69 protein-coding genes and 3 pseudogenes (1 of these 72 cut by a window edge) are annotated in these 102,351 nt (G+C 73.8%); 46 read left to right on the top strand and 26 right to left on the bottom strand.

Features of this window, described 5'->3' with window-relative positions:
- Positions 1-79: 79 nt before the first annotated feature.
- Positions 80-1,381, bottom strand: a complete 1,302-nt coding sequence (locus tag AC3ERT_RS19030; RefSeq protein WP_435175556.1) for a PQQ-dependent sugar dehydrogenase — start codon at positions 1,379-1,381, stop codon at positions 80-82.
- A 138-nt stretch (positions 1,382-1,519) separates the two neighbouring features.
- Positions 1,520-2,269: a nucleotidyltransferase domain-containing protein gene (locus AC3ERT_RS19025; RefSeq protein ID WP_335980563.1), complete on the bottom strand. Its 750-nt coding sequence runs from the start codon at positions 2,267-2,269 to the stop codon at positions 1,520-1,522.
- A 202-nt stretch (positions 2,270-2,471) separates the two neighbouring features.
- On the opposite strand from AC3ERT_RS19025, the gene AC3ERT_RS19020 reads away from it, so the two are divergent.
- Positions 2,472-2,789, top strand: coding sequence for a hypothetical protein (locus tag AC3ERT_RS19020; RefSeq protein ID WP_435135359.1), 318 nt, complete (start codon positions 2,472-2,474; stop codon positions 2,787-2,789).
- Positions 2,790-2,926: 137 nt separating this feature from the next.
- The gene (locus tag AC3ERT_RS19015) at positions 2,927-7,249 is read left to right on the top strand and encodes an nSTAND1 domain-containing NTPase (RefSeq protein ID WP_488180741.1); all 4,323 of its coding nucleotides are present in this window, start codon (positions 2,927-2,929) and stop codon (positions 7,247-7,249) included.
- A gap of 118 nt (positions 7,250-7,367) precedes the next feature.
- Here AC3ERT_RS19015 and AC3ERT_RS19010 read toward each other — a convergent pair whose 3' ends face one another.
- The 3 genes and pseudogenes from AC3ERT_RS19010 to AC3ERT_RS19000 all read right to left on the bottom strand — a co-directional run bounded on the left by AC3ERT_RS19010 (position 7,368) and on the right by AC3ERT_RS19000 (position 10,660).
- Positions 7,368-8,429, bottom strand: coding sequence for a YncE family protein (locus AC3ERT_RS19010; protein ID WP_435175552.1), 1,062 nt, complete (start codon positions 8,427-8,429; stop codon positions 7,368-7,370).
- Positions 8,430-8,645: 216 nt separating this feature from the next.
- Positions 8,646-9,167: pseudogene (locus AC3ERT_RS19005) on the bottom strand (IS3 family transposase); the annotation flags it as partial.
- Between the two features lie 68 nt (positions 9,168-9,235).
- Positions 9,236-10,660 (bottom strand): sulfatase family protein, encoded by a 1,425-nt coding sequence (locus AC3ERT_RS19000; RefSeq protein ID WP_435175550.1) that lies wholly within the window; start codon positions 10,658-10,660, stop codon positions 9,236-9,238.
- A gap of 285 nt (positions 10,661-10,945) precedes the next feature.
- Between AC3ERT_RS19000 and AC3ERT_RS18995 the strand changes: the two genes are divergently transcribed.
- The 6 genes from AC3ERT_RS18995 (at position 10,946) to AC3ERT_RS18970 (ending at position 19,445) form a co-directional block, all read left to right on the top strand.
- Complete coding sequence (locus AC3ERT_RS18995) at positions 10,946-12,298, top strand: ABC transporter substrate-binding protein (protein WP_435175548.1); 1,353 nt, start codon at positions 10,946-10,948, stop codon at positions 12,296-12,298.
- On the top strand, positions 12,295-13,263 hold the full coding sequence (locus tag AC3ERT_RS18990; RefSeq protein ID WP_335980539.1) for a carbohydrate ABC transporter permease: 969 nt from the start codon (positions 12,295-12,297) through the stop codon (positions 13,261-13,263). The genes AC3ERT_RS18995 and AC3ERT_RS18990 overlap by 4 nt, the downstream gene beginning before the upstream one ends.
- A 75-nt stretch (positions 13,264-13,338) precedes the next feature.
- Positions 13,339-14,220, top strand: coding sequence for a carbohydrate ABC transporter permease (locus AC3ERT_RS18985; protein WP_335980538.1), 882 nt, complete (start codon positions 13,339-13,341; stop codon positions 14,218-14,220).
- A gap of 28 nt (positions 14,221-14,248) precedes the next feature.
- A complete protein-coding gene (locus AC3ERT_RS18980) occupies positions 14,249-15,355 on the top strand; it encodes a LacI family DNA-binding transcriptional regulator (RefSeq protein WP_435175546.1) in 1,107 nt (368 codons plus the stop codon).
- The gene (locus AC3ERT_RS18975) at positions 15,352-16,368 is read left to right on the top strand and encodes a Gfo/Idh/MocA family protein (protein WP_435175544.1); all 1,017 of its coding nucleotides are present in this window, start codon (positions 15,352-15,354) and stop codon (positions 16,366-16,368) included. The genes AC3ERT_RS18980 and AC3ERT_RS18975 overlap by 4 nt, the downstream gene beginning before the upstream one ends.
- A 128-nt stretch (positions 16,369-16,496) precedes the next feature.
- Entirely contained in the window at positions 16,497-19,445 is a 2,949-nt protein-coding gene (locus tag AC3ERT_RS18970) for a polysaccharide lyase family 8 super-sandwich domain-containing protein (RefSeq protein ID WP_435175542.1), read from the top strand.
- Here AC3ERT_RS18970 and AC3ERT_RS18965 read toward each other — a convergent pair.
- Together AC3ERT_RS18965 and AC3ERT_RS18960 are read right to left on the bottom strand one after the other, a co-directional pair.
- Positions 19,430-19,672, bottom strand: coding sequence for a hypothetical protein (locus AC3ERT_RS18965; protein WP_435175540.1), 243 nt, complete (start codon positions 19,670-19,672; stop codon positions 19,430-19,432). The genes AC3ERT_RS18970 and AC3ERT_RS18965 overlap by 16 nt on opposite strands.
- Positions 19,673-19,678: 6 nt before the next feature.
- Positions 19,679-20,731 carry a zinc-binding dehydrogenase gene (locus AC3ERT_RS18960; RefSeq protein ID WP_435135267.1) on the bottom strand — a complete coding sequence of 351 codons (1,053 nt, stop codon included), beginning with the start codon at positions 20,729-20,731 and terminating at the stop codon, positions 19,679-19,681.
- A gap of 97 nt (positions 20,732-20,828) precedes the next feature.
- On the opposite strand from AC3ERT_RS18960, the gene AC3ERT_RS18955 reads away from it, so the two are divergent.
- A complete protein-coding gene (locus AC3ERT_RS18955; protein ID WP_435175570.1) occupies positions 20,829-21,398 on the top strand; it encodes a TetR/AcrR family transcriptional regulator in 570 nt (189 codons plus the stop codon).
- 19 nt (positions 21,399-21,417) lie between these two features.
- Here the strand turns inward: AC3ERT_RS18955 and AC3ERT_RS18950 are convergent, their stop codons facing one another.
- The gene (locus tag AC3ERT_RS18950) at positions 21,418-23,061 is read right to left on the bottom strand and encodes an IclR family transcriptional regulator domain-containing protein (RefSeq protein WP_435175538.1); all 1,644 of its coding nucleotides are present in this window, start codon (positions 23,059-23,061) and stop codon (positions 21,418-21,420) included.
- A 226-nt stretch (positions 23,062-23,287) separates the two neighbouring features.
- Here AC3ERT_RS18950 and AC3ERT_RS18945 point away from each other — a divergent pair.
- Both AC3ERT_RS18945 and AC3ERT_RS18940 read left to right on the top strand, forming a co-directional pair.
- Positions 23,288-23,371 (top strand): annotated as a pseudogene (locus tag AC3ERT_RS18945) (4-carboxymuconolactone decarboxylase); the annotation flags it as partial.
- 340 nt (positions 23,372-23,711) lie between these two features.
- Positions 23,712-25,421: a carboxylesterase/lipase family protein gene (locus tag AC3ERT_RS18940; RefSeq protein WP_435175568.1), complete on the top strand. Its 1,710-nt coding sequence runs from the start codon at positions 23,712-23,714 to the stop codon at positions 25,419-25,421.
- Positions 25,422-25,436: 15 nt separating this feature from the next.
- On the opposite strand, the gene AC3ERT_RS18935 is transcribed toward AC3ERT_RS18940, so the two are convergent.
- The 3 genes from AC3ERT_RS18935 to AC3ERT_RS18925 form a co-directional block, all read right to left on the bottom strand.
- On the bottom strand, positions 25,437-26,447 hold the full coding sequence (locus AC3ERT_RS18935; protein WP_435175536.1) for an alcohol dehydrogenase catalytic domain-containing protein: 1,011 nt from the start codon (positions 26,445-26,447) through the stop codon (positions 25,437-25,439).
- A 180-nt stretch (positions 26,448-26,627) separates the two neighbouring features.
- Positions 26,628-28,277: an MFS transporter gene (locus AC3ERT_RS18930; RefSeq protein ID WP_435175534.1), complete on the bottom strand. Its 1,650-nt coding sequence runs from the start codon at positions 28,275-28,277 to the stop codon at positions 26,628-26,630.
- A 185-nt stretch (positions 28,278-28,462) separates the two neighbouring features.
- The gene (locus AC3ERT_RS18925) at positions 28,463-29,254 is read right to left on the bottom strand and encodes an IclR family transcriptional regulator (RefSeq protein WP_435175532.1); all 792 of its coding nucleotides are present in this window, start codon (positions 29,252-29,254) and stop codon (positions 28,463-28,465) included.
- Between the two features lie 83 nt (positions 29,255-29,337).
- Here AC3ERT_RS18925 and AC3ERT_RS18920 point away from each other — a divergent pair, with 83 nt between their 5' ends.
- The 12 genes from AC3ERT_RS18920 to AC3ERT_RS18865 all read left to right on the top strand — a co-directional run bounded on the left by AC3ERT_RS18920 (position 29,338) and on the right by AC3ERT_RS18865 (position 41,199).
- On the top strand, positions 29,338-30,498 hold the full coding sequence (locus AC3ERT_RS18920) for a cupin domain-containing protein (RefSeq protein WP_435175530.1): 1,161 nt from the start codon (positions 29,338-29,340) through the stop codon (positions 30,496-30,498).
- A gap of 2 nt (positions 30,499-30,500) precedes the next feature.
- Positions 30,501-31,328 (top strand): fumarylacetoacetate hydrolase family protein, encoded by an 828-nt coding sequence (locus AC3ERT_RS18915; protein ID WP_435175528.1) that lies wholly within the window; start codon positions 30,501-30,503, stop codon positions 31,326-31,328.
- A complete protein-coding gene (locus AC3ERT_RS18910) occupies positions 31,325-31,981 on the top strand; it encodes a maleylpyruvate isomerase family mycothiol-dependent enzyme (protein ID WP_435175526.1) in 657 nt (218 codons plus the stop codon). Before AC3ERT_RS18915 ends, AC3ERT_RS18910 begins: the two co-directional genes overlap by 4 nt.
- A gap of 26 nt (positions 31,982-32,007) precedes the next feature.
- Entirely contained in the window at positions 32,008-33,276 is a 1,269-nt protein-coding gene (locus AC3ERT_RS18905; protein ID WP_435135370.1) for an FAD-dependent oxidoreductase, read from the top strand.
- Positions 33,273-33,422: a hypothetical protein gene (locus AC3ERT_RS18900; protein WP_435175524.1), complete on the top strand. Its 150-nt coding sequence runs from the start codon at positions 33,273-33,275 to the stop codon at positions 33,420-33,422. Before AC3ERT_RS18905 ends, AC3ERT_RS18900 begins: the two co-directional genes overlap by 4 nt.
- Before the next feature lie 91 nt (positions 33,423-33,513).
- On the top strand, positions 33,514-34,122 hold the full coding sequence (locus AC3ERT_RS18895) for a TetR/AcrR family transcriptional regulator (RefSeq protein WP_435175522.1): 609 nt from the start codon (positions 33,514-33,516) through the stop codon (positions 34,120-34,122).
- Between the two features lie 248 nt (positions 34,123-34,370).
- A complete protein-coding gene (locus tag AC3ERT_RS18890; protein ID WP_435175520.1) occupies positions 34,371-35,345 on the top strand; it encodes a phosphotriesterase family protein in 975 nt (324 codons plus the stop codon).
- Positions 35,346-35,394: 49 nt separating this feature from the next.
- On the top strand, positions 35,395-36,351 hold the full coding sequence (locus AC3ERT_RS18885) for a phosphotriesterase family protein (RefSeq protein ID WP_435175518.1): 957 nt from the start codon (positions 35,395-35,397) through the stop codon (positions 36,349-36,351).
- 12 nt (positions 36,352-36,363) lie between these two features.
- Positions 36,364-37,542, top strand: a complete 1,179-nt coding sequence (locus AC3ERT_RS18880; protein ID WP_435175516.1) for an FAD-dependent oxidoreductase — start codon at positions 36,364-36,366, stop codon at positions 37,540-37,542.
- Positions 37,543-37,547: 5 nt separating this feature from the next.
- Positions 37,548-38,471: an alpha/beta hydrolase gene (locus tag AC3ERT_RS18875; protein ID WP_435135291.1), complete on the top strand. Its 924-nt coding sequence runs from the start codon at positions 37,548-37,550 to the stop codon at positions 38,469-38,471.
- Between the two features lie 37 nt (positions 38,472-38,508).
- The gene (locus AC3ERT_RS18870) at positions 38,509-39,450 is read left to right on the top strand and encodes an MBL fold metallo-hydrolase (RefSeq protein ID WP_435135293.1); all 942 of its coding nucleotides are present in this window, start codon (positions 38,509-38,511) and stop codon (positions 39,448-39,450) included.
- A gap of 15 nt (positions 39,451-39,465) precedes the next feature.
- On the top strand, positions 39,466-41,199 hold the full coding sequence (locus tag AC3ERT_RS18865) for a CocE/NonD family hydrolase (protein ID WP_435175514.1): 1,734 nt from the start codon (positions 39,466-39,468) through the stop codon (positions 41,197-41,199).
- Positions 41,200-41,292: 93 nt separating this feature from the next.
- Here the strand turns inward: AC3ERT_RS18865 and AC3ERT_RS18860 are convergent, their stop codons facing one another.
- Complete coding sequence (locus tag AC3ERT_RS18860; RefSeq protein WP_335980498.1) at positions 41,293-41,934, bottom strand: DNA-binding response regulator; 642 nt, start codon at positions 41,932-41,934, stop codon at positions 41,293-41,295.
- A gap of 96 nt (positions 41,935-42,030) precedes the next feature.
- On the opposite strand from AC3ERT_RS18860, the gene AC3ERT_RS18855 reads away from it, so the two are divergent.
- Together AC3ERT_RS18855 and AC3ERT_RS18850 are read left to right on the top strand one after the other, a co-directional pair.
- Positions 42,031-42,927 carry an oxidoreductase gene (locus tag AC3ERT_RS18855; RefSeq protein WP_435175512.1) on the top strand — a complete coding sequence of 299 codons (897 nt, stop codon included), beginning with the start codon at positions 42,031-42,033 and terminating at the stop codon, positions 42,925-42,927.
- 20 nt (positions 42,928-42,947) lie between these two features.
- Positions 42,948-43,817: a class I SAM-dependent methyltransferase gene (locus tag AC3ERT_RS18850; RefSeq protein ID WP_435175510.1), complete on the top strand. Its 870-nt coding sequence runs from the start codon at positions 42,948-42,950 to the stop codon at positions 43,815-43,817.
- A gap of 46 nt (positions 43,818-43,863) precedes the next feature.
- Here the strand turns inward: AC3ERT_RS18850 and AC3ERT_RS18845 are convergent, their stop codons facing one another.
- Positions 43,864-44,724 (bottom strand): NmrA family NAD(P)-binding protein, encoded by an 861-nt coding sequence (locus AC3ERT_RS18845; RefSeq protein ID WP_435175508.1) that lies wholly within the window; start codon positions 44,722-44,724, stop codon positions 43,864-43,866.
- 124 nt (positions 44,725-44,848) lie between these two features.
- Here AC3ERT_RS18845 and AC3ERT_RS18840 point away from each other — a divergent pair, with 124 nt between their 5' ends.
- Positions 44,849-45,232, top strand: coding sequence for a winged helix-turn-helix transcriptional regulator (locus AC3ERT_RS18840; protein WP_335980491.1), 384 nt, complete (start codon positions 44,849-44,851; stop codon positions 45,230-45,232).
- 60 nt (positions 45,233-45,292) lie between these two features.
- Here AC3ERT_RS18840 and AC3ERT_RS18835 read toward each other — a convergent pair whose 3' ends face one another.
- From AC3ERT_RS18835 to AC3ERT_RS18815, 5 genes are all read right to left on the bottom strand, one after another.
- Entirely contained in the window at positions 45,293-47,446 is a 2,154-nt protein-coding gene (locus tag AC3ERT_RS18835; protein ID WP_435175506.1) for a helix-turn-helix transcriptional regulator, read from the bottom strand.
- A gap of 294 nt (positions 47,447-47,740) precedes the next feature.
- A complete protein-coding gene (locus tag AC3ERT_RS18830; protein WP_435175504.1) occupies positions 47,741-47,926 on the bottom strand; it encodes a hypothetical protein in 186 nt (61 codons plus the stop codon).
- A gap of 123 nt (positions 47,927-48,049) precedes the next feature.
- Positions 48,050-51,460, bottom strand: coding sequence for a type 2 lanthipeptide synthetase LanM family protein (locus AC3ERT_RS18825; protein ID WP_435175502.1), 3,411 nt, complete (start codon positions 51,458-51,460; stop codon positions 48,050-48,052).
- A gap of 174 nt (positions 51,461-51,634) precedes the next feature.
- Complete coding sequence (locus AC3ERT_RS18820; protein ID WP_435175500.1) at positions 51,635-52,492, bottom strand: NmrA family NAD(P)-binding protein; 858 nt, start codon at positions 52,490-52,492, stop codon at positions 51,635-51,637.
- 45 nt (positions 52,493-52,537) lie between these two features.
- Positions 52,538-53,146, bottom strand: a complete 609-nt coding sequence (locus AC3ERT_RS18815; protein ID WP_435135310.1) for a TetR/AcrR family transcriptional regulator — start codon at positions 53,144-53,146, stop codon at positions 52,538-52,540.
- A 205-nt stretch (positions 53,147-53,351) separates the two neighbouring features.
- Here AC3ERT_RS18815 and AC3ERT_RS18810 point away from each other — a divergent pair, with 205 nt between their 5' ends.
- The 3 genes from AC3ERT_RS18810 to AC3ERT_RS18800 all read left to right on the top strand — a co-directional run bounded on the left by AC3ERT_RS18810 (position 53,352) and on the right by AC3ERT_RS18800 (position 56,792).
- Positions 53,352-54,290 (top strand): DUF5996 family protein, encoded by a 939-nt coding sequence (locus AC3ERT_RS18810; protein WP_435175498.1) that lies wholly within the window; start codon positions 53,352-53,354, stop codon positions 54,288-54,290.
- A 65-nt stretch (positions 54,291-54,355) separates the two neighbouring features.
- On the top strand, positions 54,356-55,834 hold the full coding sequence (locus AC3ERT_RS18805) for an aminotransferase class I/II-fold pyridoxal phosphate-dependent enzyme (RefSeq protein WP_435175496.1): 1,479 nt from the start codon (positions 54,356-54,358) through the stop codon (positions 55,832-55,834).
- Between the two features lie 187 nt (positions 55,835-56,021).
- Complete coding sequence (locus AC3ERT_RS18800) at positions 56,022-56,792, top strand: sigma-70 family RNA polymerase sigma factor (protein WP_435135317.1); 771 nt, start codon at positions 56,022-56,024, stop codon at positions 56,790-56,792.
- Between the two features lie 48 nt (positions 56,793-56,840).
- Here AC3ERT_RS18800 and AC3ERT_RS18795 read toward each other — a convergent pair whose 3' ends face one another.
- The gene (locus tag AC3ERT_RS18795) at positions 56,841-57,554 is read right to left on the bottom strand and encodes a GAF domain-containing protein (RefSeq protein ID WP_435175494.1); all 714 of its coding nucleotides are present in this window, start codon (positions 57,552-57,554) and stop codon (positions 56,841-56,843) included.
- A gap of 100 nt (positions 57,555-57,654) precedes the next feature.
- Between AC3ERT_RS18795 and qcrB the strand changes: the two genes are divergently transcribed.
- The 4 genes from qcrB to AC3ERT_RS18775 all read left to right on the top strand — a co-directional run bounded on the left by qcrB (position 57,655) and on the right by AC3ERT_RS18775 (position 61,740).
- A complete protein-coding gene (gene qcrB, locus AC3ERT_RS18790) occupies positions 57,655-59,283 on the top strand; it encodes a cytochrome bc1 complex cytochrome b subunit (protein ID WP_435175492.1) in 1,629 nt (542 codons plus the stop codon).
- 86 nt (positions 59,284-59,369) lie between these two features.
- Positions 59,370-61,013, top strand: a complete 1,644-nt coding sequence (ctaD, locus tag AC3ERT_RS18785) for an aa3-type cytochrome oxidase subunit I (RefSeq protein WP_435175566.1) — start codon at positions 59,370-59,372, stop codon at positions 61,011-61,013.
- Positions 61,010-61,405, top strand: coding sequence for an aa3-type cytochrome oxidase subunit IV (ctaF, locus tag AC3ERT_RS18780; RefSeq protein ID WP_335980469.1), 396 nt, complete (start codon positions 61,010-61,012; stop codon positions 61,403-61,405). Before ctaD ends, ctaF begins: the two co-directional genes overlap by 4 nt.
- A 110-nt stretch (positions 61,406-61,515) precedes the next feature.
- On the top strand, positions 61,516-61,740 hold the full coding sequence (locus tag AC3ERT_RS18775; protein ID WP_435135324.1) for a hypothetical protein: 225 nt from the start codon (positions 61,516-61,518) through the stop codon (positions 61,738-61,740).
- 113 nt (positions 61,741-61,853) lie between these two features.
- Here AC3ERT_RS18775 and tkt read toward each other — a convergent pair whose 3' ends face one another.
- The 3 genes and pseudogenes from tkt to AC3ERT_RS18760 form a co-directional block, all read right to left on the bottom strand.
- On the bottom strand, positions 61,854-64,070 hold the full coding sequence (tkt, locus tag AC3ERT_RS18770) for a transketolase (RefSeq protein ID WP_435175490.1): 2,217 nt from the start codon (positions 64,068-64,070) through the stop codon (positions 61,854-61,856).
- Positions 64,071-64,262: 192 nt separating this feature from the next.
- Positions 64,263-65,481, bottom strand: a pseudogene (locus AC3ERT_RS18765) (pectate lyase family protein); the annotation flags it as partial.
- A gap of 116 nt (positions 65,482-65,597) precedes the next feature.
- On the bottom strand, positions 65,598-67,268 hold the full coding sequence (locus tag AC3ERT_RS18760) for an RICIN domain-containing protein (RefSeq protein ID WP_435175488.1): 1,671 nt from the start codon (positions 67,266-67,268) through the stop codon (positions 65,598-65,600).
- Between the two features lie 669 nt (positions 67,269-67,937).
- Between AC3ERT_RS18760 and AC3ERT_RS18755 the strand changes: the two genes are divergently transcribed.
- From AC3ERT_RS18755 to AC3ERT_RS18725, 7 genes are all read left to right on the top strand, one after another.
- Positions 67,938-68,609 (top strand): GntR family transcriptional regulator, encoded by a 672-nt coding sequence (locus AC3ERT_RS18755; RefSeq protein WP_335980459.1) that lies wholly within the window; start codon positions 67,938-67,940, stop codon positions 68,607-68,609.
- A 7-nt stretch (positions 68,610-68,616) separates the two neighbouring features.
- Entirely contained in the window at positions 68,617-69,558 is a 942-nt protein-coding gene (locus AC3ERT_RS18750; protein WP_335980458.1) for a dihydrodipicolinate synthase family protein, read from the top strand.
- Positions 69,555-71,306: an IlvD/Edd family dehydratase gene (locus AC3ERT_RS18745; protein ID WP_435175486.1), complete on the top strand. Its 1,752-nt coding sequence runs from the start codon at positions 69,555-69,557 to the stop codon at positions 71,304-71,306. Before AC3ERT_RS18750 ends, AC3ERT_RS18745 begins: the two co-directional genes overlap by 4 nt.
- A 129-nt stretch (positions 71,307-71,435) precedes the next feature.
- Positions 71,436-72,668, top strand: coding sequence for an extracellular solute-binding protein (locus AC3ERT_RS18740; protein WP_435175484.1), 1,233 nt, complete (start codon positions 71,436-71,438; stop codon positions 72,666-72,668).
- 17 nt (positions 72,669-72,685) lie between these two features.
- Positions 72,686-73,948, top strand: a complete 1,263-nt coding sequence (locus AC3ERT_RS18735) for an ABC transporter ATP-binding protein (protein ID WP_435175482.1) — start codon at positions 72,686-72,688, stop codon at positions 73,946-73,948.
- Complete coding sequence (locus AC3ERT_RS18730; RefSeq protein WP_435175480.1) at positions 73,945-74,877, top strand: ABC transporter permease; 933 nt, start codon at positions 73,945-73,947, stop codon at positions 74,875-74,877. Before AC3ERT_RS18735 ends, AC3ERT_RS18730 begins: the two co-directional genes overlap by 4 nt.
- A complete protein-coding gene (locus tag AC3ERT_RS18725; RefSeq protein WP_435175478.1) occupies positions 74,874-75,752 on the top strand; it encodes an ABC transporter permease in 879 nt (292 codons plus the stop codon). The genes AC3ERT_RS18730 and AC3ERT_RS18725 overlap by 4 nt, the downstream gene beginning before the upstream one ends.
- A gap of 25 nt (positions 75,753-75,777) precedes the next feature.
- On the opposite strand, the gene AC3ERT_RS18720 is transcribed toward AC3ERT_RS18725, so the two are convergent.
- From AC3ERT_RS18720 to AC3ERT_RS18710, 3 genes are all read right to left on the bottom strand, one after another.
- The gene (locus tag AC3ERT_RS18720; RefSeq protein WP_435175564.1) at positions 75,778-76,053 is read right to left on the bottom strand and encodes a Gfo/Idh/MocA family oxidoreductase; all 276 of its coding nucleotides are present in this window, start codon (positions 76,051-76,053) and stop codon (positions 75,778-75,780) included.
- Positions 76,054-76,192: 139 nt separating this feature from the next.
- Positions 76,193-77,755 (bottom strand): MFS transporter, encoded by a 1,563-nt coding sequence (locus tag AC3ERT_RS18715; RefSeq protein WP_335980449.1) that lies wholly within the window; start codon positions 77,753-77,755, stop codon positions 76,193-76,195.
- Positions 77,752-78,204 carry a MarR family winged helix-turn-helix transcriptional regulator gene (locus tag AC3ERT_RS18710; RefSeq protein ID WP_335980447.1) on the bottom strand — a complete coding sequence of 151 codons (453 nt, stop codon included), beginning with the start codon at positions 78,202-78,204 and terminating at the stop codon, positions 77,752-77,754. The genes AC3ERT_RS18715 and AC3ERT_RS18710 overlap by 4 nt, the downstream gene beginning before the upstream one ends.
- A 386-nt stretch (positions 78,205-78,590) precedes the next feature.
- On the opposite strand from AC3ERT_RS18710, the gene AC3ERT_RS18705 reads away from it, so the two are divergent.
- Complete coding sequence (locus tag AC3ERT_RS18705) at positions 78,591-81,488, top strand: helix-turn-helix transcriptional regulator (RefSeq protein WP_435175562.1); 2,898 nt, start codon at positions 78,591-78,593, stop codon at positions 81,486-81,488.
- Between the two features lie 115 nt (positions 81,489-81,603).
- Here AC3ERT_RS18705 and AC3ERT_RS18700 read toward each other — a convergent pair whose 3' ends face one another.
- A complete protein-coding gene (locus AC3ERT_RS18700; protein ID WP_435175475.1) occupies positions 81,604-82,836 on the bottom strand; it encodes a macrolide family glycosyltransferase in 1,233 nt (410 codons plus the stop codon).
- A 557-nt stretch (positions 82,837-83,393) separates the two neighbouring features.
- On the opposite strand from AC3ERT_RS18700, the gene AC3ERT_RS18695 reads away from it, so the two are divergent.
- The 5 genes from AC3ERT_RS18695 to AC3ERT_RS18675 all read left to right on the top strand — a co-directional run.
- Positions 83,394-84,416 carry a methyltransferase gene (locus tag AC3ERT_RS18695; protein WP_435175473.1) on the top strand — a complete coding sequence of 341 codons (1,023 nt, stop codon included), beginning with the start codon at positions 83,394-83,396 and terminating at the stop codon, positions 84,414-84,416.
- A 74-nt stretch (positions 84,417-84,490) separates the two neighbouring features.
- Positions 84,491-85,303 carry a hypothetical protein gene (locus AC3ERT_RS18690; protein ID WP_435135351.1) on the top strand — a complete coding sequence of 271 codons (813 nt, stop codon included), beginning with the start codon at positions 84,491-84,493 and terminating at the stop codon, positions 85,301-85,303.
- 156 nt (positions 85,304-85,459) lie between these two features.
- Positions 85,460-87,700, top strand: coding sequence for a condensation domain-containing protein (locus AC3ERT_RS18685; protein WP_435175471.1), 2,241 nt, complete (start codon positions 85,460-85,462; stop codon positions 87,698-87,700).
- 163 nt (positions 87,701-87,863) lie between these two features.
- Entirely contained in the window at positions 87,864-94,529 is a 6,666-nt protein-coding gene (locus AC3ERT_RS18680; RefSeq protein WP_435175469.1) for a type I polyketide synthase, read from the top strand.
- A 160-nt stretch (positions 94,530-94,689) separates the two neighbouring features.
- A protein-coding gene (locus tag AC3ERT_RS18675) for a type I polyketide synthase (RefSeq protein WP_435175467.1) crosses the window boundary here: on the top strand, positions 94,690-102,351 show its 5' portion. The gene runs 3,144 nt beyond the window's last position; only the first 7,662 of its 10,806 coding nucleotides appear in the window; the start codon lies at positions 94,690-94,692; its stop codon lies off the right edge, out of view.

Raw genomic sequence — 102,351 nt, 5'->3', positions numbered from 1 at the left:
CCCCCCCCCCCCCCCCCCCCCCCCCCCCCCCCCCCCCCCCCCCCCCCCGGGGCGCTGTCGAGGAGGCCGGCTGCACGCGTCAACTCACCTTCACCTTCAGGATCTTGTCGTCCCCCGACTTGGGGCTGATCCGGCCGTCGGTGTTGCTGGTGGTCACCAGCAGAGCGCCGTCGTAGCCGAGAACGGTGCGCAACCGGCCGTACGTGGAGACGAGTTCGCTCTGCGGAGCGGCGACGAGCCGGGTGCCGTCCAGCGGGATGCGCCACAGGCGTTCGCCCTTGAGCGCGGCCATCCAGATGCAGCCGTCGGCCCAGGCGATGCCGCTGGGGGAGTCGGTCTCGGTGCCGAACTGGGCGACGGGCGAGGTGTATCCGGCGTGGCTGGTCTTTCCCTGGGTGGCGGGCCAGCCGTAGTTGTGGCCTGCTTTGATCAGGTTGAGTTCGTCGGCCTTCCGGTCGCCGAGTTCCGAGGCCCACAGGTTGCCCGACGGGTCCCAGGCCAGGCCCTGCACGTTGCGGTGCCCGATGGTGTAAACGACGGACTGGCCGAACGGGTTGCCCGGAGCCGGCTTGCCGTCGGGCGTCATGCGCAGGATCTTGCCGCCCAGCGAGGACTTGTCCTGCGGCAGCGCGGTGTTCTCCGCGTCGCCGGTGCCCGCGTAGAGCATGCCGTCGGGGCCGAACGCGATCCGGCCGCCGTTGTGGTGGATGCTGCGCGGGATGCCCTTGAGGATGACGTGGAGCGTGCCGAGCTGGTGGCCGGCGCTCGCCGTGGGCGTGTACGTCAGCTTCGCGACGCGGTTGTCGGTCGCGGTGGAGAAGTAGACGTAGATCAGCCGGTCGCGGGCGAAGCCCGGGGACAGCGCCAGTCCCAGCAGGCCCGTCTCGCCCTGGGAGCTCTTGGTGGAGACCACCCCGGGCACCGTGCCCGCCACGGTGCGCTTGCCGCCGCCCGGCGCGATCCGCTGGACCACGCCGGTGTCGCGCGAGTTGACCAGCAGGTCGCCCCCGGGCAGCCGGACCATGCCCCACGGCACGTTCAGGCCGCTGGCGACGGTGCCGGTGACCTTCGCCGACCCGGTGGCCGAGCCCGCGGTCGGGGTCGGTGCGGGGGTCGTGGCCACGGCGGAGGGCGCGGAACCCGCGGAGCCGGCCGTGCCGGCCGTACCGGTTGTACCGGTCGTGCCGGTCGCTCCCGTCGCGGGCGTGGCCGTCGTCGGGGTCGCCGACGACGAGGAGCCGTCCGAGGCCGAGGAGCAGCCCGCCAGCAGCAGCGCCGCCGCCGCGGCGGCGCACCCCGCCGCCCGCAGCCGCCGCGCTCCGGCGCCCGCCCCGCGCGGCCCGTCCGCGTGCCCCGTCCCTGCCCTGCGCCATCCCTTCATCCGACCGGTCGCCCTTCCTCGTCGCAGCCGGCGCGGTGCGGTGCGTCCGGCCGGGCCCGCCGCGGACCCTGCGACCACTCCTACCCGATGCCCCCGCCCGCCGCGACCCCGCGCGCCGGGGGCTGCGCCGACCCGGGGTCAGTGCGCGGCCAGCAGCTGCCTGATGCCGCGGCGGACGAAGGCGCGGGCCCGCAGGGCACGGCGTACGCGGCGGGGCAGCCCGATCGGCGGCGGGGCGGAGTAGCGGCGGTCGCGGATGTCGCGGACCAGGTCGGCGGGGGCGCCGAGTTCGGTCAGCACGTCGAGGGCCTCGCCCTTGGTGATCAGGCGCCCGTCGCGCAGGGTCACGGTGGCGCGGGCCAGCACCAGCGGGCCGAGGTCCACCCAGATGTCCCGCAGCCAGGGCACCGGGCTGCGGGTCGCCGGGAGCCAGAAGCGGGCCAGGTCGTGCCGGATGAACTCCTCCAACTGCCCGGGGGCCAGCGGCGGCAGCAGTTCCGCGGCCGGCGGACCGTACAGCGTCAGCGCGCCGTCGTGCAGCTCGCGGCGGGTGACGGGCGTCACGGGGCGCGCCATGAGGTGGTTGTGCGCCCAGGTGAAGTGGTCGGCGCGGGCGTCGTCGAGCGCGGTCCGCGCCATGTACGTGCAGTGCAGCTTGGCCGCGGCGGGTTCCTCGGCCAGCAGCCGCCGGTGGACGGCCCCCAGCTGTTCGCGGTGCCCGGCGTCCGGCGGGGTCTCGACAACCGCGACCAGGTCCAAGTCGCTGTGGCCGGGCCGGAAGTCGCCCATCGCCAGCGAGCCGTGCGCCCACACGGCCACGACCGGGGCCGCCGCGGTCGCCTCGGAGACGAAGCGCTGGAGCACGAGGTCCGTTTCGGTGGCCGCCATGCCGTCATCGTCGCACCGGCCGGCCCCGCGGCGGACCGTTTCCCGCCGACCGGCCCGGGCCCCGGGGGCGGGTGGTGCGGGCAGTGCGGGCAGGCCGGGTAGGCGGGGGCGGGCGGAAATCGTATGGTCGCGGGCGCGGCAGGCGCTCTAGGGTCGCGGTATGTCTCTTCGTCTTCGTATGCGCCAGGCCCTGCCGGAAGCGATGCGCGCCCGGGACAGGGCCGCCGTGAGCGCGCTGCGTTCGGCGCTGGCCGCGCTGGACAACGCCGAGGCGGCGCCCGTGGACGAGGGCGCGCTGCGCGGCCTGGCGCTGGAGCAGGCGCCGGTCGGGGCGGGGGCCACCGAGGTGGAGCGGCGCGCCCTGAGCGAGGAAGAAGCGGCGGGCGTCGTACGGGCCGAGGCCGACGAACGGGAGGCGGTCGCGGCCTCGCTGACCTCGCCCGCCCACGCCGAGCGGGCCGCCCGCCTGCGCGCGGAGGCCGCGGTGCTCCACCGCTTCCTCACCGCCGAGTTGCCGTAAGGAGGGCTGTGTCACCGCGACCGGGGGGTGAGACGGACAAGTTCGGCAACCGCTACGAGGGCGCCTGGACCATCAGGCACGCGCTGTACGTGCTCCTGGGCAGGGGAACGTCGATCTGCCTGGAGCCCAGCGGGCCGGTGGGCGAGGGGGTCGAGTTCGTCTACCGCCATGCCGGGGAGACGGAGGTTCACCAGGTCAAACGGCAGGACCGGAACGCCAACGGCTGGAACGTGGCCTCGCTGCGGGCCAAGGGGATCTGGGACCACCTACGTTCCCATGTGACGGCCGGACGGACCTTCTGCTTCGTCTCCGCACTCCCCGCCCGCGCGCTCGACGAACTGGCAGATCGGGCCCGCCGGGCGGACGACGCCGCCTCTTTCGAGGCCGAGTGGTTGACCGAGGAACTCCGCGGCCCCTTCGAGGCCCTGACCTCGGGCGACATCTACGGGTCGGCCGAGGTCGCCTGGCGCATGCTGCGTGGCTTCAGGGTCCACTGGCACGACGAACGGGACCTTGTCCGTACCAACGCGGTCCTGGCCGAGCAGGTCCTTGCGGGTGGTCCAGGCCCGCTGACCGCGGTCGGCCTCGGCCAGCTTCTGGTGGACAACCTGGGGACCACACTCGACGCCGCGGCCCTCACCGACCGCCTGGCGCCGTACGGGCTGCGGCGCGTCGGGCGGGCGGACGGAACCGCGGTGTCCGACGAGGTGAGCCGGACAACGCGGAGGTGGGCGGCAACCGTCGAGCGCGAGTTGCTCCGGCCCGTCATCCCGCGACAGGAGGCCGCCCGGATCGTCGAGCAGATCAGGGCGGACCCCCGTCAGCTGGTTCTCCTGGTCGGTGCGGCGGGCGGTGGGAAGAGCTCGGTGCTGCACCAGGTCTTCACCTCTCTCGACGGTGCGGCCACTGCCGTACTTGCCTTCCGTCTCGACCGGCTGGGACCTTTCGACTCGACTCATGACCTGGGGCAGCGGGTCGGACTGAGCAGATCGCCGGTCGCTGCCCTCGCTGCTGTGGCCGACGGGCGTTCGTGCGTGCTGGTGGTGGACCAGCTCGACGCGGTCAGCCTGGCGTCGGGACGCATCCCCGATGCCTTCGACGCGGTGGCGGACCTCGTGGACGAGGCCGCGGCGTACCCGGACATGCGGGTGGTGCTGGCCTGCCGTGCGTTCGATGCCAAAGCCGACCACCGCATCCGCCGGCTTGCCGATGCGGACAGCTGCACTCGCATCACGGTCGAGTCGCTCACCGACGCCCAAGTCCACGCCGCCCTCTCGGGCATGGGGCTCGAACCGGCCCGGCTCACCGGATCGCAGCGGACACTGCTGCGGTCGCCGCTGCATCTGGTTCTCCTCGACCGGGTCCGCGACCAGGAAGAGGCGCTTTCCTTCCACAGCACCCGGCAGTTGTTCGACGCTTTCTGGGAGGCCAAACGCCGCGACTGCGAGCGTCATCGGCCCGGCATGCGCTTCCACGAGGCGATGTCCGCTCTCGTGTCCGCGATGAGCTCGCGGCAGAGTCTTTCCGTGCCCTACAGCCTGCTCGACACGGACGACCTCGCCGCCAGCCGGGAGATCCTGCTCTCCGAGCACGTCTGCGTGCGCGACGGCCGAACACTCGCCTTCTTCCACGAGAGTTTCTTCGACTACGCCTTTGCGCGTGACTGGCTGCGGCGCGGCGAAAGCCTGGTCGTGTTTCTCACCGGCGGGGAACAGGAGTTGTTTCGGCGGGGGCAGCTCCGGCAGGTGCTGGACCACTTGCGGGACGAGGACCCCGAGAGGTTCGCGGAAGAAGTCGAAAAGCTGCTCACCAGCCCGGAGATCCGCTACCACCTCAAGGACCTGACCCTGGCGGTGCTGCGCGGACTGGACGAGCCCAGTTCCACCGAATGGGGCGTCGTCACCCGGGTGCTGGACACCCGTCCCGCGTTCCGCGAGCCGCTCATCGGCCTGGCCACCATGCCGGCGTGGTTCCGGCGCGCGGACGAGGAAGGGGCCGTCGAGAGGTGGTTGGCCGGCGCCGACCCGCGCGAGCGGGACACAGCTGTGCGACTGCTGGCCTCGGTCGCCGACTCACTGCCCGACCGGGTGGCCCGTCTCCTTCAGGCGCGCAGGTCGGATTCCTCCTCCCCGGACTGGCTGAAGCAGATCGTCCTCCGCAGCAGCCTGGCCGGCAGCCGGTCCCTCTTCGACCTCGTGCTCGACGGCGTGCGATCCGGCCTGTTCGGCGGAGCAGAACGCGAACTGTGGATTCCGGTGAGTGAACTCGCAGAAGGGAAGCCCGGCTGGGCGGTCGAGTTGCTGGACGTGCTCCTGACGGAACAGGTGAGTTCTCCTCGGCTCGACCCGCACGGACGGGTCGCCTTCCTGCTGGGTAGGGACCACGCGGCCCTCCGCGCGGTGGAGGCTGCCGCCGCCGGCGCCCCGGAGGAGTTCTTCGTTCGGCTGGTGCCGGTCCTGGTGGCGGTGGTCGAAGCGACGGCCCGCACGACAGCGGACGGATGGCCGGTCCGCGACCGGCACTTCTCGTACCGTCACGCGGACGACGACCCCCGAGACCTGGGCGGGGCTCTGGTCCACGGCCTGGCCGCTGTCCTGCGGCTCCTTGCCCGGCAGGACCCCGCCCGGGTGCCCGAGCTGGTGCGCGGACTCGTCGGCCTGCCGTACGACACCACGCAGTGGCTCCTCTACCAAGCCCTGTCCGCGGCCGGTCCCTCCCTCGCCGACTGGTCGGCCGAGATCCTCCTCGAGGGTGCCCACCGTCTTCTGACCGGCTCCGCGGAAAACGTCGTATGGGGCACCCGGGAGGTTCTCCTCGCCATCGGGGGGACCCTCTCCGACAAGACCCTGGGGCGGCTGGAGCACATGCTGCTGCACCTGCGCCTTCCCCCGGACGGGCAGCTCTCACCCTGGCACGAGTTCACGCTGCTGACGGCCCTGCCGGAAGCGCGACTCTCCGAGCGGGCGGCACGCCGCCTCGGCGAACTGCGCCGGCTCCACGGCGACCGGCGTCAGCCCGACGAGCCGGAGGGCATGACCGGTGGGTCCATCGGTCCGCCCATTGCTTCGGAGTCGGCCCAGCACATGAGCGACGACCAATGGCTGACCGCCATGCGAAAGTACAGCCGGGACGAGACCAACTGGACGAACTTCACCGGCGGCGCGGGCGAACTGGCCCTGGTGCTGCACACGATGACGGTGGCGGACCCCGACCGGTTCGCGCGGCTCGCGCCGCGGATCGACGCCGGGACACACCCCGCCTACGGTGCCGCGCTTCTCCGCGGCTTGGGCGAGGCCGAAGCATGTGCCGACCCGGAACCGGTCTTCGCGGCGGTACGCCACTTCGCGGGTCACCATCAGACGGAACAGGAGCGTTGGCTGGGAGACGCGCTACGGAAATACCTCGACAGTGTTCCGCTCGACCTGGTGGAAATGCTTCTGGAGTGCGTTCTCGGGTCGGACGGGACGGGAACGGCCGAACACCCGGATCGCGCGGGTGCGGACGATCCGTCGCGTGACCTGCTCACCGCTGGGATCAACACGGCGCCGGGCAGCGCAGCCTGGGCGCTCGCCGACCTGCTCGTGCGGGACCCGGACGGGTCCCGCGCCTTAGCGATCGTGCCCCGCCTGCGGCACCTGGCAGATGTTCCGTCCCTCGATGTCCGGGCGTGCGTGGCCCGCGTGCTTCACGCCGCGATCGGTCACGACCGCCAGGCCGTCGCCGACGCCTTCGGCGCGCTGGTGCGCGGGCCTGACCACCTCCTGGCTTCGCCGTACGTGTCCCGCCTGGCCGTGGCCTTGATGCACGGGGACCCGGGCGCGGTCCGGCCCCAGGCGGAACGCATGCTGACGTCCGCCGTGGACGCGGTACGGCGGTTCGGCGGACAGGTCGCCGCGCTGGCGGCGATGGAGTGGGCGATGCCGGACCTGCTGGCAGCGGTGCTCGCAGGACACGACGCGGCGCAGCGGCAGGGAGCCGCCGGCGTGTGCGCCGTACGCCTTGGCAACACCGGGGACGCCGCGCTCGCCCATCATGCGCTCGTCCGGTTCTTCCACGATCCCGAGGCAGAGGTTCGGCAGGCAGCTGCGGAAGTAGCGGCCGAACTGCGGGGCCGGCGGCTGGGACCGCACCGACGGACACTTGACGCACTGATGGATTCCCTCGCCTTCGAGACGGCCCTACCGCAGTTGCTGATCACGCTCGAACGCGCTCCCGACCGGATCGACGAGCTGGTTCTGACGTGTGTCCGCCGCTTCATCGAGGGTTTCGGAGCCGCGTCGGCCGACCTGCGGCGTGGCGTGGCGGCCGACGCCCGCCACATCGGCGAACTGCTGGTGCGGTCGTACGTCCAGGCGTCCTCGCCCGCGCGCAGGTCCGAGATCCTCGACCTGCTGGACGAGCTGCTGCTTCTCGGTTCCTACGGAGTGGCCAAGGCGATCAGCGACATCGATCGGAACTGAGCGGGACCGGTTGCTCCGCGATGCCGCGAGAGAGCTTGGGTTCAAGGGGCCGTTGCGGTCTGGTGCGGCAGCAGTCGACGCGGTCCGGGGTCTGGGCGGCGGCAGGAGCTGCGTGTGGTCAGCGAGTGATGGATGCGGTCGGCTTGCCGGTGGGGGAGGGGTGCTGGATGTCGCTGATGACATCCAGGATCACCTCACCTGAGTACGGGAAGCGTGTGGCGAACAGCCGACTGCCGTCCTGGGCCCAGGCCAGGCCACGGTCCATAAGATCCCAGTTCGGCCAGGAGAGCGCGATCTGGCGTACCGGCGTGGTCGAACCGGGCGGGTAGAGATAGATGTCGCATTCGCAGTTGCCGCCGCCGAGGATTCCCGCCGCGGTCATGCCGGTGGAAGCGATGGCGACAGAGGTGGGGTATGTCCCGGTGTCGTAGCTGGTGAGTTCCGTGAGGTCTGAGATCCGCCACCGCTGGTGGAAGTAGTTGTATCCATTGGCGGTGACGAGGGTCTGTCCGTCCGGGGTGATGGCCATGTCCTCAACGCTGTTGATGGCATCGGTGTAGGCGACCTGTTGGCGGGAGCCGGAACTCACGTCGTACGTGGCGATCCCCAGTCCGTTAGCGCTATCCGCCGCGACGAGCCGGTCGGGAACCGCCGGGGAGGAGGCGAGTTGGGGCTTGCCGAACCACTCAGGGTCAGGGTCGAGGGCGGGGACCGGGTCGGGGTCTGCGACGCTGATGGATCCGATGCCGGCGTCGAACACCGTTGCCTGGTAGGAGAACCAGAGCTTGCCGCCGGCGACCGCGACACTTTCGGGTGCCGTGTCGGCCCCGGTGGCGAATCGCCGGGTCTCGGTGAGAGTGGCGGTGTCGATAGCCGCGATCGCGTCAGCCTTCGGCAGAGCTACGTAGAGGGTGGAGCCGTCATTGGACAAGGTCATACCGCGTGCCCCATCGAGCCCGCTGATCGTCTTGAGGACGTGGCCGTCGTAGTCCGTGGCCACCACGGCGTCGTCGCCGGGGGCACTGACGTACACGTGGTCGCTGTCAGCGATGGTCTGCCAGTGTGACAACACCGGAAGGACGGTGCTGTCTGCGGCGTAGGCCGGGCTGGGGCTGGCAAACAGGGTCAGTGACGCGGCGACGGTAGCGAATGCTGTGGCCGCGAGGCTGCGTATACGCAAGCGCGTGAACCTCCCATTCGGAGAGTGATGGGCCGATGCCAAAGTGCAATCGTCCGGCCAACTCTAGTGGGCGGCAACGACATTGAATGCCTGGCCCCGCTCTGCAGCCTTGTCTGGGTCTGTCAAACGTGTGTTGTCAGTGGTCTTCGTCGTCGGGGGCGGCGTGGATCAACCGTTCGGGGGCCTTGACCCCGAGTTCTGGACACGGGTCATGCGGCTGGCGTATGGGGCTCCGTGGTCGGTGTGCATGATCGCGCCATCGAGGCTGCCGCGGGTGCGCTCGGCAGCGGCCAGGGCGTCGATGACCAGATCGGTGCGCATGTGGTCCGCGATCGACCAGCCGACCAGGCGACCTGAAGCCAGGTCGACGACAGTGGCCAGATACAGGAACGTCCCGCCGTCCGGCGGGAGATACGTGATATCCCGACGTACTTCGTGTTCGTCCGGGTGGCGGTGAAGTCGCGGCCGATCAGGTTCGGAGCCTTCACCGAGGCCGGATCCGCCACCGTCGTGCGGCGCCTGCGCCGTAGCCGAACGCCGTGCAGGCCGATGCCTCCGCATCACCCGCGCGATGCGCTTGTGATTGATCAGCTCGCCCGTCTTGCGAAGCTCGGCGGTGATCCTGGGAACGCCGTAAGTGCCGTGCGATTCGCGGTGCACGATACGTATCCGGGCGGCGAGGTGGGCGTCGGCGGCCTGCCGGTCGGAGCGCCACCGCTGCGTGACGCGGTCGCGGTAGGGCGCAGGGGAGGGGTCCGGCCCGTGGGGCCGGGCCCCTTTGCGTGCCGGGTGAGCCTGCGGTGCGCTCACGTCCCCGGGGGCGGGTCGAAGGCGGTGGGGAGGGTGCCGGGGGCGACCGGGGTGCGCTGGCCGCTGCCCGAGACGGGGAGGCGGGCACCGTCCAGGGCCGGGTCGACGTAGCGGGCGAACCACTCGTCGAGCCGGGCGGCGAGCTCCGCCCGGGTGCCGGCGTGCTCCGGCGCGTCCGCGAGGTTGCGCTCCTCGCCGGGGTCCGCGGCGAGGTCGTACAGCTCGTGCGGGCCGTGCGGGTAGCGGTGGACGTACTTCCGGTCGCGGGTGCGGATCATGCGGACCGGGCCGTACTCGTCGTAGACGACCACCCGTTCGTGGCCGGAGGGGTGCCCGGCGTCCGCGAGCAGGGCGGCGAAGGAGCGGCCGGGCAGCTGCGGGTCCGGGGCGTGGTCCAGGCCGAGGTGGTCGACGAGGGTGGGCAGCACGTCGTACTGCGACAGCAGGGCGTCGCAGACGCGCCCGCCGGGGATGCGGCCGGGCTGCGCGGCGATGAAGGGCACCAGCACCGAGCTGTCGTACATGTTCTGCGGGAAGGTGCCGTTGCCCTTGCCCCAGATGCCGTGGTGGCCGGCGTTGAAGCCGTTGTCGCTGGTGAAGACGACCAGGGTGGACCGGGTGAGGCCGAGCGCGTCGAGCCGGTGCAGGACCCGGCCGATGGCGGCGTCCATCGCGGTGGTCGCCGCGAAGTAGCCGATCAGCGCCTGCCGGGTGTCGGGTTCGCCGCCGACCGGGGAGCCGTCGTCGGCGAACGGCTGCCAGGGGTGCGGCGGACCCTGCGGGCAGGTCTCGAAGGCGCAGTCCTCGTACAACGCGGTGTAGCGGCTGGGGTGCTGGCCCTTCCACGGCTTGTGCGGCGCGGTGAAGTGCAAGGAGAGGTGGAAGGGTTCGGGGCGCTCGGCCTCGGCGGCCAGGAAGCGCTCGGCGTCGGCGGCGAGGGCGTCGGTGAGGTAGTCGGGCTCCTCGGTGCGGACCCTGTCGCGGTACATCGGCGCGCCGCGGTAGGGGCCGCCGCCGCTCTCGTGGGCGTACCAGTGCACGAAGCCGGGGCGGGGCCGGTCGTTGGCGCCCAGGTGCCACTTGCCGCTCAGGCCCAGCCGGTACCCGGCGCCGGCGAGCAGATCGGTGAAGAGGGTGCGGCCGGCGAGGAAGTCGATGCCGGTGCGGCCGGCGTGGTGGTAGGAGAGCCAGTCGTGGACGCCGTGCTGGGAGGGCAGTTGGCCGGTGAACAGCGAGGCGCGGGCCGGTGAGCAGACCGGCGAGGTGCAGAAGAAGCGGCTGAGCAGCACGCCGCCGGCCGCCAGCGCGTCCAGGTGCGGGGTGCGGATCTCGTGGTTGCCGGCGCAGCCCATGGCCCACGGGCCCTGGTCGTCGGAGAGGATCAGCAGGACGTTCGGGCGGTCCGGATCGTGGCTGGCCATGGCGCTCCAAGCAGGTGCGGCGCGGGCCCGGGGCGGGCCGGCTGGACGCCTCACATGCTCAGCGCCGGTGCCGCGGCCAGTCAATCGCTGTGAGCATATGAATAAGTAATGAATCAGCTGGTGGTTCACACGGACGCTGGAAACATTCCTGCAATGATTCACGAGAACCGCGAGTCATCTGCAATTCATACGCTCTAAGAGCGCTTGTTCTCGGCAATGTCCTGAGGCAATCATATGGCCACGCCTTCCCCGACCCAGGGTCACCGTCACCCGAGGAGTGCAGGTATGTCCGCTGCCAGACAGTCCACGGACGCCGCAGAGACCGGCCGTCCCCTCGCCCGCCGCGCCGTCCTCGGCGCGGTCCTCGCCACGGCCGCCGGCCTCACCGCCGCCTGCGGCTCCGGTTCCGGCTCCGGCGGGGGCGGTGCGAACTCCTTCACCTACTGGTCGATGTGGAAGCAGGACGAACCCCAGGCCAAGGTGCTCCAGGCGGCGATCACGCGGTTCACCAAGGACACCGGCATCAAGGTGAGCGTCCAGTGGAAGGGCCGCCAGGTCATCCAGCAACTGGCCCCCACCCTCAACACCGGGAACGTCCCCGCCGACCTCGTCGACTCCTCCGACCGCTTCGCCTACGCCCAACTCCAGGCCACCGGCCAGGCGCTGGACCTCACCCCGGTGCTGGAACTGCCGATCCCCGGCGAGCGCGGCAGCACCGTCGGCAGCGTCGTCCCGGCGAAGTACCACTCCCTGAGCACCACCGCCGGCACCCTGTGGCAGATCCCCTACGAGATCGTCACCACCCAGATCTGGTACGACGGCCACGCCCTGCCCGACGTCGCCGCGAAACCCCCCGCCACCTGGGCGGAGTTCAGCACCCTGCTGGCCGCCCGCAAAGCCGCCCGCGGCGACGGCCCGCTCGCCCTGGACGCCGACGTCCCCGACTACGCCGCCTACTGGACGTACTACGCGGTGCTGCGCGGCCTGGGCCCCGGCGCCTTCGGCAAGGCCGCCACCGACAAGTCCGGCGCACTGCTGAAAGCGCCCGGCTTCGTGGACGCGCTGCGCCCCATCGAGGCCCTGGTCATGGCCGACGACTTCACCAAGGGCTACGACGGCTCCAAGTGGCCCGCGGTGCAGCAGAAATGGGCCAAGGGCAAGTCCGACTTCCTGCTGCTGGGCACCTTCGCGCCGAGCGAGACCGCCACCTTCGCCACCTCCGGCTTCACCTACCGCTCCTTCCCGTTCCCCGCGTTCACCGCCGGCGGCGACACCTCCCAGGACATCTCGCTGATCGGGTTCTCCATCCCCAAGAAGGCCCGGCACGCCGCCGCTGCCAAGAAGTTCATCGCCTACTTCCTCGCCAAGGAGCACCTCCAGGGCATCGCCACCCAGGCCAAGAACATCACCCCGCGCGCGGACATCGCCGCCCCCGCCGAACTCGCCGACGCGCAGAAGGCGATCGCCTCGGGCCACGTCGTCAAGACCCTGGACGGCGTCAAGGAGACCGCCGCCGAGTGGTACACGAAGGTCTTCCTCCCGCTCAACACCAGCTTCCTCACCGGCCACCTCACCGCGCAGTCCTTCGCCGGCAAGCTCGCCTCCCAGTCCGCCTCCTACTGGAAGACGGCCTCGTGACGGCGGCCGGCACGCTGCGCCCGGACGCCCCCGCCGCCACCCGGCGGCGCGCCCCCACCGCGCCCGGGGGAGTACGGCCCAGCCCGCTCACCGCCCGCCGCCGCAAGCTGTTCTGGCCGCTGGTGCTGCCCGCCGCCGCGGTGTACGTCGTCTTCTTCGCCGGCCCCTCGCTGTTCACGCTGTGGCTGAGCCTCAACAAGTGGGCCGGGGCCGGCCCGATGACCTTCACCGGGCTGGACAACTACCGCCGGATCTTCCAGGACCCGACCTTCCGGCACTCCTTCACCAACACCCTGTGGATCGTCTTCGGCGCCGGCGGGCTGACCTTCCTGGTCTCCTTCGGGCTGACCATGGTGCTGCGCGACATGAAGGGCCGCAAAGCGGCGCGCTCCATCCTCTTCTTCCCCAACATCGTGCCCAGCGTCGTGATCGCCATCCTGTGGGGCTTCCTCTTCCAGCAGGGCGGCCCGGTCGACTCCCTCACCCGCGCCACCGGCCTGCCCACCACCAACTGGCTCGGCCAGGGCAACCTCTTCAAGGTCATCCTGATCGGCCTGGTGTGGACCTCCACCGGCTTCTACACCACCATCCTGATGGCCGCCGTCGACCAGATCCCGCCGGAGCTGTACGAGGACTGCGAACTGGCCGGCGCCGGCGCGCTGCAGAAGTTCCGACACGTCACCCTGCCGCTGATGTGGGACGTGGTCGGCGTGTGCGCGGTGCTGTGGACCATCTCCGCGGTGAAGGTCTTCGAGTTCGTCTACGCCTTCGCCGGCGCCGCCGGCCAGATGCCCGACACCGGCGTGTGGAACACCGCGCTGTACACCTACGGCGAGGCGTTCGCGTCCGGCGGGGTGCCCCGCTACGGCTCCGCCGCCGCCAGCGCGGTGGTCATGCTCGCCCTCGTCGGCGTGCTCGTCGTCCTGATCCGCCGCTTCATGCGCCGCGACTCCGTGCAGTACTGAGCCGCGCCGCCCGCCCTTCCGGGCGTCCCAACCGCCCCGCCCGCACCGCACCCCCGTCAACGGAAGGCACCCCCGATGGCTGTCGCCAGCCCCGGCCGCTCGCCCGGCCCGTTCGCCCGCCGGCTGCGCCGGCTCACCGCAGGCCGGCTGCTCGGCGTGCCCCTGGTCTGGCTCTTCGCCGCCTTCAACGTCTTCGTCGCGCTGTGGCTGCTGCTGTCCTCGGTGAAGACCTCCGACGCGATCTTCAGCTCGCCCTGGCGGCTGCCGCACACCCTGAAGTGGGGCAACTACGCCCGGGCCTGGACCAGCGGCCAGTTCGGGCACGCCGCGCTCAACACGGTCGTGGTCGTCGGCGGCACCGCCGTGGTGACCGTCCTGCTGGCCGCGCCCGCCGCCTACGCCCTCAGCCGCATCACCACCCGGCTCAACTCCGTGCTCACCCTGTCCTTCGCGCTGGGCCTGGGCATCCCCGCCCAGATGGCGATGCTGCCGCTGTTCGTCCTCATGAACCGGCTCCAACTGGTCAACAGCCTCTTCGGCCTGGTCGTCGTCTACGTGGCGACGTCCCTGCCGTTCGCCGTGTTCTTCCTCACCGGCTTCTTCGCCACCCTCCCGGTCGAACTGGAGGAGGCCGCCGCGCTCGACGGCGCCACACCCCTGCGGACCTTCTGGCAGATCATGCTGCCCATGGCGCGCGGCGGGCTGGTCACCGTGCTGACCCTCAACATCATCCAGCACTGGGGCGAGACCGTCTTCGCGCTCGTCTTCATCCAGACCACCGACCACCAGACCCTCTCCCTGGCGCTGCTCGGCTTCCTCCAGCAGATGCAGTACAACGGCGCCGACTGGGGCGGGCTGTTCGCCGGCGTGGCCCTGGTCGTGCTGCCGGTGCTCGCCTGCTACGTATGGCTGGGCCGCCGGATCATCGAGGGAATGACCGTCGGCTCCGTCAAGTGAACCGAGCCGCTGGGGGATTGAGGACACCATGACCGGAGCGAACGAGCTGAAGTTCCGCCAACTGGCCGCCGAGCTCAGGCAGCAGGTGCGCCAGGGCATCTGGCCGGCCGACGGACGGCTGCCCACCGAGAAGGAGCTCGCCCGCAGCAGCGGCACCTCGGTGAGCACCGTGCGCCGCGCCGTGGACGAACTCGTCGCCGAGGGCCTGGTGGTCCGGCGGCAGGGCTCCGGCACCTTCGTCGTCCCCCCGAGCGCCCCCGGACCCGGCCGCGCCTTGGTCGGCGTCAGCGTCCCCGACACCGCCTTCTACTACCCGACGGTCCTGCGCGGCATCGAGGAGACGCTCTCCGCCGCGGGCGCCCGGCTGCTGTTCGCCTGCTCCGACTACGACCAGAAGCGCGAGGACAAGGACGTCCGGGACATGCTGGAGGCCGGCGTCGACGGCCTGCTCCTCGTCCCCACCCTCAACGGCCCCGAACCGGCCCGCGACTACCTCGCCCGGCTGTCCGCCCTGCCCGTGCCGACCGTCCTGGTCGAACGCCGCGACGCCGCCCTGGAAGGCACCAACGAGTACGTCTGCACCCACCACGAAGCCGGCGCCTACGACGCCGTCCGCCACCTCGCCGGCCTCGGCCACGAGGCGATCGGCCTGGTGCTGCGCCACCCCAGCCCCACCTCCGGCCCCGTCGCCGAGGGCTTCCACCAGGCCGCAGGCGAACGCGGCCTGGCCACCGTGGAGTTCCGCGCCGCCCGCCAGGAGTGGAGCCCCGCGGCCGCCGACCGGTGCCTGGCCGCACTGCGCGAGGCCGAGGTGACCGCCGCCGTCTGCTTCGGCGACCGGCAGGCCGCGCTGCTGCTCGGCGCCGCCCGCCGCGCCGGACTCACCGTGCCCGGCGACCTCGCGCTCGTCGCCTACGACGACGAGATCGCCGAGGTCGCCGACATCCCGCTGACCGCCGTCGCACCGCCCAAACGGCAGCTCGGCCAGGCCGCGGCACGCACCCTGCTGCGCCGGCTGGCCGACCCGGACCTGGCCCGCAGCCGGGTCCTGCTGCGCCCCACCATCATCGTCCGGCAGTCCTGCGGAGCCACGCAGCACACCGGGACCACCACCCGCGAGGAGAGCACCACGTGACCGACACAAGGCTGGGCCTGATCGGCGCCGGCGCCGTGGGCGCGCTGCACGCCGAAGCCGCGGCAGGCATCCCCGGCGTGCGGGTGACGGCGGTCTGCGACATCGTCCCCGAGGCCGCGCGCCGCGTCGCCGGCCCGCACGCCGCCGCGGTCTTCACCGACCACCGCGACCTCGTCGCCTCCGGCGCGGTGGACGCCGTCGTCGTCAACACCCCGCACGCCCTGCACACCGACATCGTCACCGCCGCCGCCACCGCGGGCCTGCACGTGCTGGTCGAGAAGCCGATGGCCACCCGTGTCGCGGACTGCGCCCTCATGACGGACGCCTGCGCGGCGGCCGGGGTGGTCCTGTTCGTCGGCCACATCCAGCACTTCCTGCCGCCGGTCGCCGCCGCGAAGGCCGCGCTGGAGGCCGGCGCCGTCGGGGCGGTGCGGGCCGTGCACGACTGGCGCAGCACCGACTACCGGCCCGGCACCCGGCCCGCGTGGTTCTTCGACCCCGCGGTCTCCGGCGGCGGGGTGTTCATCAACATCGGCACCCACTGCGTGGACCGGCTGCTGTGGCTGACCGGCCGCCGCCCGGTCGCGGTCGCGGCCACCGCGGTCCGCCGCGGGGACCTGCCGGTCGAGACCGACGTCCTGGCCCGCCTCGAACTCCAGGGCGGCATCACCGCGCACATCACCGTCACCAGCACCCTGCTGCCCGCCCGCGACGAACTCACCGTGATCGGCGACCACGGCACGCTGCGCGTCGCCCGCGGCAGCGGCGCGGTGCTGCACCCGGACGACGGCACCGCACCGGTCCTCCTGGCCGCCGAGTCCGCCGCCGACGTCGCCACCGCCTTCCACGACCAGCTCGCCGCCTTCACCGCGGCCGTACGCGGCGAAGCGCCGCCCGCCGTGCCCGCGGAGTACGGCCGCCAGGTCGTCGAGACCGTCGCGTCCGTCTACGCCTCCTGCGCCGCGGACGGCCGCCTGGTCCACCTGCCCGCGGCAAAGGCGTCCGTCGGCTGAGACCCGCGCACCCCGCACCCCGTGCACCCCGCGGCCCTCCTGCCGCTCTGCCCTTCTTGCGCTTCCTGCGCTCCCTGCCCTTCCTGCCCGACGTTCCTGGAAACCCCCGTTCACCCTGGAGGCACACCATGCACGACACCCCCGCAGGACACCTCGGCCGGCGCGGATTCCTCACGGCTGCGGCCCTCGCGCTCGGCGGCCTTTCCGGCGCGCTCCAACTCGGCCCGGGCGCCGCCCCCGCCACCGCGGCCGACGACGACACGTACGCCGCCCTGCGCGCCCTGTGGGCCGAGATCGCCACCGGCGGCGCCATCGACCCGGCCGACGACGCCTACGCCACCGCCCTGGCGGACCTGTCCGCCGGCGCCACCGACCTGTGGAACTCCCAGTCCGCCGACACCGCCGCGAACAGCCTCTGGCCGGGCCTGACCCTCGGCACCCCCGCCAACATGACGGCCAGTTACAAGCAGCTGGCGACCATGGCGACGGCGTACGCCACCCCCGGCACCACCGCCACCGACAGCACCGGCCGCACCCTGTACGGCAGCGCCGCGCTCGGCGCCGCGGTCGTCGCCGGCCTCGACTTCCTGCACACCCAGGTCTACAACGCCGGCACCGCCGAGACCGGCAACTGGTGGGAGTGGGAGGTCGGTTCACCCGAAGCGCTGACCACCGCCGCCGTGCTGGTGTACCCCCTGCTGTCGGCGGACCAACTGGACGGCTACCTCGCCGCGGTGGACCACTTCGTACCCGACCCGACCCTCAACAAGTACGGCAGCACCCGCTCGACGTCCACCGGCGCCAACCGGGTGGACCTGTGCCAGGTCGTCGCCGTGCGCGGCATCCTCGGCGGCAGCGGCGAACGCCTCGCCACGGCCGTCGCCGCCCTGTCCGACGTCTTCCCCTACGTCACCGCCGGCGACGGGCTGTACGCCGACGGGTCGTTCGTCCAGCACACGGACATCCCCTACACCGGCACCTACGGCATGGTCCTGCTGCGCGACCTCGCCGCCCTCTTCCAACTCCTCGCCGGCTCCGAATGGGCGATCACCGACCCGGCGTCCGCCCACGTGTCCACCTCGGTCGACAGCTCGTTCCGGCCCTGGATCTGGAACGGGCTGTGCATGGACGCCGTGCGCGGCAGGGCCGTCAGCCGCCCGGGTGAGACCGACTTCCAGGACGGCAACCTCGTCATCCAGTCCGTGCTGCGGGCCGCCGCGTCGGCCCCGACCTCCGCGCAGGCCGACCACTTCAAGAGCCTGGCGAAGGGCTGGATCACCCGGGGCGAGGCGTACGCGCCGTTCGCCGCCACCGCGTCCGTGCCCGCCCTCGCGCTGGCGCAGCCGGTCCTCGCCGACACGTCGGTGCCGGCCGCCGCCGAGGCCGCCGGGCACGTCCAGTTCCCCGCGATGGACCGCGCCGTGCACCGCGGCGACGGCTGGGCCTACGCGCTGGCGATGTCCTCCGCCCGCGTCGGCCGCTACGAGTCGATGAACGGCGAGAACCTGCACGGCTGGCACACCGGCGACGGCATGGGCTACCTCTACCTGGACGCCGACCCCGGCCACTTCACCGACGCCTACTGGCCGACCGCCGACCCGCACCGGCTGCCCGGCACCACCGTGGAGACCCTCGCCCTCGCCGACGCGGCCGGCACCGGCACCCTGCCCGCCGCGACCTGGGTCGGCGGGGCGAGCCTGTCGGGCAGCTACGGCTGCGCGGGCATGGACTTCCGGCAGTACGGCTCCACCCTGACCGCCCGCAAGTCCTGGTTCTTCCTGGACGACGCGGTCGCCTGCCTCGGCGCGGGCATCAGCGGGGGCAGCGGCGGCGAGGTCGTCACCACGGTGGAGAACCGCAACCTGCACGCGGACGGCACCCACACCCTCACCGTGGAGGGCACCGCCCAACCGGGCACCCTCGGCTGGAGCGACACGCTGACCGCCGTGTCCTGGGCGCACCTGGCGGACGTCGGCGGCTACCTCTTCCCCGGCACGGCCACGGTGCAGGCCGCCCGCACCGCCCGCACCGGCGCCTGGAGCGACATCAACACGATATCCGGCACCACCGACGCGCTCACCCGCCGCTACGTCTCGCTGTGCCTGTCCCACGGCACCGCGCCCGCCGCGGCCGCCTACGCCTACGTGCTGCTGCCCGGCGCCGGCAAGGACCTCACGGCCGCCCGCGCCGCCGCGCCCACCGTCACGGTGCTGGCCAACTCCGCCTCCGTGCAGGCGGTCCGGGACAGCGCGAGCGGCGTCATCGCGGCGAACTTCTTCGCGGCGGGCTCGGCCGGCGGCATCACGGTCTCCGCGCCCTGCTCCGTCATCACCCGGCAGAGCGGCGGCCGGCTGCTGGTGGGCGTCAGCGACCCCTCCCGTACGGCGGCCACCGTGCGGGTCCAACTGGTCTGGGGCGGAGACCTGGTGAGCGCCGACGACGCCGTCACCGTCACCGCGTCGTCGCCGGCCCTCACCCTCGACGTCGACCTGTCCGGCGCGGCCGGCGCCACCCGCGAGGCCGCCTTCACCCTCACCTCCGCGACGCTGCCCGCCGTCGCCGACGGCTACGTCCGCGACGGCTCCTACGCGGCGACCGGCTACGGCGGCGCCACCACCCTGGTGGTCAAGAACGCCACCGGCAGCGGCTACACCCGCCAGTCCTACCTGGCCTTCGACACCTCCGCCGTCCTCGGCCCGATCGGCGCCGCCACCCTGTCCGCCTACGGCTACGTCTCCGACAGCGGCGGCGACACCACCGAGCTGACCGCCCACGCCGTCGCCGACAGCGCCTGGACCGAATCCGCCCTGACCTGGGACACCAAACCCGCCCTCGGCGCCGCCCTGTCCACCGCCACCGCCACCACGACCAAGAGCACTCTGGCCTTCGACGTCACCGCCCACGTCGCCCCGGCCCCGGCCGGCCCGCTCTCCCTCGCCCTCGCCGAGGACGCCCCCGGCCTCGCGGTCATCCTCAACTCCCGCGAGAACCCCGCCTCCCCGCCCACCCTCCACCTCGACCTGACCGCCGCCGCGGCCGCCTCCCGGCGCCCGCGCCGCGCTCACCGTTCCGGGTAGTCCGGGTACCAGGGGGTGGGGCCGACATCGCGGAAGCGCGCGCGGCGGAACATGTCGCGCAGCGCGTACGGCCTGGTCGCGTCGTCGACCGTCTTCGCGGTGACGCCCTTGGCGGGGAGCTCCGGGTTGTACTCGGGGGTCCGGGACGGGTCGAGGACGTGCCCGGCGACTCGGCCGTGCGGCGGGCGCGACGCCTCCGCGGACCGCCCGCACCCCCACTGCCGCACCTGGCCCTACGGGTGCAGGACGATCTTTCCGACGTGCGCCCTGCGGGCGAGTTCGGCCTGCGCCCGGGCGGCCTGGTCCAGCGGGAACACCGCGGCGATGACCGGCTGGATCTCGCCGGTGCGCGCGAGGTCCATGAGGAGGCCGAAGTGCGCGGGCGTGTGCATCGCGGAGCCGATCACCTGCGCGTTGTGCAGGTAGAGGCGGCGCACGTCGAAGGCCACGCCGTAGCCGCCGAGCGCGCCGGCCACCACCCACCGGCCGCCCTCGCGCAGCAGCGGCAGCCCGTCACCCAGCAGTTCCCCGGCGACGACGTCGAGTGCGACGTCGATGCCGTCCGGGGCGGCGGCGCGGACCTGCTCGGCGACGTCGTGTGCGCGGTCGACGACCTCGTGCGCGCCGGCCTCGCGCACCGCGGCGACCTTGGCCGCGCTGCTGACGGCGAGCACCCGCGCGCCGCGCGCCCGGGCGAGCTGAACCGCCGCCAGGCCGACACCGCCGGAGGCGCCCGAGACCAGGACGGTCTCCCCTTCCCGCAGCCGGCCCCGCTCGATCATGCCCAGCGCCGTGCCGTAGGCGGTCGGCAGCGCCGCGAGCTGGTCGTCCGTGAGCGGGGAGCACGTCACGTCGTGCACGCGCGCCGCCGGCGCGGTCACGTACGCGGCGTAACCGCCGTCGCGTTCGCTGCCCATCAGGCCCACCGGGTGCGCATCGGGCCCCTCGCCGTCGTACAGGGCCGGGTCGACGACCACGCGGCGGCCGACGAGGCCGCCCTCCACGCCGGCGCCGGCCGCCACGACGTGGCCGGCCACGTCGGCGCCCTGGATGCGCGGGAAGTCGAGGGGGCCCCGCCAGCCGGACCGCGCCGCCGGGTCTCCCGGGCGGCCGTAGGCGCCCTCCCGGGTCCACAGGTCGGTGTTGTTCAGCGCCACCGCGCTGACCTGGACCAGGACCCCGCCGTCCGGTGGGGCGGGCACGGCCACGTCCGCCACCTCCAGGACCTCCGGCCCTCCGTGCCGGGTGATCCGCACCGCGCGCATGGTCTCGGGCACGCCCGTCATCTGAACCTCCTCCTCGGTATACTGATCGGTGAACCTTGGCACCTCGGCCACGGTACACCGATCGGTGAAGGGATGCCCGGTGCGGGAAGCACGGACCATGACGCCGGCCGGCCGCCGCATCGTCGCGGCGGCCGAGGAGCTGTTCTACCGGCGCGGCATCACCGCGGTCGGTGTGGACCTGATCGCCGAGCACTCGGGCGTGACCAAGCGGACCCTGTACAACCAGTTCGGCTCGAAGGACCACCTCGTGGCGGCCTACCTCGCCGAACGCGACCGGCGCTGGCGGTCGGACGTCCGCGCCGCCGTCGACGCCGCCGTTGACGCCGGCGCGAGCCCCGTCGAGGCCGTCACGGCGCCCTTCGAGGCGCTGCGGACCTGGAGCCGGACCCACACCCGCGGGTGCGCGTTCATCAACGCGCTGGCCGAACTGCCGGACCCCGCCCACCCCGCGCACCGCATTGCCGCGGACCAGAAGCTCTGGCTGCTGGACCTGTTCGGAGAACTCGCCGCCGCGGCCGGCTGCCCGGACCCCGCCACCCTCGCCGCCCAGCTCTTCGTGCTGCACGAAGGCGCCCTCGCCTCCCAGCCGCTCCCGCACGACACCCTGCCGGCGGCCACCGAGCTGGCCCGGGCGCTGGTGCGCGCCGCTGCCCGCGGACCGGCCTGACCCGGGCGGGGCGCGGACGTCAGGCCGGCGGGAGGTCCTGGGCGGCGGTGAGGACGGCGATGTCCGCCGAGATCGCGTCGGCGGCGCGCCGCAGGCGGGGCAGGAAGTCCTCGCGGGCCTGCGCGGCGGACGTCCGGCCGGCGTGCATCGAGATGTTCGCCGCAGCGACGACCCGACCTTCGGCGTCGCGGACGGGCACCGCGAGCGACCGCAGCCCTTCCTCGAGTTCCTGCTCGACCAGGGCGAAGCCGTTCGCCCGCACCTGCTCCAGCAGCCGCGCCAGCGCGCCGGGGTCGGTGACGGTGCGGCCGGTCAGCCGCGGCAGCGGCGCCGCGCCGAGCCAGGCCGCGCGCTCCCGGGGCGGCAGCCCGGCGAGCAGGACCCGGCCCATGGAGGTGGCGTGCGCCGGGAAACGCGTGCCCAGGGTGATGGCCACGCTCATGACCCGGTGGGCCGCGGCCCGGCCGACGTAGCGGATGTCGCGGCCGTCCAGGACAGCCGTGGACGCCGACTCGCCCACCTGGGCGACGAGTTCGGCCAGGTGCGGCTGGGCGATCTCGCCCAGGGTGAGCCGGCTCAGCACCGGGTGGCCCAGGTCGAGCACCCGCGGCAGCGGGCGGAAGCGGCCCGCGTCGGCGGCGACGTACCCCAGGCTCTCCAGCGTCAGCAGCGAGCGGCGGGCGGTGGCCCGCGGCAGCCCGGTGCCCTGCGCCACCGCCGACAGCGTCATCCCGCCCGGCTCCCCGCCCAGCGCCGCCAGGACGGACAGCCCCCGCGCCAGTGACTGGAGGTACTCCGGGCCCAGGTCCCGCTTGGCGGCCGCGGTCAGGTCGTCCGCGCCGGCCCGCGGTGCGGGCGCGCCGGCGCCCGCGGCCAGCGCGGCCGACATCCGCTCGGCGGTCGCCCGCATCCGCGGCAGGGCGAAGTCCCGCAGCTCCCGCACCCCGTGGCGGCTGGTGTGGCTGACGACGCTGAGCGCCGCGGCGGTGGCGCCCGACGCGTCCGGTACGGGGACCGCCACCGCGACGAGGCCCGGCTCCAGCAGCTGGTCGTCCAGCGACCAGCCGCGGCGCGCGGCCTGCGCGGCGACCGCCCGCAGCGCGGGTTCGGCCGGCCGGGAGGCGTCCCCCGGCGGGAGCGCGGGGAAGTCCGCGGCGAAGTCCCCGGGGGAGCGCAGCCGCCAGGACGCGAAGTGCCCCTCGTCCCACTCCGCGGCGAACAGCGCGCCGGGCGCGCACCGTTCGGCCGGCAGGAGGTCGCCGACGCGGAAGCTCACCGACAGCGCGCGGCGCCGGGTGTACTGGACGACGAACCGGACGCCGGTCCCGTCGGGCACGGCGACCGACACGGACTCGTCGAGCGCGTCGGCGAGCGCGCGGGCCCGCGGGCCGAACGCCCCCGGCACCCCGCTGCCGCGCAGATAGGCCGCGCCCAGGGCCAGCAGCGGAGGGGCCAGTGCGAACTCCCCGCCCGCCTCCCGCAGATACCCCAGCCGCAGCAGGGTCGTGGTGATCCGGTCGACGGGGGAGCGGGCCAGCCCGGTCGCCCGCACCAGCGCGCTCGCCCGCAGCCGGCCGCCCGGGGCGCGGCTGAGCGCGCGCAGGACCAGCAGCCCCCGCTCCAGCGGACCGACCGAGGCATCACGGCTGCTGCCGTCCGGCATGGCTGCTTCCTCGCCTTCCTCGCCGTTTCCCGCGCGAAGTCCCGCGCGAACCATTGACGGCGCGCAAGAGGCGGGGCGGCGCTCGGCACTTGAATGAACCGTAGTTCATCAGGCGAACGCGTACAAGGATCGCGGGACGCCCCCCGAGCGGCGGCGCGACGAGGCCCGGCACCCAGGTCCGGCGCCGTAGCTGGGCGCCGCGCCCGCCCGCCGCACCCGCAGCTGCGTGACGCTCACCGTCCTGGGAGCGCTCGGCCACCACGACGAACTGGCGCTGCACGTCCGGGCGGCCCGTACCAACGGGCACACCGACGAGGAGATCCAGGAGGTGCTGCTCCAGTCGGCGATCCCCTGCGGAGTCCCCGCGGCAACACCGCCTTCGCCATCGCCGCCCGCGTCCTGGCCGACCTCGACGCGGAGGGCCAAGGCCGGTCCGGCGTCGGAGCCGGACTCGCTGATCGTCGGCCAATCGAGAGGGTGGAGCGGGCGGGGGAGTCAGGTTAAGAACGCTTCCACGTGCGAAAAGGCTTGTCCGCTCGTTTCCGTGGTGTTACGTTCCCCCGAAGTTTTGTCGGACAATCCAGGGGCGGTCCGGGCCTCGAGGGCAGGGCGCACCGCGATCCGCCGCCAGATCGGAGACCCGCGTGAACATGCCGCACAGCGACAGCCCGCACCCCGGCAATCCCTCGTGGCCCCGCCGGGACTTCCTCGGCCGGACGGCGGGCGCCGCGCTCGGCGCCGCGCTCGTCGGCGGGGTGGAGGCCCAACAGGCCGCCGCGGCCCAGCCGCCTTGGAGCGGACCGGTCAGGATCGACACCGGCCTGGTCGCCGGGGTGCCGGCCGCGCTGCCCGGCGTCACCGTCTACCGGGGCATCCCGTACGCGGCCTCCACCGCGGGGCCCAACCGCTGGCGCCCGCCCCAGCCGGCCGCGTCCTGGCAGGGCGTGCGCACCGCCGACACCTTCGGCGACGCGCCCCCGCAGACCGGCACCGGCTTCGCCATGAGCGAGGACTGCCTGAACCTCAACGTGTGGACCGCCGCGACCGGCAGCCAGGGCCGGCGCCCGGTGTACGTGTGGATCTTCGGCGGCGGCTTCTCCGGCGGCCGGGGCTCCGACCCGGCGTTCGACGGCTCGGTCCTGGCGAGCAAGGGCCTGGTCGTGGTGACCTTCAACTACCGGCTGGGCGCTCTCGGCTTCCTCGCCACGCCCGAACTCAGCCGCGAGTCCGGCCACCACGCCTCCGGCAACTACGGGCTGCTCGACCAGATCGCGGCGCTGCAATGGGTGCGGCGCAACATCGCCGCCTTCGGCGGGGACCCCGAACAGGTCTCCATCGGCGGCCAGTCCGCGGGCGCCGGCTCCACCGACATGCTGTCCATGTCCCCGCTGGCCGCCGGGCTGTTCCGGCGCACCGTCGCCGAGAGCCACGCCCGCCACCCCGGCGACCCGGACCTGTGCTACCTCGGCACCTCCTACCGGCGGCTGGAGACGGCCGAGCAGCAGGGCACCGCCTACGCCGCCGCCCACGGCGCGACCACCCTGGAGCAGCTGCGCGCCCTGCCCTGGCAGGACCTCAACGACGCCGGGACGCTCCCGGACGACACCGTGGACACCCGGTCGGTGGCCGAACCGCCGCTGTTCCGGCCGGTGGTCGACGGCTGGGTGCTGCCGGCCGGCTACCACGACACGTACGCCCGCCGCGCGCAGAACGACGTGTGGTACCTCGCGGGCAACAACCTCGACGAGACCGGGGCCGTACCGGAGACCGCGTTCGACTACTGGCGCGCCACCGGCTACCAGGACCGCCCCGGCGCCCCGCCCGTGCACGTCACCCTCGACGACTACGTCAGCTCCGCGCAGCGCAAGTACGGTGCGATGGCGCCGGAGTTCCTGCGGCTGTACCCGGCCGCGACCGACGACGAGGCGGCCCTGGCCAGCAATGACGCGGTCCGCGACTGCTCGCGCTGCACCACCCACCTGTGGGGCGCCCAGTGGCCCCGCGGCAGCCACCGCCCGGTGCACACCTACTTCTGGACCCACCGGCCCCCCGGCCCCGACCACGACATCCGCGGCGCCTACCACGGCTCGGAGATCGCCTACTTCTTCGGCACCCTCTACCCGGCCGACCAGGGCTGGACCGACCAGGACCGGGCCATCGCCGACACCATGTCCTCCTACCTCGCCCGCTACGTCGCCACCGGCGACCCCAACGGCCCCGGCCTGCCCGCCTGGCCCGCCTACGACCAGAGCCGGCCGACCGTGATGGAGGTCGGCGAGCGCTTCGGCCCGCTGCCGGTCGCCCCGCCCGCCAAACTCGACTTCTGGCGGCGGTACTTCGACAGCCAGCAGCTCTGGTAGCCGCCCCGCGGGCGGTCAGACGAACGCGATGACGCGGCGGCCGTGGGCGGTGCCCGCGGCCATCGCGTCCAGCGCGGCGGGGGCCTCGTCGAGGGTGATGGGCGTGACGGCCGGCAGGATGCCGTGGGCGGCGGAGAAGGCGAGGGTGTCGCGCAGGTCGTGCGGGGAGCCGGACGGGCTGGCGGCGACGTGGAGCCGGTTGAGCACCATGGGCTGGGTGGGCAGCACCAGCGGTTCGGGCCCGTAGCCGCACAGCAGGAGGGTGCCGTCGGGGGCGAGCCCGCCGAGGGTGGCGGCGGCCGCCTCGGTGGACGGGCTGGCGTTGAGGATGACGTCGGCGCCCCCGGCCCAGGACTTCAGGGCCGGGCCGGGGTCGGTGTCGGAGGCGGCGATGTGGAGTTCCGCGCCCAGCGCCCGGGCCTCCTCGGCGCCGCGGGCGGAGCGGCCGACCACCGCCACGCGGGCGCCCATCGCGACCGCGTAGCGGATGGCGAGGGCGCCGATGCCGCCGGTGCCGATGACGGCCACCCGGGAGCCGGCCCCGGCGCCGCCCTGGCGCAGCCCGTTGAAGGCGGTCAGGCCCGCGCACATCAGCGGGGCGGCGGTGACGGGGTCGAGGCCGGCCGGCAGCGGGGTGACGTAACCGGCCTTGAGCAGGACGTACTCGGCGTAGCCGCCGTCGACGACGATGCCGGTGACGCGCTTGGCGGGGCAGAGGATCTGGTCCCCGCGGGCGCAGTAGTCGCAGTGGCCGCAGGAGTCGTAGAGGAACTGGGCGCCGACCGCGGTGCCCACCTCCGGCCAGCTGACGCCCTCGCCGAGGCCGACGACGGTGCCGGTGATCTCGTGCCCGGGGATGACGGGGAAGCGGGCGAAGGGGTAGTGGCCCTGCACGAGGCCGAGGTCGGAGTAGCAGACCCCGCAGGCGGACACCTTGACGAGGACCTCGCCGGGGCCGGGCGTGGGGACGTCCCGTTCGGTGCGGGTGAGCGGGGCGTTCACTTCGGTGGCTACGGCGGCACGCATGTCGGCTCCCTCAGAAGGTGGGGCGGTCCGGGACACCAGTCGTACGACAGGTATCGCGGCAAGCGGCCGTTTCCCGGTATTCCACGCGGTGTGGCCCGCGACGCGGCCGTGCCGGACCCCGGATGGCCGCCCCCGCGCCTGCCCCTTCGCCGGAGTGTGGGACGTCAGGGGCGCGGGACGTCAGGGGCGCGGGACGGCGGGGGCCGGTTCGGCCGTACCGCCGGCGCTCGCACCCGGGCGGGCGGCGGGTTCGCCGCTCTGGGAGGGACGGTGGGCGCTCTGCCCGATCATGCCGAACGCGGTGAGGGCCGCGGCGACGGCGGCGGCCACGCCGCACACCAGGAAGGCGGTGCTGAAGCCGCTGCCCAGGGCGTCCAGGGCCAGGCCGTGCGCGGCGGCGCCCGGCGCCCCGGGCGGCAGGCTGTCCACGGCGATGGGGCCGCCCGCCGCGGCGACGCCGCGCGCGGCGGCGAGTTGGCCGGCCGGCAGGCCGCCGCCGGCCAGGTGCGCCGCGAACGCCGAGCCCGCGTGGCTCAGCGCGACCGCGCCGACCACGACGGGGCCCAGGGCGAACCCGAGGTCGCGCAGCATGTTGGTGGTGGCGCTGGCCATGCCCGCCAGCCGTGGCGGCACGCTGTCCAGCGCCACGGCCGTCACCGAGCTGACGGTGAGGGCGAAGCCGACCCCGATCAGCAGCGCCGGGGCGGCGAACGCGCCCAGGTGCGGGTTCTCGACGTCGAGCCGGGCACACAGCAGGCAGCCCGCCGCCATCAGCACGAATCCCGAGGTGAGCAGCCAGGACGCCGCGACGCGGTGCAGCAGCCGGGAGACGACCGGGATGAGCACGAACGCGGGCCCCTGGAGGGCGAGGAAGGGCAGGGCGACCCGGATCGGGTCCTGGTGCTGCACGGGGCCCAGCCACATGCTCGTCGCGAAGCAGGCGCCGAGGAAGGCGAGCATGCCGATGACGGCGGCGACGGCCGACACGGTGAAGGCCCGGTTGCGGAACAGCGACAGGTCCAGGATCGGGGCCTCGGCCCGCAGCTCCACCCGTACGAACACCGCGAGGAAGCACGCGCCGACGACGAAGGCGAGCACCACCGGGAGCGTGCTCCAGCCCGACTCGGGGCCCTCGACGGCGCCGTAGAGCACCAGGATCAGGCCGAGGGCGAAGGTGATCTGGCCGGGTACGTCGAACCGGCGGCCCTCGGGGGCTTTGGACTCCGCGGACAGCGCCAGCGTGAGCACGGCGCTGACCAGGGCGAGCCCGACCAGCACCCAGAACGAGCCGCGCCAGGAGCCGAGTTCGGCGAACATGCCGCCGAGCAGCGGGGACAGCGCGGCGCCCGCGGACAGGAAGCCGCTCCACACCGCGACCGCGTGCGACCGCTCCCGCGGGGTGCGGGCGACGGCGGTGATCGCGGTCAGCGAGCCGGGGAACATCGCGCCGGCGCCCAGGCCGTTCAGGGCGGCACCGACCCACAGCACCTGGACGGTCGGCGCGAGCGCGGCCACGGTGCTGCCGGCGGCGACCAGGAGCGTGCCGGCCACGACGAGCCGCCGCCGGCCGAAGAGGTCGCCGAGGACACCGAAGGTGAACTCGAAGCAGACCACGGTGACCATGAACGCGGAGGTCACCCAGGTGAGTTGGGAGCCGTGGGTATCGAGGTCGGCTTGCAGGAGCCCGTTCAGCGAGGCCGGCAGCGCGTTCGCGACCTGCGCCACGAACACCGCGCCGCAGGCGGCGGCCAGTGTTCCCGCGTAGCCCGGCATCCGGGCGGCCCCCGCGGTGGGGCCGTGGGACGTCGTCGTCCCGTTGTTGAGCGTCATGGCTGGTTCTCCCTGGTTGTTGCCGTGGAGAATGACACTCGCTTTACGTCGCGTCAATAATCTGGTCACAAATTATGGTCAGTGGATGCCATGTCGTGGAAGTGATCGCCATGTCGTGCGAGCCGGGGTGCTCAGCGGTCCGGCAGGTCCCGCGCCCTGTCTCGTGCCGAGTCCCGCGCCGTGTCTCATGCCGGGTCCCGGCCCAGGTCCCGTGCCAAGTCCCGTTCCAGCGCGCGCGCCGAGGTCTCCAGCGCCGCGACCAGGGACTGGAGGCGGCCCGTGTCGTAGCGCACGCTGGGCATCGACACCGACAGGCCGCCGAGCGCGGTGCCGTCCCGGTCGCGGACCAGCACGCCGATGGCGACCAGGCCGCGTTCCGAGCGCTCCTTGTTGACCGCGAAGCCGTTGCGGCGCAGGCGCCGCAGCTCCGCCCGCAGCCGGGCGAGGTCGGGGCGCTCGGCCGGCCGGTCGCGGTAGCGCTCGGCGGCGTACACCTCGTCCAGCTCCTCGGCGGTGAGCTCGGCGAGCAGGAGCAGTCCCGCCGTCGTGCGGTGGGCCGGGAAGACCATGCCCTCCCGGGAGCCGGCCCGCAGCGCCTGCCGGCACTCCACGCTGGCGATGAAACGCGCGGTGTCCCCGGTGCGCACGATCAGGTTCGCGGTCTCGTCCACGAGGTCGACCACCCGGTGCAGATGGGGCAGGGCCGCCGCGCGCAGCCGCGACACCAGGGACTGCGAGTGCGCGGCCAGCTCCAGCACCGGCCCGGCGCGGTAGACGCGGTCCTCGCCGTGCACGGCGAAGTCCCGGTAGACCAGCATCGCCAGCACCCGGTGCGCGGTCGACCGGGCGACCCCCAGCCGCTCGGCGATCTGCGAGACGGTCGCCCCGCCCTCCATCTGCAAGATGGCCGCCGCCCGCAGCGCGTGGTCCACGCTCGCGATCGGGTAGGGCGGCGGCGTCCTCAGCGGCTTGTCCACGGTGCGACCTCTCGGATACGAGCAGGATTCTGCTCTCCAGAATCTACATGTCCTCCCAGAAGACGCGATGCAGCCTGTCGTACGTGACGCACTCCTCCCTCGCCCCAGACCCCGCCGCGGGCTCCCCGGTCCGGCTCCAGGCCGTCGCTGCCGCCGGGCAACCCGAAGTCACCCCGGAACTCCAGGAGTTGTACCGGGGCTTCGAACGTGAACTGCTCGTACCGCTGTGGACCGAGATCGGCGACCTGATGCCGGCGCACCCGCGCTCGCGCGCCGTCCCGCACGTGTGGCGGTGGCAGACCCTGCGGGCCCTCGCCGACCGGGCCGGCCACCTCGTCCCCGTCGGGCGCGGCGGGGAGCGCCGGGCCATCGCGCTCGCCAACCCCGCACTCGGCGGACGGCCCTTCGCCGCCCCGACCCTGTGGGCGGCCATCCAGTACCTGATGCCGGGCGAGGACGCCCCCGAACACCGCCACACCCAGCACGCCTTCCGCTTCGTCGTCGAGGGCTCGGGCGTGTGGACGGTCGTCGGCGGCGACCCGGTGCCGATGAACCGCGGCGACTTCCTGCCCCAGGCGGGCTGGAACTGGCACGCCCACCACAACGCCACCTCCGCGCCCATGGCCTGGATCGACGGCCTCGACATCCCCTTCCAGTACCTCACCGAGGCGCAGTTCTTCGAGTTCGGCCGCGACGAGATCAGCGCGGAGGAACGCACCACGCCGGACCGCTCCCGCGCCGAGCGGCTGTGGGGCCACCCGGGGCTGCGCCCGCTGTCGGCCGCCCCGGCCACGCCGGGCAGCCCGCTGCTGTCGTACAAATGGGAGCACACCAACGCCGCCCTGGCCGACCAGCTGCTGCTGGAGCGGGAGGGCCACGGCGGCACCGTCGAACCGGGCCACGCCGCGGTGCGCTACACCAACCCGCACGACGGCTCCGACGTGCTGCCCACGCTGCGCGCCGAGTTCCACCGCGTCGTCCGGGGCGCCGAGACCGCGCCGGTGCGCGAGACCGGCTCGTCGGTCTACCAGGTCTTCGACGGCTCCGGCGTGGTGACCGTCGGCGGCACCTCCTGGACCGTCGGCCGCGGCGACCTGTTCGTCGTCCCGTCCTGGCAGCCGTTCTCCGCCCGCTCCGAAGCCGGCGCCACCGACTCCGACGAGGGCGCCCTCGACCTCTTCCGCTTCTCCGACGCGCCGGTCCTCGAGGCGCTCCGGCTCGACCGCAACCACAAGGACGCCTGACCATGAAGCTCGCCACGCTCCGCACCGCCGACGGGACCCGGGCCGTGCGCCGCGACGGGGACACCCTCGTCGACCTCGGGTACGCCGACCTCGGCGCCCTGCTCGCCGAGCCCGACTGGCGGCAGCGGGCACGGGCCGCCGCAGGCGCCGCCCACCCCGTCGCGGGCGCCGACTTCGCGCCCGTCGTGCCCCAGCCGTCCAAGGTCATCTGCGTCGGACACAACTACACCGAGCACATCAAGGAGATGGGCCGGGAACTGCCCGCCCACCCGACACTCTTCCCGAAGTTCGCCGACACTCTCCTCGGCGCGGGCGACCCCCTCGTCAAGCCCGCCGAGACCGAGGCGCTGGACTGGGAGGTGGAGCTGGCCGTGGTGATCGGCACAGCGGTGCGCCGCGCGGACGAGCAGCAGGCCGCCGACGCCATCGCCGGCTTCACCGTCATGAACGACATCTCGGTGCGCGACTGGCAGTTCCGCACCATCGAGTGGACCCAGGGCAAGATCTGGGAGCGCTCCACCCCGCTGGGGCCCTACCTCGTCACCCCCGACGAGGTCGGCGGCGTCCGCCCCGCGCTCCGGGTCGAGACCCTCGTCGACGGGCAGGTCATGCAGCAGGACGACACCGGGACCCTGCTCTTCGACCCGGTGTTCCTGGTGCGGTACATCTCCACCGTCATCACCCTGCGCCCCGGCGACGTCATCGCCACCGGCACCCCGGCCGGGGTGGGCAACGCCCGCGACCCCCAGGTCTTCCTGCGCCCCGGCCAGACCGTCACCACCCGGATCGCGGGCCTGGGCGCGTGCAGCAACCAGGTGGTCGCGCCGTGACCGGCCCCATCGGCCCCGCCCCCACCAGCCCGCCGCGGACCGCCGCCGAGGCGCGGGCGTGGGCCCGTACCGGCACCGCGCTGCTCCTCGACGCGGCCGCGGGCCTGGACGAGGATGCCTTCCGCGCCCCCAGCCTGCTGCCGGGCTGGACCCGCAAGCACCTCGCCGCCCACGTTGCCGCGAACGCCGACGCCCTGGGCAACCTCGTGCACTGGGCGGCCACCGGAGAGCGGACCTTGATGTACGCCTCCGCCGAGGAGCGCGCCGCCGGCATCGCCAAAGGCCCCGACCTGACGGCGCGGCAGCTGCGCACCTGGCTGACCGGCTCCGCGCACCGCCTCGCCGACGGGCTCGACGCGCTCACCGACGAGCAGTGGCGGCGCCAGGTCGTCACCGCCCAGGGCCGCACCGTGCCCGCCACGGAACTTCCCTGGATGCGCGCCCGCGAGGTGTGCGTCCACGCGGTCGACCTCGGTACCGGCACCGGCTTCGCCGACCTGCCCGAGGGCTTCCTGACCGCCCTGGTCGAGGAGATCCGCGCCAAGCGCGGCCTGACCGCACTGCCCGGCGGCCCGCTGCCGGAAGTGGCGGCCTGGCTGGCCGGCCGCCCGCACACGCTCGCCGACGCCCCCCGGCTCGGCCCGTGGCTGTAGAGGAGCCCACGATGACCCCACCTGACGTGATCGTCGCCGGCGGCGGCCTCGGCGGCCTCGGCGCCGCCTACTCCCTGGCCCGCCAGGGCCAAAGCGTCCGCCTGCTGGAGCGCGCGCCGGCCTTCGGCGAGGTCGGCGCCGGCATCCAGCTCGCGCCCAACTGCACCCGCATCCTCGACGACTACGGGCTGCTCGACGAGGCCAAGGCCCTGGGCGTCCTCCCGGACGCCATGGTCATGCGCGACGCCGTCGACGGCACCGAGCTGACCCGGCTCGACCTGCGCGACCTCGAACGCCGCTACGGCTACCCGTACCTCGTCATCCACCGCAGCGACCTGCACGGCCTGCTGCTGCGCGCCTGCGAGCGCGCCGGCGTCGAACTGGTCACCGACGCCCAGGTGACCGGCTACCGGAACACCCCCGGCGGCGCCGCGGTGACCGTCGCCTCCGGCGCGGTCCACGAGGCCGCCGTCGTGATCGCCGCCGACGGCCTGCACTCCCTGGCCCGCAAGCTGCTCGTCGACGACGAGCCGGTCTCCTCCGCCTACGTCGCCTACCGCGGCACCGTGCCCGCCGAGCTGCCGCGGGCCCGCTCCGCCGACCTCGGCGAGGTCGTGGTCCACGTCGGCCCCGGCTGCCACTTCGTCCACTACGGCCTGCGCGGCGGCGAACTGCTCAACCAGGTCGCCGTCTTCGAGTCGCCCAAGGCACGGGCCGGCGAGCAGGACTGGGGCACCCCCGACGAACTCGACGCCGCCTTCGCCGGCACCTGCGACTTCGTCCGGGACGGCCTGCCCTTCCTGTGGCGGGACAAGTGGTGGCGGATGTTCGACCGCGACCCGGTCATGACCTGGGTCCACGGCCGGATCGCGCTGCTCGGCGACTCCGCGCACCCGCCGCTCCAGTACATCGCCCAGGGCGCGATCATGGCGATCGAGGACGGCTGGGTACTGGGCCGGCACGCCGCCGGCCACCGCGCCGCCGACGGCACGGTCGACTGGGACGCCGCGCTGGCCGCCTACGAGGCCGTCCGCCCCGAGCACTGCCGCCGCGTGGTGACCACCTCCCGCGCCTGGGGCGAGCTGTGGCACCTCGACGGCACCGCCCGGCAGCAGCGCAACACCCTGCTGCGCGCCCGCGACACCCGCGACTACGCCTTCACCGACTGGCTCTACGGGCCGACCGCCCTCACCCCGGACCAGGAGCCGCCCATGTTCACGCCCGTCCCGCTCTCCTCCGCCCGCACCGGCCGGCCGGAGACGGCCGCGCCCCTGACCGCGGGGCGGCCCCGGTGAGCGACGCCTACCTGTACGCCGCGCTGCGCACCCCCTTCGGCAGGTTCGACGGAGCCCTGGCCGCAGAGGGGGCACGGGCGCGGGAGACGTACGGCATCACGCGCGCCGAGCTGCGCCGGCGGCTGAGCGTCGACCTGATCGGCTGAGGCTTTACGTGCCGTCAAGGAGCCGTGCGAGGTGTGCGCCGGCGAATCGGCGCGTACGGCCGCCGAGCGGTGGCGCGTTAGGATCGCCGGCATGGCGAACCTTCGACAGGCGCAGAAGCAGATGACGCGCCGGCTGTTGCTGGAGTCGGGCCTCGAACTGTTCACGACGAAGGGATACGCCGCCACCACGGTCGACGACATCGCGAGCGCGGCGGGCACCACCCGGGTGACGTTCTACGCCTACTTCCCCTCCCGCAGCGAGCTGATGAAGGCGCTGATCGACGAGCGGCTCAACGAGGCGCTCCAGCGCGTCAGTTCGCCCGAACACGGCTCCACCGCCCTGGGCCTGGTCGCGACCGTGGCCGACGGCACCCCGGAGGCGGTCGCCGCCTGGCTGCGGCGCACCGCCGACAGCTGGCCGGCGATCCGGCCGATCATCCGCGCGGGCCGCGACGCCGCGGCGGTCGACCCGGAGCTGACCGACCTCGTGGAGCGGTGGCTGGAGGAGGCCATCAGCGACATCGAGGACGGACTCGCGCAGGCCGGCCGGCTGGCCCCCCACCAGCGCCGCTTCCGCGGCGCGCTGGCGATGGCGGAGCTGGACTTCGTCGCCCAGCACTGGGACGGCGCCGACTGGAAGCTCACCCGCGAGCAGATGCTCGCCGAGCTGAGCGCCAGCTGGGTGCGGCTGCTCTCCTGATCCGGGCTGTTCCGACGGACCCGACCCGACCCGACCCGACCCGACCCGCGGTTGCGGGCCGGGCCGTCGGCGTGCCCGGGCGCGCCGCTCCGACGTCGCTTGACAACGTTGTCATTCGTCTTTCTGAAACTCAATGGCCGATCTATTTTCATGACGTTCGTTTCATTGACGTTGCGTAAAGCGAACGGTTAGCGTGGCCGAAGCCACCGGGTGCACAGCCGCACCCGCACCGGACACGTGAGGCAGTCATGAGCGAGAGCAGCAAGGTCGTGCACACCGTCCTGGGCCCGGTACCGGCCGGCGAACTGGGAGTCGTCTCGGTGCACGAGGCGCTGCTGTCGGTGCTCCCCGGCGCGGAGCACGCCTTCGACATCACCTTCGACCGGTCCGCGATCTTCGAGACGCTGGCCGCGAAGCTGCGGGACTTCCGCGCGTGCGGCGGCGGCACGATCGTCGACAGCACCGGGATGTTCCACGGCCGGGACGTCCGGCTCTACGAGGCCCTGTCGCGCGCCACCGGAGTCCACCTCGTCGCCTCGACGGGCCAGGGCCCGGAGGAGCTCCTCGGCGGGTACTTCCTCACCCCGCAGACCAACCCGCCCACTCCCTGGCCGGCCGAGCGGTTCGCCGACCTGTTCACCAAGGAGATCACCGAGGGCATGGCGGTCCCGCGCGTCGAGCGCCGCGGCCCGGCCGGCCTGGTGGCCACCGCCGTGACGCGCGGCGGGATGACCGCGACGGACGAGAGCCTGCTGCGGGGCGCTGCGCGCACCGCGCTGGCCACCGGCGCCGCGCTCTCGGTCCGGTACGGCGCCGACCCCGTCGGCGAACTCGGCGTCGTCCTCGACGAGCAGCTGCCGCCCGGGCGGGTCGTGGTCGGCGGGCTGGACCGCAAGGACGCCGTCGCCGCCGGCGCCCCCGCGAAGGTCGCGGCCATGGGCGCCCACCTCGCGCTCGACCACGCCGGCACCGAGGACGCCGCGCACGTCACCGACGCCGAACGCGCCCGTTTGGTCGCCGAGTTGGTGGCGGCCGGACACGCCGACCGGATTCTGCTGTCCACCGGCGCGACCGGGGTCGCCAAGGGGCACCCCGCCACCGACACGCCGTACGGCCATGTCCTGACCGTCCTGGTGCCGCTGCTGAAGGAGCAGGGCGTCGGCGACGACGACGTGCGGCGCATCCTCGTCGCCAACCCGCGCGACCTGCTCGCCCTGCGGTGAGCGGGCCGACCCCCACCCCCGTCAAGTCCTCTTCTCAAAGGTGAGTGTTGTGTCGAGAGTGAACACCGTTCTGGGGCCGGTCGCCGCCGAGGAACTGGGTTTTGTGGCGATCCACGAGCACATCGGGTACGGGATGCCCGGCTCCGAGCTGGACACCCGGTGGTGGAAGACGCCCGAGGAGCGCTACGAGGAGACCGTGCCGAAGCTGCGCCGGTTCCACGAACTGGGCGGCGGCACCTTCGTCGACGTGACCGGCATCTGCAACGGCCGCGACATCGACGCCTACAAGTCCCTGTCGGCGAAGACCGGCGTCCACATCGTCGCCTGCACCGGCTTCGTCGGCGGCGACACCGCGCTGCCGCACTTCGCGCGGGCGGACGTCGACTACCTCACCCGGCAGTTCGTGCACGAGATCACCGTCGGCATCGGCGGCACCGGGAGCCGGGCGGGCGTCATCAAGGTCGGCGTGAGCCGCGGCGGCCGCATGACGGACCTGGACAAGCGCATCTACCGCGCCGCGGCCCGCGCGGCGCGCGCCACGGGAGTGCCGATCCTCACGCACCTGGCGATCGACGCCGAGAACGCCGTGCGGATCTTCGCCGAGGAGGGACTCCCGCTGGACCGCGTGCTGTTCGGGCACGTCGACGACGGCGTCAACGCCGACAAGACGCGCGACGTGTGGATCGCCGAGCAGGGCGGCCGCCTCGGCTTCGACACCTTCGGCTACGAGACCGAACTGCCGGACCCGCCGTTCTGGGCCCGACCGCGCAAGGAGCGGCTGGACCACTTCCTGCGGTTCATCGACGGCGGCCGGCGGCTGACCCGGGTCCTCGCCTCCGCGGACGCCAACTGCAGCCCGCTGGGCTGGCCGGGCGTCAAGGGCCACACCGTCAACTACCTCTTCGACGACCTCCTGCCGGACCTGCGGGCCGCCGGGCTGGACGAGGCCGCCCTCACCACGCTCTTCGTCGACAACCCCGCCGGCTTCCTGACCATCCAGAAGTAAGAGAGACCCAGCATGCAGTCCTCGGACCTGAAGAACCTGAAGATCGCCGTCGTCGGGGCGGGGTACGGCGGCGCCGCTGCGGCCAAGGCGCTGAGCCTGCTCGGCGCGGACGTCGGCGTCTACGAGCAGGCGACCACGATCCGAGAGGTCGGCGCGGGCATCGGCCTGCGCCCCGCGACCCTCGAGCGCTTCGGCCAGTGGGGCATCTTCGACGCGATCGCGAAGGTCAGCTCGCCGAGCGACTACTTCGAGATCCTCACCGCCACCGGCGAACCCCTCATGAAAGAGGAGTGGCCGGCGGCCGGGGAGCGCAAGCAGACCCGGCTGATCCACCGCGGCGACTTCATCGACGCCCTGCTCGGCGTCCTGCCCCAGGGCATGGTGCACCTCGGCCACCGGCTGCGGACGGTCCAGGACAAGGGCGGCAGCGCCGTGCTCGCCTTCGAGAACGGCGCCACCGTGGAGGCGGACCTCGTGGTGGGCGCCGACGGCATCAAGTCGGTCGTACGGCAGCGGCTGTTCAGCGACAAGGGACCGGTGTTCTCCGGCGAGCACGCCTACCGTGCCGTGGTCCCGGTGGACGACACCCACGGGATGGTCACCGACGACAACCTGCGCATGTACATCGGCCGCGGCACCAAGGTCTACCTGCTGCCGCTGCGGCACCGCGGCCAGGTGTCGTTCGACATCACCGCCCTGTGCGCGGACAGCACCTGGAACCCCCGGGTGACCAAGGACGACCTGCTGCGGACGGTCGAGGGCTTCGACCCGCGCCTGGTGGACATCACCCGGGGCCTGGACATGAGCACCGTCAACATCCGCGCCGTCTACGACATCGACCCGGTCGACACCTGGCACTCCGACTCCGTGGTCCTGGTCGGCGACGCCGCCCACTCGATGCTGCACCACCAGGGGCAGGGCGCGAACTCCGCCATCGAGGACGCCGGAGCCCTCGCCGACGCCCTGCGCGCGGCCGACTCCCCGCGGGAGGCGCTCGCCCACTACCAGGCCGCCCGCAAGCCGGTGACCGACACGCTCCAGGCCGTCTCGCGCCAGGGCTGGACCGAGGACGCGATCGACGACGTCTTCCCCGGCCAGCGGCCCGCCGGCCAGCAGCCTGCCGGTCAGGCCCCGGAGACGTCCGCCAGCGGAACAGCCGGCACGTCCGCGGCCGCCGCGGCGGGGGAGTGACGGCCGTGCCCCTGCACCCGGAGATCGCCGCCTTCCTCGCCGACCTGCCCGCCCCGCCCGCCGGGCCGATCGATCCGGCCGCGCTGCGCGCCGCCGAGGAGGCGCACCTCGCGCCCGCCGGGGAGCGCCTGCCGCTGCACTCGGTGCGGGACCTGAGAGCGCCGACCGCGGCCGGCGAGGTCCCGGTACGGATCTACACCGCGACGCAGGCGGCCGCACACGGCCTGCTCGTCTACTTCCACGGCGGGGCCTTCTTCCTCGGCAGCCTGGAGACCCACGACCACGTGGCGCGCGCGCTGGCCGCCGCGACCGGGCTGAAGGTGGTGTCCGTCGGATACCGCCTGGCGCCCGAGGCCGCCTTCCCCGCCGGGCTCGACGACTGCCACGCCGTGGTGCGGTGGCTCGCCGAGGAAGGGACGGGCCTGGGCTGGGACGGCACGACCCTGGCGGTGGCCGGCGACAGCTCCGGCGGCAACCTCGCCGCCGCCCTCGTCGCCAGGGCGCACGACGAGGGCTTCGACCGGATCACCCACCAGGTCCTCTACTACCCGTCGCTGGACCTGGACTTCGACGCCGACCGCTATCCGTCGCTGCGGGAGAACGCCACCGGCTACGGCCTGGAGACGGCGGGCCTGAAGCCGTTCAACGCCTTCTACGTCGGCAGCGGCGCGGACCCGGCGGACCCGCTCGTCTCACCGGCCAAGCGGGCCGATCTGCGCGGGCTGCCGCCCGCACTCGTCGTCACCGCGGAGCTGGACCCGCTGCGCGACGAGGGCGAAGCGTACGCCCGGCGGCTGCGGGAGGCCGGGGTCGAGGTGGAGCTGCGGCGCTACGCGGGCGCGAACCACGGGTTCGTCCAGCACTTCTCCTTTGTTCCCGAGTTCCACGAGGTCTTCGCGCTGACCCGCGACTTCCTTCGCACGCGGTGACCGCGGGACCGGGTACGCACGTCAGGAAAGAGGGATCATGACGCAGGACGTCGCCGTCCACCCCCTGGTCTCGCCGTGGGGCCGGTTCGGGCTGTACAGCTTCTTCGTCGACGCGCCCGAGCCGGCGATCGTCGACACCGGCATCGCGTCCTCGCCCGCCGAGGCCATGGCACCGGCCCTCCAGGCGCTCGGGCGCCGGATCGAGGACGTGCGCTGGATTCTGCTGACGCACGGCCACATCGACCACGTCGGCGGGGCGTTCGCCCTGTGGAACCTCACCGGGCGGCGCGCCCGGGTGGTCATCCACGAGGCCGACGCGCCGATGCTCCGCTCCCGCGCGGCCCATGTGGCGGAGTACCGCGCGGGCCGCGGCCGGTATCTGCGCGACCCGCAGGGCGCGGCACGGGTGGCGGCCGCCGCGGACGCCGTCATCTCCGGCGAGATGGAGCCCACCGTGCTGGTCCGCGGCGGCGAGATACTGCCGCTCGGCGGCGGCGTCACCGTCTCGGTGCACGCCGTCCCGGGCCACACGCCCGGGTCCGTGGCCTACGCCGTCGACGGGCAGCGGTCGGTCTTCACCGGTGACGCCGTACAGGTCCACGGTGCCGCGAACGGCTTCCCCGGCTACACCGACCCGGCCGCCTACCGTGCGGGCCTGACCCGCCTGCGGGACGAGGTGCGGCCGCGGACGCTGTACCTCGGGCACCCCTACCGCCGCGCCGACGGCAGGCCGTACGGCGTCGCACTCGACGAGGCGCAGACCCGGGAGGCGCTGACCCAGAGCCTCGACGCCGAGCGCCGGGTCGCCGCGGCCGCCTGCGCCTGCCTGGCGGCCGGGCCGGCGGAGAGCGACTCGCCGTACTCGCCCTTCGCACCCGTCGCCGACGCCCTCGGCTACACCGGCGACCCGGCGCTCGAGCCGTCGCCGTTCTTCACCACGCTGCACGGCTACCGCGCGCAGCACCACCGGACCGTGTAGGACAGGAGCCCCACCATGACCGACTTCCGTACGCTGCGGGCCGGCGAGGAGACCATCGCCGTCGGCAAGGACCTGCGGGTGCCGATGCGGGACGGCGTCGAACTCGCGGTGGACGCCTACCGCGGCACCGACGACACACCGCGGCCGGCGCTGATCGCGATGAGCGCCTACGGCAAGGAACTCCAGGCGCTGGCCCTCACCACGCCGCCGCAGCGCCGCCCCAGCCCGATGTGGGACGGCTGCATCGAGGCCGGCGACATCGCCCGCGTCGTCCGCGAGGGCTACGTCCACGTCATCGGCGACATGCGCGGCACCGGCGACTCCGGCGGCACCATGGTCGGCAACTACAACTTCGGCGGGGTCTCCCAGGGGCAGGACCTGTACGACCTGGTCGAGTGGGTCGCCGCGCAGCCGTGGTGCGACGGCAACGTGGGCATGATCGGCATCTCGTACTTCGGCTCGATGCAGGTGCTCGCCGCCGCCGAGCGCCCGCCGCACCTGAAGGCGATCTTCGTCAGCGGCGGCCACTACGACTTCTACGAGACGACGTACCACGGCGGGATCATGTGGTTCATGCCCCGCGCCGCCCGCGAGGGCCGCGGCGGCGACTCCGGCATCGCGCACACGGACGTCAGGTCCCGCATGCAGGACGTGTACGGCCCCGAGGAGCTGAACACGCTCGTCGACGCGCGGCTGGCCGACCCGGACGTGGCGGCCTGGCCGAACCTGGTCCACGTGCTGAAGTACCCCAAGAACCGCGAGTTCTGGTTCGACATCGTGATGAACCCGCTCGACGGCGATTGGTACGAGGAGCGCAACCCGATCACCCTGGCCCGGAACATCGACATCCCGGTCTACCTCCAGATCGACCAGGGCCGGGGCTGGACCGTCGACGGCCACATCGAGCTGTTCGACGTGCTGAAGGGCCCCAAGAAGCTCGACATCGGCTCCTACCCGCCGATGCAGTCGCGCCCCTGGATCGAGGAGCACGACACGATGTTCCGCTGGTACGCGTACTGGCTCAAGGGCATCGACAACGGGATCATGGACGAGCCGGCCGTGCGCGTGTTCGTGGAGGGCTCCCGCGAGACGGTCACCGCCGCGCAGTGGCCGCCCAAAAAGATCGCCTACCGGCCGCTGTACCTGCGCCCGCGCCACAAGCTGTTGGGCGAACCGGAGTTCATGGGCGCCGAGCACGCCGCCCCCGACGGCTTCTACCAGGCGCCGCTCACCGTCACCGACACGGTGCAGGTGCTGACCTGGCGCACCGAGCCGTTCGCGGAGCCCACCGAGATGATCGGCGCCGGCGCGGCACACCTGTTCGCCGAGATCGACCAGGACGACACGAACTTCATCCTGCGGCTGTGGGACGAGGCGCCCGGCGGCGCCCGCCAGCTGATCACCACCGGCTACCTCAAGGCGTCCCACCGCGAACTGGACGAGGACCGCACCACCGAGGGCAACCCCTACCACCCGCACACCCGGGCGGTGCCGGTGGAGCCGGGGCGGATCGAGGAGTACGTCCTGCGGCTCTACCCCTTCGCCGCCACCTTCCGGCCCGGCCACCGCCTGGTGGCCGAACTGTCGAACGACGAGCCGCTGGCCGACGCCCACAACGCGCTCCTGCCGCCGGACGCCTTCCACCTCCCGGTGGGCCGCCCGGTCACCCACAAGATCTACCGGGACGCCGCCCACCCCTCCCGGCTCCTGCTCCCCTTCACCACCCCCGAGCCCCCGGCCACGGCATGACCCCGCCGGCCGGCCCGCGGGAGAGCCCGCGGGCCGGCGCGCGCAGATCCGCACGGCGGCCCCCGGACCGGCTGGATCAGTCCTGGATCAGTCCTAGATCAGCCCGAGGTCGCGGGCCCGCATGCCGGCCTGGAAACGGGACTCCGCGCCCAGCGCGGACATCAGCTCCGCCACCCGGCGCCGGTAGGTGCGCACCCCGAGGCCCAGCACCCGGGCCGCCGTCTCGTCCTTGCACCCCGACGCCAGCAGCTCCAGCACCCGCGGCGCCATCTCGCGCAGCTCCGCGTACTGCGCGTCGTACACCGCCAGGTCGGTCGCCGACCGCCAGGCCGCCTCGAACAGCGAGGTGACGTTCTGGACCAGCGCCGGTTCAAAGACCACGCTGTAGCTGCGCCGGCCCGCGCTCAGGTCGCCGGCGAGGATCGCGAACCGGCGGTCGATGATGATCGTCTCGTTGACGCTGTCGGCGGTGATCCGGACCTGCGCGTCGGGGCCGGCCGCAACCGCCCGCAGATGCCCGGCCGTCCGCGGGCTCATCAGCGCGCTCGGCTGGTACAGCTTGCGCAGCCGGGGCCGCGCCCCGGACAGCCGGTCCGCGACGTCCTGCCCGAGGACCCAGGTGTTCAGGTCCCGCGCCGCACACCACAGCTCGCCGGCCGTGGCGAACAGGTGCCCGGTCCGGGCGAACACCTCCGCCTCGCCGTGCAGCACGCGTACCCCGCTCTCCACCGTCATGGCCCCAGTCTTCCCCGGCGCCCCCCGTGCCGCCAAGCGCGGCAGGAAGTTGCCACCTGCGGCCGCCGGCCGCCCCGCGGGGGAAGACTTCCTCCCATGACTACGAACAACGCCGGCGCGGCCGGCACCTGGACGCTCGGCGACCGCACCGTCAACCGCCTCGGCCTGGGCGCCATGCGCCTGATGAGCAAGGCCGACGGCAGCCCGAGCGACCGCGCGCAGGCCGTCGAGGTGCTCCAGCAGGCGGTCGAGCTGGGCGTCAACCACATCGACACCGCCTCCTTCTACTTCTCCGCCCTGCGCTCCGCGAACGAGCTGATCAACACCGCGCTCGCCCCCTACCCGGACGACCTGGTCATCACCACCAAGGTCGGGCCCGGGCGCGACCCGTCTGGTGCCTTCCTCAGGGCCCACACCAAGGACGAGCTGCGCGGCCAGGTCGAGGAGAACATCCGCCAGCTCGGCCTGGACCGCCTCGAGGTGGTCAACCTCCGGATCGGCACCGGCCTCGAACGCGGCGAGGGCTCCCTCAAGGAGCAGTTCGCGGCGCTCGCCGAACTGCGGGAGGAGGGCCTCATCCGGCACCTGGGCGTCTCCAACATCGGCCCCGAGCACCTGGAGGAGGCGCTGGACATCGCGCCCGTGGTGTGTGTGCAGAACCAGTACGGGCTGACCACCCGCCGGGAGGACGACGCGATCCAGCAGGCCTGCGCCGAGCGCGGCATCGCCTTCGTCCCCTTCTTCGCGGTGGGCGGCGGCCCCGCCGGTGTCACGGCCGCCGCCGACGCCCCCCAGGCCGCGGCGGACCGGGCCGTCGCCGAGGTGGCCGCCCGCCACGGCGCCTCGCCCTCCCAGATCCGCCTGGCCTGGACCCTCCACCAGGGCCCCAACGTGCTGGCCATCCCCGGCACCGGCAACCCGGCGCACCTGCGGGAGAACGTGGCGGCCGCCGCCCTGCGCCTGACCGCGGAGGACTTGGCCCTGCTCGGCTAGGACGGCCACAATGGGGCGCCATGAGTGAGAACGGGCGCGCGGCGAGCCGGACGGCGGTACTGGTCTGCCAGGGGCGGGCGGCCGCGGACGGCAGGACGGACACCGACCGGTTCGCCGACCCGGTGGCGGCGCGGCTGCTGCGCGGCGCGGAGCGCACGCCCGTGGAGCAGGTCCGCGCGTCCGCGCAGCCCGCCGGGTGGGGCGAGCGCATGGCGTACGAGAAGGTGCGGGCGTGCGCGGAGCTGATGGTGCCGCGGACCGTCGCGATCGACGAGGCGCTGGGCGCGCGCGGGGCCGGCCAGTTGGTGGTCCTCGGCGCCGGGCTGGACACGCGCGCGTGGCGGCTGGCCGGCCTGGCGCGGACCGACGTGTGGGAGGTCGACCACCCGGCCTCCCAGCAGGACAAGCGCGCCCGCCTCGCCGAAGCGGAGCCCGCCCTCGCCGCCCGCTCCGTCCGCTTCGTGCCGGTCGACTTCGCCGTCGACGACCTCGGTGCGGCGCTGGACGCCGCCGGGCACGACCCGGCCGCGCCGACCACCTGGCTGTGGGAGGGCGTCGTGCCCTACCTCACGCGCGACCAGGTGCACGCCACGGTCGCGGCCCTGGCCGCCCGTACGGCCCCGGGCAGCGCACTCGTCGTCAACTACCAGGCGCCCTCGACCCGGGCGGCGCTGGGGCGGCTGCTGGCCCGCGTGCTCCGCGGCTCCGCCACCTCCGGCGAGCCCTGGCGGTCGCTGTGGCGGCCGGAGCGCATGGCGGCGCTGCTCGCGGAACACGGCCTGGCCGTCACCTCGGACCGCAGCCTCCTCGACCTCGCCCACGACATCGGCAGCCCGACCCGCGGCGGCACGTCCCTGGCGTCCGGCCGGGTGGCCGTCGCCACGGCCTGACCGGAGCGACGGGCCGGGCGCCGCGGCCGCCCCGCGGGGACGGCGGCTATCCCTGCGCCCGGAACGCGTCGGCGTGGTCGGTGACGAAGGCGCGCAGGGTGCGGGGCGCGCTTCCGGTGAGCGCGGCGACGTCTTCGGACCGCCAGGCCGCGTCACCCTCGGCGATCAGGGCGAAGACCTGGGCGTTGGAGGCGGCGACCGCCTCGGGCAGCCCGGCCCGCACCATCAGCTCCCGGTGCCGGTCGGGCGTGAGCCGGCGGTAGGCGATCGCGCGGCCCAGCGCGCGGGTCAGCTCGGCGGCCACGTCGGCGTAGCCGACGAGTTCCGGGCCGGTCAGCAGGTAGGTCCGCCCGGCGTGGCCGGCGGGCGCGGCCGCCACCGCGGCGGCGGCCGCGGACACGTCCCGCGCGTCGACCATGCCGAAGAAGCCCTCGCCGGTCGACATCGCGAACTCGCCGGTCTGCCGGATCGCCGGGGCCACGAGGAACAGGTTCTGCATGAGCAGGTTCGGCGCGAGCAGCGTGAAGGGCAGCCCGCTCGCCCGCACGTGGGCCTCGATGCGCGCGTGGTCGCGCCGGCGGTCGACGGGGGAGTCCGCGGTGGCCCGGTGGTTGGTGATCTTCACCAGGTGCCGCACGCCCTGCCGGACGGCGCTGTCGATGACCGCGATCTCCTGGGCCGGCACCGACGGGCTGATGAGCAGCAGCGTGTCGGCGCCGCGCGCGGCCGCGTCGAGGGTGTCCGTCCGGTCGAAGTCGCCCACGGCGAGCTCGGCGCCGCGCCAACTGCCGTCCTGCGGGGCGCGGGAGATGTCGCGTACCAGAGCCCGCACGGGAAGGCCCCGCGCGGCCAGCAGCCGTACCGCCTCGGTGCCGATCGTGCCCGTCGCCCCGGTGACCAGGATCATGGTGCCTCCGCTGTCGGCGCCGGGACGGTCGGTCCGCTGCCCGGCGTGATGAGTGATCACCTCCAGCCTGCACAGCGACGGTTTCGTTTGTGAAGTAGGCACCGGTTGGATATACAGATACCCGATGGATACCGACTCGACGACCGTCTACGCGAAGGACTGCCCGTCACGCACCGTCCTGGGCGTGCTGGCGAACAAGTGGTCGCTCTACGTCCTGGGCGTCCTCGGCCGGTACGACCGGCCGCTCCGCTTCACCGAGGTGCGCCGCCGGGTCGAGGGCGTCACCCAGAAGTCCCTCACCCATGCGCTGCGCAACCTCGAACGCGACGGCCTGGTCCGCCGGACCGTCTACCCGACGGTGCCACCCCGGGTCGAGTACGCCCTCACCGCACTGGGGCGCGAGGCGGAGACGCTCACCACGGCCGTCGCCGACTGGTCCCGGACCCGTGCCGACCGCGTCCACCAGGCCCGTGCGGCCTACGACTCCCGCCCCGCCGACGGGAGTTGACGCACCCGAAACCCGGACCCGCACCCCGCACCCGAACCCCGGGCCCGCACCCGCCCGCGCTCAGCCGGCGTCGCGTTCCGGCGCGGTCAGCGCGGCCAGGTCGCGGCGGTTGGCGCCGCCGGTCTTGGCCAGGAGGTTGGCGACATGGCGCTCGACCGTGCGCGGGGAGATGTGCAGGGCGGCGGCGATCTCGCGGTTGGTGCGGTGCCGGGCGAGCTGCACCAGCACCTCGTGCTCGCGGACGGTGACGCCCATGAGCCACAGCCGGCGGGGGACGCCGGCGCTGCCGTGGCGGCGCTGGCGGACGGGTTCGCCCAGGCCGCGCAGGAGATCGCGGCAGTGCCGGGCGGCGGAGTGGATGCCGTGCGCGGTGAAGAAGGACTCGCCCTCCTGGAGGGAGCGGGCCGGGTCGCCCCAGCGGTCGCGGGCGGCGGCCGGGGCGACCAGGAGCAGGCCGAGGTGGCGGGCGAGCGGGAAGGGCGCGGAAGCGGCGAGCGCCTGGGCGAGGGCCTGTTCGGCGCCCGCGGTATCGCCCGCGCGCCCGGCCAGCACCGCCCGGCTGAGGTGCACGAACTGGCTGTTCCAGGGCAGCCGGCCGGCCGCATGCCGCGCGACCGCGTCGTGGTCGGCCCGGGTCGCGGCGCCGTGCACCGTCTCCACCAGCAGCCCGAGGCCGTACTGCCCGCACAGGTAGGACGGCGTGGCGGCGCCGGTGCCGTCCAGGCCCTTCAGGTGGGTGCGGGCGGCGGCGGTGGCGCCGTGCAGCAGCGCGCAGACGGCGAGGCCCAGCCCGGTGACGAGCGGGACCTCGTCCTTCCGGGCGCCCCGCCACCGGTCGAAGTCGGCCAGCGCGGAGCGCAGTTCGGCCTGCCGGCCGCGGTGGGCGGGTACCAGCGCCCGGACCGCGAGGGCGTAGCTGCCCAGCGCGGGCAGGCGCAGCCGGGCGATGTCGCGCCAGGCGGCGGCGAGCAGTTCCTCGGCGTCGGCGAAGCGGGCGCGCAGCAGTGCGTCGACGGCCAGCGCGAGGCGCAGGTGGCAGTCCTCCACGACGGCGCCACCGGCCTCGAACCGGCCGCGGGCGCCGGTGAGCAGCAGCGCCTCGGGCGCGGGCACATGGGCGCCGCCGGTGAGCAGCTCGGGGCGCGCGCCGGGTGCCGCGGCCGGGCCACGAGGGGCGGCCACGGCCACGTGTGCGGCCACGTCCGGTGCCGCCGTGGCCCGTTCGCCGCGCTGGCGGGCGGCGGGCCCGTACGGTCCCGGCCGGCGCGGGCGGGGGGTGAGCGGGGTGACTGTCGCGGACCGGGCGGGCGCCCGCACCGGTGCCGGGCCGCCACCTGGTGCGACGCAGGCCCGGTCCTCGCCCTCGCGCGGCGCGTGGAGCGGCCGCCACGGGGCGGGCACCAACCCGCCGGGCGCCGCCCCGGCGAGCACCGGACCGCGCAGCAGCTCGGTGACGGCCAGCGGGTTGCCGCCGCTCTGTCGGAACACCGTGTCGCACAGGCCCGCGGGCACCGGCCTGCCCTGCGCCCCCAGGAGCGCGGCCACCAACTCCGCCGTGGCCGACCGGTCCAGGCGCGCCAGGGGCAGCAGCGCGGCCGGGTCGCGCCGCCGGGCGTAGTGCGCGAGGTCCGCCGCCGGGCCGGGTACGTCGCGCAGGGTGCCGATGACCGCGACCGCCTGGCCGGCAAGGTTGTCCACGAGGTACTCCAGGGCCGCCAGCGTGTGCGGGTCGGCGTCGTGGAGGTCCTCCAGGACCAGGACGTACGCGTCCGCGGGCGCCGCCGCCAGGACCCGCAGCACCGCCTCGCCGTGCAGGTACGGTTCCGCGGGGACCGCCGCCGGCAGCAGCGCGCCGCGCCGCCAGTCCGGGACGAGCCGGCCGAGCATTCCCGCGTACGGTTCCAGCCGGGGCGGCGGCGACCAGCCGGTACGGGCCAGCCCGAGCAGCGCCTCGGCGAACGGCCGCAGGGCGGGGCAGCCGGCCGGCCCGGACCGGACCGCGCGGCCGCGCAGCACACCGACGCCCGCGGCCTGCGCGGCGGCGGCCGCCCGTTCGGCCAGCCGCGACTTGCCGACGCCGCCTTCACCCGTCACGAACACCGCGCCGCCGTCCCCGGCCGAGGCGGCCGCGACCAGGTCGCACAGCGCGCCCGACTCGGCCTCCCGGCCCACCAGACGCGCCGGACGCCTGCTCCCGAAGCGGGGCTCACCCATGCCCGGCACCGGCTGTGCCCTTTGCCCCGGCCGAGGGCCGCACGGGCCGACCCGGGCCTGCCCCGCGGGTCCTGACGCGGCGCCAGGAGCCGCGTGCGCTGCATGGTGGAACGGTCCCCACAAGCCTGCTCCGGTCATCAGCAGTCGTTAAGAACGATCACCGGGATAATAGCTGAGATGAATGGCGCGGTCGTGGGGCGGCGCAGGCGGTCACAGGCGTGGTGGTCACAGGCGCGGACGGTCACAGGCGTGGACCGCACCCCCCTGAGGTGCGGCCCACGCGAGCGGCGCTGATCAGTTGATGGAGCAGTCCGAACACAGCGTCGTGTCGCAGCAGCTGAACGACCACTGCCAGCTTCCGCCGACGACCGAGCCGCCCTGTGCGACGTCGGCGATGTCGATCGAGCTGACCGGGCTGAAGCCGGTCGTCGTCCCGGCCGGGGCGTATTCCTTCCAGGAGCGCACGACGGCGTTGTCCATGTCCATGAGTCGACCTCTCTCTTCGGTGGTGCCGGATGGGGAACCGCAACATCGCCGGGAATCCCCGGCGCATGCGCGCTTGGTCGACCCGCGGGCCCGGGCGCCTGCGCGGGCCCGCGGATCTCAGACCGGGGGAGGGGGTGCCAGCAGCAGGACCGGAGCCACCCGTCCGGGAGCGGCGATCCGGAGCAGCCCGTGGCCGATCCCGGCCAGCCCGGTCATGAGCCCGGGCGTCGCGATCCCGCCCGGTGTCCCGCAGACCGGCCCGTCCCGCTCGATCCGCCGCACGACGGCCGCCGCGTCCCGCGACCACGCGCCGTCCGCGGCCATGCCGTCCGATGCGGCGGCGGCGAGCAGTTCGAGGTTGCCCAGGGCGCCGTGGCACAGGCTGTCGTTGCGGTGCCGCCCGAAGCGGGCGGTGCTGTCCAGCGCCCGCCGCAGGTCCGCGCGGCTGTCCGCCAGGGCGTCCGCCGCGCCGGTCCCCGCACACCTGCGCAGCACCGAGGCCCTGGCCAGACCGACCCCGGGCGCGCCGTGGCACCAGGAGTGCTGGCCGCCCGGCTCCGCCCTGCGGTGGTCCGGCCAGTTGTCCAAGGCGGCGTCGTACGCGCCGTGTTCGTAGCCGAACGCACGCAGGCCCGTGGTGCGGGCGGCCTCGTCGCCGGTGCGCGCGGCGTACGACAGCAGGGCCCAGCCGGCGCCCGCGGCGCCGTGGGAGAAGCCGAGCAGCGGGCGCGGCGCCGTACCCGGCCAGCCGGCACCGGCGCCGGCCGGCACCGCGCCCGCGACGAGCGCCTCGGCGCAGCGCTCCGCCAGCCGGCGCGCCGCGGCCCCGTGCCCGGCACCGCCGGACAGGGCCTCGGCGACCGCGAGACAGCCCGCGGTGCCGCTGATCACGTCGTGGGCGACGCCACCCGACACGCGCTCCCGGGCATGGTCCAGCAGGGGTGCGACCAGGGCCCCGGCGGAGGTGTCGCCGAGCAGCGCGGAACAGCAGGCCAGCGCGTACGCCACCCCGCTCATACCGGTGAACGCCCCCACGGCCGCCTCGGCTTCGTGCGGGCCGCCGCCGTCGAGCACCTCCCGCGCGTACCCGGTGACCGGGTCCAGGGCCCGCCGGGCCAGGTCGGCGTGGGCCGGCTCGCCGGTGACGCCGGCGAGTTGCGCCAGGAACAGGGCGATGCCCGCGTACCCGTTGTACAGGTCGACGCCCAGCGGCCGTACGGACCAGCGCGACTCCTGCCACAGGTCGAGCCCGAGCCAGCCGAGCCGCCCTGCCGCGCCGGGCGCTCCGGGACCGGCGAACGCCGACGCCTCGAGGCGGTCCGCGACGGCGCGCGCGGCCTTAAGCGCCCGCGCGGCCAACTCCGCGGGCACGGCGCCGGGTTCGGGCCCGGCGCCGTCAGGCGCGGGGGCGCTGTCGGCCGGGCGCGGCGCGGCGCCGTCGGTCCGGGTGGCCAGGTGCGCCGCGACGATCCACCCCTGGTCGGCGAGGTCGCGCTCGCCCATCCCGGCCAGGGTGCGCCCGACCCGCTCCGCGCCGGACTCCGGCAGCAGGCCCGCGATGACCGTGCCGCTCGCCGCGCGCACGTCGCGGGAGCCGGCGCGGGCGGTGAACAGCGGGACGTCGCCCGCCCACAGGTCGGCCACCTCGTGCCGGACCAGCCGGGCCCGGGCCGGGTCGGCGGCGGCCCTGGCCCACAGCACGCCGAACACCTGGTCCCGGTCGAGCGCGTCGCGCAGCGCGTCCGGGTGCGTGGTCTCGGCGAGCAGGGTGGCGTACTCGTGGGTGGGCCGCGGGATGATGCGCGCGGGGTCGTCCGTGAAGCGGGCCAACACGCCGTCCGCCGCGAGGAGTTCGGTGCGTGCGGCGGCGAGCGCCTGGTACCCCTCGCGGTAGCCGGCCAGCAGCGGGGCCGCGTAGCGCACGGCGTCCAGGTCGGTGCCGTCCAGCCGGGGCCGGTTGCGGACCTCGCCGAGCACGGGCCGCACCCGCTCCACGCGCATCGTGTCGGTGCCCGCCCCGGCGAAGTCCGCGACCCGGTACGGCAGCGCCGCGTCCTGGTCGCCGCCCATGCCGCCCGCGTCGAACGCCTGCCCGTCGGCGCCGATGACGACGGACGGCAGCAGGCCGACCCGGCCCACCGACTCGCGGTAGGCCGTCACCGCCGGGTCGCCGTCCAGCGTCGGGCTGCCGTAGGTGCGGGGGAGGTCGGCGCAGAACAGCGACTCGAGGTCGATCGGGACCGGCTGGTCGCCGACCGCGATGAGGTTCTCGAAGTGGAAGTCGACGCCGCCCAGGGTGTGCAGCAGCGCGAGCAGCACGCCCTGGCGGTGGAAGTACCGGGTCGCGGCGGCGGCGTCCGCGCACGGCGCCGGGTGGACGAACCCGACCCAGCCGTGGCCGCCGCGGTCGAGGACGGGGAGCGTCATCAGCCGGGACCGCGCCGGCAGCCGCCCGTTGTACCACTCGACGGCGTCGTTGAAGTGCCGGTGCATGCGCGGCGGCCGGGGCTTGTAGACCGCGCGGGCGCCGGAGGCGAAGGCGGCGACGCCCACCGAGCGGCCGCCGTCGTGCGGGTCGCCCTTGGCCGGCTCGAACGAGGCGAGGGCGCCGGGGTCGGCGCCGCCGAACAGCCGGCGCACCAGCTCCGGCCGGTCGTCGGCGAGCCGCCGCAGGAACTCGGCGTGCACCGCGGCCACTTGGGCGGCGGTGTCGACCAGCAGCCGGGCCAGTACGGCGTACTCGTCGAGGAGTTCGGCCAGCGGCTCCGGGCGGCGGAAGTGCCGGACGAACGAGCCGAAGCGCGCCTCGGGGGTCTCGCCCTCCAACCGGCCGGTGACGCGCAGGACGTTCAGTTCGAGGACGAGCACCCGGGCGGACAGGCGGACCAGGCGCCGGGCGGCGTCGGCGCGGACGGCCTCCCTGACCACGGCGCGGTCCGCGGCGGCAAACGGCCCGGCGGGCCCGGCGCCATCGGCCGCAGCGTCGAAGCGGCGCAGGGCCTCGCGGACGAACGGCGCGACGACGCGGGCGAAGCCGCGCTGCCATCCGCCGGGCCCGTCCCCGTCGAGCGTGTCGGGGTCGTCGGGGGCGTCGTGCGCGGCCGAGGCCGCCACCCGTTCGACGTCCAGCGCCCACGCGGGCTTGGCCGCGCCGCACCGGCGGGCGAGGCGCTCGGGCGGTTCGGCGAGCAGCGCCCGCAAGGCGCGCGGGGTGCCGCCGTACTCGGCCGTCTGGCGCTCCAGCGCGTCTGCGGCCAGCTCGCGGAAGGCGTCGCGCCAGCGCCGGAAGCGGATGTCGGCCACGGCCGCCCGGTCGGCGTCCTCGGGGTCCTCGGGGTCCTCGGCGTCCTCGGGGTGCGAAGCGTCGCCGGTGCCGCCGGCGTCCTCGGTGTCCGGCCACCCGGCGGCGGCGCGCTCGTCCAGGCGGAGCGCGCGCACCCACCAGGCCCCGGTCAGCGCCGACCTGCCGCGCCGCTCCCACGGCATGGCGAGCGGGCGGTCGGCGGTCGGCCCGGTTGTCGGCACCATGCTGGCCTTCCTCGTCCTCGGTCCGGTTTCCCGGCCACGAGTCGACCGCGAGCCGCGGCCGCGCCGCATGCGCGCCCACCACCCACATTCATCCCGCGCGCACGGCCGGCAGGTCCCCGCCCGGCGCGGAAACATGGGTGCGCACCACCCACCCCGCCCCGCCTGGTCGCGGGTTCAAACGGTGCCCGCGTCCGCGAACTGGTCGGCGACGGTGCGCGGTTCGCGGCCCAGCAACGCGCCGAGCAGCGGATCGACCGCCGCGAAGCGGCCTTCCCGGGCCGCCTGGAAGGTGGTGAGCGTCATCCGGGCCATCGCCTCCGGGGTGCCGGCGGCGGTCCGGGCCGCGATCCACGCCTCGTCGCCGGTGGTGACACGTGTGACCGTACGGCCACTGGCCTTCGACGCGAGGGCGGCGACGTCGTCGAACGTGAGGGCCTGACGCGCCGTCAGGGTGACCGGGCCGTCGACGGTCCGGTCACCGGCGAGGAGGGCCGCGGCCGCCTCGGCGGCATCGGCCCGGTCGGTCCAGGACACGGGCCCGTCCGCCGGGGCCGTGATGGTGCCGGTCCGCTGCCACGGGCCGAGCAGCCAGGCCAGGCTGTGGGCGTAGAAGCCGTTGCGCAGCGCGGTCCAGGCGACACCCGAGGCCGCCAGGAGCCGTTCGGTGGCGGCGTGGTCGCGGGCCGGGGGGAAGGGGCTGTCGGCGCCGGCGCCCTGGTGGCTGGTGTAGAGGATGCGCCGGGCGCCGGCCGCGACGGCGGCCTCGATCCCGGCGCGGTGCAGTGCGACGGCGTCGGCGTGCGGGTCGTTGGAGGAGACGAGCAGGACCTGCTCGGCCCCCTCGAAGGAGTGGCGCAGCGCGGCCGGGTCCTCGTAGGAGCCCTGGCGCACGCGCACGCCCCGGTCGGCGAAGTGCCGGGCCCGCTCGACGTCGCGCACGCTGACGCCGATCCGCTCGGCGGGTACGCGCGTGAGGAGGTGCTCGACGGTGGCGCCGTTGAGGGCGCCGGTCGCGCCGGTGACGACAATCATGGGTTTCCCTTTCGTTTCCGCGGCGCGCCGGGCGCCCGGCCGGTGTCAGCTCGCGCGCAGCAGCGGCAGGAGGATGTCGTCGACGAGGTGCGCGACGAACGCTTCGTCGCAGGGCGCGCCCGCGACCACGACGCGGTGGACGATCACCGCCGGCGCGACCTCGGCGAAGAGCTCCGCGGCCCGGGGGGACAGCCGCTCGCCGTGGCGGGCCGCCCTGCGCAGCGGCTCGCCGGTCATGGCGGCCTCGTCCCGGCGCCGGATGCGCCGCATCTCCTCCGCGAGCCGGGGATCGCCGCGCATTCCGGCGAACAGCGCTCCCAGCAGGCCGATCTCCTGCTCGGCGATCTGCCGGCCCAGCCAGCCGACGAGCGCGAGCAGATCGCCGCGGAGGTCTCCCGCGGCGGGCTCGGGCGGCACGGCCGGCGAGCGGTACTCGACCGCGGCCGCGACCAGCGCGGCCTTGTCCCGGTGGCGGCGGTAGATCGTCGTCTTCGCCGCCCCGGAACGGCTCGCGACCGCCTCCATGGACAACTGCTCGTAGCCCACCTCGGTCAGCAGCGCCAAGGTCGCCTCGTAGATGGCCACGTTCCGGCTGCTGTCGCGCGGCCGTCCCGTCGCGCCCGCCCGGCCCGGACCGCCCGCTGCCTCCGCCACACCCGCTCCCTACTTTCGCTACGCTACCGTTGCGTATCGAAAGTACCCCGCCGCCGCCTCCCACGGCAACCCGTCCGCGCCCCGCCCGCCCCCTGGCCGGAGTTGCAGGGCTGCCTGGCGCTGCTCAGCATGGTGAGGAGTGGACCGCCGCCCGCCCCGCCGTCCGACGGCCCGTCCGGCACCCGCCGAGCGAAGGACCACCGACATGGCCACCAGGAACCCCCGCCGAGCCGTACCGCCGTGGCCCCGGCTGCGGGTCGCGGAGTGGGAGGACACGCGCGAGACGCTGCACATGTGGGTCCAGATCGTGGGCAAGGTCCGGCTGGCTCATGCGCCCCTGCTCAACCACTGGTGGCAGGTGACGCTCTACGTCAGCCCGCGCGGGCTGACCACCTCCGCGGTGCCCTGCGGCGGCGAGTTCTTCGACATCGAGTTCGACTTCGTGGACCACGTGCTGCGCCTGCGCAGCAGCGACGGCGGCCTGCGCACCGTCCCCCTGGAGTCGATGCCGGTCGCGGAGTTCGCCGCGCGCGTCAGCCGGGCGCTGGAGGAACTGGACCTGCACACCACCATCCAGGACCACCCCAACGAGGTCGAGCCGGCGATCCCCTTCTCGCAGGACCACCGCCACCACACCTACGACCCGCGCGCGGCGCACCTGTTCTGGCGCCAACTCCTCCAGGCCGACCGCGTGATGGGCGCCTTCCGGGCCCGCTTCGTCGGCAAGGCCAGCCCGGTGCACTTCTTCTGGGGCGCCATGGACCTGGCGTGCACCCGCTTCTCCGGCCGCCGCGCCCCCCGGCACGCCGGAGGAGCCCCGAACTGCGGCGACTGGGTCATGGTGGAGGGCTACTCGCACGAGCTGAGCAGCTGCGGCTTCTGGCCGGGCGGCGGCGAGGAGGGCGCCTTCTACTCCTACGCCTATCCCGAACCGCCCGGCTACGCCGACCGCCGCGTCACACCCTCGGACGCTTTCTACAGCCGCGAGCACGGGCAGTTCCTGCTCCCGTACGAAGCGGTGCGCACCGCCGACGACCCGGACGCGGCCCTCACCGGCTTCCTCCAGAGCACCTACGAGGCCGCCGCGGACGGCGCCGGGTGGGACCGGGCAGCCCTGGAGGCCGACCCGGAGCGCTGGGGGTAGGCCGTCCGGTGGATGTTGCGGCCCGCTACCGCTTGGCGGGGCGGGCGCGGGGCAGGGGGGACCGTATGGACCACTCACAAGCGCCGGTGCTGGAGGCCGTGGCGGCGTACCACGCCGAGGGACAACTGCCGTTCACCCCGCCGGGGCACAAGCAGGGCCGCGGCGCCGACCCGCGCCTGCGCGCGGTGCTGGGGGAGGAGGTCTTCCGCGCGGACGTCCTCGCGACCGGCGGGCTGGACGACCGCACGTCCTCCGGGCACGTCCTGCTGCGCGCCGAGGCGCTGATGGCCGACGCCGTCCGCGCCGACCACACCTTCTTCTCCACCTGCGGCAGTTCGCTGTCGGTCAAGGCCGCCATGCTCGCGGCCGCGGGCCCGCACGAGAAGCTGGTCGTCAGCCGCGACGCGCACAAGTCCGTGGTCTCGGGGCTGATCCTGGCCGGCATCCGCCCGGTGTGGGTGGAGCCCCAGTGGGACCCCGGGCTGCACCTCGCCCACCCGCCGTCCCCCGCGTCCTATGAGGCGGCCTTCGAGGAACACCCGGACGCCCGGGGCGCCTTGGTGACCAGCCCGACGCCGTACGGGACGACCGCCGACCTGGCGGAGATCGTCCGGATCGGCCACGCGCGGGACCTGCCGGTGATCGTCGACGAGGCGTGGGGCGCGCATCTGCCCTTCCACCCCGACCTGCCGACCTGGGCGATGGACGCGGGCGCGGACCTGTGCGTGACGTCCGTGCACAAGATGGGCGCCGGCTTCGAGCAGGGTTCCGTCTTCCACCTCCGAGGCGGCCGGATCACGCCCGCGACCCTGGCGGCGCGCGCGGACCTGCTCGGCACCACCAGCCCGTCGGTGCTGCTGTACGCGGGGCTGGACGGCTGGCGGCGCCAGATGGTCGAGCAGGGAGCGGAACTGCTCGACCGGGCGCTGACGCTGGCCTCGCAGGTCCGCGCCACCGTCGAGGGCATCGACGGCCTGCACGTCCACGGGCGGGACGACTTCTGCGGCCCCGGCCGCGGCCACGACCTGGACCCGTTGCAGGTGTTCGTCGACGTCTCCGGGCTCGGCGTGAGCGGCTACCAGGCCGCCGACTGGCTGCGCGCGCACCACCGGATCAACCTGCACGTGTCCGACCACCGCCGGGTCAGCGCCCAGTTCACCCACGCCGACGACGCCGGGACCGCCGACCGGCTGGTGGGCGCGCTGCGCGACCTCAGCCGCCGGGCCGGCCGCACGGAGGGCCTGGAGCGCGACCACCGGCAGGTGGCGGTGCCCGCGCCGGAGCGGTTGCGGCTGGAGCAGGCGATGCTGCCGCGGGACGCGTTCTTCGGCCCCGTCGAGTCCGTGCCGAGCGAGGCCGCGGCCGGCCGGGTCGTGGCGGAGATGCTCACGCCCTACCCCCCGGGCATCCCCGCGGCCCTGCCCGGCGAGCGCTTGGACGAGGCCGTGGTGCGCTACCTGCGCACCGGTGTCGCCGCGGGCATGGTCGTGCCCGACGCCGCCGACGGCTCCCTGGGCACGATCCGGGTGGTGGCCGACAGCTGAGGGGGCGGCGCACCCCGTGGCCGTCCGGGGCGTTACGGCCGGTCGGCCGTTTGGCCCGGGGCACAGCGGTTAGGCGTCGGAGTGTGCTTCGGAACGGCAGGCGCACGAGGCCGTGGACAGCCCTCCGCGCTGCCCGCGGGCCCCCGCCGAGGGGCCGCCACTCCCCGCCGTCCGAAGGATGCGTCTCATGCGCCAGCGCCGTTCCGCCACCCCGCACGAGGAGCCGGCCGAGTCCGCCGACCTGCTGCGCCGCCTGTCGACCGCCGGGCCCGAGCAGCGCGAGGCGCTGCGCGAGCGGCTGGTCGTCGTGTGGATGCCGATGGCCCACCGGCTCGCCGGGCGCTATCGCGGTCGCGGCGAGTCGCTGGAGGACCTGCGGCAGGTGGCCGCCCTGGGCCTGGTCAAGGCGGTGCGCCGGTACGACCCGGTGCGCGGGCACGCCTTCCCGAGCTTCGCGGTGCCCACGATCGACGGTGAGCTCAAGCGCCACTTCCGCGACTACGTCTGGAGCGTGCATGTGCCGCGCGCCGTGAAGGAACTGCGCGCCCGGGTGCGTACGGCCTGCCGTGAGCTCGGCACGGACGACCCGGGGGCGGTCGCCGCGCACACCGCGCTGCCCGAGGGCGCGGTGCAGGAGGCGATCGCGTCGATGGACGAGTTCTCCACCCTGTCCCTGGACCACCGCGTCCACGACGGCACGGCCACGCTCCACGACGTCGTGGGTGCCACCGACCCGGCGTTGGAGACGGTCGAGCGACGGGAGGCGGTCCGGCCGGGCATGGGCGCGCTCACCGAGCGTGAACGCATGCTGCTGTACCTGCGCTACTTCAGGGACATGAAGCAGGCCGACATCGGGGAACTGCTGGGCATCTCCCAGATGCACGTCTCCCGGCTGCTGAACGAGATCTGCGCGACGCTGCGGGCGGGCATGTCGGGCGACGCGCCCGCCGCCGGCTGACTGCCGGCACACGCCCCGTACGGCGCCGCTGTCCGCGGCGCTCCGCCGTCACGCCCGGTCGGCGGCCGCCCCGGCGTGGAGGTGCTCGAGGGCGTCGAGCACGACGGTGCGCCGGTACCAGGACTTCCAGGCCGCGGCGTCGGCGGCCAGTTCCAGCAGCTCGGTCCGCTGGCCGCCGGTGAGCACGTGCGCGGTGTGCGGGTGCCGGACGGACAGCACGCCGATGGGCGGCCCGCCGGGCGCGATCAGGGGCGCGGCGTGCAGGGTCTGCGGGGCCGCCGCGCCGGTGGCCCGCCCCACGCGCCCCCGGTCCGCGGGCAGGGCCGCCTCCACCGCGGTGACCAGGCCGTCCGCGGTCAGGGCCCGGCCCACGACCGACGCGGTGCCGGTCAGGTGGGCGCAGGCGTCGATCTCCGCCGGGGTGTGGCCGCGTTCGGCCTCCAGGACGAGCACGCCGCCGCGTGCGGGGTCGACGAGATGGATCATGGCGCCGGGCGTCGCGGTGAGCCGGGACGCCTCGTCGACCGCTGCCTGCAGGGCCCTGGTCCGCTCCAGCGGGCCGACCCCGCGAGCGGTGAGGAACGGCGCGCCCGGCGGCGGGGTGCGGCGCCGGCCGGGGAACCAGGGGCCCTCGGGCGGGGGAGCGGGCGCGGTGGTGACGGCGGAGGCGAGTGACCTTCCCGTGTGGAGCGCGCTGTGGCAAACGGCGCGCGGGCTGTCGGCCGCGCGGCCCGGGCGACCGGGTGAACTCGCCGCGCACATCCGCCCATTCGGGGTATCCGGCGGTCCGGCGCCGGCGGGCCGGGCGGATACACCTGGTCCCATGTCCGTCGGCGAGGGCGGAGAAGGGAGCGGGTGGCGGATGACTTCGGACGGGCGCCGGAACGGCAACCACACGTCGGCGCGGGAGACCGCGCTGACCGGCGTCGCGGTGCTCGACCGGCGCCTTCCGCTGGCGGAAGGCGCCAAGTCGCTGCTGCGGAAGGCGTTTCCGGACCACTGGAGTTTCCTGCTCGGCGAGTTGGCGCTCTACAGCCTGGTCGTCCTGGTCCTCACCGGCACCTGGCTCACGCTGTTCTTCCAGCCGGGCACGAAGCAGACGCCGTACCACGGTTCGTACGCGCCGCTCGACGGCCTGCCGGTCTCCGCCGCCTACGACTCGACCCTCCACATCAGCTTCGAGGTGCGCGGCGGCCTGCTGATCCGTCAGATGCACCACTGGTCCGCCCTGGTCTTCGTCGCCGCGATCGGCGTCCACCTGCTGCGGAACTTCTTCACCGGGTCCTTCCGCCGGCCGCGCGAGATCAACTGGATGATCGGCGCGACGCTGTTCCTGCTGGCGATGCTGGAGGGCTTCTGCGGCTATTCGCTGCCGGACGACCTGCTGTCCGGAACGGGGCTGCGCACCGCGAACACCATCGTGATGTCGATCCCGGTGGCCGGCACCTACCTGGCACTGCTGCTGTGGGGCGGCTCCTATCCGGGCACGCTGCTCAACAGCCGCCTCTACATCCTGCATGTGCTGTTCCTGCCCGGGGTGTTGATCGCTCTGGTGACCGTCCACCTGGTCCTCGTCGTGTACCACAAGCACACCCAGTGGAGCGGGCCCGGGCGGACCAACCGCAATGTCGTCGGGCAGCCGATGTTCCCGCAGTTCATCGCCAAGACCGGCGGGCTCTTCCTGCTGGTGACGGGTGTGCTGGCGGTGCTGGGCGCCCTCGTCCAGATCAACCCCGTATGGGAGTACGGCCCCTTCCGCGCCGACCAGGTGAGCACCGACGCCCAACCCGACTGGTACGTGGGGTTCCTGGAGGGCGCGCTGCGGCTGATGCCGCCCTGGGAGAGCGCGGTCGGCGGGCACACGGTCATGTGGAACGTCCTGCTGCCGGCACTGGTGCTGCCCGGGCTGCTGTCCGCGGTGCTGGTCGGCTACCCCGTCTTCGAGCGCTGGGTGACCGGCGACCGCGGTGAGCACCACCTGTGCGACCGGCCGCGCGACCGCCCGTTCCGTACCGGCCTCGGCGTGGCCGCGATCGTCTGGTACGCGGTGCTCCTGGCGGCCGGCGGCAACGACGTCAGCGCGTACGCCTTCCACCTGTCGGTGAACGCGCTGACCTGGATCTTCCGGGTCGCGGTGTTCGCCGGCCCGGTGATCGCCTTCGTCGTCACCCGCAGACTGTGCCTGGCCCTCCAGACGCACGAGCACAAGGCCCTCACCGAGGGCGTGCCGACCGGCGACGTCGAGCAGACCGTCTACGGCGGGATGCGGCCGGTGCACGTACCGGCCGACCCCGTGCGGCGATACCGGTTCGTCGTACGCGACCTGCCCCGGCCGGCGCCGCCGCCCGACGACGGGGCGCCGTACCGGGCACGGCTGCGGTCCGCCCTCAGCCGCTGGTACTACACCCGCCGCGTGGAGCTTCCCGCGACGGCCGAGGAGCGGCGCCGCGCCGACGAGGCGCTGGCCGACCCCGAACGGAGGCAGCGGTGACGCGCACCGGCCAAGACCCCGCGAAGGCGCGGACGGACGGGGACCTTCAGCCGCCGGCCGAGCAGCCGGCGGACCGGGGCAGCACGCTGGGCAACCGCCTGCTGAACTACGCCACCACCACCGACCACAAGGTCATCGGCAACATGTACATGGTCACGGCGTTCTGCTTCTTCCTGTTCGCCGGTCTGCTGGCGATGGGGATGCGGGCCGAACTGGCCCGGCCCGGACTCCAGTTGTGGAGCGCCGAGCAGTACAACCAGCTGGTCACGATCCACGGCACGATCATGATGCTGCTGTTCGCGACACCGATGTTCGCCGGGTTCGCCAACGCCGTCATGCCGCTCCAGATCGGCGCCCCCGACGTGGCCTTCCCCCGGCTGAACGCGCTGACCTACTGGCTCTACCTCTTCGGCGGCCTCGTCGTCGTCTCCGGCTTCGCGGTGCCCGGCGGCGCGGCGGCCTTCGGCTGGTTCGCGTACGCGCCGCTGAACAGCGCCATCGACTCGCCGGGCACCGGCGCCGACCTGTGGGTCATGGGACTGGTGCTGTCCGGGCTGAGCACCACCCTCGGCTCGGTGAACTTCGTCGCGACCATCGTGTGCCTGCGCGCCCCGGGCATGACCATGTTCCGGATGCCGATCTTCACCTGGAACATCCTGTTCACCTCGATCCTGGCGCTGCTGGCCTTCCCCGTGCTGACCGCGATCCTGCTGGCGCTGGAGGCGGACCGGAAGTTCGGCGCCCATGTCTTCGACGCGGCCAACGGCGGCGCGATCCTGTGGCAGCACCTGTTCTGGTTCTTCGGCCACCCCGAGGTCTACATCGTGGCGCTGCCGTTCTTCGGGGTGGTCACCGAGATCATCCCGGTCTTCAGCCGCAAGCCGGTCTTCGGCTACATCGGCATGGTCGGCGCGACGATCGCCATCACCATGCTGTCGGCGACCGTCTGGGCCCACCACATGTTCGCCACCGGCGCCGTGCTGCTGCCGTTCTTCTCCCTGATGTCGTTCCTGATCGCGGTGCCCACCGGGGTGAAGTTCTTCAACTGGATCGGCACGATGTGGCACGGCACGCTCTCCTTCGAGACGCCGATGCTGTGGTCGGTGGGCTTCCTGGTGACCTTCCTGCTCGGCGGGCTGAGCGGGGTGCTGCTGGCGTCCCCGCCGCTGGACTTCCACGTGACCGACAGCTACTTCGTCGTGGCGCACCTGCACTACGTGCTCTTCGGGACCGTGGTCTTCGCGATGTTCGGCGGGTTCTACTTCTGGTGGCCGAAGTGGACCGGCCGGATGCTGGACGAGCGGCTGGGCCGCATCCACTTCTGGACGCTCTTCATCGGCTTCCAGACCACCTTCCTCGTCCAGCACTGGCTCGGCGAGATGGGCATGCCGCGCAGGTACGCCGACTACCTCGCCCAGGACGGCTTCACCACGCTGAACACGGTCTCCTCCATCGGCGCCTTCCTGCTGGGACTGTCCACCCTGCCGTTCCTCCACAACGTCTGGCGGACCACCCGGCACGCGCCGAGGGTCGACGTCGACGACCCGTGGGGCTTCGGCCGCTCCCTGGAGTGGGCGACCAGCTGCCCGCCCCCGCGCCACAACTTCCACACCTTGCCCAGAATCCGGTCGGACTCGCCGGCGTTCGACCTCCACCACCCCGAGGCGCTGCCGGCCGGCTCCGCCCCCGGCGCCCCCACCCCCGACACGTACCAGGAGGCCGGCGCGTGAGGAGCGAGGCGTACCTGTTCGGCGGAGTCGCCGGCTTCTTCCTGGTCACCGGCGTCGGCTACGGGTGGTGGTCGCGGCAGGAGCCGGCCGGCACGGCCGCGCTGGCCGTCGCCTTCGTCATGGCGTCGCTGATCTGCTTCTTCTTCACCCAGAACTACCGACGGCGCGGCGCCCGGCCCGAGGACCACCGGGACGGCGAGATCGCCGACCGGGCCGGCCCGCTCGACTTCTTCCCCGCCCGCAGCCCCTACCCGCTGGTCACGGCGACCGGCGCCGTGCTGTGCGCGCTGGGCATCGTCTTCGGGCTGTGGCTGTTCCTGCTCGGCCTGGGCACCCTCGCCTCCGGCGTCGGCGGGATGGTCTTCCAGTACGTCCACCGCGGCGAGGAGTAGCCGCGCCCGTACCGTCCGCCGATCCGTTGCCACACATCCCCGGCGCAATGCATCAAACGGCACCTAACGGACACCCGAGCGGCAGTCCATCGTCCATGTGAGGAGCGATCATGATCGTCGAGATGCTCTACGACAAGGGCCTGCGGGCCGACCACTGCTACGACGCCGCCCTGGTGTCGGTCGGACTGGCTTTCGCGTCCTGGGCCACCTCCGTCAAGACGGAGTCCCACGGAGTGGAGCGAGCCGACCGCTGGGGGATCTTCGTCGGGGAGTGGGCCCCCACCTTCTTCGGACTCGGGCTGGCGCTGGCGCACCACGAGAAGAAGAAGACCTGACGCCTGCCGGACGGGCTCGGGCCGCCGACCGGGGGATGCTCCCGGTCCGCGGCCCGCGCGCGGGGCGCCCCGCCGTTTCACCTGCCGGTCCACCGCCATGCGGCGGCGGGCGCCTACGGGCGGTCGCCGGTCCCTCCTTCGGTGGGGGCCGAGGTGTGCTGGTGGCCGCCGGGGCGGATCGTGCCCCGGCTGTCGTCGATGCTGTCGCGGGCGGCGGCGGCGACCGCTTCGGGGGTGATGCCGAACTCGCTGTACAGCCGCTGGTAGGCGGCGGAGGCACCGTAGTGCTCCAGGCTGACCGTCCGCCCCGCGTCGCCGACGATCTCCCGCCAGCCCTGCGCCACCGCGGCTTCGACGCTGACCCGGGCCCGCACCGAGGGCGGCAGCACCGAGTCCTGGTAGTCGCGCGGCTGGTCGGCGAACCACTCCCGGCACGGCATCGAGACCACCCGCGCCGCGACGCCCTCCTCGGCCAGCAGCGCGCGGGCCTGAAGGGCGATGTGGACCTCCGAGCCGGTGGCCACCAGGATCACCGCCGGCTCCGCTCCGCCGGCCGGGTCCGCCAGGACGTAACCGCCGCGGGCCGCGCCCCGGGCCGGAGCGTGCTCGCCGCTGTCGCGGTCCAGGACCGGCAGGTTCTGCCGGCTGAGCACCAGTCCGGCGGGCCGGTCGGTGCGCTCCAGGATGGTCTGCCAGCAGACGGTGGTCTCGTTGGCGTCGGCGGGCCGGACGACATGCAGGCCGGGGACGGCGCGCAGCGCCGCGAGGTGTTCGACCGGCTGGTGGGTGGGGCCGTCCTCGCCCAGGCCGATGGAGTCGTGGGTCCACACGTACGTGGTGGGCAGCTGCATCAGCGCGGCCAGGCGTACGGCCGGGCGCATGTAGTCGGAGAACGTCAGGAAGGTGCCGCCGTAGGGGCGGGTCAGGCTCTGGAGCGCGATGCCGTTGAGGATCGCGGCCATGGCGTGTTCCCGGATGCCGAAGTGCAGGGTCCGCCCGTAGGGGCCGCCCTTCCAGTCCTTGGTCTGGCGGTCGGGCGGGACGAAGGACGGTTCGCCGGACATGGTGGTGTTGTTGCTCCCGGCCAGGTCGGCCGAGCCGCCCCACAGCTCCGGCAGGACCGGGGCGAGCGCGTCGAGCACCTTCCCGGAAGCCGCCCGGGTGGCCATCCCCTTGGCGTCGGCGGGGAAGACGGGCAGCACGTCGGTCCAGCCGTCCGGCAGCTCCTGCCGCTGCAACCGGTCCAGCAGCGCGGCGCGCTCCGGGTGGGCCTGCCGCCAGGCCGTGAACGTCTCGTCCCATGCCGCGTGCGCCTGCCGGCCGCGCTCGGCCGCCCGCCGGGTGCGGGCCAGCACGCCGTCCTCGACGGTGAAGTGCGCCTCGGGGTCGAAGCCCAGCAGCTTCTTCGTGGCGGCCACCTCGTCCTCGCCCAGCGCGGAGCCGTGCGCCTTGCCGGTGTTCTGCTTGTTCGGGGCGGGCCAGCCGATCAGGGTGCGCAGCATGATCAGCGACGGGCGGCCGGTCTCCTGCCGGGCGGCCCGGGTCGCGGCGAGCAGGGCGTCGACGTCCTCGACGTACTCACCGGTGCCGGTCCAGTCGACGGTCTGCACGTGCCAGCCGTAGGCGGCGAACCGCGCGGGGACGTCCTCGCTGAAGGCGACGTCGGTGTCGTCCTCGATGGAGATGTGGTTGGAGTCGTAGAAGACGGTGAGGTTGCCCAGTTCCTGGTGGCCGGCCAGGGAGGCGGCCTCACTGGTGACGCCTTCCATCATGTCGCCGTCGGAGGCGACGACGTAGACGTGGTGGTCGAAGGGGCTGGTGCCCGGCTCCGCGTCCGGGTCCAGCAGGCCCCGTTCGCGGCGGGCCGACATGGCCATGCCGACCGCGCCGGCCATGCCCTGGCCCAGCGGCCCGGTGGTGATCTCCACGCCGCGGGTGTGGCGGTGCTCGGGGTGGCCGGGGGTGGCCGAGCCGAAGGTCCGGTACGCCTTCAGGTCCGACAGCTCCAGTCCGTAGCCGGCCAGGTACAGCTGGATGTACAGGGTCAGGCTGGAGTGCCCGCAGGACAGCACGAACCGGTCCCGCCCCAGCCACTGGTCGTCGGCCGGGTCGTGCCGCATGACGTTCTGGAACAGCAGGTAGGCCAGCGGGGCGAGGCTCATCGCGGTGCCCGGGTGCCCGTTGCCGACCTTCTGCACCGCGTCGGCCGCCAGCAGCCGTACGGTGTCCACCGCCCGCACGTCGACCTCGTCCCAGCCGGCCTGCTCCGCCACCGGGAGCGCCAGGGACCTGTCGCGTCCTGCCGTGCCGTCGGACTGTGCACTCGCCATGCCGTCGCTCCTTCGTCGAGTGGGGTCGAGCCGTGCCGGGCGCAAGGGCTCCCGTCCCCTACGGCTAACCGCACGCGGCCGCCTCAATCACCGAAACGCGGGAGTGCACCGGGACGGCGCCTTCCGCAAGCAGCGGCGGACGCCGTTCCACCGGGCCGCCGCGCCGCGTGGAACCTGGCGGAACCGCGGCTGCGGCGGCCCGGACGGACCGGGGATCGTGCTGCTATCCGGCGTGGGTCCCGTACCCGGCGACCTTCGGCGTGCCGGTCGCGCCGTTCGGTGACCGGTAGCCCGAGCAGGTGCCGTCCGACACCTTCATCCCTTTGCCGGCGCCCGCGGTCTGGTCGACGATGTCCGGCACACAGGCGGCCGGGTCGAGACTGTAGGAGTAGGGGATGCTGACCGTGGTGTCGGACTGCGGGTCGGGGCCTGCGGGATGGTTCTCGTCACTGTCGGCGGACCAGGTCACGTTGTCGTAGATGTTGCCGCTGACCTGCCAGTAGCCGAGCTCGTTGGTGTAGAAGGTGCCCAGGACGTCGTGGGAGTCCTGGAAGTAGTTGTTCTCCACCTTGATGTGCGCCCCGACCCGGGAGTTGATGCCGGACTTGCCGAGGTTGACGAAGTAGTTGTCGTAGGTGTGGACGGTGGCGCCGCGGTCCAGGGGCGTACGCGAGCCGATGTTCTCGTACAGGTTGTGGTGGTAGGTGATGTACTGGCTCGAGGTGTCGCTGTCCGTGTGCCCGACGAGGCCGGCATGGTCGATGTCGCGCATGATGCTGTAGGAGAGCGTCACGTACTGGGTGTCGTTCTTCAGGTCGAAGAGGCTGTCGTACCCCTGGTCCTCGGTGCACAGCGGGCATCCCGACGCCTCCAGGGTGACGTGGTCCACCCAGACGTTGTGGACGTCGCTCTCCATCCCGATGGCGTCTCCGCCGTTGGACGTGGGCGAGCCCGGTGACTTCTTGACGTTCTCGACGGTCACGTTCTGGATGATGATGTTGGAGGCCTCGCGGACGTGGATGCCCAGCTGGTCGAAGACGGCTCCGCCGCCGACCCCGACGATCGTGATGTTGCTGACGTTCTTGAACTGGATCGCGTCGTCCTCCGTGTCGCAGCTGCTGCCCGAGACCCTGCTGGTGTTGCCGTGGTCGATGGTTCCCTCGACCTCGATGGTGATCGGGGTGCTGCTACTGGCTCGGCCGCACAGTGCCGCGTTGATCTCGGTGCCGGTGGTGGCCCGCACCGTCTGGCCGCCCGCACCGCCGGTCGTGCCACCGTTCTGGGTCGCGTAGCCGGTGGCGCCGCTGCCCGCCGCCGACGCCTCGGGTGTCGACAGCGTCACCATGGCCGCGGCCCCCAGGGCCATCGTGGCCAGTGCCGCGGAAAGCCGCAGTGCGACTGGTCGTCTCATCGTCGTTACTCCGTTCGTCTTCCGTTGCCGGACGTTGCTGCCGGTGTCCCGTGCCGCTCCGCCGCGGGAGCGGCACGGGAGAACCGGGGATGTGCGACGGATCTGCCCGAAGGGCGTTACGGCGTCACCTGCCGGCCGCCGAAGGTCACGACGAGGTGGCCGTCCGAGGCGAACGACCAACCCAGAGCGCCGTCGTAGGAGGCGCACCCGGAACCGTTGGAGCCGGCCCAGAACTGGTCGGAGCTGTCGGTGTCTCCGACGACCTTGTCGTTGCTGCCGTCCCCGTCGAACCGGCAGGAGGTGTCGTTGCGGAACTGGGAGTTGCCGCTCTCCCAGTGGAAGTTGCGTTCGGCGTTGTCGATGCTGACGTCGTCGGTGATGGTCATGTCGCCGGGGTTGCTGTTGTAGGTGAACCCGTCATGGCCGTTGTGGTAGGCGATGTCGCGCACCGCGACGTTGTCCACGGCGATCTTGTCGCCGCCGAGCTTGAAGCCGTTGCGGTCGCCGTCCGGGGTCGCGGTGCCGTCGGAGAGGGTGCCCTGGTCGTAGGAGAGCGAGTCCTCGATGGTGACCGGGCCGATCGGTCCGGTCTCGGTCTTGGCGTACAGGTCCCAGCCGTCGTCGCTGTTGTTGTGGGACACGTCGTAGCGGAAGACGTTGCCCGTGCCCACCGTGAGTTTCGCCGCGAAGCCGTCGGCGTTCTCGCCTGAGGAGTCGGCGTTGTCGTGCGACTCGGCGCTGATGACGAGGTTGTCGGACGGCCACTGGTCCTGGGGAGTCGTGGAGTCGATCCGGGAGATCTGCAGTCCCGTGTCGCGGTTGTAGCGCGTCACCGTGCGCTCGATGACGTTGTGGCTGCCGCCGACGAAGATGCCGTTGTCACCAGCGTGCTCGACGACGATGCCGTACACGTGCCAGTACGACCCGTCCACCTCGAGCCCGCGGTTCGTCGACGTCTCGCTCTGGGCCGAGAAGTCCAGCACCGGGGTCTCACCCGGATAGGCGGACAGCAGGGTGGGGGAGCCGGCCGTCCCGTTGTCGCCCTGCGGGATGGTGACGGTCTGCGCGTAGTCGTACGTCCCGCCGCGCAGGTAGATCGTCCCGCCGGAGCTGACGCGGCCGACCGCCGAGGCGAGCGTGGTCGGGTCCGACTCGGTTCCGGCGGCGTCGGAGGTGCCGTCCGGCGCCACGTACAGCGCACCGGACGCCGGCGTGGTGGAAGGCGGCGTGGTCGTGGGGCTCGGCGAGGTCGTCGTCGGTGTCGGGCTGCCGGTCGCGGTCAGCGTCCACTGCTTCGTGGAAGCGCTGTCGCAGGAGTTCGTCTGGACCAGGGCCCCCGTCGCCGTGGAGTTGTCCTTGAGGCTGGCGCACTTGCCGCCGCCCGCGTTGACGACCTGGTAGCCGCCGCCGGCGGCGGTCAGCGTCCAGGTCTGGCCGGCCGCTCCCGTGCAGGTCTCCTGCTCGATCGGCGCACCCGCGTTGGTCCTGGCGCCCTGGACGCCGACGCACAGCCCGCTGGAGACCGAGGCGATCCGGTACCCGCCGCCGGCGGCGGTCAGGGTCCACTTCTGGCCGTCACCGCCGTTGCAGGTGCTCTGCTCCAACTGGACGCCGGTGGCTTTGCTGGAGCCGGGCAGGTCCAGGCAGAGCGCGCTGCCGGCGTTGGTCAGCGTGTAGGTGCCGGGGCCGGCGCCGGTGGCCGCCCCAGCGGCTCCGGCGGGCGTCGAGGCCAGCCAGGCGGCGGCCGCGGTCGCCACGGCCGCCCCGCCGGCGATCGCGGCGACCATGCGCCGACGTGTTCGCCGGCGCCGGGGCCTGCGCCCCGACGTGAGTCCGTCTGCTGCGCTCATGGAGTGACTCCGTTTCATCGGTACGGAAGGGACCCCCATGGAGAACCGCAACACTGGTGGCGCGGAGGTGGCAGGCGCGGCGGACCGGCAGGCGACATGACCGGTCCGCCGGTGGTGCTTCCGGACGTCCCGGCACCGGTGGACCCCGCGTGTGCCCGACGCTGCTCGCCGCACACATCCGCGGCAGCAGACCACCCCCGACCCCGGAGGCCGGCGGTCGTACGGTTACGGCTCGTCGCCCGGCACGGTGGGGGGAGCGGGCCGGGTGCGGTCGTGCGTCACGTCCGCAGACGTGGCGGAAGATCACTCCTCTGATACGTCATATACGACGTATCGAGGAGCACCGCCGAACGTACGAGCGTGCCCAGGACGTGTCAAGGCACCGCGCACCGGTCTTCCGTGGGTCGCAAGTCGAGGCGCCGGATGCGTAGATCGGCCATATGTCGCCTCCGAAGGGGGACTTCGGGGCGCCCGAGGTGAAACGTGCCCGCACCCTTGACCGTCCCGGACGGCGCCCTTAAATTCTGGAACGTCATATATGAGACGCCGTAGGGGTCCTTCGGTTCTCGCACCCACCGCCCCGATCGCACCACAGGAGCCCGCACAGTGGCCGATATCCTTGCGCCGCACGGCAGTCCACGATCCGGAGTACTGCCGCCCTCTCGTACCGAGGCGGTTCTGGAGTCCATCAAGCACGCGATCCTGACCGGAGAACTCACGCAGGGTCAGGCCCTGGTGGAGGCCGAACTGGCCGAGCGGATGGGGGTGTCCAAGACCCCGGTGCGGGAGGCGCTCAAGACGCTGGCAGGCTCGGGCCTGGTGGTGATGCTCCCTTACAAGGGAGTCACCGTCCGCCGCGTGGACCAGGCGCTGGCCCGCGCGGTGTACGACATGCGTCTGCTGCTGGAGCCGGTGGCGGCCGGCCGGGCCGCCCTGTCCGGCCGGGCGCTGGAGGAGGCCGGCAGCGCGCTGGACGCCGCCGACCGGGCCGAGGACGCCGCCGACAGGTCGCTGGCCAACCGGGCCTTCCACCGCGCCCTGTACGCGGGCTGCGGCAATCCGCTGCTGGTGAAGGCCCTGGACGACCTGCGGGACCAGACGGCGCTGGTCTCCAGCGCGGCCTGGGCCCGGCAGCCGTCGTGGGAGCAGGAGGCCCGCGAACACCGCGAGATCCTCGCGGCTTCCCGGGCCGGGGACTCCGACCTCGTACGGACCTTGATGCGCGGCCACATCAGCGCCTTCGTGGCCCGCAACTTCCCCGAGAGCGAAGCGGAGTAGGCCACAGATGACCGTGGACACGCATGACAGCACGACGTCCCTGGACGATCTGCGCGGCAGACTGTCGACGGTGGTGGCCATCCCGGTCACGCCCTTCCACCGGGACGGCAGCGTGGACTGGGACACCCACGCGGCCCTGATCCACCGCCTGGTCGGCAACGGCGTCGAGGTGGTCACCCCCAACGGCAACACCGGCGAGTTCTACACCCTCACCGCCGCCGAGACCCGGCGGGCCGTGGAGTCGACCGTGGCCGCGGTCGCCGGCCGGGCCGAGGTGGTGGCCGGCGTCGGGCTGGACATCGCCGGCGCGGTCGCGGCGGCCCGGCACGCCCGGGACGCCGGGGCCGGCTCGGTGATGGTGCACCAGCCGGTGCACCCCTACCGGTCCGTCGAGGGCTGGATCGACTACCACCGCGCCATCGCCGACTCGGTGCCCGAACTGGGCGTGGTGCTCTACGTACGCGACCCGCGCGTCTCCGGGGCGCAGATCCGTACCCTCGCCGAGCACAGCCCGAACGTGGTCGCCGTCAAGTACGCCGTCCCGGACCCGGTGCGCTTCGCCTCGGTCGCGCGGGACGCCGGGCTGGGGCGTTTCGCCTGGATCGCAGGCCTGGCCGAGCTGTCCACGCCCGGCTACTGGGCGGTGGGGGCGACCGGTTTCACCTCCGGCCTGGTCAACGTGGCGCCGCGGTTGTCCGGCGCGCTGCTGGACGCGCTGCGCGCCGGCGACTTCACCGGGGCGATGGCGGTGTGGGAGACCGTCCGCCTCTTCGAGGAACTGCGGGCGGCCGACGCGTCGGCGGACAACGTCAGCGTGGTCAAGGAGGCGCTGGCCCAGCTGGAGCTGTGCGGATCGGCGGTCCGGCCGCCGTCCCGGGTGCTGCCCGACGACGTGCGGACGAAGATCGCCGGGCTGATATCCGCCTGGCGGGAGGGTGGTTGGCTGTGAGCGACGACGCGACCGGGCAGGTCACGCTGCGCAGCGCCGCGTGGTTCGGGCAGGGCGCGACCGGCGGCGAGCTGCGCGCCTTCAGCCACCGCTCGCGGATGCGCCAGCTCGGCTACCTGCCCGAGGAGCACCTGGGCAAGCCGGTCATCGCGATCCTGAACCCGTGGTCGGACATCAACCCCTGCCACATGCACCTGCGGGAGCGTGCCGAGCAGGTCAAGCGCGGGGTGTGGCAGGCAGGCGGGTTCCCGCTGGAGTTCCCGGTCTCCACCATGTCGGAGACCTTCCAGAAGCCGACGCCGATGCTCTACCGCAACCTGCTGGCCATGGAGACCGAGGAACTGCTGCGGTCCTACCCGGTGGACGGCGCCGTCCTGATGGGCGGCTGCGACAAGACCGTGCCGGCCCTGCTGATGGGCGCCACGAGCGCGGCGCTGCCGGCGCTGGTCGTCCCGTCCGGGCCGATGCTGCGCGGCCACCACCGCGGCCGGACGCTGGGCAGCGGCACCGACCTGTGGTCGTACTGGGACGGGCACCGGGCGGGCCGGATCGACGAGTGCGAGATGGCCGGGGTCGAATGCGGGCTGGCCCGCTCGCCGGGCCACTGCATGACGATGGGCACCGCCTCGACCATGACGGCCGCCGCCGAGGCGCTGGGCCTGGCACTGCCCGGTTCCTCCGCCATCCCGGCCGTGGACAGCGCCCACCACCGGATGGCCGCCGCCTCCGGGGCCCGGGCCGTGACGCTGGTACGTGAGGGGCTGACGCCGGCGAAGGTACTCACCCGGGACGCCTTCGAGGACGCCGCCGCCACGGTGCTGGCCCTCGGCGGCTCCACCAACGCGCTGATCCACCTGATCGCGATGGCCGGCCGGGCCGGCGTCGCGCTCTCGCTGGAGGACTTCGACGCCATCGGCACCCGGGTGCCGGTGCTGGCGGACGTGCGGCCGGTCGGCGCGCACCTGATGGAGGACTTCTACTACGCCGGCGGCCTCCCGGCGCTGCTGGCCCAACTGGCCCGGGTCCCGGGCGCGTTGCACCCGGACCGGATGACCGTGACCGGCAGGCCGTTCTCCTCCTACTACGCGGACGCCGAGATCCAGGTGCCGAAGGTGATCCGCACCCCCGAGGACCCGGTGGCGTCCGAGGGCGGGGTCGCGGTGCTGGGCGGTAACCTCGCACCCGGCCGGGCGGTGATCAAGCACCTGGCGGCGGACCCGAAGCTGCTCACCCACACCGGTCCGGCCGTGGTCTTCGACTCCTACCCGGAGCTCAAGCGCCGGATCGACGACCCGGCGCTGGGCATCACCGCGGACACCGTGCTGGTGCTGCGCGGCGCGGGACCGCTCGGCGGGCCCGGCATGCCCGAGTACGGCATGCTGCCGATCCCCGCGTACCTGCTCGAACGCGGGGTCGAGGACCTGGTGCGGATCTCCGACGCCCGGATGAGCGGCACCAGTTACGGCACCTGCGTCCTGCACGTCGCCCCCGAGTCGCACGCGGGCGGCCCGCTCGCCCTGGTGCGCACCGGGGACCTGATCACCCTGGACGTGCCGAACCGGCTGCTGACCCTCGAGGTGGACGACGAGGAGCTCCGCCGCCGCCGCGCCGCCTGGCAGCCGCCCGCACCCCGTTTCGAACGCGGCTACGGCGCGCTCTACGCCGAGCACATCACCCAGGCGGACGCCGGCTGCGACTTCGACTTCCTGGCCCGGCCGGGATACGACCCGGCACCCGACCCGCACTGAACCACCCGGCCCCGCTCCGCATCGCTGTTCGGACCCTCTTGTACCGGCTCCACCCGGGAGGTTTTCTCACCCCCGGTCCCCGCACGTCAGCTGCTCGTGACCTGTACCCGACGAAGGGCCGCAATCGTCATGTCCGAGTTCGACGGAAATCTGTCCCGCCGCCTGCTGATCGGCGGCATGGCCGCCGCCTCGGCCGCCCCCGTGCTGGCCGCCTGCGGCTCCCCGAGCAGCGGCGGCAGCCCCGGCAAGACCGCCGCGGCCGGCACCCTGGCCACCAAGCCGTCCAAACCCGTCACGCTGAACATCCTGGACGTCGCGGGAAACCTGGCGCTCACCAAGCCGATCATCGACGCCTTCAAGGCCCAGCACCCCGAGGTCGTCTCGCACATCACCACCACCACCGGCACCGCCCCCGACCTCGCGCCGAAGGTGCAGGCCCAGCAGCAGGCCGGCAACGTGCAGATCCAGCTGGTGCTGACCGGGACCGACGGCCTGGCAGCCGGTATCCAGAAGGGCCTGTGGTACGACCTCAAGCCGTACTACGACCGCTTCTTCCCCGGACTGATGGCCGGGTACAACGGACCCGCCGCGTCCATGGCGACCCTCGCCCAGGACCAGGGCATCGAGCTGGTCACCACACCGGGCGGCCCGCTGCTGGAGTACGACCCGGCCAAAGTGGCCTCCGTGCCCACCACCACGGACGCCCTGCTGGAGTGGGCCAAAGCGAACAAGGGCAAGTTCCAGTACGCGCAGCCGCGCAACTCCGGCCCCGGCCGCACCCTCCTGATGGGCCTGCCGTACCTGCTGGGCGACTCCGACCCCAGCGACCCCACCAACGGCTGGTCCAGGACCTGGGCGTACCTGACGGAGCTGAACAAGTACACCGCCCCCTACCCGCCCAAGACCTCCACGGTCATGACCAACCTGGCCCAGGGCACGGTGCACGTCATCGCCAGCACCATGGGCTGGTACATCAACCCCCGGGCCCTGGGCACGGTGCCGGCCGGCATCAAGGCGGCCAGGTTCGACAACCTCACCTGGGTCACCGACGCCCAGTACGGCGTCATCCCCAAGGGCGTCTCCGACGACGAGCTGATCGCCACGATGCGGCTGCTGGCCTTCGCCCTCACCCCGGACCAGCAGGCCGTCACCTATGACCAGGGCTACTTCTACCCGGGCCCCGCGGTCAGGAACGTGGCCCTCAGCCAGGCCCCGGCCGCCTCGCGGACGACCCTCCAGAAATACGGCGACACCGAGTTCGACGGCTGGATCTCGAAGTTCCCGGCCAAGAACTCGCTGCCCGCCACCGCCCAGGTCACCGCGTTCGACCTGTGGGACAAGAAGATCGGCTCGACCAAGTGAGCACGGTGACCCCTGACATGAGCCCACGGAAGGCCCCTCCGCCGGCCGCGGAGGCGCGCAAGCGCTCCGGGTCCCAGCTCGACGAGTTGCGGCTGCGCGGGGTCAGCCGTGCCTACGGCGGGCACCTCGCCCTGCATCCGCTCGACCTGACCGTCCGCGGCGGCGAGTTCGTCGCCCTCCTCGGTCCCTCCGGATGCGGCAAGACCACGGCGCTGAACTGTCTGGCCGGACTCCTCCCGCTGACCGGCGGCGAGATCGTGCTGGACGGGAAGCGGGTGGACACCCTGCCGCCGGAGAAGCGCGGATTCGGCATGGTGTTCCAGAACTACGCCCTCTTCCCCCACCTGACCGTACGCGCCAACGTCGCCTTCGGGCTGAAGATGCGCGGGGTCGGCAAGCAGGAGACGCAGGCGCGGGTGGCGGAGGTGCTGCGCCTGGTCCGGTTGACCGACCACGCCCACAAGCACCCGGGCCAGCTCTCCGGCGGACAGCAGCAGCGGGTCGCGATCGCCCGCGCGATCGTGATGGAGCCGCCGCTGGTGCTGATGGACGAGCCGCTGTCCAACCTGGACGCGGCCCTGCGGCTCCAGATGCGCAGCGAGATCCGGCGTATCCACCAGGAGTTCGGGCTCACCACCCTGTACGTCACCCACGACCAGGAGGAGGCGCTGTCGCTGGCCGACCGCCTGGTGGTGCTGCGCGAAGGCCGGGTCAGCCAGATCGGCACCCCCGCCGAGCTGTACGAGCACCCCGCCGACCCGCACGTCGCCGCGTTCATGGGCTACCGCAACCTGCTGCCGCTGCGCGTCGCTTCGGCCGATGCCGCCGGCGCCGTCGCCGAGGGGCGGGGGCTGCGGCTGCGCGGCACCCCGGCCGGCGCGCGGCCGCCGGAGGCGGGGCAGGACGTCGTCGTCGCGGTCCGCCCCGAGGATCTGCGGCTCGCGGTGGCGGGCGAGCGGCCGCTGAGCGAGGCGGTCGCCGAGATCGTCGAGTACCACGGCCGGGTGCTGCACGTGGAGGCCGTCACGCCGGACGGCGACCGGCTGTACTTCACCGCCCACGAGCAGGTCCGGCCGGGAGAACCGGTGTCCCTCGCCGTCGACCCGGAGCGCGCGCTGATCTTCCCCGCGCAGGACGGTCCGGCCGCGGAGAACGGTGCGCCGGCGGACCGAGACGGCGAGGCCCGCGCGGCGGCGGGCACGGCGGACGGAGCCGCCGGCCGGCCGGGTAGGCACGGTGGGGAGCCCGACGGGCAACCCGGGGCGGAGGGCGCGTCATGACCGCCCCGTTCCCCGAGGTGACCGCCCCCGCCCCGGGCCCGCCCGGCCCGGCGGCCAGAGCCGCCCTGCGCCACCGCCTCGCCGAGCGGGGCGTGGACCGGATGCTGCTCCTGGTGCTGCCCGGCGCGCTCGCCGTCGTCGCGCTGTTCTGCTACCCGTTCCTGTACGGGCTCCAGTTGTCGTTCCAGTCCTCGCACGGCGGGCCGCTGGGCGCGTACCGGCACTTCTTCGCGGACCCCTTCGCCCGCAAGTCCATCTGGGCGACCTTCTCGCTGGCGATCCCGGCCGCCCTGATCAACGTCGGTGCGTCGGTGCCCATCGCGTACCGGATGCGCCGCGACTTCCGCGGCAAACGGCTGCTGCTGGCCTTGCTGGTCGTGCCGATCACGCTGGGCACGGTGCTCACGGCGGAGGGCATCCTGGAGTTCTACGGTCCCTCCGGGTGGTTCAACCGCACCCTGCACCTGCTGGGGCTGGCGGACTCGCCGGTCCGTCTGACCATGAACTACACGGGGGTGCTGCTGTCCCTGATCATCAGCGGCTTCCCCTTCGCCTACCTGCTCACCCACTCCTACCTCTCCGGCATCCACCCGAGCCTGGAGAAGGCCGCGTCCACCCTGGGCGCCGGCTGGTGGCAGCGCTTCCGCCATATCACCTTCCCGCTGCTGCTGCCCGGCCTGATGACCACCTTCTGCCTGACGTTCGTGATGGCCTTCGCCGTCTTCCCCTCCGCGATGATGGTCGGCGACCCCGACGGCAAGACCCACGTGATCTCCATCGAAGCGTACGAAGCCGCCCTGCAGCGCTTCGACTACGCGCAGGGCTGCGCCGACGCGATGATCATGACGGTGCTGATGTTCGCCGTCCTGGGCGCGGTCACCGTCGCGCGCTCCCGTCTGTACACCGGAACCACCGGAGGCAAGGGATGACCGCCGTACCCAGTTCCCCGCCCGCGTCCACCCCGGCGCCACCGGCACCCGGCCGGCGCCGGATCGTGCTGCGGCCGGGCACCTGGCTGACCTGGGCGGTCCTGGCGTTCTTCTTCGTCAACCTGCTCGGCGTGATCGTCACGGTGCTGCTGAACTCCTTCGGCCGGGCCTGGTTCGACCACTGGCTGCCCAACGGCTGGACCGGCCACTGGTACAGCGACGCCTGGAAGGAGTTCAGCCTCGGCCAGGTGCTCGGCACCACGCTCGAGGTGACCCTCGCGGTGGTGGTGGTCTCGCTCGTGCTCGGGGTGCCCGCCGCGTACGCGCTGGCCCGCCGGTCCTTCCCCGGGAAGAGGCTGCTCACCACCCTGTTCGTGCTGCCCATCCTGGTCCCGCCGATCGCCTACGGCATCCCGCTGGCCACCGTGCTGTACAAGTTCCAGCTGGCCGGCTCCGTGACCGGCGTGGTGCTGGCGAACCTGGTGCCGTCCATCCCCTTCGTGGTCTTCACGATGACGCCGTTCATCGAGCAGATCGACCCGAAGATCGAGCACGCGGCACGGATGTGCGGCGCCTCCACCTGGACCGTGCTGACCCGGATCGTGTCGCCGCTGCTGCTGCCCGGCATGCTCGCGGCCGGCGTCCTGGTACTGGTGCGCACCTTCGGCATGTTCGAGTTGACCTTCCTCACCTCGGGGCCGACCAGCCAGACCCTGATCGTGGCGCTGTTCTCCGCCGTGAACTCCGCCGGCATCCGGGCCACCCAGTCGGTGGACGCCATGGCCGTCCTCTACACCGGCTCGATGGCGGTCCTGCTGCTGATCGCGCTGCGCTTCGTCAACCCCACCCAACTCGTCGCCCGCTCCCACGACTGACCGGCCCCGCCACCATGAACCCCGCTCACCCACGGGCAAACCTGCGTCCAGACCGCCGGAAAGCCGCTCGAACTCGGCCCAGGACGGGGCGGGGGGCGGGCGGCTTCTCCAGCAGGACGTGCGCCCCGCAGGCCCCCGCGGTCAGTGCCAGGGGAGTGTGGGTGTGGATCGGCGTGCAGACGATCACGACCCGGGTCCCGGTCCGCTCGACCAGCGCTCCCAGGTCGCGGTCGTACTGCGGGGTGCCCAGTCCGGCGGTCACGGCGACCTGCGGGGGCGCCACATCGCAGACGCCGACCAGCTGGTGCGGCCGCGGTCCTGCGGGGCGCCCTGGGGCGTCCGGGGCTCGCCGGGCGGGGGAGACGGCAGCCCGGCCCGGCTCCTGGCAGTCGGGGGTGTCTGCGGAGCCGGGCCGGGGGTTTCGGGGCGGGGGCAGGCCGTCAGGTGCCGGGGGACGGGGCCGGGCCGCGGTGGTCGACGGCGGGCCCGCTCTCGACGCGCGGCGCGGTGCCGCCTTCCTGGGCGCGGCGCGGGTCGGCGTCGATCATGACGGTGCACACCACGGCGCCGACGACGAGGACGCCGCTGACCCACCACGCGGCGGACGCGCTGCCGTGCACGACGGACTTCAGGATCAGGTCGGCCTGGGCGCCCTGGTGGCGGTGGCCGGTGAAGTAGGCGGCGGCGGCGTCGGCGGCCAGGGTGTTGCTCAGCGCGAGCCCGATGGCGCCGCCGACCTGGCGGGCCGTGGTCTGGAAGGCGGAGACCGCGCCCGAGTCGCGTTCGGCGACCCCGGCCAGCGAGGCGTGGGTGGTGGGGGAGTAGCTCAGCCCCATGCCGACGCCCAGCAGCAGCCAGGCGGGCAGCACCCCGAACAGGTAGGAGCTGTGCTCGGACAGGGTGGTGAACATCCACACCCCGGCCGCGGTGAAGGCGAGGCCGGGGCCGACCAGCCAGCGCGTCGGGACGCGTCCCATCACGCGGGCGACGACCTGGGTGGCGACCACCATGACGGCACCGACCATCGGCAGGAACGCCAGCCCCGCCTTCAGCGGCTTGTAGTGCATGACGGTCTGGAGGTGGTAAGTGGCGAACAGGGAGATGCCCATCATGCCGAAGTTGAGCAGCGCGGCTCCCAGGAAGGAGCCGGCGCGGGTGCGTTCGGTGACGACGCGCAGCGGCAGCAGCGGCTGCCGGATGCGGGTCTGGGAGAACAGGAACGCGCAGATCAGCACGGCGGAGACGGCGAGCAGGCCGATCACCAGTGCGGAGTCCCAGCCGCGCTCGGGCGCCTCGGACAGCCCGTAGACCAGGGCGACCGGGCCGAGGCAGCCGAGGACCGCGCCGGTCGGGTCGAGGCTGATGTCCCGGTGGCCGCGGTCGCGCGGCAGGGTGGCGACGCCCAGCGCGGTGACGGCGACGGCGAGCGGCACGTTCACGTACAGGCACCAGCGCCAGCCGGCGTACTCGGTGAGCACGCCGCCGACGATCAGCCCGATCGCGGCCCCGCTGCCGACGATCCCGCTGAACAGGCCGAACGCCTTGGCGCGTTCCCTGGTGTCGGTGAAGGTGGTGGTCAGCAGGGACACCGTGGCCGGGGAGAGGATCGCGGCGAAGACGCCCTGGAGGGCGCGGGCGGCGATCAGCGTGCCGGTGTCCGGCGCGGCGCCGCCGATCGCGGAGACGACGGCGAAGCCGACCAGGCCCACCAGGAAGGTCCGGCCGCGGCCGAAGCGGTCCGCGAGCCGGCCGCCGACCAGCAGCAGCCCGCCGAAGGCCAGGGCGTAGGCGGTCACCATCCACTGCCGGTTGGTGTCGGACATGTGCAGGGACTGCTGGGCGGAGGGCAGGGCGATCTGCACGATGGTGCCGTCGAGCATCACCATCAGCTGGGCGGTGGCGATGACCGCGAGGACGTACCAGCGGTTGCGGTGGGCGCGGTCGGCGGCCGGGGCGCTCCCGGCACCCCCGGCGCCCTTGGTCAGGGAGGGGCCGGCACTCATGCGGGGGACCCCTTCTCGTGGCCGGGGGCGACCCGCAGCTTGGCGAGCAGGCGGGCGAACTCGGCGCGCTCGTCCGCGGTGAGGCCGTTGACCAGTTCGTCGGCGAGGGCCTGCTTGCCCCACTCGATCTCCTGCATCAGCGCGTTGCCCTTGCCGGTGAGGCTGACCAGGATGGCGCGCCGGTCGTCGGGGTCGGGGGTCCGCTGGACCAGCCCGCGGCGCTCCAGGCCGTCGACGAGCGCGGTGACGGTGCGCGGGGCCACCTCGAAGCGCTGGGCGAGCGTGCTCATGCGCTGCGGGGCGCCCAGTTCGTAGACGTCGGTGAGCAGGCTCGCCTGGGAGAAGGGCACCTGGTGGCTGGCGAAGACGGCTCCGGCGTGCCGCAGCAGCGGTGACACGGCCTCGGTGAGGGCCGAGACGAGCCCGGCGGCCGCGGGATCTTGGGGCACGGACACTCCCTGGTGAGTCGGTGCACATCTTGAGTGTGTGCTCACTATGTCATGATGCTCACTGAACGGTCAAGGAAGCATTTCCGGTGGGCGTCCGGGGAATTCCCGCATATACATTCCAAAAGGTCCTCCCTTTTATGGCCGTCCGTGGGGCGGAAGGGGCGGGTGTGACAAGCTCCGGTGTTCGGTGATCACGCTGCGCGACGGGCTGGCGAAGCCGACAAGAGGCGCATCCCCGCCGAATTCGCAGGCTGGAATGTTTTGCTTGCACTTTGCATTAGCGTGTGGTTCAATCGCCTGGTTGGGAGCCATTGTGTGGAGGATTTGCGAATCTTTTCGATCGCGCCTCGCCGCGGGCGGTGCCGGTGACCCCGGAATCCGCGCCCATGTGGTGGCCATCACGTTTGATGCCGAGACAACAACGGGGGTTGTGTCAATTGGCTTCGCTGGCCGAGCGAAAGAACGAACTCGCCGCACTGTGCAGAATGGTGGCGGCAGGGAAGAACGGGAGCGGGGGAATCGCTTTCGTCAGCGGTGTGGCGGGCAGCGGGAAGACCGCTTTACAGGTGGAGGCGGCCCGCTGGGCGGCCGGGCAGGGCGTCGCCACCGTCACCGTCTCCTGCTCCCCGCTGGAGCGGAATGTGCCGCTGACCGTCATACGCCAGGTCTTCGACGCGCTTCCGATGGGTACGGAACGCGCCGGGCGGCTGGGCGAGCTACTGGCCGAAGGGGCGCGGGCCGACGCCGACGGGGCCGCCAAGGACCTCACGCCGGATCACGCGAGAGTCGCCGAGGGGCTGTGGGAGCATCTGCTCGCCTTCTCCGAGCGCACACCCGTCGTACTTCTCCTGGATGACGCACAGAATTCCGACGTCATTTCCCTGCTGTATCTTCTCTATTTCGCCCGCCGAATGCGCTCGGCGCGCGTCTCCATGGTGCTGGCGGAAACCGACGGACTGCCGCCGCGTTTTCCGCTCCTGCGGGCGGAGATCATGCGGCTGCCGGGGCTGAACCATATCCGCACCGGGCTGCTCAGTCCGGTCGGGGTCGCGGAACTGCTCGCCGACCGGATCGGCGCCGAGAAGGCCGTTCTTATGGGTACCGGATATTACGACATCAGTGGGGGAAGTCCCCTGCTGCTGCACGCATTGCTGGGTGATCTGGACGATTCCGCACCACCGGCCCGCGGCCACCGCGAACCGGTGGTCGGGGAGCACTTCGCCCAGGCCGTCGCCGCGTGCCTGGGCCGCTCCGGGCCGATGACGCGAGAGGCCGCCCAGTGGGTGGCGCTGCTCGGTGACAGTACCGGCAAGGAACTGCTGGCCGAGTGCCTCGGCACCAGCCGGGACACCGCCCACCGGCTGCTGCGGATGCTCGACTCCGTCGGCCTGACCGGTGGCGGGCGCTTCCGCCACCCCGCCGCCGCGGCCGCCGTCATGGACCGCATCGCCGAACCGGAGCGCGCCGGGATGCAATTGCGGGTCGCCCGCATGCTGTACGACGCCGGCGCCCCCGCCACCGAGGTCGCCAGCCGCCTCCTCGGCTCCGCACGGGAGACCGAACCGGGCACCGAGCGCGCACAGTGGGAGGTCTCGGTGCTGCGGGAGGCGGCCGACCGGGCCCTGACCGACAACCGCGTCGAGGAGGCCATCGCCTGGCTGCGCCAGGCCCACCGGCTGTGCGCCGACCGCTCCGAGCGCGGCGCCATCCTCTTCCGGCTCGCCCGCATCCAGTGGCGGCACAGCCCGATGGCGGCCCTGCGCTGCCTGGACCAGATGACCAAGCCGTTCGTGCAGGAGCGCTACGGCACCCCGTACACGCTGCTGCTCGTCCGCTACCTGCTGCGCAGCGGCCGGCACCAGGAGGCGCAGGAGATCCTGCACCGGCTGCACCGCGACGCCGACTCGCTGCCCGAGGAGGTGTGCGCCGAACTGCGGCTGCTGGAGATGTGGCTGGCGGTCACCTTCCCCTCGGTGGCCGAGCGCTTCCCCTACGACCAGAGCCTGGTGGTGCGCCGCAGCGGCCCGGTCACCGGGCGCGACGAACTCCAGTGGCAGGCAACCCGGTTGCTCGTCGGAGTGCTGGGCGGCGGTGCGGACAGCGGGTTCATCAGCGAGGTCGAACAGGCCCTGCGGCTCTACCACGTGGCCGAGGCCACCGTGGAGCCGCTGGCGATGGGGCTGTCCGCGATGATCTTCGCGGACCGGCTGGACAGCGCCGGCTCCTGGTGCACCACCTTGATGGCGGAGGCCGAGAGCGTCGACGCCCCCGCCTGGCGGGCCACCCTGGCGGCGCTGCGCGCCGAGATCGCCGTGCGCCAGGGCGACCTGGGCCACGCGGTGCGGCTGGCCGCGCGGGCCCTGAAGGACGTCGACGCCGAAGGGTGGGGCGTGGAGATCGGCAGCCCGCTGTCCACACTGGTGCTCGCCCACGTGGCGATGGGCCGCACCGAGGAGGCGGGCGCCTGGCTCCAGCTCCCGGCCGCCGCCGGGCGCCACCACGGCAGCCGGTTCGCCCTCCAGTACCGCTACGCCCGCGCCCACCACCACCTCGCCGCCGACCGCCCGCACGCCGCCCTGCGCGACTTCGTCGACTGCGGCGCGCTGATGCGGCGCTGGAGCCTGGACGCGCCGGGACTGGCCCTGTGGCGGGTCGGCGCGGCCGAGGCGCTGCTGCGGCTGGGCGACCACACCCGGGCGAAGGCGCTGATGGACGAGCAGTGGGCGCTGCTGGCGGGCAACCGCACCGGCCGCAGCGCCGGGATCGCGCTGCGGCTGTGCGCCGCGGTCGCGCGGCCGGAGCAGCGGCCGACGCTGCTGCGCCAGTCCGCGGAGATCCTCCAGGGCTGCGGCGACCGCTACGAGCTGGCCCGGACCATGGCCGACCTCGCCGACGCCCACGAGGCGGTCGGGGAGAGCGCGCGGGCCCGGCACGCCTCGCGCAAGGCGCTGCGGCTCGCGCAGGCGTGCGGCGCCGCCGGCATCGTCAGCCGGCTGCGCCCCGCGCAGACCGCGGAGCCGGCCGCCGCCGACGAGGTCCGGGCGCCGCGGTCCGCGGCGAGCCCGGCCACCGTGCCGGCCGACCCGATCAACGAGCTGAGCCGGGCGGAGAGCAAGGTGGCCGCGCTGGCCTCGATGGGCTACTCCAACCGGGAGATCGGCGACCGCCTGCACGTCACCATCAGCACGGTGGAGCAGCATCTGACGCGGGTCTACCGGAAGTTGAACGTCAACAGCCGCGAGGACCTGCCGACCGCCGGGCTCCAGCCGATGGTGCCCTGCTGAGCACAGCGGCCGGCCCGGCGCCGCGGGGCGGGGGAGCCCCGACCGGGCTCCCCCGCAAAGCACCGCTCGTACGGTCCGGCGCCGCGGCCGGCCGGCGGCAGGTCGCGGGCGCCGGTCAGCGCACGCCATGGCGCTCCAGGACGTCGGCGGCGCGGGTGGTGCCGCCCGCCTGCCGGATGTGCTCGCGCATCGCGGCCAGGCTCGCGCGCACCTGCGGGTCGTCCGCCACCGAACCGACGGCGTCCAGCAGCACGTCGCCGGTCAGGTCGTCGCCGCCGGGCACCTCGGTGCCCAGGCCCAGCGACACCGCCTGACGGGCCACCAGCTGCTGTTCGCGGGCCTGCGCGGCCAGCACCAGCGGTGTGCCGCAGACCAGCGCCTCCATCACGCTGCCCATGCCCGCCTGGCAGACGAACGCCCGCGCGTGCGGCAGCACCGCCAGGTGCGGCATCCAGCGGTGCACCTCCACCTGCGGGGGCAGCGGGCCGAGTTCGGCCGGGTCGACGCCCGCGCGCCCGACGGTCAGCACCACGTGCCAGGGGCTGTCCGCGAACGCCTTCACGCAGGTGCGGAAGAACTCCGGGCGGTTGCCGTAGGAGGTGCCGAGCGAGACCAGCACCACCGGCCGGCCGTCCGCCGGCGGCTGCCACCCCGAGGGCGCGGCCGTGTCCAGGCACGGCCCGACGAACACGTGCCGGTCGTCGAACGACTCGCCGCCGGGCTGGAAGGCGCGCGGGAAGAACGCCATGCGCAGGCCGCGGAAGCCGGTGACGAAGTCGAGCGGGGAGACGTCGGCGGCACCGTACGCGGCCAGCAGCGCGGTCAGTTCCTCGCGGAAGCGCCGCACGGCCGGGCGCTGCCCGGCGCCCTCCTCGGCGCCGCCCTCGACGCCGCCCTGGAGCATGGCCGCCAGGGAGAAGCCCGGGTTGCTGGTGCGCTGCGGCAGGAAGACCGGGGACACCTCCACCGCGGGTGCCTGCCACAGCCGCGCCAGCAGCCGGCCGGCGGGGTTCATCGTCGTGTCGTAGACCACCACATCGGGCCGCTCGTCGGCGAAGTGGCCGGTGAGCACCGGCAGCAGCGCCGCGGACTCGGTGACCGCCGCGGTCATCGCCAGCGGCAGCCAGTCCGGCGAGTCGCCCGGCGCGGCGGCCGCGAAGTCCGGGACACCCGGCTCGTACAGCAGCGTCCGCGCACCCGTGGCGGCGGCCTCGGCGGCGAACCGCTCAGTCGTGGCGTACGTCACCTGGTGGCCGCGGCGCACCAGTTCGGCGGCGACGGGCAGCGTGGGGCGGATGTGCCCGTGGGCGGGGACGGTGAAGAAGAGGTAGCTGCGCGGGTGCGTCAAGGGGACTCCTCGGAATTCGGGGGCCGGCGCGGCCGCTCGCGTGCCTGCCGTGGCCGGCGCGCGTGCCGGCCCGCCGCATTCCGGTCCACCGGTCCGTCGTGGAATCCGGGTCCGGTCCGATGAAAGGCGGAACACCAGAGAACGCCGGGAACTCCCGGGAGAATCGGGGCAGAATGCGGGCGGAGGCAATGCGGGCGAACGGAATACGGCGGACGGAATGCGGGGCGGCGAGGCCGGCGGCCCGGTCGCCGGGCCGCGCAGGGCGTTCCGCCCGCTTGCCCGGACGATAGCGGTGCCACTGTAATGGGCGCCGCGAGCGGCGGTCCATCCCCTTATCCGCGGCGCGGGGGCCGCCGGGGTAGGGGGTCCTAAGGGTTCAGCTCGGGTGGGGGTGGCTCCGTAGGTTCAGTACGGGGCGGGTCGCGAGGGGCGCGTTCCGGCCTGCTGGCTGCGGCGACGCGGTACGGGACCCACCGGTCCCGGCGCGCGGGCCGCGGTCGCGGCCGACCGCCCCACCGGCGCACCGGCCGGACGAACCCGGAGAAGGGATGGCAGGGGTGGAAGTCAGTCTCATGGGCCTGGCGGGAATGGGCTGGATAGCGAAGTCGCTGACCGCCGCCGCGGAACTCGATCTCGCCGAACACCTCGAGGGCAGGCCGATGACGGCCGAGGAACTCGCCAAGTCGACCGACACCCACCCGGAGACACTGGACGCGCTGCTGCGGATTCTCTCCGCGCTCGGCGTCTTCCAGCGCGAGGAATCCGGGGTGTACCGCAATTCCGCGCTGTCCGCACAACTCCGCGACGCGCACCCGCAGTCCATGCGGCACTACGTGATGCTGTCGGGCGGCCTGTACGCCGACACCTTCACCGCCCTGCCGCACACCCTGCACACGGGCGAGTCCGCGTTCCGGCACCTGCACGGCACCCGCATCTACGAGTACCTCGAGGCGCACCCCGCCGACGCCGACCTGTACGACCGGGCGATGGCGGACCTGGCCCGCCCGGTCGCCGCGACGCTCGCCGATGCCTACGACTTCACCGACGTGCGCAGCGTGCTCGACGTCGGCGGCAACACCGGGGAACTCCTCAAGGGCCTGCTCACCGCCCACCCGCACCTGACCGGCGTCTGCCTGGACCGCCCCGACGTGTGCACCCGGGCCGCCGCCGAACTGGCCGCCGCCGACCCCGGACTCGCAGCCCGGCTCACCTACCACCCCGGCGACTTCCGCACCGAGGTCCGCGCCGGCGCCGACCTCTACACCGTCAAGAACGTGCTCCACAACTGGAACCACGACAACAGCGTGGTCATCCTCGGCCGCATCCGCGAGGCCATGGAGCGCACCGCCGCCGACCGGCCGGGCGGCGTACGGCCCCGGCTGCTGGTCATCGAGCCGCTGATCGAGTCCGGCCTGGACTGGATGCGCGTGCTGTTCCAGATGGTCGTCTGCGAGGACGGCACCCGCGGCCGCACCGACGAGGTGCAGCGCGCCCAGATCACCGAGGCCGGCCTCGACGTGCTGGACACGCTGCGGCTGTCGACCGGGCACACGGTCCACATCTGCGCCGCCGACCGCTGAACCGGCCCGCCGAGCCGACCGCCGAGCCGCTCGCCGAGCAGCCCTGACCAGTAGACCGCTAAGGAGCCCCTGCCGTGACTGTGCCGCAGTCCCTGCTGACCAGCGCGCCGCCCGCCTGGAAGGTCCTCAACGACGGCGGCGACGAACCCCTCGTGCTGGCCGTGGACTTCGCCGTCTCCGGCCGCCCGGAGTCCACGTTCAAGGAACTGGCCTGCCTGCTCGACCCCTGCACCCCGCTGTGGGAGACCCGGCAGCCCGAGCCGGCGCAGGCCCGCACCTTCGGCGGCGAGGACTTCGCGGCGTACTGGGCGGAGGCGGTGCGCGGCACCGGCCGCCCGGTGCGCGCGGTGCTCGGGTACTGCGTCGGCGCGCTGTACGCCGGGCGCCTGGCGCAGCTGCTGGCCGCCGAGCAGGACGCGGCACCGGCCGTGGTCCTGTTCGACCCCGAGCCGCCGAGCCCGGCGGGGATGACCGCCGACTTCCGCGCCGCGGTGGCCCGGCTGTCGTCGGTGCTGAGCCCGGAGGAGTCGGCGCTCGCCGCGCAGGCCGCCGAGGAGGCCGCCCGCGACAGCGGCAGCATCGCCGCGCTCGGCACCACGCTCACCGGGATCTTCTCCGACATCGCCGGGGCCGCCTTCACCCGGGCCGGGCTGGACGCCGAACTCGCCGACGAACTCAGCACCGCCTACCAGGCGTTCGTCTCCTACATCGCGGCCGCCGGGGACTTCGACCCGGTCACGTCCTGGGCCGGCGCCACCGCGCTGACCACCTCCCGCACCGACCCGCACGCCCGCCACGCCGGGCAGCGCCGCTTCGTCGAGGCCGACCACGACGACATCCTGCGCAGCCAGGCCACCGCTGACCTGCTCACCGACCTGCTCGGCTGACCCCGCGGCGCGCGGCCGCGACAACGCCGGCCCCCGGCCGGCCGCGCCGGCACCGACCGCCGGCACCGACCGCCGGTCACCCCCCCACCGACCACCGGACACCGGACGACCGACCGACCACCGGGCCACTTGGCACCAGCGAAAGGGTGAACCACCGTGCAGCCAGCAGAGAAGGCGAGACCCGCCGACGGCGCCGCGGCGGCGCTGCTCGCCGCACTGACCCGCAAACGGCGGCTGGACGCGGCCACGCCCAAGGAGAGCGCCCTGTGGCTGCTCGACCGGCTGCTGCCCGACGCCGGTGTCAACAACGTGCCGCTCGCCGTCCGGGTGGAGGGCCGGCTGGACCCGGCGGCGCTGCACTCCGCCGTCGAGGCCGTGGTCCGCCGCCACGAAGTGCTGCGCACCGCCTACCTCGACCGGCAGGCGGGCCTGGTCCGCGAGGTGCTCGACCCCGACACCCCCGCACCGCGCCCCGAGGTGCACACCATCGGCGACGACGGGCTGGACAAGGCGCTGCGCGCGTTCGCCGCGGACCCGATCGCCTGCGACGGCCGGCTCATGCTGCGCGTGGCGGTCTTCCGCGGCCCCGCGGCCGACACCCTCGCCGTGGTCGTCCACCACCTCGTCTTCGACGCGCTGTCCGTACCGGTCCTGGTCGCCGAACTGGCCGCCGCCTACGACGCGTTCGCCGCCGGCCGGCCGCTGCCTGACGAGCTGCGCGCCGCCGTACCCGCGCTGCGCGCCGCCGAGCCGACGCCGGACAGCCTCGCGTACTGGCGCACCGCGCTGGACGGCTTCGACCCGGCCGGCCTCGACCTGGACTGCGCGGCCCCGGCCCCCGCCCGGCCGGATCTGGCGGGCGACACGGTGCTCCAGGTCCTGGACGACGAGACCCGGGACCTGGTGCGCGGCCTCCAGCGCACCCTGCGCGCGCCCGAGGCCGTGGTGCTGCTGGCCGCGTTCGGTGTGCTGCTGGCCGCGCACGGGGCCGGGCCGGACCTGGTCGTCGGTTCGCCGGTCAACATCCGGCCGCCCGAGGCGCAGGCCGCGATCGGCTACCACGTCAACACCGTGCCGCTGCGGCTGGCCGTCACCCCGGACCGCGGCTTCCGCGACCTGGTGAAGGACGCGCGCACCGCCTTCTTCGGCGCGCTCGCCCACAGTGACGTGCCCGTCGACGCCCTCGCCCACGAGACCCGGCGCGAGACCACATCCTGGCGTGACACGCTCTTCCAGCACATGTTCAACTACGTGCCGGCGGCGCCCGAGGCGGACCTCACCCTCGGCGGGCTGCCGGCCAGGCCGCTGCATGTCGAGACCGGCTACAGCAAGTTCGACGTGGAGCTGTTCGTGCAGTCCGCCGCCGACCGGATCGGCCTGCGCCTGCTGTACTGCACGGATGTGCTCGACCGGGCCGACGCGGAGGCCCTGGCCCGGCGGTACGCGGCCCTGCTGCACACCGTCGCGGCCGAACCGGACCGGCCGGTGGGCGAGTTGGACGTGTGGAGCGCCGCCGACCGCGCGCTGCCCGGCGCCGGCACCGTCCGTTCGGCGGCCACCGCCGCGGTGGAGGCCGACCGCGACCTCGACGCCTTCCGGGTCCTGGCCGGCGGCCCGGCCCTGGGCCTGCCGGACGCGGCTGCCTGGGCGGCCGCGAACGGCGGCTACCCGTACGTCGTGCACCCGCTGGACGCCCGGCACACCGCCGTGGCCGGCCCCGGCGGCAACCGGCTGCCGGCCGGGGTGCGCGGCGAGGTGTGCCTCGTCCGGGCCGACGGCGCCACCCATGTGCCCACCGGCTGGATCGGCCGGCTGCGGCACGACGGCGCCTTGGAGCTGTACGGCCGCGCGGACCGCGTCTGCCGCCCGTACGGCCGCGTCCTGCACCCGGAGCGGGTGGAGGCCGCCCTGCGCGCGCACCCGGAGGTCACCGCCGCCGCGGTGGTCTCCGCGGGCGGGGAGACGATCGCGTTCGTCACCGCCCCCGACCGGCCGGGCCTGGCGGACTCCGTGGCCGCGCACGCCGCCCGGCTGCTGCCGCGCGCCGCACTCCCGGCACGGGTGGTGCGCACCGACGTGCTGCGGCTGCGCCCGGACGGCACACCGGAGGCCGAGGAACTCCTGGCGCTGGCCGCGCGGCAACCGGCGGACGGCCAGGACGACAGCGACGGGCTCGTGGGCGAACTGCGCGGACTGTGGTGCGAGCTGCTCGGTGTGGAGACGGCCGCGGCGGACGCCAACTTCTTCGCGCTGGGCGGGCACTCGCTGCTCGGCGCCCACCTGGTGCGGCGCGTCGAGGAAGTGACCGGGACCCGGCTGAAGCTGGCCGACCTCTTCGACAGCCCCACCCCCGGCAGCCTCGCCCGGCACCTGCGGGCGCTGCGCGACGACGCCTGAGCGCCGCCACCTCACAGCCGTAACACGACCGACCGCGCCACCGACCACCCTGAGGGCCACGCAAGTGGCAGGACCCTCGCCGTTCCCCCGACGGCGAGGGTCCCCGGGCCGTCCGGCCGCCGCGGAACTCGCGTGAAGAAGAAAGACGACGGGAGCCAAGAACGTGTCCGAACACCGTGGCAGCGCAGCCGGCTTCGCACTGTTCTCGCCGCTGGAGGCCGTACTGCCCTGGGTCCTTAGCGGGCCCGGCGCCGCCGCCGTGGGCGCGCGTGCCGCGGCCCTGCACCGGTACGCCGCCGAGGCCGGCACCTGGGACCCGGCCCGCGTCGGACACGCCCTCGCCGCCGCTGACGCCGCCGCGGCCGCCGACGCCGGTCCGGCCGCGCGCGCGTACCGCGCCGTGGTGCTGGCCGGCGACCGCACCCCGACTCTGGAGGCGCTGGACGCGCTGGCCGACGGGACCGGCCACCCCGCGCTGACCGCCGGCGCACCGCTCGCCGCCCCCGGCGGCGGCCCGGTGTTCGTCTTCCCCGGCCAGGGCCCGCAGTGGGCCGGCATGGCGAGCGAACTCATGGCGACCGCACCGGTGTTCGCCCGCCGGATGCACGAGTGCGCGGACGCCCTCGACCCCTACCTGGACCATTCGCTGCTCGACTCCGTGACGGGTGCGCCGGGCGGCCCCGCGCTCACCGGCGCCGACGTGGTGCAGCCCGCGCTGTTCTCCGTCATGGTCGCGCTGGCCGGCCTGTGGCGCGCGGCGGGCGTCGAACCGGCGGCCGTCCTCGGCCACAGCCTCGGCGAACTCGCCGCCGCGCACGTCGCCGGGGCGCTGTCCCTGGACGACGGCGCCCGGGTCGTGGCCCGCTGGAGCCAGGCGCAGGCCACCCTGGCCGGCCGCGGCGACATGGTGTCGGTGCTGCTGCCCGCCGCCGAAGTCGCCGACCTGCTCCAGCAGCGCTGGCCCGGACAGCTCGTCGTCGCTGTGGAGAACAGCCCCGGCGCGACCGTCGTCTCCGGGGACAGCGACGCGGCAGCCGACCTGGTCGCGCACCTCACCGCCGGCGGCGTCCACGCCCGGCGGGTCGACGTCGGGCTCGCCGCGCACTCCCCGCACACCGACGCCATCCTCGACCGCGTCCGGGCGGACATCGCGCCCATCCGGCCGACCGCACCGCGTATCCCCGTCTACTCCTCCGTCCTCGGCGGCGCGCTGGACGGCACCCCCATGGACGCCGACTACTGGGTCCGCAACCTGCGCTCCACGGTCCGCTTCGCCGACGCCCACCGGGCGGCGCTGGCCGCCGGGCACCGCACCCTGATCGAGGTCAGCCCGCACCCGGTGCTCACCACCGCCTTGGAGGTCACCGCCACCAGCGCCGCCGTGCCCGCCGCGGTGCTGGGCACCCTGCGCCGGGGGGAGGGCGGTCCGGCCCGCTTCACCGCCTCCCTCGCCGAGTACTGGGTCGCCGGCGGCGCCACCGATCTGGGCGCCCTGCTGCCCGCCGATCAGCAGCCGCCCCTGCCGCTGCCCGCGGCCGTCCGCACCGGCGGCCCCGACGACGCCGCCGGGTCCCGTACGACGCCGTCGGACGCGCTGCGGGACCGGCTCGGTCCGCTGGATTCGGCCGAGCGCCGCGCGCACCTGCTGGAGGCGGTGCGGGACGCCGTGGCCGCGGCCGGCACCCCCGGGGACGGGGACGGAGACGGGGACGGGGCCGCGGACACCGCCGCCGTGGACGCCGGGCGGACCTTCCGCGACCTCGGCATCACCTCGCTCGCCGCCGTCGCCATCCGCGACCGCCTCACCACCGCGACCGGCCTGCGGCTGTCCCCGACCGTCGTCTTCGACCACCCCACGCCGGACGCGCTCGCCGCCCACCTGGACGCCGAACTGTTCGGCGCCGCCGACCCGGGGCAGCAGGCCGCGGCCGGTCCCGTCGCGCGCCCGGACGAGCCGATCGCGATCGTGGGCATGGCCTGCCGCTACCCCGGCGGCGTGGCCTCGCCCGCCGGGCTGTGGGACACCGTCGCCGCCGGTATCGACGCGGTCGGCGGGCTGCCCACCGACCGCGGCTGGAACCTCGCCGACGGCTACGACCCCGAACTGCGCGCCCCCGGCACGTTCTCCCAGCACGAGGGCGGATTCCTCCACGACGCGGCCGAGTTCGACGCGGAGTTCTTCGGGATCTCCCCGCGCGAGGCACTGGCGATGGACCCGCAGCAGCGGCTGGCCCTGGAGGCCGCCTGGGAGGCCGTCGAGGACGCCGGGCTGGACGCCCGCGCCCTGAAGGGCTCCCGCACCGGGGTGTACCTCGGCCTCATCGCGCAGGACTACGGCCCGCGCACCGGAGAGCCCACGGAGCGGGCCGGCGCGCTGGAAGGGCACCTCTTCCTCGGCAGCACCGGCAGCGTCGCCTCCGGGCGGCTGTCCTACGTACTCGGCCTGGAGGGGCCCTCGCTGACGATCGACACCGCCTGCTCGTCGTCGCTGGTCGCCCTGCACGCGGCCTGCCAGTCCCTGCGGACCGGCGAGTGCGACCTCGCGCTCACCGGCGGTGTCACGGTGATGCCGAGCACCGGCATGCTGGTCGAGTTCTCCCGCCAGCGCGGCCTGTCCCCGGACGGCCGCTGCAAGGCGTTCTCGGCCGGCGCCGACGGCTTCGGGCTGGCCGAGGGCGTCGGGATGGTGCTGGTGGAGCGGTTGTCGGATGCGGTGCGGCTGGGGCACCGGGTGCTGGCGGTGGTGCGCGGTAGCGCGGTGAACCAGGACGGTGCGTCGAACGGGTTGAGTGCGCCGAGTGGTCCGGCGCAGCAGCGGGTGATCCGGCAGGCGCTGGTGAATGCCGGGCTTCAGGCGTCCGGGGTGGACGTGGTGGAGGCGCACGGTACGGGGACGCGGCTGGGCGACCCGATCGAGGCGCAGGCGCTGCTGGCGACGTACGGTCAGGGGCGGCCGGAGCAGCAGCCTTTGTGGCTGGGGTCGTTGAAGTCGAACATCGGGCACGCGCAGGCCGCCGCCGGGGTGGGCGGTGTGATCAAGATGGTGATGGCGCTGCGGGCCGGTGTGCTGCCGCGCACCCTGCACGCGGACGAGCCGTCCCCGCACATCGACTGGTCGGAGGGCCAGGTGCGGCTGCTGACCGAGGCGCGGCCGTGGCCGCGGACCGGGCGGGCGCGGCGGGCGGGCGTGTCGTCGTTCGGCGTGAGCGGCACGAACGCGCACGTCATCCTGGAGCAGGCTCCTGCCTTCGAGCCGGCGCCGGCCAAGGAGCCCGTGGTGGCGCCGGACGTGGTGCCCTTCGTGCTCTCCGCGGCCTCCGCCGACGCCCTGCGCGCCCAGGCCGCGAAGCTCCGCGCGTTTCTCGGCGAGCACGGCGAACTCGCGCCCGCCGACGTGGCGTTCTCCCTCGCCACCCGGCGCACCGAGCTGGAGCACCGGGCCGTGGTCCTGGGCGGCGACCGCGCCGAACTGCTCACCGCGCTCGACGCGCTGGCCGCGGGCCGGCCGGTCCCGCAGGTCGTGCTCGGCGGTGCCGCCGCCCATTCCCGCCGCCCGGCGTTCGTGTTTCCGGGGCAGGGGTCGCAGTGGGTGGGGATGGCGGTGGAGTTGTTGGGGTCGTCGCCGGTGTTCGCGGCGTCGATGGTGGAGTGTGGGCGGGTGTTGGGTGAGTTTGTGGAGTGGGATTTGTTGGAGGTGTTGGGGGATGAGGTGGCGTTGGGGCGGGTGGATGTGGTGCAGCCGGTGTTGTGGGCGGTGATGGTGTCGTTGGCGGCGGTGTGGCGGGCGTGTGGGGTGGTGCCGGGTGCGGTGGTGGGGCATTCGCAGGGGGAGATTGCGGCGGCGGTGGTGGCGGGTGGGTTGTCGTTGCGTGAGGGTGCGCGGGTGGTGGCGTTGCGGAGTGGGGTGATTGGTGGGTTGTTGGCGGGTCGGGGTGGTATGGCGTCGGTGGGGTTGGGTGTGGAGGGGGTGCGGTCTCGTTTGGTGGGGTGGGAGGGGCGGTTGTCGTTGGCGGCGGTGAATGGGCCGTCGTTGTGTGTGGTGTGTGGTGAGGTGGGGGCGTTGGAGGAGTTTGTGGGTGGGTTGGAGGGTGAGGGGGTTCGGGTGCGGCGTGTTGCGGTGGATTATGCGTCGCATTCGGTGTTTGTGGAGGGTGTGGAGGAGGAGTTGGCGGGTGTGTTGGGTGAGGTGGTTGTGGGTGGGGGGAATGGGGTGCCGTTTTATTCGACGGTGACGGGTGGGTTGTTTGGGGTGGGGGGTTTGGATGGGGGGTATTGGTATCGGAATTTGCGGCAGACGGTGCGTTTTGAGGAGACGGTGCGGGAGTTGGTGCGGCGGGGGTTTGATGCGTTTGTGGAGGTGAGTGCGCATCCGGTGTTGGCGGTGGGGGTGTCGGAGGTGTTGGAGTCGGTGGGGGTGCGGGGTGTGGTGTGTGGGTCGTTGCGTCGGGGTGAGGGTGGGGTGCGACGGTTGTTGGCGTCGTTGGGTGAGGCGTGGGTGGCGGGGGTGCCGGTGGATTGGGCGGCGGTGGTGCCGGGGGCGGGGGTGGTGGAGTTGCCGACGTATGCGTTCCAGCACCAGCGCTACTGGCTCGACGCCTCGACCGGCGGCAGCGGTGAGCGGCCCGCGGACGAGCAGGACACCGCGCTGTGGGCGGCGGTCGAGAAGACCGATCTCGACTCTTTCGCCGCCGAGTTGGCGATCGCGCCGGACGCCCCGCTCGACACGGTGGTGCCCGCCTTGGCCGACTGGCGCCGGCGCGTGGGCACCCTGGCGACCGTCGACCACTGGCGCTACCGGGTCACCTGGAAGCGGCGCCCCGACACCGCCGGTGCGGCGGCCCTCACCGGACACTGGCTCGCCGTCGTACCCGAGCGGCACCGCACCGACCCCGGAGTCACCACCGCACTGGAGGCGCTGGGCGCCGCCGGAGCCGACGTGGCCCTGCTCGAAATCAGCGACGCGGATGCCGACGCCGACGCCGAGGCCAACGCCGCCGTGGAGCGGCTGGAGCAGCGGCTGCGTACGCTCCTGGCCGACCTCGGCGCGGCACCGGCGGGCGTCCTGTCCTTCCTCGGCCTGGACCTCGACCGTCGCCACCCCGGCCTCCCGGCGCTGCCGAGCGGACTGGCCGCCACCCTGGCGCTGATCCGCGCGCTGGGCCGGGCCGACGTGCGGGCGCCGCTGTGGCTGACCACCCGGCAGGCGGTCACCACCGGCGAGGACACCCACCCGCACCACCCGCTGGGGTCGCTGATCTGGGGCCTCGGCCAGGTCACCGCCCTGGAACACCCCGACCGCTGGGGCGGGTTGATCGACCTGCCCGCCGCACCCGACGCCCGCACCGGGCAGTTGCTGTGTGCCGCGCTCGCCGACGCCGGGCCCGAGGACCAGGTGGCGCTGCGGCCGGCCGGCGCGTTCCTGCGCCGCCTCGCCCATGCCCCGCGCGACCGGCGCCCCGCCCGCCGCACCTGGCGGCCCCGCGGCACCGTCGTCATCACCGGCGGCACCGGCGCGCTGGGCTCCGTACTCGCCCGGTGGCTGGCCGCGGAAGGCGCCGAGCACCTGGTGCTCACCGGCCGCCGCGGCGCCGACGCCCCCGGCGCGGCCGGGCTGCGCGACGAACTCACCGCCGCCGGCGCCCGGGTGACCCTCGCCGCCTGCGACGTCGCCGACCGTACGGCCGTCGCCGACCTGCTGGCCGGGCTGGCCGCCGCCGGCGAGACCGTACGCGCCGTCCTGCACGCCGCGGGCGTGGCCGAGCTGACGTCCCTGGCGGACACCGGGCCCGCGCAGTTCGCCGCGGGCATCGCCGCCAAGGTCGACGGCGCACGCCACCTGACCGAACTGCTCGACCACACCGCGCTGGACGCCTTCGTGCTGTTCTCCTCCATCGCCGGCGTGTGGGGCAGCGGCGACCACGGCGCCTACGCCGCCGCCAACGCCTACCTCGACGCGCTGGCCGAGGCGAACCGCGCCGCGGGCATCCCCACCACCTCGATCGCCTGGGGCGTGTGGAACGCGTTCGGCGTCAAGGGCGCCGGCGGCATCTCCGAGGCCGTCGACCTCGACCAGCTGCACCGGCGCGGACTGCCCCTGATCGAACCGGAGTTGGGCCTGACCGCCCTGCAACGTGCCCTGGACCGCGACGAGACGGCGCTCACCGTCGCCCCCGTCGCCTGGGAGCGGTTCTTCCCGCTGTTCAGCGCGGCCCGATCGCGGCCCCTCTTCGACGACCTGCCGCAGGTCCGCGCGCTGACCGCGCTGACCGCCCAGGTGCCCGGCGCACCGGCCCAGCCCGCCGCCGAGCAGCACACCGGCCTTGCCGCCCTCCCGCCCGAGGACCGCGACAGCGCCCTGCTCGCCCTCGTCCGCGGCGAGGCCGCCGCCGTGCTCGGCTTCGAACGGCCCGACCAGCTGGAGCCCGACCGGGCGTTCCGCGACATCGGCTTCGACTCGCTGACCGCGATGGAACTGCGCAACCGCCTGGCAGGAGCCACCGGGCTGTCCCTGTCCGCCGCCCTCGTCTTCGACCACCCGACCCCCCTCGCCATCGCCGCCCACCTCAAGGCCGAGCTGTTCGGGCCGGACACGGACGACGACGCCTTCGTCCTCGCCGAACTCGACCGGCTCGCCGAGCGGTTGACCGGTCTGAACCCCGACGGCAACACCCGGCTGGAGATCACCCTGCGGCTGCGGTCCCTGCTCGCGCGGTGGGACGGACCCGACGGCGCCCGGCCCGCGGCCGACGCCGCCTCCGCCGGGCCGGAACTCCAGTCCGCCAGCGTCGACGAGGTGTTCGCCTTCATCGACAGCGAACTAGGGCTCTGAGCACGGCAGTCGGCCCCCGGGCCACCGGCACCACCACGCAACGCGCCACACGACGCACCACGTACGGCGGCGGCACCAGCCCGCGCCGCCCACCGGACGACAGCACCACGGCACCACGGCACCACGGACACCTTGAACGGCTCAACGGGGGTAGGAACTGATGGCTGATCAGGACAAGTTGGTCGACTACCTGAAGCGGGTCACCACCGATCTTCAGCAGACCCGGCAGCGCCTGCGCGAGTACGAGGCGCAGGCCGCCGAGCCGATCGCGATCGTCGGCATGGGCTGCCGCTACCCCGGCGGCGTCGGCTCGCCCGCCGACCTGTGGCGGCTGGTGCACGACGGGGTCGACGCCGTCGGCGGCCTGCCCACCGACCGCGGCTGGGACGTGGAGGCGCTCTACGACCCCGACCCCGACGCCCCCGGCACCACCTACGCCCCCCACGGCGGATACCTCACCGGGGCCACCGAGTTCGACGCCGAGTTCTTCGGGATCTCCCCGCGCGAGGCCACCGCCATGGACCCGCAGCAGCGGCTCGTCCTGGAAACCGCCTGGGAGGCCGTCGAGCACGCCGGCATCGACCCGGCCGCCCTGCGCGGCACCAGCACAGGCGTCTACGTCGGCTGCAACTACCAGGAGTACCGGGCCCGGCTCACCGAGGTCCGCGACGGCCTGGAAGGCCACCTCGTCACCGGCAGCGTCTCCAGCGTGGTGTCCGGCCGCGTCTCCTACGTCCTCGGCCTCGAAGGCCCCGCCCTCACCGTGGACACCGCCTGCTCCTCCTCCCTGGTCACCCTCCACCTCGCCTGCGAGGCGCTGCGCCGCAAGGAGTGCACCATGGCGCTCGCCGGCGGCGTCGCCGTGATGAGCACCCCCCACACCATCACCGGCTTCTCCCGCCAGCGCGGTGTCGCCACCGACGGCCGCTGCAAGGCGTTCTCCGCCGCCGCCGACGGCATGGGCTTCGGCGAGGGTGTCGGGATGGTGCTGGTGGAGCGGTTGTCGGATGCGGTGCGGCTGGGTCACCGGGTGCTGGCGGTGGTGCGCGGTAGTGCGGTGAACCAGGACGGTGCGTCGAACGGGTTGAGTGCGCCGAGTGGTCCGGCGCAGCAGCGGGTGATCCGGCAGGCGCTGGTGAATGCCGGGCTTCAGCCGTCCGGGGTGGACGTGGTGGAGGCGCACGGTACGGGGACGCGGCTGGGCGACCCGATCGAGGCACAAGCCCTGCAAGCCACCTACGGCCAGGGCCGTGACGTCCAACGGCCTTTGTGGCTGGGGTCGTTGAAGTCGAACATCGGGCACGCGCAGGCCGCCGCGGGGGTGGGCGGTGTGATCAAGATGGTGATGGCGCTGCGGGCCGGTGTGCTGCCCCGCACCCTGCACGCGGACGAGCCGTCCCCGCACATCGACTGGTCGGCCGGCACCGTACGGCTGCTCACCGAACGCACCGACTGGCCCGAGACGGGCGAGCCGCGCCGGGCCGCCGTGTCCTCCTTCGGGATCAGCGGCACCAACGCGCACGTCGTCCTGGAGCAGGCTCCCGCTTCCGAGGCCCCCGCCTCCGAGGCCCGTGCTTCCGAGACCGCCGCGTCCGCCGCGCCGGCCGAACCCGGCACCACGCCCGTCCTGGCCGGCGCCGGCCACCTGCCCTGGCCGGTCTCCGCGGCCACCCCTGAGGGTCTGCGCGCCCAGGCGGCGCGCCTGCGCGACCACCTCGCCGAGCACGGCGAACTCGCGCCCGCCGACGTGGCGTTCTCCCTCGCCACCACGCGCTCCGCCCTCACCCAGCGCGCCCTGCTCGTCGGCGGCGACCGCGCCGAACTGCTCACCGCCCTCGACGCGCTCGCCGCCGGAACCCCCGACGCGGGCGTGGTAAGGGGCACCGCCGAGGCCCGCAGCAAAACCGTGTTCGTGTTTCCGGGGCAGGGGTCGCAGTGGGTGGGGATGGCGGTGGAGTTGTTGGGGTCGTCGCCGGTGTTCGCGGCGTCGATGGTGGAGTGTGGGCGGGTGTTGGGTGAGTTTGTGGAGTGGGATTTGTTGGAGGTGTTGGGGGATGAGGTGGCGTTGGGGCGGGTGGATGTGGTGCAGCCGGTGTTGTGGGCGGTGATGGTGTCGTTGGCGGCGGTGTGGCGGGCGTGTGGGGTGGTGCCGGGTGCGGTGGTGGGGCATTCGCAGGGGGAGATTGCGGCGGCGGTGGTGGCGGGTGGGTTGTCGTTGCGTGAGGGTGCGCGGGTGGTGGCGTTGCGGAGTGGGGTGATTGGTGGGTTGTTGGCGGGTCGGGGTGGTATGGCGTCGGTGGGGTTGGGTGTGGAGGGGGTGCGGTCTCGTTTGGTGGGGTGGGAGGGGCGGTTGTCGTTGGCGGCGGTGAATGGGCCGTCGTTGTGTGTGGTGTGTGGTGAGGTGGGGGCGTTGGAGGAGTTTGTGGGTGGGTTGGAGGGTGAGGGGGTTCGGGTGCGGCGTGTTGCGGTGGATTATGCGTCGCATTCGGTGTTTGTGGAGGGTGTGGAGGAGGAGTTGGCGGGTGTGTTGGGTGAGGTGGTTGTGGGTGGGGGGAATGGGGTGCCGTTTTATTCGACGGTGACGGGTGGGTTGTTTGGGGTGGGGGGTTTGGATGGGGGGTATTGGTATCGGAATTTGCGGCAGACGGTGCGTTTTGAGGAGACGGTGCGGGAGTTGGTGCGGCGGGGGTTTGATGCGTTTGTGGAGGTGAGTGCGCATCCGGTGTTGGCGGTGGGGGTGTCGGAGGTGTTGGAGTCGGTGGGGGTGCGGGGTGTGGTGTGTGGGTCGTTGCGTCGGGGTGAGGGTGGGGTGCGGCGGTTGTTGGCGTCGTTGGGTGAGGCGTGGGTGGCGGGGGTGTCGGTGGATTGGGCGGCGGTGGTGCCGGGGGCGGGGGTGGTGGAGTTGCCGACGTATGCGTTCCAGCACCAGCGCTACTGGCTCGACGCCCCGACCAGCACCACCGCCGACGTGTCGGCCGCCGGTCTCGGCGCTCCCGGACACGGCCTCCTCGGCGCGTCGGTCGCCCTCGCGGGCGGCGGCGGGACCGTACTGACCGGCCGGCTCGCGCTGGCCACCCACCCCTGGCTCGCCGACCACGCGGTCCGCGGCATCGTCCTGGTGCCCGGCACCGGCCTGGTCGAACTCGCCGTACGCGCGGGCGACGAGGTCGGCTGCGGCCGGGTGGAGGAACTCACGCTCCAGGCGCCGCTGGTGCTGCCCGCCACCGGCGCGGTCCAGGTCCAGGTCGTCGTCGGCACCCCGGACGACGCGGGCCGCCGGGCCCTGGACATCTATTCCCGGCCCGAGGAGTCCGGCGCCGAGGACACCTGGACGCTGCACGGCACCGGAACACTCGCCCCGGCCGACCCGCTCGCCCTGGCGGGCACCCCGGCCACCCCTCCGACCGGCACCCGGGCCGACCTCACCGCCTGGCCCCCGCACGACGCCGAACCCGTCGACACCACCGGCTTCTACGCCGCCATGGCCGAGCGCGGCTACGAGTACGGCCCCGCCTTCCAGGGCCTGCGCGGTGTCTGGCGGCGCGGCGACGAGGTGTTCGCCGAGGTCGTCCTGCCCGCGGAGGCGGCCGACACCGTCGACGGGTTCGGCCTGCACCCGGCGCTGCTCGACGCCGGCCTCCAGTCCGGCCTGCTCACCCTCTTCGCGCCCGCCGCCGGCCACACCTCCGGCCACACCTCCGGCAACCGGCTGCCGTTCTCCTGGCGCGGTGTGACCCTCCACGCGGTCGGTGCGACCGCCCTGCGCGTCCGGATGGCCCCCGTCGCCGGCGACCCGACGACGGTCACGCTCGACGTCGCCGACGCCTCCGGCGGCCCGGTGGCGTCCGTCGAGGTGCTGGCGACCCGCGAGGTGTCCGAGGAGCAGTTGGCGGCGGCGTCGGCGGGGGGCGACGACGCGCTGTTCGCGGTGGAGTGGGTGCCGGTGATGGGCGGGGCCGAGGCGGGGCCCCCGGTCGCGGTGCTCGGTGCCGAGGGGGCGTACGCCGATGTGGACGCGTTGCTGGCGTCCGGCGATGACATACCCGGGACCGTGGTGTGGGAGTGCGGCCCGGCCGATGACGGCGCCGTACCGGAGGCCGTACGGTCGCGGCTGGCCGAGGTGCTGGATGTGGTGCGGCGGTGGGCGGGTGAGGAGCGGCTCGCCGAGTCGCGGTTGGTGGTGGTGACCCGGGAGGCCGTGTCGGTGTCCGCCGGTGAGCCGGTGGAGGTGGCGCTCGCGCCGGTGTGGGGTCTGGTGCGGGTGGCGCAGGCGGAGTACCCGGGCCGGTTCGTGCTCGCCGACCTCCCTGCCGACGCGGGAGTTGCCGCGCTCGCGCCCGGACTGGCCTCCGGTGAAGCGCAGTTGGCGCTACGGGACGGCGTTGGGCGCACACCGCGCCTGACCCGCGCACAGCTTCCGCCCGCCGCCGAAGCGGCCACCGCCGCGCCCGTCTTCGGGGACGGCCCGGTGCTCGTGACCGGCGCATCCGGCGTCCTGGGCACCGCAGTCGCCCGGCACCTGGTGTCCGCGCACGGCGTGCGCCACCTGCTGCTGCTCTCCCGTCGCGGCCCCTCGGCGGACGGCATCGCCGGGCTGAGCAGTGAACTGGCCGCCCAGGGCGCCGTCGTGGAGGTGCTGGCCTGCGACGCGGCCGACCGGGACGCGCTGGCCGAGGTCCTACGGGATCGCCACCTCACCGGCGTGGTGCACGCGGCAGGCGTACTCGACGACGGCGTACTGGACGCACTCGACGACGCGCGCTTCGACACGGTGCTGCGCCCGAAGGTGGACGCGGCCTGGCACCTGCACGAACTGACCCGGGACATGGACCTGTCGGCGTTCCTCCTGTTCTCCGCCGGCGCCGGCACCTTCGGCACCGCAGGACAGGCCAACTACGCCGCGGCCAACGTCTTCCTCGACGCCCTCGCCCAGGCCCGGCGGGCCGAGGGACTGCCCGGCCTGTCCCTGGCGTGGGGCCTGTGGGCCGAGACCAGCGCCATGACCGGCGGGCTCGGCGAGGCCGGCCGCAACCGCCTCGCCCGGCTCGGCGTCACCGCCCTGGAGACCGGCCAGGGCCTCGCCCTCCTCGACGCGGCCGCCCGCACCGGCGACCCGTACCTGCTCCCCCTGCGGCTGGACCTGGCGGCCCTGCGCCGCCGGGCGGCGACCTCCCCGGTACCGGCGCTGCTCAGCACCCTGGTGCCGCAGGGCGTACGGCGCCAGGCGGCCGCCGCGGGCACCCCGGCGACCGGCGGCGACCTCGCCGGACAGCTCGCCGCACTGCCCGCCGACCGACGCGAGGAGTTCCTCCTCGACATCGTCCGCGGCGAGGTCGCCGCCGTCCTCGGACACGCCTCCGCCGACGCCGTCGAAGCCGAACGCGCCTTCAAGGACCTCGGGTTCGACTCCCTCACCGCCGTCGAACTGCGCAACCGGCTCGGCGCCGCCACCGGACTGCGGCTGCCCGCCACCCTCGTCTTCGACCACCCCAACGCCGCCGCCGTCGTCCGCCTGCTGCGCACCGAACTCGTCGGCACCGGACCCGGCGCCGCACCGGCCGCCACCCCGGCCGCCCGCCCGGCCACCCCGGCCGGCGCCGCCGAACCCATGGCGATCATCGGCATGAGCTGCCGCTTCCCCGGCGACGTGGTCTCCCCGGAGGACCTGTGGCAGCTCGTCGCCGAGGGCCGCGACGCGATCGACGTCATGCCCGGCGACCGCGGCTGGGACATCGACGCCCTCTACGACCCGACCCCGGGCGTACCCGGCCGGATCTACTCCCGCGAGGGCGGCCTGCTGCGCGGCGCCGCCGACTTCGACCCCGCGTTCTTCGGCATCTCGCCCCGCGAGGCGCTGGCCATGGACCCGCAGCAGCGCCTGCTGCTGGAGACGTCGTGGGAGGCGTTCGAACGCGCCGGCATCGACCCGGCCACCTTGCGCGGCAGCAGCACCGGCGTCTTCGCGGGCGTCATGTACCACGACTACGGCGCCCGGCTCGGCGCCGGCACCGTGCCCGAGGACGTCGAGGGCTACGTCGGCAACGGCAGCGCGGGCAGCATCGCCACCGGCCGCATCGCCTACACCTTCGGGCTCGAGGGCCCGGCGGTGACCGTGGACACCGCCTGCTCCTCCTCCCTGGTCGCGCTGCACCTGGCCATGCAGGCCATCCGGCAGGGCGAGTGCTCGCTCGCCCTGGTCGGCGGCGTCACCGTCATGTCGTCCGTCGAGATGTTCCTGGAGTTCAGCCGCCAGCGCGCCGTCTCGCCCGACGGCCGCTGCAAGGCGTTCGGCGCGGGCGCGGACGGCGCCGGCTTCAGCGAGGGCGCGGGCATGCTGCTGGTCGAGCGGCTGTCGGACGCCCAGCGGCTCGGCCACCCCGTCCTGGCCGTGGTCCGCGGCAGCGCCGTCAACCAGGACGGCGCGTCGAACGGCCTCACCGCCCCCAACGGCCCCGCCCAGCAGCGCGTCATCCGCCAGGCCCTGGCCGCGGCCGGCCTGGAGCCCGCGCAGATCGACACGGTGGAGGCCCACGGCACGGGCACGACACTCGGCGACCCCATCGAGGCCCAGGCCCTGCTGGCGACGTACGGCCAGGGGCGTGATGCCGAACGGCCGTTGTGGCTGGGGTCGTTGAAGTCGAACATCGGGCATGCGCAGGCGGCAGCCGGTGTCGGCGGTGTGATCAAGATGGTGATGGCGTTGCGGGCGGGTGTGCTGCCGCGGACGTTGCATGTGGAGGAGCCCTCCCCGCACATCGACTGGTCGGCGGGTGAGGTACGGCTGTTGACCGAGGAACGGGCATGGCCCGAGACGGGGCAGCCGCGCCGCGCGGGCGTCTCGTCCTTCGGCGCCAGCGGCACCAACGCCCACCTCATCCTGGAGCAGGCCCCGGCCACGGAACCCGAGGCCGCCGCGGACGACGCCCCGGCGGCACCCCCGCTTCCGGTCGTCCCCTGGGTGATCAGCGCCAAGACCGAAGCCGCGCTGCGTGGGCAGGCGGAGCGGCTGAGGTCGTATGTTGCCGGGCGGGCTGGACTGCGGCCGGTGGATGTGGCGTGGTCGTTGGCGACGACGCGGGGTGCGTTGGAGCATCGTGCGGTGGTGGTGGGTGCGGATCTGGGTGAACTGGTCGATGGGCTGGGTGTGTTGGCGCAGCCCGGTGTGGCGGTGGGTGGGCGCACCGCGTTCCTGTTCACGGGGCAGGGTGCGCAGCGGCTTGGGATGGGCCGGGAGTTGTATGACGTGTTTCCGGTGTTCCGGGGGGCGTTGGACGAGGTGTGTGCGGAGTTGGACGCGGTGATGGCGCGTCCGGTGCGTGAGGTGATGTGGGGTGAGGACGTGGAGGTGTTGGCGCGTACGGAGTTCACGCAACCGGCGCTGTTCGCCGTCGAAGTGGCGTTGTTCCGGCTCCTGGCGTCGTGGGGGATACGGCCGGACGCGGTGGCGGGGCATTCGATCGGTGAGATCGCGGCGGCGCACGTGACGGGTGTGTTGTCGTTGCGGGACGCGTGTGTGCTGGTGGCGGCGCGGGGCCGGTTGATGCAGCAACTCCCCGTGGGCGGGGCGATGGTGGCGGTCGAGGCGACCGAGGCGGAGGTGCGTGAGCTGCTGGTCGGAGTGGAGGACGGGGCTGGTGTGGCGGCGGTCAACGGGCCGCAGTCCGTGGTGATCTCGGGTGCGGAGGTCGACGTCGAGCGGGTGGCGGAGGAACTGGCCGGTCGCGGGCGTCGGGTGAAGCGGCTCGCGGTGAGCCACGCGTTCCACTCGCCGTTGATGGAGCCGATGCTGGCGGAGTTCCGTACGGTCGTGGCGGGCCTGGAC

Source organism: Actinacidiphila sp. bgisy145 (genome assembly GCF_057708125.1).
This window is presented reverse-complemented; position numbering and strand designations above follow the sequence as displayed.

Excerpts from the sequence above, each read along its gene's own strand:
- AC3ERT_RS19030 (WP_435175556.1), bottom strand. The coding sequence starts at position 1,381 with ATGAAGGGATGGCGCAGGGCAGGGACGGGGCACGCGGACGGGCCGCGC.
- AC3ERT_RS19025 (WP_335980563.1), bottom strand. The coding sequence starts at position 2,269 with ATGGCGGCCACCGAAACGGACCTCGTGCTCCAGCGCTTCGTCTCCGAG.
- AC3ERT_RS19020 (WP_435135359.1), top strand. The coding sequence starts at position 2,472 with ATGCGCGCCCGGGACAGGGCCGCCGTGAGCGCGCTGCGTTCGGCGCTG.
- AC3ERT_RS19000 (WP_435175550.1), bottom strand. The coding sequence starts at position 10,660 with ATGGCCAGCCACGATCCGGACCGCCCGAACGTCCTGCTGATCCTCTCC.
- AC3ERT_RS18995 (WP_435175548.1), top strand. The coding sequence starts at position 10,946 with ATGTCCGCTGCCAGACAGTCCACGGACGCCGCAGAGACCGGCCGTCCC.
- AC3ERT_RS18985 (WP_335980538.1), top strand. The coding sequence starts at position 13,339 with ATGGCTGTCGCCAGCCCCGGCCGCTCGCCCGGCCCGTTCGCCCGCCGG.
- AC3ERT_RS18980 (WP_435175546.1), top strand. The coding sequence starts at position 14,249 with ATGACCGGAGCGAACGAGCTGAAGTTCCGCCAACTGGCCGCCGAGCTC.
- AC3ERT_RS18970 (WP_435175542.1), top strand. The coding sequence starts at position 16,497 with ATGCACGACACCCCCGCAGGACACCTCGGCCGGCGCGGATTCCTCACG.
- AC3ERT_RS18960 (WP_435135267.1), bottom strand. The coding sequence starts at position 20,731 with ATGACGGGCGTGCCCGAGACCATGCGCGCGGTGCGGATCACCCGGCAC.
- AC3ERT_RS18955 (WP_435175570.1), top strand. The coding sequence starts at position 20,829 with ATGACGCCGGCCGGCCGCCGCATCGTCGCGGCGGCCGAGGAGCTGTTC.
- AC3ERT_RS18950 (WP_435175538.1), bottom strand. The coding sequence starts at position 23,061 with ATGCCGGACGGCAGCAGCCGTGATGCCTCGGTCGGTCCGCTGGAGCGG.
- AC3ERT_RS18940 (WP_435175568.1), top strand. The coding sequence starts at position 23,712 with ATGCCGCACAGCGACAGCCCGCACCCCGGCAATCCCTCGTGGCCCCGC.
- AC3ERT_RS18935 (WP_435175536.1), bottom strand. The coding sequence starts at position 26,447 with ATGCGTGCCGCCGTAGCCACCGAAGTGAACGCCCCGCTCACCCGCACC.
- AC3ERT_RS18930 (WP_435175534.1), bottom strand. The coding sequence starts at position 28,277 with ATGACGCTCAACAACGGGACGACGACGTCCCACGGCCCCACCGCGGGG.
- AC3ERT_RS18915 (WP_435175528.1), top strand. The coding sequence starts at position 30,501 with ATGAAGCTCGCCACGCTCCGCACCGCCGACGGGACCCGGGCCGTGCGC.
- AC3ERT_RS18895 (WP_435175522.1), top strand. The coding sequence starts at position 33,514 with ATGGCGAACCTTCGACAGGCGCAGAAGCAGATGACGCGCCGGCTGTTG.
- AC3ERT_RS18890 (WP_435175520.1), top strand. The coding sequence starts at position 34,371 with ATGAGCGAGAGCAGCAAGGTCGTGCACACCGTCCTGGGCCCGGTACCG.
- AC3ERT_RS18880 (WP_435175516.1), top strand. The coding sequence starts at position 36,364 with ATGCAGTCCTCGGACCTGAAGAACCTGAAGATCGCCGTCGTCGGGGCG.
- AC3ERT_RS18870 (WP_435135293.1), top strand. The coding sequence starts at position 38,509 with ATGACGCAGGACGTCGCCGTCCACCCCCTGGTCTCGCCGTGGGGCCGG.
- AC3ERT_RS18865 (WP_435175514.1), top strand. The coding sequence starts at position 39,466 with ATGACCGACTTCCGTACGCTGCGGGCCGGCGAGGAGACCATCGCCGTC.
- AC3ERT_RS18860 (WP_335980498.1), bottom strand. The coding sequence starts at position 41,934 with ATGACGGTGGAGAGCGGGGTACGCGTGCTGCACGGCGAGGCGGAGGTG.
- AC3ERT_RS18855 (WP_435175512.1), top strand. The coding sequence starts at position 42,031 with ATGACTACGAACAACGCCGGCGCGGCCGGCACCTGGACGCTCGGCGAC.
- AC3ERT_RS18850 (WP_435175510.1), top strand. The coding sequence starts at position 42,948 with ATGAGTGAGAACGGGCGCGCGGCGAGCCGGACGGCGGTACTGGTCTGC.
- AC3ERT_RS18845 (WP_435175508.1), bottom strand. The coding sequence starts at position 44,724 with ATGATCCTGGTCACCGGGGCGACGGGCACGATCGGCACCGAGGCGGTA.
- AC3ERT_RS18840 (WP_335980491.1), top strand. The coding sequence starts at position 44,849 with ATGGATACCGACTCGACGACCGTCTACGCGAAGGACTGCCCGTCACGC.
- AC3ERT_RS18835 (WP_435175506.1), bottom strand. The coding sequence starts at position 47,446 with ATGGGTGAGCCCCGCTTCGGGAGCAGGCGTCCGGCGCGTCTGGTGGGC.
- AC3ERT_RS18830 (WP_435175504.1), bottom strand. The coding sequence starts at position 47,926 with ATGGACAACGCCGTCGTGCGCTCCTGGAAGGAATACGCCCCGGCCGGG.
- AC3ERT_RS18825 (WP_435175502.1), bottom strand. The coding sequence starts at position 51,460 with ATGGTGCCGACAACCGGGCCGACCGCCGACCGCCCGCTCGCCATGCCG.
- AC3ERT_RS18820 (WP_435175500.1), bottom strand. The coding sequence starts at position 52,492 with ATGATTGTCGTCACCGGCGCGACCGGCGCCCTCAACGGCGCCACCGTC.
- AC3ERT_RS18810 (WP_435175498.1), top strand. The coding sequence starts at position 53,352 with ATGGCCACCAGGAACCCCCGCCGAGCCGTACCGCCGTGGCCCCGGCTG.
- AC3ERT_RS18805 (WP_435175496.1), top strand. The coding sequence starts at position 54,356 with ATGGACCACTCACAAGCGCCGGTGCTGGAGGCCGTGGCGGCGTACCAC.
- AC3ERT_RS18800 (WP_435135317.1), top strand. The coding sequence starts at position 56,022 with ATGCGCCAGCGCCGTTCCGCCACCCCGCACGAGGAGCCGGCCGAGTCC.
- AC3ERT_RS18795 (WP_435175494.1), bottom strand. The coding sequence starts at position 57,554 with ATGTGCGCGGCGAGTTCACCCGGTCGCCCGGGCCGCGCGGCCGACAGC.
- qcrB (WP_435175492.1), top strand. The coding sequence starts at position 57,655 with ATGACTTCGGACGGGCGCCGGAACGGCAACCACACGTCGGCGCGGGAG.
- AC3ERT_RS18775 (WP_435135324.1), top strand. The coding sequence starts at position 61,516 with ATGATCGTCGAGATGCTCTACGACAAGGGCCTGCGGGCCGACCACTGC.
- tkt (WP_435175490.1), bottom strand. The coding sequence starts at position 64,070 with ATGGCGAGTGCACAGTCCGACGGCACGGCAGGACGCGACAGGTCCCTG.
- AC3ERT_RS18760 (WP_435175488.1), bottom strand. The coding sequence starts at position 67,268 with ATGGTCGCCGCGATCGCCGGCGGGGCGGCCGTGGCGACCGCGGCCGCC.
- AC3ERT_RS18750 (WP_335980458.1), top strand. The coding sequence starts at position 68,617 with ATGACCGTGGACACGCATGACAGCACGACGTCCCTGGACGATCTGCGC.
- AC3ERT_RS18740 (WP_435175484.1), top strand. The coding sequence starts at position 71,436 with ATGTCCGAGTTCGACGGAAATCTGTCCCGCCGCCTGCTGATCGGCGGC.
- AC3ERT_RS18735 (WP_435175482.1), top strand. The coding sequence starts at position 72,686 with ATGAGCCCACGGAAGGCCCCTCCGCCGGCCGCGGAGGCGCGCAAGCGC.
- AC3ERT_RS18730 (WP_435175480.1), top strand. The coding sequence starts at position 73,945 with ATGACCGCCCCGTTCCCCGAGGTGACCGCCCCCGCCCCGGGCCCGCCC.
- AC3ERT_RS18725 (WP_435175478.1), top strand. The coding sequence starts at position 74,874 with ATGACCGCCGTACCCAGTTCCCCGCCCGCGTCCACCCCGGCGCCACCG.
- AC3ERT_RS18715 (WP_335980449.1), bottom strand. The coding sequence starts at position 77,755 with ATGAGTGCCGGCCCCTCCCTGACCAAGGGCGCCGGGGGTGCCGGGAGC.
- AC3ERT_RS18705 (WP_435175562.1), top strand. The coding sequence starts at position 78,591 with ATGTGGTGGCCATCACGTTTGATGCCGAGACAACAACGGGGGTTGTGT.